The organism is Paenibacillus thiaminolyticus, from assembly GCF_007066085.1.
GTDB lineage: Bacteria > Bacillota > Bacilli > Paenibacillales > Paenibacillaceae > Paenibacillus_B > Paenibacillus_B thiaminolyticus.
In genome coordinates, this window is record NZ_CP041405.1 from 922,746 (window position 1) to 1,038,088 (window position 115,343).

Genomic DNA, 115,343 nt, shown 5'->3' on the forward strand with positions numbered 1-115,343 from the left:
ACCGTGAAGACGTTGGCGCTCCGACGCAGCGTCTCATGGACGGCATGCGCGTGCGTGAACGTATGCAGCACCGTAATCCAATCTCCGAACTCGTTCTGGGTATGGAAGCGGGTGATCCGCTCCGCGGCTGCGAGAGCGATGATCTGGGCCAGCCGCACGGGAGAGCGTCCGGTTCGCAGCGCATGCGTGAGCGCCTCGATCGTCTGAAGCGGCTGGTCACCGAGAAGCAAGGCCAGGAGCTGCTGTTCCTCTTCTTCGGCCTCCTGCGGCGTGCCCCCGGTCGAAGCAGGCGTCTCCGCGGCGGACCAGGTCATGCCCTCCAGCTCCCGGAAGGCTTCCCGCAGCGGATCGACGAGATTGACCGGCGATTGCCAATGCTGCAGTTCCTCGCTGCGGGCAGCGCGGGCCGGCAGCGGCACGAGCGAGCTGAGGACGCGCACAGCGGAATCGCTGCCGATATGCTGCAAGATTTCGAACGCCTTGTTATGGAAATCGAGCGTATGTCCCCCGTCCATATAGAAGTGATCGGTAACCGCAGTCATCATCATCGACATAAGCCCGTTCGGCTCCATGCCGCTGGCAATCGCGCTGGCCAGCACCCGTTCGGCGCCGCGGACATCGCGAACTTCCATGCATCTCCGATACCAGGCCGACAGATGCTCTGTCGCCTGCTGCTCCGTCTCCGGCAGCGGCTGCTGCAGGAAGCGCGCCGGCTGTCCGGCGCAGTCCCGCGCCACGCTGGCAAGGCCGTGATATAGGGCAAGAATGCGCCCGTATTTGTCCAGCTTCGGCAGCACATTCACCATCGCCGCCAAGATGGTAAGGCCCGAGCTCCAGCCGGCGGAGCGGTATGTCGTCCCGAATTCGACGCCCACCCTCGCGATGTCCGCCGCAGGGACGCCCGACTCGACAAGCGCGACGACGCTCTTCGCAATCACGAGGGACAGGTTCTGCTCCATCCCCTCCCGCAAGCGCCTAAGCTGCTTCTCCACGCAGCTCGCGACCTGGGGCCTCGGATCGACCCATACGCTTCCCTGCTCGACCTTGACCCGGTGCACAGGCACATCGTCAGCCCAAGGGTCCAGCGTGCCGCCGCTGCATACGTCGAACCGGGCATGATGCCAGTGGCAGGTCAGAATGCCGTCGCAGAGACTGCCCATATGAAGCGGAAATCCCATGTGCGGGCAGCGGTTGTCCACGGCATACACTTCATCGGCATGCACGAACACCGCAATGCCGCCCTTAATCACCTTGGCTCCCTGTTCCTGAAGCTCTTCCCATGTTCCTGCAAGCAGCCAGTCCGTCATCAATTATCCCTCCTCTGTTCAGTCTACTCTCTCAGAGTTAAGAAATTGCCCTTGATTTGCGGAATCAGGCCGCGATGAACGCGCTCTCCGCTTTATCTCCTCCTTTCCTTACTCGATATAATAAATATGCCGGGATGGCAGCTCCAGGCAGTTGAGCCTTCCACCGTATACGCAGCCGCCGTCGATGCCGATAATCGAATTGGTTCCAAAATAAACCTCGTCCGAATCATGCAGCAACTTCGTGGGGGAATGACCGAATATGACCGTCTTCGGGCCGCTGTAGCCCTTATGAAATTCCCCGCGTATCCAGACCAGCTTATGCGGATCGCAATCCGCCAACGGTATCCCCGGCTCCACTCCCGCATGGACGAATATATAATCATCCGTCTCATAATAGTAGGGCAGCTTGTCCACGAATGAGATGGCATCCAGCAATTCATCGGTCCAGCGGATAGCTGCCGGCTGCCCCTCTGCTTCTTCCTCCGCATAGCCGTAGCTCAGCAGCGTCTGCTTCGCCCCGTTGCGGAACCAGCGCTCGACCGCCTTTTCCTCATTGCGGTACGCGTCGAGCATCATTTTCTCATGATTGCCCATCAGGACGATGGCCCCCAACTGCTGCAGCTCCCGCACCTTAGCGAGCACTTCTCTTGAATGCGGGCCACGGTCAATATAATCGCCCAGCAGCAAAAGCTGATCGCGATTCACGTCATAGCAGGCCATCTCCAGCAAACGCTCGAACTTTTCCAATTCTCCATGAATATCGCTAATGACAAGCATTCGCTCCATCGTATCGATCCCTTCCTTCTCTTTCCATCGTACCATGAGCGAATATTTCCTATCCAGCCTTGCATGCATAATATTTTCCGTTCTTGTCCTTATCCCGGAATCCGGCTTCCACTCTCTCAGGAGACCTCTGTCTTCGTCATGCTTATTGGTGAAGCAGCACACCGACCCGTTGCTGCTTGCTGCCGTTCCGGTATCTCGCCTTCTGGAAGAGCACAATGTATTTGTCAAGCCGCTGACTTTCCCGGATTGCCCTTTCATTCAGCAGATCATTATTTTCCATCGCCAGATGGACCATTCGCGCTCGGATCTGTTCGATTTTGCACATCAGATCTTGTAAATCCGTCTCTTCCACTTCCGGCTCCAGCCTGCTCATCATCCATTCTCCGCCAGGAGCCGACAGCTCATTTCGATGAAGGAGCGCTCCCCGTTCCGCCATTCTGCAGGAACCGCCCTTATTCACGTCTTCCATCTCCTACTATTGCCCTCCCTCAAGCAACATGATTTGACAATTCCAATTATAAGCAATTATTCCTTCGTCATCCTAGTTAAAAAAAGTTAATAATCCCGTCGAATCATCACTTTTCATTCCAATTTGAGCCATAAAAAGACACTTCCCAGCAGGGAAGTGCCCAGCCATCCTTTTCAAGATTACTTACCTTGATAACGTTATGAAAATGAACGGAGTTACACTTCAAGTCCCGCTCCGTGATTGTACATATGCAAGGTTTTCGAGCCGTCTGTTATCGAATGATAGAGTTTCCGTTGCTGTTCTGATGCATATTGCCGATATTTTTCAAATAACATCATGCTTCGATAGGCAGAGCCTGGCTGATTGTTAAGGAACGATAGCTTCACACACCGCAGGATTCCATCTATCCCCCTGTCGAATCGTTGTCTCATGAACTCATATGTGGCGTAGTTGTACAGAAAGTTAAGAAGCCGCTCTATGTAAATGATGCTCCCGCTATCCTTAAGCTGACAAATCTGCTTCGAAAATCTGTCCAAAACATGATCAACACAAAATCCATACTCCGAAGCGGACATCAGTATCGGGTTCAATCCCGGCAGCAATTCTGCCGGATGCTCGGCCAAATAATCCGCATATGGGTCAACGGCATTCTCGTTGCCCCTGCTTACTTCAAGCGTGTACAAATTGCCTCGTGCCCACAGCTTGAACTTCTCTATAAATGCAAGTCCCGCTTCATCCACCACTTCAAACCAATCCAAATTCTCATAGCCTTGTACATATTGCAGCGCCTCGGTGTACCTCTTGCATCTCTCCAGCACATTTCCCTTCATCAAATATCCTTCGCCATAATAGGCCACCAGCGGGAATTCGGATGGAGACAGCTTCGGGTCATTCCCCTTCTTCCGCTCTCGACTCATATATTGATATACTGTCGTTGCCAGCTCGCGCAGCTCATCTGCGTACTGTTCCGCTCGCCTCCATTGATATAAGCTGTAGCATACATTGCCCAAATAATGCAGCGCTTCAAGCTGGAGATGCTCCTGCAGCCGCTTCCGATAAGGAGAGAAGGCGATGACCGCTTCCCAGTTCTTCTGCGCATCCCGGCCGATCGACGCCCGGAACATCCGGTAGTGGCTCATAATGAGCCGCTCCGCAAAATTGTCCTTCTCGTTCTCTATCACATATTGATAGAAAGGCACAGCCGCCTGCACCTGACCCTTCGCATACAGTTCCTCCGCGACATCGTACAGCAACGCCAATGCAACCCGTGGCGTGTCCAGCATCTTCGCTATGATACTCTCAATGTAATCGAGGCGGTCCAACTCGGCGCAGCGGACCAGATAGGAGCGCACGCGCTTGTTCGACAGCCGCTCCTCGCCGCTTCGCAGCTTCCCGTTCCCACTCTTGAAGCATTCCTCGTAATATAAGTCGTATAGCCAGCCCGGCTCTTCTCCGAAAGCGGCAGCCAGCTTGTCCAACTGCTCCACCGTCATCGGACGTGGCGGATTCCCATTCAGCACCATGCTGAGATGCCCTTGATTAACGCCTGACAATTCGCTTACCTTCAGGAGCGTATATCCCTTCTCCTTAATCTTCTTGTCGATCTCCGACCGCAAAGCTCTGTATTGCCCAGCCATAGACATAACCTGCGATCTGCCTCCTGACAATCGAGCGAATGATTCGGCATCCTTCGACATGATCTGAGTAATTTTATTCATTTTTCCTTTTTTCCCCTTAATAGTATCATTATTTCATATCATTGTAAATGACATTTTCCCATAAAATTCATTCCTTATGCGTGGATTTGAAAGTATGATAGAGTATGTTAACTAGGAGATTTCCAGACTATCATCGGCATGACAGAAAGGGGCTTTATTCCGTATCTATGAATTCAGACATCATTATTACGCTTATTATATTGGCCGCTGCAGCGATTCTCTTCATGACAGGGAAGATCCGATCGGATCTGGTCGCCATCTGTTCCCTAATCCTGCTCGTCCTGCTTGGAATATTGACGCCGAACGAAGCGTTGTCCGGCTTCTCTAATTCCGTCGTCATCATGATGATCGGCTTGTTCATCGTCGGAGGCGGGATCTTCCAGACCGGGCTCGCCAAGCTGGCCAGCGGCAAGATGCTTCAGCTCGCGGGCGGCAGCGAGACGCGTCTGTTGATTACCGTTATCCTGGCCACGTCGCTAATCGGCGCCTTCGTCAGCAATACCGGCACCGTCGCCGTCATGCTGCCCATCGTCGTCAGCATGGCCGCCAGTGCCAATATCAGCCCGGGACGCCTGTTGATGCCGATCGCGTTCGCCAGCAGCATGGGCGGCATGCTGACTCTAATCGGGACGCCGCCCAACCTGGTCATCAGCGAGACGCTCGCCCAGGCGGGGTTCGATGAGCTGTCCTTCTTCTCCTTCACCCCGATCGGGATCGTCTGCCTCCTGATCGGCACCGGTCTTCTGCTGCTTCTGAGCAGGCTGCTTCCGAAGGAACAAGGCGAAGGGCGCGGCAAGCGGAACGCGCGATCGCTGCACGAGCTTGCCCGGCAGTACCAGTTGTCCCAGAACCTGTACCGCGTGCAGGCCGGCGACGAAGCGACGATTGTATCCCGATCGCTGCAGGAGCTGGATATTCCGAACCAATATCAGGTTCATATTATCGAGATTCGCCGCCGGACATCGAACAAGAACCCGTTCTTCAAGACGATCAATCAAGAGATTGCCGGTCCGGCGACCGTCATCCATGACAAAGATATTCTGTATGTATATGGACCGTTCCACCGCGTGCAAGCATTCGCCGAGGCGTGCGGGCTTCATCTGCTTGACCATCGGGCCGCCGAGATCGAGCAAGCTGCCGAACCGAATACCGAGCGGTACGCTTCGGATCAGATCGGCATCGCCGAGGTGCTGCTGCCGCCCAATTCCCCGCTGCTTAATCTGCAGGTGAAGCAGTCGGGATTCCGCGAGAAATACCAGCTCAATATATTGGCGATTCAGCGCAAAGGAGAGTATTTGCTGCATCAGCTCAAGGACGAGAAAATCCGGTTCGGCGATGCCCTGCTCGTTCAGGGGACATGGAAAAGCATCGCTCGGCTGTCAAGGGAGGAGTCGGATGTGGTCGTCGTCGGCCAGCCGCTGGAGACGGCAGCTGCGATGCCTATGAACCATAAAGCGCCGCTCGCGGCCGGCATCATGCTCTTCATGATCGCGCTGCTCATTCTGGAGATATTCCCGGCCGTCATCTCCGTCATGATCGCAGCCGTCCTGATGGTAGCCACGGGATGTCTTCGCGGAATGGAATCCGCCTACAAGACGATTAACTGGGAGAGCATCGTCCTGATTGGCGGCATGATTCCGATGTCCATCGCGATCGAGAAGACAGGCGCGGCAGCCCTGCTCTCGCAGAAGCTCGTGCTGACCCTCGGGAATATCGGGCCGTTCGCCTTGCTCGCCGGCATCTATTTTACGACGTCGATCCTGACGCTCTTCATCAGCAATACCGCATGCGCTGTCCTGGTCGCGCCGATCGCGATGACCGCTGCGATGCAGTTGGGCGTCAATCCGCATCCGTATCTGTTCGCCGTCGCGATTGCCGCCAGCATGTGCTTCGCCGTCCCGTTCTCGACCCCGCCCAACGCGTTGGTCATGTCGGCCGGCAAATATTCCTTCATGGACTATATCCGGGTGGGATTGCCGCTTCAGTTGCTGCTTGGCATTGCCATGGTAGCGCTGCTGCCGCTCTTTTTTCCGTTTTGAAAGCTAGCAAACGATCTCTCATTCGACAATCTCGTATTTCTATCAACAAAATGGGATATATTGTATGTACGTTCCATCTCAAAGATGATAGAATGAACCATAGAATAGATACGCTAAAAATGGATAATGGCAAACCCTAGCGAAAGCAGGGGACGCAAAGCCACGGGTCTAATGCATGCACGCATGCGATGATAGCCGGGTTGCCCTAATTGCGACAGTTGTTGCGTCTTTTTGGCGCCGCCTTTAGGGTGGCGCTTTTTTAATTGCAAGAGCGCCCCCGTTTATCATCTCATTCTAGCGTAGTTTAATTTCGTTATGGAATGGGGAGATAGCTATGGGTACACATCAATATACGACCGAACACAACGATAACTCAACCGTGAATAGCCAACCTAAAAGAACAGCGAGACGGCATGCATCGGCACTCCTCTGCGCAGCAATAGCTATCGGTCTGTTCCTGACGCCTGCATTCACCTACGCGGCAGCGGACAGCATTCCGGCAGCGGACGGGGCGCTGCGCACCCCTCCAGTAGCCGCGGGAGCTAGCAGCACGATTAGCGGCACAGAATTCAAGCTTCAAGGCATCTCAATCGGGATGAGCGAATCGGAATTGATCGGAATTCTTGGAGAACCCGCCCGCAAAGATTTAAGCGAATACAATTTCGAATGGTACATATACAATCAGAATTATGAACGTTATATCCAGGTCGGCGTACAGCACGGCAAAGTGGTTGCCCTGTATACGAACGCCCAGGATTGGACTGGCGCCGGTGGAATCGGCTTCGGGTCGGCCAGACAAGAAGTCGAAGCCGCTTACGGCTCCCCGCTTGCCAGTCTCAAGAAAGGAAATACGATCTATAAGTTCAAGGACAACGGCGGAGAATACAGCCTGCATCAAGTCGGCGGGGTATATGCTACTCTATTTTACGATCTGAGCCGAAAAAATACGGTCACCTCGATCCAGCTCGTTGATCAGAAGATCGAGTTATCGTTCAAAGGCTTTTATGGAAAGCCAAGCGAACGATTGCGGGAAAGCCTTGAGCGGGAAGTGCTGGATTTGACCAATGCGGTCCGTGTACGTGAAGGAAAAAAACCGCTCGAGTGGAACGACGAGATTGCGGTAACGGCGCGCAAACATAGCGCAGACATGATGAAGCGCACCTTCTTCTCGCACGACAATCCGGATGGCCAGTCTCCGTTCGATCGGATGAAGCAAGACGGCATCGCTTACAGGATGGCCGGAGAAAATATTGCGGCCGGACAAACAAGCGCCATCTTCGCCCACGAGAACTGGATGAATTCAAGCGGCCACCGCAACAACATATTAAGCGATTTCGAGCGCCTTGGCGTCGGAATCTCCTTCGGCGGACCCTATCAAGTCTATTATACGCAAAACTTTTTTACGCCGAGCCGATAGATTCAAAAATGCCGCCGCCTCTTGCACAGGCGGCGGCTAGCATAGCTCTACTCGTTATGCTTCATTCTTTTGCGCGAGAACCACATGACAACTGCGGCAGCGCAGAACAACAGGCCAATCCAAGAAGCAAACGGCGATTTCTCTCCGGTTGCCGGCAGACTTGGTCCAGCCGGATGTTCAGGCTTCTTGCGGTCTCCCGGCCGGTTCGCAGGGAGTTCATTCGAGCCTGGTTGCTCTTCCGTGCCAGGCTCCTCTTCCGTACCAGGTGTGCCTGGAACGGTGTCTCCCGGTTCGGTCTCACCGCCGACTACCGTGTCTGGTCCTTCTACAATCGTGCCGGGAACCGTTTTTCTGTTATCAGGAGGCTTCGTGCCTGGAGTGGTGCCGGAACCCGGATCTGTCGTTCCGCCACCGCCTGAACCCGGCCCTTCTGGATCAGGGCGTTCCGGCTCCGGCTTGAAGCCTGACTTGACCAGACCAGCGTCAATGGTCAGGTTCCGTTCCCCCTGGCCGAGCATGATCACGTCGGTCCAGCCGTCGGCATTGGCTTTGGAATTACGCGTCAGGTCGTTGCCGGCTCCTTTGATCGTGAACTTATAACCATCTGGCAGCTCAAAGTGTACGATGTAGGTTCCCGCGGACAAGTTGTCGAATAAATAGTAACCGTTATATACGACCTCGGTTACGGCAGGCCCGTATACATCCCCCGTTACCGTGCCTCCGTATGTGGAATCCGTTACCGTTACGGTCTTGTATACCGATTGGGTTACAGTCGTGGCCAACAGTTCACGGTTACTGTTATACAGCTTGACAGGTACGCCATTCAAGCCAACCTCGTCTTCATCCTGAATGCCGTTGCCATTCTTGTCGATCCAGACGTAATCGCCAAGTGCACCTGTGCCTGGTGCTACCGGCAGCGGGATAAGCCCGGCATCGATGTTGTGGTTCTTCTCGCCGTTGCCTAACACGATTTCTTCCGTGTAGCCTTCCTCATTGATCACGTCAGAGTCTTTGGCAGGATCGTTGCCTTGGTGCGGCTTCGTCCAGCTATAGCCGTCCGGCAGGATGAATTTCACGATATATTTGCCGGCAGGCAGATTCGTAAACAGATAGTACCCTGGCTTGCCTTCAAAATTGTTATTCGTGATGGTCTTGTTAAGCAGCTTGCCATCGATATCGAACAGTTCAACCGTTACACCATTCTTGCCTTCTTCATCATCATCCTGAATGCCATTGCCGTTTTTGTCGATCCAGACATAATCGCCGATTTCGCCTTCACGGCTGTCTTTAATTTTCACGCCGACTTTTTTCGGCTCTGCCGGCAGCAGCGGACTTCCGTTATCTGCCCGCTTCGCCGTAAAGCCGAACGAGTTCCAGGCAATCTCGTCATCGCCGCTCGGAGCGCCAACCGGCGCGCTCATTTCCCATACGACTTCCTTGCTCTCCCCTGGCTTCAGCACCAACTCGTCATCGAACACGAACTTCAGTGCCTTGACTGTCGTCAGATCATCCGGCGGCTCAGTGAACCAGCTTCCGCCTTCTAACGATACGGATTCATCCGTGCTGTAATACACCGACACGAATTGCGGCGTCACCACTTTCTTCGTCAAGACCAGACTCCATTTGCTTCCGCGCGGCGTCTTGTCGATGACTCCGGTATCGCCGATTCGAGGAAGGGCATCTACAATCGTGACGTTTTTGACTCCAACCGTGCCCTTGTTCGTCACGACCACCTTATATTTGATTTTTCCGCCTGGCGTAACGGTTCCGGTATCCGGATATTTCGTCCAGTTCCCTTCGTCCAGGTCACCCTGCACATATTTGACGGATTCGAGATTCGTTGCGGAATTAACATGGATATCGGCCCCGTCATAAACATACCATTTGCCGTCTTTATAGCGCTGATTTACGAAGTTATAGTAATTGTTCAAATATTCATGTTCTTCGGACGTGACTTCCACTTCATTATGAATCGTGCCCGTCGTTACCCCTGCATTTACTTTCGCCTGGAAGGTCAGCTCTACCCACTGGCCCTTTTTCAGCGTCAGCGGATGGTTCTCATCCCAATACCATGTGAGCGGAGTCGTTCCCTCTTGGCCGGGAGTTCCCTTTTGGAAGCCCGGTGCCGGGACATCCAGACCGCTGCTGCCCGTCACTGCTGCCGAATCGTCCACATAGGCAAGCTCCTTCGGGAGCAGGTCAGTCACGATAGGATTTTTGAAGTCAACATCGACGATCTCCGGGTTGGTTACGCGAATCGTGTAGGACGCAGTATCGCCTGGCTTCAATGTCGTCCCGGAAGTGACTTTTTTCTTCACCATAACGAGCGGACGGTCCTCAACGGCAAGCACCTTCACTCTGGCGGCATTTTCCTTCGGCTCGCCATTGAAGATATAGGTCATCACGGCATAGTTCACAATCTGTTTCCGGTCTTTAGGGCTCTTCTCGTTCTCAGGAAGGCCATTCAACCTATCGATCTCAGGAAAATCTCCTTCATACTTTTTGTACGGTATATCGGAAAATTTTCCAAAAACGTAGTCCTCAAGCTGACGATATTCTCCTGTCTTCTTGTACTGAACTTCCAGCTCGCTTTTTTGCTGGAAATCAACCGGAACATCGCCGAACACGAGGCGGATCCCTTTCACGTTCTTGCCGTCAGCCTTCAATACTCGCGGCTCGGCATTCGCGGGGATCGTCTCCCACTGCTCCCAATCGCTTTCTGCCGGCTTTTCCTTGGTGGTATACTGAATAACGTATTCATCAATTCAAGCAAATTTCGCCGTGTGAACCTGAACAAATTCGAGACCCTGCGGCGCTAGATCCTCCAGCTTGGCATCCTCCAGCCTCATGTTCGTCTGGTTGGCAATATCTCCGATTCGGTAGGAAATGCTTTGTCCCGTTATCAATTCCTTGGCCGAGCCGTCATTGACTGATTTATAGATCCACAGATTCCCTGTCTGCGGCACATCGACGAACCCGTGCTGTGCTTCCGCTTCATCCGTGACTGGGTCGTTCTCTCCCACAGGCTTGAACGACACGGCCGCCTGATTTACAACCTCTTTATCGGGATTATCCTTCAAAATATCCTCGGGATATTTCACTTTGACGAAGATTTCTTTGTAAGACTCGCCTTGGCCCAGCTTCCCGAAGTTCCAGATAAGCTTCCCATTGTCATTGACCGTATACTCGGGACGCGCCAACAAGAGCTCGGCTTCCGGCGGCAGCATATCGGTGATGACGACGTCATCCAGATTCAGATTGCCGTAGCCGTCTTTTTGCATATCGGAGAACAAGATCCGGTATTCCACGGTGCCTCCGGGCTGCGGCTTCACATGCGCCACGGGTCTATACTGTTCCTTTTTCAGATCCCATACGGCGGATGCTTCTGCCTTAACGGTCACTTCATTCGACAGCTTGCCGCCCGGCGTTTGTTCGCTCCGGAAGACTGCCTGCGTCACAGCCTCGGTGCCGTTCGGCGTCACATCATTCGGAAAGCGGACATTGACCTGAAGCGTTCCCGTCGAACCCGGCTCCAGCGCCTCCGCAAAAGTAAACGTAACCGTCCCCGCATCAGGATCATATACCGCGGTTGCCCCATCGCTGTTCACCACACCGGCATATTCCACTTCCTTCGGTATCGGGAGAACGATCTGCGCCCCGTCATACTGATCCGTCGTACTTGACACGCTGTATTCAATATCATAAGTAAATAATCGCCCCGATAGCACGGACGGCATGGAGCTCTTCAGCACGATCTGGATCGTGTCCGCGCCATTCTCCTCACTGCCGGGAACGTCATCCGCGAGCGCGGTCATGGGCATCAGCAGAATATTGACCAACAGCATGAATGCCCACACCATGGCTTGAAATCGTATTGACCTTCTCATTTCCTCAGACTCTTCCTTCCTTAGAAAATCAATCATTCTTCTCTTCCATTACATCTTGATGGAGACACTCATCGTTCAAATTCTCCAGCTTGACTTCATCGCCGATCTCTCAGTTCGTCAAGTCGATAGAAAGGGCGTCCGAATGTAAGGCTGCGGTATCTCGTAAGACACAATTGCCTGCGGCGCCAGCCATCCGGTTCCGGTTACCCCCTCCTTGCCGACCTTCAACGAATGTTCCGTGGCTCCCCCAAGCATCGGTTCTCGCAAATCGATTGTGCCGATGGAGACCGTGCCGTATACCGGGATCCCTTCCATAGAAATGTCCGCTTCATCTTGTTCTGCTGCGATGGAGATGGTAAGAGAAGTTGTAAGGGGGAGATGTTTTGGAACCATGATCAAGATTAACCTGACGGGCAATAGGAGAGCGGCCAGATTCCAGAGCTTTACGTTGACGCGATTCTGCATTGAATCATTCGTTCACCTCCTCTTACGCACTGTTCAGACCAGCAATGAGTGCACTATGTAATAGGCATAAGTATCATAACAAATCCAACTACACCATTTCTCAACAATAATGGAAGCGTTGTCCGAAGCGATTACTTGGCCGCCGGAACCTTATTGTTTTTATGGCGGTACATTTTCCGGTCAGCGGCATCCAGAATGTCGGTGAGATTGCGATGTTTATCCGAGCAGACCTCGAATCCGACCGAGAAGGTTACGTTGATTTTCAGTTCTTTGGAGAGAGAAGCCAATTTATCAGCGAAATACCGCTGCATAATTTTCATGCCGGAGGAACCGTCGCTGAGCATGAGAACAATAAACTCATCGCCGCCCCATCGCGCTATGTAATGTTTTTTCTCAAAGCCTTTCCTTAAAATGTCAGCCGTTTTCTTCAAAATGATATCCCCGGTGCTGTGGCCGTAATGATCATTGATGTACTTGAATTTGTCGATGTCGATAAAAAAGATGGTAATCGTCTGCGATTTGCGTTTTGCTTTCGCTTTTATTTTCGCGAAATTTTTCATAATGAATCTGCGGTTGTATACTTTGGTCAGCGCGTCTCTTTCCGCTTCCCTTTTCACCATTTCATACTTTCGACCGAACCACCAAATGAATATGACCTGTATGAGTAAAGCGGCAAACAAGACGATATCCACATCGCCAATCAAATAGAAGATATAGGCATAGACCGTGACTAACATCGTCAGCATGCCAAATCCGATATAAGCGTTCCTTTTGTTGCCCATCATATCAACCCTTTGCTCTGGTAACTCCGTACTCAAACGTCCAATAATAGTTCAGCAGAAAATTACTTGGCGGAACGACGAAAATGACGAGCAGTTGCCCGAGCACATACGGCCATCGCATCCATTCCACCGCAACGTATATCACCCCCGTATTCATAAGCAGACCGACCGACGAGACGACCGCGTATTTGATGAAAGCCGACCGTCCTCCCCGCGTCTTGCCGAATGTCCACAACAAGTTCAGGATGTAAGACACGATAAGCACAAGAAGGAAGCCGATAGCGGAACTGATGATCGGATTCATTCCAAGCCATTCTACCAACAAGACAAGCACTCCAACATGCAAGAGAGTGCCCAGTACGCCGACGGCGCCGTATTTCATCATTTTTTTAACCATAACAGTTCGCTTCCGCTAGTTGGCATCTCCGTTTCTCGTGCTGCGATCCGCTCCCCGATGACATAGCGCGGCCGCCCTTTCGCTTCATTGTAGATGGACGCGATATACTCGCCGATAATGCCTAGGCTGACCATAACGATGCTGCCGATAATCAGCTGCAGCAGAATAACGGTCGTGAAGCCCGTTACCGCCTCGCCGACGATTTTGCGGTACAGTGTCTGCCCGCCCAAAATAATCGCCCCGATCAAAAACATAATGCCAGCCAGCGTCACGAAGCGCAGCGGCAGCGACGAGAAGGAGGTCACGGCTTGAACCGCCAGTCTGATCAGGCCGAGGAAGCTCCACCGCGTCGTGCTGCCGGCGCGTTCCGGAACTTCGAACTCAATCTGGGTTCTGCTGAAGCCGAGCCAAGCTGTCATGCCGCGGAAGAAGGTTTTGCGCTCGGGCATATTCCGCCAAGCTTCCACAACCTTGCCGTCCAGCAGCTTGAAGTCGGAGGCGCCTCGCAGGTCGAAGCCCGACAATCGGTTCAATATATAATAAAACGACGCAGAGCCTAATTTGTTGCGCAGCGGCTCCTTCCCGCGGCTTCGCTTCACGCATTCGACGATTTCATAGCCATCTTCCTTCCACAGGCGCACCATTTCCCCCAGGAGCGAAGGCGGGTGCTGGAGATCCGCATCCATCACGATGACGGCGCGGCCTCTCGCATGCTCCAGCCCGGCGCATAACGCAAGCTCCTTCCCGAAATTGCGGCTTAAGCGGATCGCTGACAATTCAGCAAAGCGCCGGCAGGTCTCCTCAATCCGCAACCAAGTCCGATCCGTCGAGCCGTCATCAACGATAAGCATTTCGAAGCTCTCGCCAAGCTGCGCCAGCTGTTCACGAATGATTGCCAACGTTCCATCAATATGAACTTCCTCGTTATACACTGGGAGAATGATCGTCATATCCGGTCTCATTGCTCACTCACACCCGCTTCTTTCTTTACTTTATACAACCGCCACAGACCGCCGTTTTCATCGCCGAACTCTTTGTGGAGCTCGCACCATTCCGCCCCTTTTTCATAGAAATCAGGGTATAACCGGTTATCTGCGCTTAAAGCGGAACTGATATTGGGCTTCGGGCTTAAAATATAATCGACGCCCTGACCTTGCGGATCCGCCAATGCATCGCGAAAATTAAAATCGCTCGTAATAATGTACCGGCTCGGTTTTTCACTGTTCAGAATGATATAAAAGGCGGAATACGAGTCCATTAAAATTTTGTCCCGCCGCAATTCGCTATCCAAGTAACGCGCAACCTCGCGGTCCACTTCCTGCAGATTGGCATGCTCTTGCGCATGCAGCATTTTGTTCTCATCCGGCGCGATATCCGGGTTGAACCAGGCCCATGTCAGCACCGCGGCCGACAATACCAGACTCGCCGCCGCAATTCCCGAATTCCACAGCGACTTCCTCACCTTGCTCAGCTCATAAGGAATCCAGGCAACCGTAATCGGAAATACGTACATGAAATACCGGAACCATCCGAACGAAGTGCCTTTGACAAGCAGCAAATACTGTAAAGCCACAATGGAAAACACCATCGACGCCAAGCCGGCAAGCTCCCATAGATGGGCCCTGCGGTTGATAATGCGAAGCAGCACGACGCCAATGAGCGGAATGGAGAAGTACGCCATCTTCTTCAGCACGAATAGTAAGCTGTTGAACGGGTGGCCGATGAGATGCATGAATTGCTGATCGGAAGCCAGCATTGCCGACTGCTCTACGTTCGAATACTCGGAATTCAAGAAATAGAACGGATTGCCCATAATGAGATAGTTCAGCAAAATCCAGAGCAGGCCCGAATATACAATCGGCGACCATACCAAAGTCATGACGCTTTCGATCTGCTCATATTTATTGCGGAATCCCGTTCTCCCCGCTCCCGGCTTCTTGTCGGCGCGGAACAGCAGCGCCAGTATGACGGTAAGGCCCAGGCCGATACCAAATGGCACCGCTTCATACCGCGTCCAGAACGCCATCGCAAGGGCCAAGGACAACTTCAGCAAGCTGCCGACGTTGCGGTCCTTGAACCAATAAGTCAGATGAACGACCGAGTACATCGTAAAAAAGATAAACGGCGCGTCGCTCAATCCGTTCATGCCGAACAAAAACATAAACGGGTTGAAAGCAAACAGTAGACTGATGGCGACGCTCACCCAACGGGATACACCGTGGGAATCCCCGGCCTGCACCAGCAAGGCGGCCGTACATCCCGCGAACAGGCTGGACATGAACACCCCCGCCAAGCCGGAGGATGCGAGCGCCGGGAACAAGGGATAAAAAGCTAAAAAGGCGATTTCCACCAGGCTTGGAAGCGGATTCCACACGAAGCCGATGGCTCCGAGATGGGGATCGCCGCTATACAGCACGTAGAAGGCGTCGGCTACCCGGCTCATCGCATCCGTATGCACATAACCAATATGATGACTGACATAATAACCCGCGATCCATTCAGTCACGAACACAACGGAGAACACGAGCCAATATACATGCCGAGACGTGCGCTGTTGAACCGCAGCCGGCAATAAGTCAGGCGAATGATAGGATGCTGCGACTTCCATTTACACTCCAACATCCTTTCCAGTCATTTGTTGGACAACCACATCCGGCTCCGTCAAGCCGTGTGTCGTTTTTTCCCAATAGAACGGCCGTGTTATCAACTGCCACAACGCTTTTAAGGCGGCAATGCTCATCAACACCCAATAGATGGGTGTCAAAAAGGCGTATTTGACGATGCCGTATGAAAACACGCGTTCGTTCTTGCGTTCCATCTCATCAATCACCCAGTATACCCCGGCCGCGTTGCTCAAGATGAATAAGAAGTTCCCGATCAAAAACTCGATGGCCGCGATGTAATAAATAATGCCGGGGAAGAACTTCGGCACAAATTCCATTTCCCAGCCGTACCATAGAATGAGCAGCGCCCAGAAGATCGGGTTGAGCAGCGGAAGAAGAGGGGCGGACAAGACCATGACCTGAAAACCGAAAAAGCCTCTGGGACCCAATTCCTTCCACAACTTGAGCGGATTGCGCATATGGACAAGCCAGGTCTGCATATACCCCTTGATCCACCGGGAGCGCTGCCGAATCCAATTGCCTACGCGGCTGTTCGCTTCCTCCCATGTACGCGAATCGACGATGGCCGTCATATATCCCTTCTTGTATAAGCGAATGCCCAGATCGGCGTCTTCCGTTACGTTATAAGGATCCCCTGCGTTGAGCTCTTTCAACACCGAGGTTTTAAAATGGTTGGAGGTTCCTCCGAGCGGGATAGGTAAATTCAGCTTCATAATTCCTGGCAGCAGCAGTTCGAACCACATGCTGTATTCTTGGGTGAACCACCGCGTCATCAAATTTTGGTCGCTGTTGAAATAATTCAATTTTGCCTGCACGCATACGACGTTGGACGGACTATTCCGGAAAGCAAGAAACACTTTCTTCAATTGATCGGGATCCGGGCGATCCTCCGCGTCATAAATGACGACATAGTCGCCACGCGCGCGGATCAATCCGTAATTGCATGCCTTCGGCTTTGTTTTCGGCAAGCTGTGCGGCACGACAAGCACCGTATAATAGGCCGGCAGCTTCATTCCGGCTAGGAGCTCCTGCGCTTCAATATCGTCTTCTTCGATCAGCAGCCGGACATCCAGCTTGGCCTTCGGGTAATCCAACCGCTCCAGATTATCAAGCAAATGCGGGATAACATTGCTTTCTTTGTACATCGGGACAAGAATTGTATAGATTGGCAGCTCTTTCTCGTCTATCGCCAGCAATTCCTCTTCCGTCAATCGAAGCTGGGCCGTGCTCCTCGTTCCTTTTAATGTAATGACGAATTTGAAGAAGGACATCGCAAAGTAAGCGACCTGCACAATAATGTTCAACATTATCAGCGTAGCGAACCAATTCCACAATAGACCGATTACAACTAAGGCTGCGAGCACCAATATAAATATGAACTGCGGTGTCGTGAATGTCACATGCGCTGAATTTTCCGGATTTTCCTCCATCAGTTTGTCCGTGCTCGCCTGCATCAGTTCCGTCTCATAGACCGATTTCCAGAAAAACACCATCTCTTCCCGCGTCGCCAGCACTTGTTCAATCGGCCCGCCGATATAGGCCTCCAGTTCGGTCATCTGCGTGTCCGTCAACGGCGAGCCGACCGCGATGAGAGACCGGTTCGCCAGCTTATTCACGATCACGGCGTCATACGCGCGCGCCGTCGCCTCCGGCAGCTTCGTCTCTTGCTCAAAAGAATACTCCGTGCCGATGCGTCCGATCTGCTGCTGGGTTGCGATCGCACGATAGAGCGGCCCGGGTTCAATCATTTGCAACGACAGCAAAATATCGCCCAGGATGCCGCCGCTTTTGCGTTGAAATTCTAGCGCTTGATCCAATTGCTCCTGCGTAATGTCACCGGACTGCACCAGCATCTCGCCGAGCAGCCCCTTCCCGCCGGTCCGCTTCATCAATCGCTCGACCGCTTCCGGGCTCACACCGTACAGGGCAACTACGTTATCCCCTAACCTGCCCCCGTATTGCTGCTGATGCTCGAGCGCAGAGCGAAGTTGGCTGTCCGTAATCAGACCCTCGCTGACCAGCAAATCTCCAAGTCTTCCCGGGGACGTCGTCTCCAGTATCATTTCCTCTCACAACTCCCGATTTTAGCGCTTATATTTGCTGTGAATACTCAAACCGTACGATATCCTCTTCCTCGATCGATTCTCCGACTTGGATTTCAATCAGGTCGACCGTTGTGATCGCTTTGATGCCATGCTTCGCTCCGGGCAGAATTCGCACCACATCGCCGGCGCTCGCCGTGTAGCTAAGGCCGTCCACGGTCACTTCCGCCTTGCCCCGCACGATCGTCTACATCTCGCTCCGCTTGTAATGCACCTGATAGCTAATCTGCTTGCCGGCGTAGATATGCACCCGCTTCGTCAAGGATTGCTGGTCCTGCGTCGGTTCGCCCATATGGAGAATGCTGTACCAGCCATATAGCGTTTCCTTGTACATCGGCCGCGCGGATACGGTCGGCACCATCTGTTTGAGGCGGACGCTTGCCGCCTTGTCTGAGATCAAAATGCCGTCCGGCGACGCGACGACGACCGCGTTCGAGATCCCGAGCACGACGACAGGGATATCCAACTCATTAATAACATGCGTATTTTCGCTGTCACCGCTGACAACGCCTTTCCCGTACAGCTGCTCCGTCATCTGCTCCGTCCATTCGTTCCAGGTCCCCAGGTCGTTCCAGCGGCCGGCGAACGGCTTGACGGCAATCCGAGCTTCCTTCTCTGCCACCTCATAATCGAAGCTGTTCCGCGGCAGTAAATGATATTGGCGCACCAATTCGTCATAACGAAGGGGCCATCCGCCCTGCCGCAATATCCGCAATATGTATTCCAGCCGGAACGCGAACACGCCGGCATTCCATAACGCGCCCAATCCGATCCACATCTCCGCTTCCGAGGAGGGCGGCTTCTCAATAAAATGCTGTACCTTAAGCAAATGCTGCTCTGAGGATTGCCCGGGTACGGGAATGATATAGCCGTATTTCTCGGAAGGATTCGCGGGGGCAATGCCCATGAGCACGATTCCCTCATCCGATTGCGCCGCGATAGCGGCCATCGTGTTGAGCTCTTCATAGTAATCGTCGTCCACATCGACATCGACAGGCATGACGACGATCACCTCATCCCCGGATATCCCCCTCTCGCTGTGCATATAGGCGCAAGCGAGCGCGATGGCAGGGAACGTGTCCCGCCGCTCCGGCTCCAGGACGAGCGGCGCCGCGGCGCCCAGCTGAGATATTATTAGTTCCTCCTGCGCCCGGGGGGCCGCGATGACAGCGGAATGCTGCAGACCCGCCCCTTCAATCTTCTGCCAGACTCTCTGCAGCATCGATAACCGGATGCGATCGTCTTCCTCGAAGGAACGGTTCACTTTAATAAACTGCTTGGAACGACAGTCATTCGACAGCGGCCATAACCGCTTCCCGCTGCCGCCGGATAACAAGATCAACTTCAACCAATTCTCCTACTTTCATAAAATAATTGATCGTTGAGTACTTTCTGTGTGTTTTGGCATAGATCCATTGAACCGTATCCACCTCCACACTTTCTGAACACTTTCAGAATGTAAAAAAAGCCGCCTTCCGTCCCTATTCGACGTCAGGCGACCCTGTATTCCGGGGCACTTGCATATATCAAGTTCGATTGCGCTCAGCTATGCTGCTCATCCATACAGCCAAGCCCGCCATCCCCAACCAGCGGCAGGCCGCGTTAACGTCACCCGCTCATGGGCATCGCCACCCAATGCCCCCTCGTTACCTCAACCAGCTCGGATTGGTCCAGCTGATATGTGTCCGCTTCGGTCTGCTCCTCCATCAGCACCCGTTTTTTGGCCGCTTCGACCTTCGGATCGGGAACCGGAATCGCAGCCAGCAGCGACTTCGTATACGGATGCTGCGGATTCGCATACAGCTCCTCGCTTTCGGCCAGCTCGACGATCTTGCCCCTATACATCACGGCGACCCGATCGCTGATATGCTTGACCATCGACAGATCATGTGCGATGAACAGATACGTGAGCCCGAGACGCTGCTGCAGCTCCTCCATCAGCTTCACGATCTGCGCCTGAATGGACACATCGAGTGCGGACAGCGGCTCGTCGCATACGATGAACTTCGGCTCGACCGCGAGGGCGCGCGCGATCCCGATGCGCTGACGCTGGCCCCCGGAGAATTCGTGCGGATACCGCGTTGCATAGGCCGAATCAAGCCCGACCATATCGAGCAGCTCCTCCACCCGCTTCTTCCGCCGCTGCTTGCTTCCCGCCAGCCGGTGGACATCGAGCGCTTCGCCGATAATATCTAATATTTTGAATCTGGGATTGAGCGAAGCATACGGATCCTGAAAGATCATCTGCATATAGCGCCGCATCGTCTTCATCTCTTTGGCGGACATCCGGTTCACGGCCATCCCTTGGTACAAAATATCGCCGCCTGTCGGCTCATGAAGGCGCAGAATCGATCTTCCGGTCGTCGATTTGCCGCAGCCCGATTCGCCGACGACGCCGAGCGTCTCCCCTTCGCGGATATAGAAGCTGATATCATTGACCGCCTTGATGATGTTTCCCTTGCCGAGATCGAAATATTGCTTGAGCGATCGTACCTCCAGCAGCGGGCACGCATCGTCCGCATCCTTCTTCACGAAGATCGGCGCAGGCTTCGGCTTCTTCTTCTCATTCAGGCGCGGGAGCGCGCCGAGCAGCTTCCTCGTGTACGGATGCTGCGGGCGGGCAAAAATCTCCTCCGTCGTGCCCGTCTCGACGACAGCGCCATCCTTCATGACGACGACCCGATCGCACAGGCCGGCGACGACGCCCAGATCATGCGTGATTAAAATGATCGAAGTGCCCAACTGCTGCTGCATATGCTTCATCACATTCAAAATCTGGGCCTGAATTGTCACGTCGAGTGCTGTCGTGGGCTCATCGGCGATGAGGAGCGCAGGCCGGCAGGCAAGCGCAATCGCGATCATGACGCGCTGGCGCATCCCTCCCGAGAATTCATGCGGATACTGATGGTAGCGTCTCTCGCTGTTGCGGATGCCGACCAGCTTCAGCATCTCGATCGCCTGCTTCTTGGCGGCGGCGGCAGACAGCTTCTGATGCTTGATCAAGCCTTCCTCAATCTGTCTTCCAATCGTCATCGTCGGATTCAGCGATGTCATCGGATCTTGAAAGATCATGCCCATATCCCGGCCGCGAATGCTCTCCATTTCCTTATCCGTGTAATTTTCAACATTCTTTCCCAGGAATATGACTTCGCCTTCTCTCATATACGATACTGAAGAAGGAAGCAAGCGCATAATCGAACGAGCCGTCACACTCTTGCCGCTTCCGGACTCCCCGACAATTCCGAGCGTCTCTCCCTGATTCAGCTCGAAGCTGACATCGCGAACAGCCTGTATCTCCTTGTCCCGTGTCAGAAAAGTTACCGATAAATTGTTGACCTGCAAAATCGTATCCATTTCACTCACCCGCCTGAACGTCCGTTATCGATTCTACTAAAGGTTTGAACAAGAACTTCTATCTCCGTTATTGACAAAAGCTTAAAATAAAATATACTATATCCATCGGAATTATACAATTTAAAAAAGGAGGCAGCAAGAGTCGCTATGGAGAGTACGCAAGCAGCTAGAAATTCCGGTTCAGCGGCCCGTATCGGGAACGCCTACAATAAAATGCTATTGAACCCTTCCTATAAATATGCCGTTCTTCTGCTTGGCCTGCCTGTGCATCTCATCGTGTTCATCATCTATCTCATCCGGCGAAGGCACGATACATATGCCTCTGCGAGAGAGAAGATGGAGGCCGATCTTCTCGCATCCGGCTACAAGGATCGGCTCCGGGCCGAGATCGAGGAGCAGACGCTGCGGAAGCGGGCATTCTTCGGACAGCAGTCGAGCAAGACAGCGAGCGCGCGGGAAATCGAGAGATGGACAGAGGCGGAATTCCGCAAGACCCTGACGGAGCGGACGATTGCGCATCTGGGGCAGAGCGGCGCGGCGCGGATCATTTATGCAGACACCTTCGCTTCGTTGCTGAGCCAACCGCTGTTCTTCGCTCTATCGATAATTCTCGGATTTCCCATGTACTTACTCATATTGGTGTACAGCAACTCCTTCCTTAAATACATTTTCGAGCGTCTCATCATGAGCCTGTTCGTGATTATCGGGGTTGCCGTGCTCGTGTTCACGCTGCTGCATCTGTCGCCGCTTCATCCGGCCGCCAATATTCTCGGCGAGACCGCGACCGAGGAGCAGATCGCTTCCTTCAATAAGCTGTACGGGCTGGATCAGCCATACCTCGTACAACTGTGGAACACAATGAAGGGAATAGCGACCTTCGATCTCGGCAAGTCGTTCTCGGGCAACGAGCAAGTGACGTCAGCCATCGCCGGCAAATTCCCGATCACGCTTCAGTTGACGGTCATCTCGCTGCTGCTGGCCGTGATCATCGCCTTACCGATCGGAATCATCTCGGCGGCGAGACCGAACTCATTCTTTGATTACACGTTTATTTTTATCGCTTTGATCGGTTTGTCCATCCCTAACTTTTGGCAGGGACTCATCTTCATCTTGAACTTCTCGATCAAGCTGCAATGGCTTCCGGCGACCTACAATCCGCAAAACTGGCTGTCCATGATTATGCCGGTCGTCGTGCTGGGAACGGGCTTGACGGCCGCCGTGGCCCGGATGACCCGTTCATCCACGCTGGAAGTCATTCACGAGGATTACATTTTGACTGCCAGGGCCAAAGGACTGAGCCAGCGCCAGGTGCTGCTCCGGCACGCCGTGACGAACGCCCTCATTCCGGTTATTACCGTCATCGGGCTGCAATTCGGCGGCATGCTGGGAGGAGCCGCCGTGACGGAAAAAGTGTTCAATATTAGCGGGATCGGCAGCTACATCGTGGACAAACAATTCATTCCCGATATTCCGAGCATTATGGGCGGGGTTGTCTACACCGCGATTACCATTTCACTCGTCAATATGCTGATTGATATTTTGTACGCCTTCTGTGACCCGCGCATCCGTTCGAAGATGAAACAATATTGAAATGCGTGTTCAAAACCGGCCGGTTGCAGCGTCAAGAAGCAGTATCACTTCGCGAGCAAAAGCGGCCCTTTGAAGAACCTCTAAAAGCAGGTGTAACCATGACCAAGTTGACACAACCCAGACAGGAGAAAAAGCGGAAGCTGAGATTGTCACCGGAATATACCCAATCGAGCTTCGCCTGGATCGTCTCTGCCGTCCTGTCCGCCGTTCTGTTCCTGAACAGCTACGACTGGGCCGCCAAGACGGTGAACCGATTTGTGCTGCTCGCTGCCGTTATCTACCTGGGCTTCGGACTCATTCAAATGATCATCACCGCCATGCTTCGAAGCGATCTGCTCCGACAAGGGGCGATCCGCAGACGGACGCGGATACTGTCCTATATTCAGCTCCCTAGCGCCCTGACGGGCAACGTATTCGTCGCCGCGTGCGCATTCAATCTGATCAGGAAAGAGAAGAGCTCAGAGTATACGATCGCTGTCTATATGCTCCTCACCCAGTTCTATGTTATCGCTATATCGGGATTGAATATGTTCAAGCCATATGTAGCCGATGCCTTTCCGCTGGCGATGCTGGCCCTGATCGGAATTGCGGTCTTCCAGTTGATTGCGCTCATACTCGTAGCCGCCAAGGTGCAGCGGCATTACGCTCCCTCCTGGATGGCTGTCATTGCCGCAGCGCTCATCCTGACCGCCCTGACCGGGAATCTGTTCGCGCTGCTGCTCGGGTGGAATCTGATCGCGAAGATACGCCGGAACAGCAATCCGGCCGAGGTGAAATGGGAGGAAGTGTGGGAGCGGCTGACACTGAATGCGACGGCGATGTCCGGCCTGTTCTTCATCGTGTTCCTGTTCTCGATTAGCGTCTGCAGCTTCTTCACCTTCGACTACAGCGTGGCGGTCGAGAACAACTATGGCGCGATTCTGCAGGCTCCGAGCCTCGCCTATCCGTTCGGAACGGATAACTTCGGGCGGTGCCTGTTCTCGCGCATCATATTTGGCGCCCGCATCTCGCTCATCGTCGGCTTCCTGTCGACCGCGATACCAGTTGTCATCGGCGGAACGCTCGGCGCCATCTCCGGATATTACGGCCGACGGACCGACAATGTCATCATGCGGCTGCTTGACATTCTGTACGCGGTTCCGGGAATCCTGCTGGCGATCGCCATTATCGCCGCCTTCGGCGCGAATACGGCCAATCTCATCCTGGCACTCAGCATCGGATCGATTCCGACCTACGCGCGAACGATGCGGGCCAACGTCCTGCAGGTGTCGACCTATGAATACGTCGAGGCGGCGCGGGCGTTCGGCTCAAGCCATTCCGCCATCATATTCAAGCATATCGTGCCGAACTCGCTGGCGCCGATGATTGTCAAATCGACGCTCACGATCGGCGGCGCCGTCATCTCGACGAGCAGCCTGAGCTATCTGGGACTCGGCGTAGAGCCGCATATTCCCGAGTGGGGCAATATTTTGAAGCTGGGAAGCGCCTATCTTGAATCCCATTCCTATCTCGCGATTTACCCCGGCCTGGCGATCATCGCCTTGGTCCTGTCCTTCAACTTTTTGGGAGACGGGTTGCGGGACGCGCTCGATCCGAAGATGGGATAACGATACACATACTTCATACTTAGGAGGAATCATCATGAAGAAAAGGTCATTATTCATTGTCATGCTCGCGATCGCCCTCGCGGTGACCGGCTGCACGGTGAACACCAAATCCAACACGGAAGGCCAGAACAAGCCGGCCACGGGTGGGGACAGCAAGCCGGCGGCCGAGGGCGCCGTCGATATCGAGCTCCTCGGGATGAGCTCGGGGCAGGACGACATCAACATCATTCGCGATCAGCTGACGAAGAACGGCTTCAACGTGAAGCTGAACCTTCAACCGGACTATGGCAGCTTCAAGGCCCAGGAGGAGGCCGGCAACTTCGACATCTCGCTCGCCGGCTGGACAACGGTGACAGGCAATCCGGACTATGCGGTCCGTTCCCTGTTCAAGTCGGGCGGCGACTACAGCATTCTCTCCGACCCGGAGATTGACGAGTTGATCGAGAAGGCGGCATCCGAGACACCGGATCAATATGCCGACACCTACAAGCAATTTGAGCAGAAGCTCGTCTTCGATAAAGCCTATATCGCGCCGCTTTACATTTCCGTCAAAAGCCAGGCGTTCAATAAAGAGGTGCTGAACGAGAAGTCGGTGCGGCTGTCCAAGTCCCGGTCCTTCGCCTGGGAGGATGTCGACTTCAACGATACATCCAAGCGGGACAGCGAACCGCTGCTGCTGACGCAGACGAACCCGACCTTGACGTCGCTCGATCCCATCAAAGGGAATGACGGCTCGATTAATATGATCAATACGAATATGTACGTCCGGCTGATCAATCTGACCGATGACGACAAAATAACGGCGGACGGCTCCCTGTCCCGCGCGTACAGCATTGCCGAAGGCAATTCGGAATATTATTTCATCCTGCGCGACGATATCCATTTCGCCACAGTATCCGACAAAAAAGCGGTCGATTCCGGCGAGCGCGTCGGCGCCGACGATGTCGTCTTCTCCTTGAACCGCGCCAAGGACAAAAACTCGGTGCCCGATCACCGCACGTACAGCCTTCACGAGCATATCAAAAATGTCGATATCGTCACGGACGTGAACGCCCTGGAGCAAGTGAAGGTGTCCGGCGGCGGCGAGACGGTGAAGGAAGCGCTGGAGAAAGGGTTGGATACGAAAATATCGGCCCTCGTCGCGGATAAAAAAGAGGCCGACAATAAAGAAGGCAAGTATCAGGTCATCAAGCTGACGACGACAGAGCCGTTTCCTCAAGTACTGAATTACTTGGCGCACCAATCGGCCGGAATCGTCTCGAAGAAGCAAGTCGAGAGCATCAACACGTATGATGCCGCCTCCTTCGACGTCAACAAAGATATTCCTTACGGCGATCAGAACACGGTTACCGAAGGCAGCAAATACAACAACACGCTGTATACAAGCGGACCGTATTTTTTGCTCTACAAGAACGATTATGAAGCCAAGTTCCAGAAAAATCCGGGCTATATGAAGGGAAGCGACCATGAGCCGAAGATAGCCAATGTGACGCTGCGCTTCATCAAGGATACAGACAGCGCCCTCGCTGCATTGCGCAGCGGCGAAGTTCACGTCAATTACGGGGTGCCGGATACGAAGTTCGATGCCGTGAAGGGCGACAGCAAGCTGAGCCTGCAGACAATTCAGAGCAATGCCGTCTCCTATCTGCTGTTCAATACGAAAAACCGCGACGTCGCGAAGAGCGAGGATCTGCGCAAAGCCGTGCTGTACTCGATTAACCAGGACGAGATTCTGCAATTCTACAATAATAATAAGTACAAAGCGGCTTCGACGGTAAGCCCGATTGTCCAGACCGGGAACGAACTGAAAGCCGATCCGGCCAAGGTAAAGGAATATTTGGACAAATATAGAGCCGCGGCGAAATAATAATCACGAAGAAGGTCCCGGGCTTTCTCCATGCGAGAGCCCGGGACCTTGCTATGCGCCCGCGTCATGCCTGCCGCGAGGCGAACCTGCCGTAGAAGCTCGCGCCGTCTATCATCCAGAACCGCTCCTCCATTTCAATATTGAGGAACCAGTACTCCCGCTCGGTTACATACCAGCCCCATCGGCCTTCATGAACGCAGCGAAGCCCGGTACGTACAGTGTACCGGGCCTGCTCTTCCGGGAACTATAGAGCAGTTCCCTCATATGTGAACCGATTTCGGACCGTCTTCGGCGGCGCGAATTCGGGCTTATCAGATAAACAAATTCACCCTTCCATCCGCCGCATCGCCCAGATAGGCGGCCACTCCGCCATATTCGACGCCATCAATCAGCTCCTCCTGCTGCAGGCCGAGCAGATCCATGGTCATCGTGCAGGCAACCAGCTTCACCCCTTGCTCCTGCGCCAACTCGATAAGCTGAGGCAGCGTCAGCGCTTGGTGCTTTTTCATGACATGCCGAATCATTTTCGGACCCATGCCCAAATAGTTCATTTTGGACAATCCCAGCTTGTTCGCGCCCCTCGGCATAAGAAAGCCGAACGCTCTTTCAAGCCATCCCTTCTTGACCTGGACGGCCTCTTCCCGCCGCAGGGCGTTCAACCCCCAGAACGTGAAGAAGATCGTCACTTCATGCTCATAAGCGGCCGCGCCGTTCGCGATGATGAACGCGGCCATGGCCTTGTCCATTTCTCCGCTGAACAACACAATCGTCGTCTTCTGTGGCGATTGTTCCACTCGCTCCCCTCCTTTCCATTACTTCGCAGGCTTAGGCTGCAGCGCATATGCCAAGCCGGAGCGATTGGCAGGCATCGCTGTGCCCGCCTTCGGTCCTGCTACTTTTTCCGCACATAAAATTTGTAGACGCCCTGTTCCTCTTCCTGTCCCACCATCTCATGGTTGGTCTTTTTGACCCATGCCTGGAAATCGTTCAGCGACCCTTTATCGGTCGAGATGACCGCCATTACCTGTCCGCTTTCCAGCGCCTCCAGCGCTTTCTTCGCTTGCACGATCGGCATCGGACATGCCATTCCGCTCGTATCCACAACAGTCGTTACCTTCATCTTGTTCCACCTCTCCAATCCATGTTCTTATTCGTGGTCATGCCTCAGGAGGCGCATGGGTACGAACTCCTTGTCGTCTCCCGCTGCCCGCGCCCTCCCTCGAATCGTCCGGCCCAAGATATCACCCTCGTGACAGACGCCGGGCTCCCTGTGCCGGAATGCTGCTCCTACTTCACTTCTCCCTCCCAGTCATTCATGCCGCCGGACAGATTGTGCAGCCGGGTATAGCCCGCCGCAGCTAAATATTGGCACGCTCTCGCGCTCCTGCCGCCGGCTTGGCACACGACAATCCATGCCTGCGCCGGATCGAGCTCGCCGCTCCGCTCCGGCAATTCACTCAGAGGGACATTCACCGCACCCGGGATATGTCCGTCCGCATATTCCTCCGGCTCGCGGACATCCACGCACCGGGCCTTCTCCGCGTTCATCATCTGCTCCGCCTCGCCGGGAAGCACTTCTTTCCAAGACATTTCAGCACACCTCCACTTTATATACACATACCCGTATAGGTATATGAACAGTATAATAAGATCCCTGCCGCTCGTCAAGCAACAGGGATCCTTTTCAGTCCTGCTATGCGGTTCGCGCTTCCTCATCGGCTGCGGCGGTCAATGCGTCATGCCTGCCCGTCTCCTTTTTTCCGAGATTAACGATGCTCGCTCTCCTGTCCGCTCAGAATCCGAAGCGCATGCGGCAATTGATCGATAACCGCCATCAAATTCTCGTATGCACCCCGCGGACTGCCCGGCAGATTCACGATAAGCGTACCATTGCGGATACCGCAAATCCCTCGTGACAGCATCGCCCGGCGCGTCTTGAGCATCGAAGCGGCGCGCATCGCCTCGGCCATTCCGGGCACCGCTTTCCCGATGACTTTCATCGTAGCTTCCGGCGTAACATCGCGCGGAGCCAGCCCGGTCCCTCCCGTCGTAATGATGAGGTCTGCGTGATGATCATCAGCCAGCTCGATAAGCGACGCGGCTATATCATGCAATTCATCGGGAACGATCCGGTAATCGATAATGTCTCCTTGCAGTTCTTCTTCCACCAGTTCACGAATAACCTGCGCGCTCGTATCTTTCCGTTCGCCGCGCGCCCCTTTATCGCTTGCGGTCAGTATCGCCACACGCCAACGCATGATTCCAGTTCACCTCTTTCACAAGTTAACCGGCAGCCAGGCCTGTCCCGCTGCGCGACCCGACGCTATCTTTGTTGCCTTTAACCTTACTCCCATGTTCGTTGCCCTCTCCCCGTCAGCAGGAGCATTATGAACGAGACAAGGATCATCGAGACGGTCCAGGCCCACGCCATCGTCATATGGCCCGAATCGACGGCGACATAGATGGCGGTCGGCACCGTCTGCGTCTTGCCTGGGATATTGCCGGCAATCATTAAGGTTGCTCCGAACTCGCCGAGCCCGCGTGCGAATCCCAGAATAAAGGCCGTCAAGACCGACGGAACCGACAGCGGCAGCAAAATATAGCGGAACACCTGCCACTCGCTTGCCCCGAGCGAGCGTCCCGCCTCCACCAATTGCTTGTCTACCGAAGCAAAGCCCGTCTTCATCGTCTGAAAAATAAGAGGGAAGGAGACGACAAAGGAAGCGATGACAGCCGCTCCCCATGAAAAAATGATCGGCGCAGACAGCAGCCACTCCGCCAGCGAACCAATCCAGCTTTTCCTCCCCAGCAAGACCAATAATATAAAGCCGACTACCGTAGGCGGAAGCACAAGCGGCAGCATAATTACGGTCTCAACGAATACTTTGCCCTTGAATTGAACCCGGGACATCTTCCATGTCAACAGGACTCCGCACACGGTAGCCAATACGCTTGAGCACACCGCTACACGCAGCGACAACCAGACAGGAGGCCAGAATTGTCCCCAATCCATCCCGAGGCTGCTCATGAAGAAGACGGGATCGAGAATCCGTACTTCTCAAAGATGTTCAAAGCCTCTTCTGTCTGTAAATAGCGGTAGAACTGCTCCGCTTCCTCTCTATGCTTCGTTGCCGCAACAATTCCGAGCGGATACTCTATCGCCGTATGCGTTGACGGGGCAATGACATACGCAATGTTCACATCAGAAGTGGACAGGGCATCCGTCTTATACACAATACCCGCATCGGCGTTCCCCGTTGACACATATTGCAGCACCTGCCGCACATCCTTCGCCTGCACCAGCTTCGGCTGCAGCTGATCCCATAATCCGGCATTCGTCAATGCCTCCTTGGCATAGCTGCCCGCGGGCACGCTGTCCGGAATGCCGATCGCCACCGTACGGAGCCTGTCTTCAAGCAAGCCGGCTTCCGAGCTGACGATGGCCTTGCTGTCGGAAGGAACGATAACAACCAGCTCATTCGTCAGCAAGCTCATCTGATCGTTCGAGTTTACAACCTGCTTTTCAACCAACTGCTTCATCTGCTTCACTGCCGCGGAGAAAAACAAATCCGCCGGAACCCCTTGCTCAAGCTGCTTTTGCAGGGCCCCCGAGCCTCCGAAGTTGAAATGAAGCCGAACCCCGGCATGAGTCGATTCATATAAGTTCTGGAATTCCGACAAGGCGTCTGTCAAGCTTACTGCGGCGGATACGGTTAACTCCACCTGTTCCTTCTGCGCTTCGTCCGTTGCCATGCCGGCCGATGCTTTACCGGACTCATGTTCAACGCCGGAAGCGCATGCGGCGCTGACGAGCATAAGAAGGGCCAGCAGCATCGCTGCCGCGGCATATCGAAATGATTTTATCATCGCAATGCCTCCTTGAAAGTACACAGTCTCATTCTCAAAAAGTACTCCACACGCTATCCGCCAATCTGCGACATGCGGCGTGACGTCGGTGTATGAGTTGTCTCCTCATCGGCCAATTGCTTGAACATCTCATGGCTTTCGGGCTTCGTGCCCAGGGCACGCAGGAAGAGCTGGCGCACCGCCTCGTCGTCTCCGATCACATGGCGAAGTTGATAATCCTCCGTCCAGGCCAGGCATGGCTTAATATAGCCGTCGGCCGTCAAGCGCAGCCGATTGCAAGTGCGGCAGAAATGCCCGCTTACCGGATGGATGAGCCCGAAGCTGCCCGCCGCTCCTTCCAGCCGATAATCATCTGCGGGACCGCTGCCTTGCCGGGACGGTGCCGGAAGGTAAGCCCACTGTCTCTCTGCGCATACGTCGAACACGCGCTGCAGCGGGAGATAGAGATTTTTCCATTGCGAGTCATTGTGTCCAATGGGCATATATTCGATAAATCTCACAATTATCGGATGCTCCATCGTGAGCCGAAGGAAGTCCGCGATTTCATCCTCATTTATCCCCTTCATCAGCACCACATTCAGTTTCACCGGAGATAATCCGGCGGCAAGGCAGGCCGCAATGCTATTCAGCACCTTGTCCACGTCGCCGCCGCGGGTAATCATTTTGAACCGATCCGGCTTCAAGGAATCCAAGCTAATATTCACTCGGGTCAGACCTGCTTGCTTCAACCGCTCGGCCTTCGGCGCCAGGAAGATGCCGTTCGTCGTCAACGAGATATCTTCAATCCCGGGAATGCGCGCCAGCATGGCGATCAGCACATCCAGCTCTTTGCGCACCAGTGGTTCGCCGCCCGTCAGCCTCAGCTTGCGCACCCCCATACCGGCCAGCACCCTGGCCACTTCCGCTATCTCCTCATAGCTCAAGATGTGCGCGGACGGCTCGAACTCGAGCCCCTCTTCCGGCATGCAGTAAATGCACCGCAAATTGCAGCGGTCGGTAACCGAGATGCGCAAGTAATCATGTTGCCGTCCAAAGCTATCCACCAACACAGATGCGCTCATGCTCTCACCGCCCCTTTCCATTTCATCCCTTCCGGCTCCAACAGATTGGGAAATCCCGTTCTCCCCCTATCCACGCGGCGGTCTGCCTTCCGGATAGGCTTGCGTGTTGCTCTGATCCCCGATCCATGCCGATCCGTCTTCCCAATGCTCCTTCTTCCAGATCGGAACGATCTGCTTGATTCGCTCGATTATATATTCGTTCGCCTCATAGGCCGCCCGGCGATGCGGTGATGATACGGCAATCGCGACCGCGATATCGCCTATCTCCAGCCGGCCGATGCGATGCGTCACCGCCGTCTCCGTGTCCGGCCAGCGCTCCCGTACCTCCTGCCCGATTCGTTCCAGTTCGGCGGCCGCCATGGCAGGATAAGCCTCGTACTCCAGGTAGAGCGTCCGCTTGCCTTGCGTCAATTCCCGCACCGTACCGAGGAACAGGGTGACTGCCCCTGCCTCTCTCCGCCTCACTTGATGGGAGATCTCTTCCGGAACGATAGGCTGATCGGTAATGCGGTATCGAGCATGGTTCATACGTCATGCCCCTCCCTTGTCACCTTCGCGGCCGTGTCGGAACGGACGTAATCTCCGCTTTTTCCGCCGCTCTTCTTGACCAGATACGTCGGTCCCAACACCATGTCCTTATCTGCGGCTTTGCACATATCATAGATCGTCAAGCCCGTCACTTGGGCCGCGGTGAGCGCCTCCATCTCCACGCCGGTCATGCCTGTTGTTTTCACGATGACGCGGAATGTCAGCACCTCTTCGTTTTTTTGTTCAAAAGTGATATCGATTCCGTTCAGCGGCAGCGGGTGGCACATCGGGATAAGCTCCGCCGTCCTCTTGGCTGCCATAATTCCGGCAACTTGCGCGACCGCCAATACATCTCCCTTGCCGATAGTGCCTGCGCCGATCTGCCGCATCGTCTCCGGCTTCATGCGAATGCGGCTCTCGGCAACCGCGATCCGGGCCGTCTCGGCCTTGCCGCTTACGTCGACCATATGCGCCCTTCCCTGTCCGTTGAAATGCGTCAATCTGTCCTGGCCCAATCCGTGTCCTCCTCTCCTGCTTACTGGGTCAGCTTCATAACCCATTTCCTTAGTCCCATCTGCCGCAATTACCCTCCGCTAACCGGAGGAAGCAGCGCGACCGTATCCGCCGCTTGAACCGGATAGCCGCTGCCGACGAGGGACTCATTCACGGCCACCATGACATGATCCAGCGAAAGGGACGGATACATTTCCCGTAACCGCTGCATCAATTCCTCAACCGTCAGCGGTTCCAGATCCAATATCAGCTCGGATGCGCCAAGCTGCTCGCGCAAATGCGCGAACAATAAAATTTTCATGCGATCTCATCCTTTCCCCGTCAGCCTAAATAACGATGATACAGCTTCCTGGCCGTAACCGAATCGGATGTTCCATGGACTAAAGCGCGCCCGTCCGCAAAAATAACGATACGCTGCTCCCCGTCCTCGACTTGAACAAGATACGGATTCGACGCCACCCGCTTCCCGCTTCTCCGCAAGGTTCGGGCCAATTCATCCAGATCCACGCCGGAACGCTGCGGAGGACGAATCGATACCGTGGTGCGCCCGCACAGCACTTCCGTTTTCCAGGCGGCCTCGCTCCGCAAATACGGATACGTGCGATGCGTGCCGCAAGTCGGACATGAAGCATCCCGCTTCTCCGCGTGAATCCGGAACGACTGGAAGGTGTTGGACCACTGATCGAACACTGTATACCGGTCAGACATGCACGCGTGATTGCCTGACAACCACTTGATCGCTTCTCCGGCCTGCAGGGCCACGACCATCTGCACGGCTGGCGCGATGACGCCATCCCGATCGCAAGTGGCCGCGCCGAGCGGAACGCGCGATAACAAGCAGTGCAGGCATGGCGTGTCCTGCGGCATGAAATTATAAGTCACCCCATAGCTTCCCGAGCATGCCCCATGAATCCAGGGTACATCGTAGCAATAAGCAATATCGTTCAAGATAAAGCGAAGCTCGTAATTATCCGTTGCGTCCATAATCAGATCGATAGGAGACGAATCGAACAGCTCCTTCAGTCCGGCTGCGCCGCAATCCATCACATGCGCCCGAATATCGATGTCCGAGTTGATCTGCCGCAGCCGGCGGGCTGCCGCGATGGCCTTCGGCGCCTGCTCCGCCGCGTCTTGCTCATCATAGAGCGTCTGCCGCTGCAGATTGCTCCATTCCACTACATCCCGATCAATGATTGTCATGATCCCGACACCGGCCCGCGCCAAGATGTCCGCGATTCCCGATCCGAGCGCCCCCGCGCCGACGATCAAGACATGCTTGCGCCCCAGCTTCGCCTGCCCTGCGGGGCCGATCGGCTGAAAGCTTTGCTGTCTGCTATATCTGTGTCTCGCTTCGCCCACGGCCGCTCTCCTCCTTCCACGCTGACGCTTGGGCGCATTCGTTCAGCAATGCTTCATACTGCCCGGGCGTGTCCACATCGCGGATGAAATCAAGCGGGATGCGAGCCCGGATCCACTCCTCCTCCGCAATCCCGAGCCAACGGCATGACTCGAGCAGTCCCGACAGCCGATGCCGCCCTGCTCGAATCCGTTCCGTAATAATCGGCAGCAGGGGCCGGGGACGATAAAGAGCATGCAGCATTTGATGGCTTCCTTCCGCGATCGGCAGCACCGCATCATAATCGCCTTCCTGGGCGCGGCGCCGCATCCACTCCGCAGCCTGGGCGGAGATCGCGGGGTAATCGCATCCGACCACCCAAGCATACTCCGTCGGCACGATGCGGAACGCGGCATGCAGGCCGCTCAACGGGCCGCGGCCCGGATAGATATCAGACACATACTGAACATTAGCCAATAATCCGGTATACAATGCCGGATCTGGCGTAACCACAAGGATAGAGCGGCACAGCTCGCGCATGCGGCACACCTGCTGTTCGATGAACGTGTCTCCCTGGATTCGGAGCAATGCTTTGTTCATGCCGTTCATCCGCGAATTGCGCCCCCCTGCCAAAATGACGCCGCTTACTGTCATGGTCCGCCTCCTTCCGCGCTGCGCCCTCCTAAGCCCGCAAGCTTCCGTCTATTTTCTCCTTCTATACAAGACATAACTCCGTCTCCAATATTTAATCGGCATGCTCAACATGTGAACAAGCCTCGTAAACGGGAACACGCCGAATAGCCCCAGACCGAGGATGATATGAATTTTAAAAATATAGGGTACATCCTTCATCAATATGCCCTCCGGCGTGAAGGTCAACACGCCGCGAATCCAAGGCGCGATCGTCTCCCGGTAATCGAATCCGCTGCGGCTCGTCGCATTGAATAAGGTCGCCCCCATGCCAACGACGACGATAATCGTAAGCAGAATGATCGACAGCATATCGCCGAAGCTGCTCGTACGCCGGATACGCCGATCCGTCAAGCGTCGCAGCAGCAGGATAATGCAGCCAACGAGCGTCATCAGGCCGGCGGCGGAGCCGAGCACAATCGCCACGGTATGATACAAATGATCGCTGATCCCGATGGACTCCAGCCACGGCTTCGGAATAAGGAGTCCGCCGATATGCCCGAGCAAGACGAGCATGATACCGGCATGGAACAGATTGCTGCCCCATCTCAGTTTTTTCTTCTCCAGTACTTCGCTCGACTTGGCTGTCCAACCGAACTGATCCGTCTGGTAGCGGTAATACAACCCGACCAGAAAAATAATGAGAATGATATACGGGTAAATCACCCAGAAAAACTGATCGCCGAACGTCATTGCGTTGCCCCCCTTCCGGCAGCTTCCGCGTCATCCTTCCGGAACACCGGGGCGCCTCCGTATCCTGCCGCCGCCCACATCGGACCGCAGCCCGCAGCCATCCCGCCGGCGCTCGCGCACCCCGCAGGCGGTTCGAAGCGGACAGAACCTTCGGTCACCCCGGATTGGTCGAGCATCAGCATGATCGCATGCAGTACATGTTGATACGGACTGTCCACGGCAACGAGCGCTTCCCGTATGCCTTCCAGCGCATCCTTGAAGGAGAATAATAAGCCCGCTCCTGTATCGCCTTCCGCGACAGCCGCATATTCAAGCATTAGCGGCAAGTAATCCGGCAGTTCCTCGGTGGCGAGGATCATATTCTCTTGTTCATAGATCTGCTTCAGCTTCAGCAATGCCGGGCCGCGCTCGCGATCCTCGCCGAGCTGTCCATAGGTCAAGTACAGATTCGTTTTCTTGCCAAAATCAAATGTCTTCACATATTGCTCCGTCACCGCCTCCGCATCCATCCCCGCAAATCCGGCGATGCACTCGCCTGCCAGCTGAATCAACCGCTCGTTCATCTCCGTGCTGTCCTGCTGCAGCAGCTCGCACCAGCTTACATAGATGTCATCCGCCGCCTCATGCCACTCGTCATCCGGGTATTGCAGCAAGCACGACAGCATCATCCAACTCGAACGCCGCACTATCTCGTTCATGAGCTCTCCCCTTTCACTGATTGGTACAACGCATCACCGCTCTATCCTCCGCAAGGCCCCGGGCCGCCCATCATATTCGAGAAGCCGCATGCGCCCTGCTCGCTGTACAGATCCGCGAATTGTTCCCGATGCGCTGACGGAATGACGAACCGATCTTCATATTTGGCAATCGCCAGCAAGCGGTACATCTCTTCCACTTCCTGCTCGCCGATGCTTAACTCCTCCAGCAGTCCCCGATCCGGCTCCTTCCCCAAATGGAGAACACGCATATGCGATCGCATCACCGCCATCTTCTTCAGTACCCGCTTGACGATCCCGGTATCTCCCGCGGTTAGCAAGTTCGCAAGATATTGCACCGGAATGCGCATATCCTCTATCGCCGGGAATATATCATCTGCCGACGCGGCCGCGCCTTTGCCCTCCACCATATTCGTAATCGGGCTAAGCGGCGGCACATACCATACCATCGGCAGCGTGCGGTATTCCGGGTGCAGAGGAAGCGCGATCTTCCATTCCACGGCCATCTTGTAAATGGGCGACTGCCGGGCCGCTTCCATCCAATCTCCCGGAATGCCGGCTTCACGCGCAGCCGCAATCACTTCCGGATCATGCGGATCAAGGAATATGCCGAGCTGCGCTTCATATAATTGCTTCTCGTCCGTAACCGAAGCCGCTTCTTCCACGCGGTCCGCATCATAGAGCATGACGCCCAGATAGCGGATCCGGCCGACGCAGGTCTCCGAGCATATCGTCGGCAGACCCTGCTCGATGCGCGGGAAGCATAGCGTGCATTTTTCCGCCTTGTTCGTCTGCCAATTGAAGTAGACTTTCTTATACGGGCAGCTCGACACGCAGAACCGCCACGAGCGGCAGGCATTCTGATCGACGAGCACGATGCCGTCCTCGTCCCGCTTGTACATGGCGCCCGACGGACAGCTAGATACGCAGGGAGGATTGACGCAATGCTCGCAGATGCGCGGCAAATACATCATGAACACCTGCTCGAACTCCATTCGCACGGCTTCCTGAATGCCGGCCATATCCGGATCCAGCAGCCCGGTATCGTGGGCGCCTGCCAGATCGTCTTCCCAGTTCGGTCCCCAGTTCAGTTCCATATATTCCCCGGTTATTTGCGACTTCGGCCGCGCGACAGGCTGGTGCTTCCGTTCAGGACTTTGCTGAAGCTTCTCGTAGTCGTAATCCCACGGCTCATAATAATCATCGATCGTCGGCTGATCCGGGTTGTGGAAAATATTCATCAACCGCTTGGCGCGGCTGCCGGAGCGAAGCTCCAGCTTCCCGTTTTTGAGCACCCAGCCGCCTTTATAGCGGTCCTGATTTTCCCATTGTTTCGGGTAACCGATCCCTGGCTTCGTCTCCACATTGTTGAACCACATATACTCGGCGCCTTTGCGGTTCGTCCACGTATTTTTGCATGTGACCGAGCAGGTATGACAGCCAATGCATTTGTCCAGGTTCATCACCATGCCAATCTGCGCTTTAATCTTCAAGCCAGTTCACCTCCTGCAGTTTGCGAATCACGACGTACAAGTCGCGCTGGTTGCCCGTTGGCCCGTAATAGTTGAAGCCATAGCTCAATTGCGCATAGCCGCCTATCATATGCGTCGGCTTCACATGAATTCGCGTCGGACTGTTATGCGTTCCGCCGCGCGTCGCCGAGACATCGGTCGCGGGCACATTAATCGTCCGATCCTGGGCATGATGCATGAAGGCCATGCCCCGCGGCATCCGGTGCGTCAGTACCGCCCGGGCTACGACAGCGCCGTTCTGATTGAAGCATTCAATCCAGTCATTATCCTGAATCTCCGCGCTTGCCGCGTCATCCTTATTCATCCAGATCGTCGGACCGCCCCGGAACAAGGTCAGCATCGGGAGCGAATCGTAATACATGCTGTGAATGGACCATTTGCTGTGCGGGGTCATGAAGTTCAGCACGACTTCCTTGCCCTTCACGCCCGGACGCTGCTTCACGCTGTGGAACGGCGCATGCTTCAAGGTCGGCTTGAAGATCGCCATATTCTCGCCGAACTCGGTCAATAATTCATGATCGAGATAGAAATGCTGGCGTCCCGTCAGCGTCCGGAACGGAATCAGCCGTTCGATATTCGTCGTAAACGGCGAATACCGTCGTCCATGCTGCTCCGACCCGCTGAATGCCGGAGAGGTGATGACCGTCTTCGGCTTCGCCGTAATATCCTCGAAGGTGAACCGGTCTTCGATTCGATCCTCCGCCAGATCGGTCAGCTTCAGCGCCGTCTTGCGCTCCAGCGCTTCCCATGCCTTGACCGCCATCTTCCCGTTGCTCGTCGATGACAGCGTCAAGATCGCTTCCGCCACCTGGCGATCGGTGATGAGCTGCGGACATCCCGCTCCGGCACCCGCGTCCTTCGTCACGCCATTCACTTTCTTCAGCAGCTCGTATTCTTCGGCGGCAGACCAGTTCATGCCCTTAATGCCGTAGGGCTTCTCTTTCACATTCGGCCCGAGCGAGATCATTTTCTTATACACTTGCGTATAATCCCGTTCCACGACGACGAATCTCGGCATCGTCTTGCCTGGAATTGCCTCGATCTCCTGCTTGCTCCAATCGCGTATCTTGCCCTGCGGCTGGGCCAGTTCATCCGGCGTGTCATGCTGCAATGGCATGGCAACGACATCTGTGACGGGACCTGCGAATTCGGCCTGCGCCATCTCGGAGAATATCTTCGCAATCGTCTTGAACGTCTCCCAGTCCGACTTCGATTCCCATAGCGGCGGCACCGCCGGATTGAACGGGTGAATAAATGGATGCATATCGGTGGAGGACAAGTCGCTCTTCTCGTACCAGGTCGCTGCCGGGAGCACGATGTCGGAATAGACGGCCGTTCCCGACATGCGGAAGTCGATATCGACCATCAGGTCCAGCTTGCCCTTGGAGGCTTCTTCCCGCCAGGCGATCTCTTGCGGCCGAATCGCCTCCTGATCATCATTCAGCAGGCCGTTATGCGTGCCAAGCAGATGCTTCAGGAAATACTCATGCCCCTTCCCGGAGCTGGAGATCAGATTGGCGCGCCAGACGAACATCACCTTGGGATGGTTCGAAGCCGCGTCCGGATCCTCGATCGCGAACGATAGTGTGCGATTCTTCAGCCGCTGCGCGACATACTGCGCGATCTCCTCATTCGTGCTCAGACCATGCTCCTGCGCCTGGGCGCTCAACGTGAGTGAATTCTCGTTGAATTGCGGGTAGGAAGGCAGCCAGCCCAGCCGGGCCGCGAGCACATTATAGTCGGCATAATGCGTATAGCGGGCCTTATCTACAAGCGGTGACGTATGCCCGTCCACCGGGTTCGATTCGTAGCGCCACTGATCCGTCGCGAAGTAGAAGAACGAAGTTCCGTTCTGCTGCCGCGGAGGCATCGTCCAGTCGCGGGCGAAGGCAACCGTGGCCCAGCCTTCCGCCGGGCGCAGCTTCTCCTGTCCTACATAGTGCGCCCAACCGCCGCCGTTCACGCCTTGACAGCCCGTCATGATGACGAGGTTCAGGATGCTGCGGTAGATCGTATCGGAGTTGTACCAGTGGTTGATGCCCGCTCCGACAATAATCATCGATCGTCCCTGGCTGTCGATCGCGTTCTGCGCGAATTCGCGGGCAATCTGCGTGACTGAGGCGCGATCTACGCCGGTTATCGCCTCTTGCCAAGCCGGCGTGCATGCGATGCCCGCCTCATCGTAGCGGCTCGTCCCGTCCGGATCGACGCCATATTGCGCCAAGGTAAGATCGTACACGGTTGTTACGCGATACTCGGTTCCATCCGCCGAAGTCACGGTCCGGTACGGTACGATGCGTGACACCGTTTTTTTGCCTTCATCATCGAAATAAGGCAGCATCAGCTCCAGGCGGCCGTCGGCGTTAGCGCCGAGACCGAGCTGCGGGACAATCTCCTCGCCCGTTATCGTATCGATAAGCTCCAGATTCCAGTTGCCCTCTTCGCCCCAACGCGAGCCGATCGTGCCGTTCGGAATATGCAATTGGCCGGTGTTCTCCCCGACCATCACCGTCTTCCACTCCGCATTGTTCGTCTCGACGCCGAGATCATGCGCATTCAGGAAGCGATCCGCCTTGTAGTTCCCGTCTTGTTCCGCCAGGATGACGAGGAAAGGAAAATCTGTATATTTTTTCACATAATGTTCGAAATAAGGGGTCCGCTGCTTGACATAGAACTCGCTCAAAATGACATGCCCCATCGCCATGGCCAACGCACCGTCCGTTCCCTGCTTGGCAGGCAGCCATTCATCCGCGAAGCGAACGAACTCCGCATAATCCGGACTGACGGATACGACCTTCGTCCCGCGATAGCGGGCTTCCGTCATGAAGTGCGCATCCGGTGTGCGCGTCATAGGCAGGTTCGAGCCCCATACGAGCAAATAACTGGAATTATACCAATCGCTGCTCTCCGGCACGTCGGTCTGATCGCCCCAGATCTGCGGCGAAGCCGGCGGAAGATCCGCATACCAATCATAGAAGCTGAGCAGCGGCGATCCGATCAGGGACAGAAAACGCGACCCTGCCGCGTAGCTGACCATGGACATGGCAGGGATAGGGGAAAAGCCGAAGATCCGATCCGGTCCGTATTGCTTAATCGTATACAGCATCGACGCAGAAATGATCTCCGCCGCCTCTTCCCAAGTCGTCCGTACCATGCCGCCTTTGCCGCGGGCTGACTTGTAGGCAGACTTCTTCTGCTCGTCCTCGACGATGGAAGCCCATGCGCTCACCGGATCATCCTTCTCCTTGCGCGCCTCGCGCCATAGCTGAAGCAGCTTGCCGCGAATATACGGGTACTTCACGCGCAGCGGGCTATAGAGATACCAGGAGAAGCTGGCTCCGCGGGGACAGCCGCGCGGTTCGAATTCCGGCATATCCGGTCCGGTCGTCGGATAGTCCGTCTGCTGCGTCTCCCACGTGACGATGCCGTCCTTGACGAAGATCTTCCAGCTGCAAGATCCGGTGCAGTTGACCCCATGCGTAGAGCGTACCACCTTGTCATGCTGCCAGCGGCTGCGGTACATGTCTTCCCACGTCCGATCGGCCGGCGATACTTCACTCCAGCCTTCCGCGTTCGTCTCCCGCTTGCGGAAAAATTTCAGCTTCTGCAGTAGCGGATTGCTCTTTTTCATGCGTTCATCCCCTTGCTCGTTATTCTAGCTCTATTGTAAGGGCTGGCCTGCGGCCAAAAGAGAGGGGAACTCCCCCATTCTGGCGAGGGAATTCCCCAAGTTTGCTGTCGGCAAGCGATTCACTTCATCGTGCGGGAGGCAGACATCGTTCGGGAGCAGAGCGATCTGCAGACGGATAGCGCCCTGTCCAGCACCGCTTCTTCATCGCAGATCGAGAGGAGAGGAGGAAGGGAGCCGTCGGACTCCCCGTTCATGGCGGCTTCAGGGGAGAACCAGCTGATCCATAGACGCACGTTTGTCGTCTCCTGGATGAGATCCGACAGCTGCGCGGGGTCACGGACGAGCGCGATCTTCGGAAAAGGCTCCCGCTTGAAGCCTTCGGCAATGACGATATCGACGCGGCCGCACATGCATACGGCAATGTCAGACAGCGATGTCGGCGCTTGCCGCATCCATCGGGTCGCCTTCCCGGATGTGAGCACGGTCTCGACCGCCCCATGCTCCAGGTGGCGCGCGCTGTCCGTGCCTGCGTCATCGAGCGTGAATTGATGGGCATCGCGCTTCGCCGTTCCGACCCGGTACCCCTCTTCCGTCAGTGCGGCGATCAGCTTGCAGGCCAACGTCGTCTTGCCGCTGTTCTTATATCCTACAATTTGCACAACAGCCGCTTGCGGGGCACTCTGTTGCATGCTCTCCCGCTGAAGCCAATGCCGTTCGGCGGCTGTCCCGCCATCAGCACTTGTGACGTCTGGAGTTCCCATACCGTCTCGTCTTCCTCCTTCCATGAATCCGGCTCCTCTACAATACGATGACATCCACCAGCGTTCCCGCCTTGTGCCCGTGCGGCGATCCGGGCAGACAAATTAAGCAATTCGCATCTCGCAGCGATACGGTGATGCTCGACATATCGCGGCCGACCGGCGCGGCCTCCAGCCTGCCTTCCCGGCTGGTCAGCACGCCGCGCACGAAGCGGGTGAAGCGATCCGACTTCACATCGTCGGCCGCCAGTACCGCCTTCATGCGCGGCTCCGCGGCGCGTTCCGCGCCCATCATCCCGCGCAGCGCCGGACGAAGAAATAGGCGGCATCCGACATAGCAAGCCGCCGGATTGCCGGACAGTGCGAACAGCGGCGTTCCCTGCCGGACGCCGAACGTCGTCGGGCTGCCCGGACGCATCATCACTTTGTTGAACTTCAGATCGCCGTCCCACGATCGGGTGATATCATACACAATATCGTGATCGCCGACAGACACGCCGCCGGTCGACACGACTGCATCATAGGCGGCCAACGCGTTCATGATCGCCTGACCTGCCCGTTCCGCATCATCCGCCACCTGTTCCAAATGGTACGGAATGCCCCCGAACTCCGTCACGGCCGCCGCGATCATCGATCCGTTGCTATTCCGAATTCGTCCCGGCTGCAGCGCGTCATGGACTTCCAGCAGCTCCGCGCCAGTCGCAATAATAGCGACCCGCGGCCGGCGATGCACCTGGACCGCAGCCGCCCCGAACATGGCCAGCAGCGCCATCTCCCCTTGCCCGATTCGCGTGCCGGCGCGCAGCACCGTCTCGCCGGCCTCCATCTCCATGCCGATGGGCGATACATTATCCCCCGGCGAGACCGGAGCTTTCACGAAGCATGTAATGAAGCCCTCTGTGTTTGTTCCGCCTTCGGCGGTCTTCTCATAAGGGATGACCGCATCCGCTCCATCCGGAACGGCCGCGCCCGTCATTATCCGGGCACATTCCCCTGCGCGCACAGCCCGCTGCGGAACCGTTCCTGCCGGAATATTGTCCACGACATTCAGGATTACCGGCGCCTGGATGCTAGCCTTGGCGGTGTCCGCGGCAGCCAGCGCATACCCGTCCATGCCCGAACGCCGGAAATGCGGCACCGGCTGCGGCGCGACGAGATCCGCCGCCAAAAAACGCCCGCAGCATTCCGCAAGCGGCACTACTTCGGTAGGCATGAGCCTTACAGCCTCCAGCACATGCTTTGTCGCCTCTTCCACTGAAATCGCCTGGCGCATGAAGGTATGCTGCTCCTTCCTTCCGCTCATCGTCTTCATTACCCCTTTTTAGTAAGTTCAGCAGTTCAGTACATCCCCATTTCCAACCTATGCTCTATACTAGTCTTACGCGGCCGTTGTCATGCATCCGGCCCGATCTCTGTGAACACCCCGACATAGTAGCTTGTCTCCCCAAGATCATCCTTCACTGCATTAATCGTGAGATGCTCCAGATAAATGTCGCCGTTACGCTTCTTATTCCAGATCTCTCCAACCCAACTGTCCTTCTTCTTCAACTGGTTCCACATCGATGCGTAGAAGGCTTGATCATGGCGTCCGGACTTCAGAAATCCGGATTTCTGACCGACCGCCATCTCCGGCGTGTACCCGGTCACCGCCGTGAACGCCTGGTTCACCGCTACGATAAAGCCCTTCTTGTTCGTAACAAGCACCGCCTGCGAGGCGTTGTCCATAATCTGCTCCGCCAGCTTCACCTTGTCCTGCCAATACAGGTAGAGCACGAGCAGGAGACTGCATAGCGCTACCATCGACAGAGCCATGAAGCCGATGGCGTAATGCCCGGTGATGGAGAGCAGCATCGCCAGCATTAGCGGCGGGAAAAATCCGCCCAATCCCCCCAAGGCCGAGATCAGCCCATTCGCAATCCCGGATTGCTTCGAGAAGTATAGCGGGACTAACTTGAAAATGGCTCCATTCCCTGCGCCTGCGCATAAACCTATTAATAGACAACCTATCGTATACAGGATGATGGACGGAGAAAAGGCGAGGACGATCCCCCCGACCGTCAACCCTGCAAAAACGAGGACGAGCAGCTTGAACGGATTCACCTTATCCGCTAACCAGCCGCCGACCGGCCGCATGAACGTCGCCAGCGTGACGAACCCTGCCGTGCGCAGGCCCGCATCCACCTTGTCGATGCCGAAATGGCTGACGAGATGATTCGGCAGAAACACCGTAAAAGCGACGAAAGCGCCGAACGTAATAAAATAAAAGAAACAAAGGAGCCATAGCTTTTCGTTACGGTAGATTCCTTTGATCTGCTCCATCAGGAGCGCTTTTAATTTCTGCTCCCTCCGATCTCCGATCAAAAAATTGGCCAGCGCAACTATCGCGAGCAGCAGCAAATAGAACTGCACCGTCGTCCGCCAGCCGAATTGGGTCGCCAGCAACGGCGCGAAAAAGGTGCTCAACGCCGATCCAAGGTTGCCAAGCCCGTATATTCCATTGACGAAGCCGTGTTTCTCCCGCTCGTAATATTTCGGAAGCGACGTCACGCCGATAGAAAATGTTGCGCCTCCGATTCCCAGGAATAGCCCGCCGATCAACAGATCCGCGAAGCTCGACGCTGCGCTGATATAAAATACAGGCAGCAGCAAAACAACAAAACTGGCGAAAAACATGTTGCGCGCGCCATACCGGTTCGTCCAATACCCATAAGGAATTCGCAGCAGAGAACCCAATACGACCGGAACCGCTGTCACAAGCGATACCTGTCCGGGTGACAGCATTATATCCTCCTTAATGAATGCGATTAGTGAAGACAAGATGCCCCACACCGCAAAACCGGATAACAGGCTTAGCGTTTGCAATGACAAGATTGATTTGGATGCCTTCATCCCCATACCTCCCCGTTCTTCAATCCATCACGATCCATTATTGCGGGAGACGAGGGCAAAAAAAAGTGGGGAATTCCCTCATTTGACCGAAGGAGATTCCCCATCTGAACCAGGTGATTCAATTCCAATGCATCTCATCCAACAGCAATCGTGTCGGAACGATGAAGCGAACAGACTGTGTTGACTTTTTCGTGACGATTTCAAAATCGCATTTCAACGACCGAATCTGCTCCATGACCGGCAGGAACAGCTCCTCCGACAAAGTATGAAGAAGAAAACTGTTGAATTCGACGCAAGTATTTCCCGTCTCTTCTTGCCCGATAACCAATTGCGCACTGACAGGCGGCGATGAAATGCACGTATCGACAAGCACTTCAAGGATCATCGCGAATTGTTCCTGACGTTCACGGGACAAACTCGTGACGCGCTGATCAAGCAGTTCGCAGGCTACGCCGGCCGACCTAGCGGCCTTAAGCAGCCGGAGGATGGGACCGGCCTCCTGCTTGGCAGGTTTCCGCTCTTGATCACGAGCCCCCGGCTCTGCTAACGTGCGAGGCTGCTCGCCCAACAGCTCTCCATTCGCCTCCACTCGCATAGGAGACGGATTCTCCGATGCAGACGGATCCATCCTGCCGCAGCATACGCCCCGCGTATCCTCCGCGTCATAGAACCGCCCGAGCGTCCTGGCACAGGACTGTACCCGTTCAATGTCATCTGCGCTGAACTCTCTGCGGCTTCGTTGGCCCACGAGCAGCACGCCGTATGCCTTGCGGCGAACATCCACTATCGAATCGACCGATACGCCAACACCAGAGCGCAAAGATTCCACGAGGAATATCGGATACTCGAGCACCTCATCCTGCACTTCCTCGGGAAATGCGGTGACAACATGAGGACGCTTCCCCTGCAGCACCTTCCCGGCCATCCCTCTGCCCATTCGAACCGTGATCATCTTGTACCGATCCGAGTTCGCTCCGAGCGCGAAGCGCCAATAGATGTCGCGATAATTGCCGTCCGCCAATGCGACTGCTGTGAAGTCAAGTCCCATGTCCCGCTTCAGCGCTTCCAATTCCCGCTGCACTTGCTGCTGCAGCGTCGGTTGGCAGGAGGGTTCGTTACTCAAAGTCCAGCAGCCCCCTTCTGTAAGCGAATTTCATCAGCTCACGGCGGTTATTCAATTGCAGCTTGTCCATCATATTCGCCTTATGGTTTTCCACGGTCTTCACGCTAATCGAGAGCAGATTGGCAACTTCTTTGTTCGTATAGCCTTGGGCTACCAGAGTAAGTATTTCCTTCTCACGCTCTGTCAATGAATCGAAGGTGTCCTTCACTTCGCCTGCTTGGCCTTGAAGATATCCTTCAATTACTTTCTTGGTCGCGGCCGGATGCAAGTATACGAGACCTTGATGGACCTGTTCGATTGCTTTGACAAGCTCTGAGACGGGAGCGGATTTCAAAATATACCCGGATGCCCCTGCCTTCAGCGCGCGGAATAAGTATTGCTCGTCATCATGCATCGTCAAAATAATAACCTTCACCTCGGGCAATGATTGCAGGAGCTCACTCGTTGTAAATAATCCGTCGCGGCCGTTCGGCATGCTCAGATCCATCAAGACGATATCCGGCTTCATCTCAAGCGACAGCTTGATGCAAGACATGCCGTCGGCTGCTTCACCGACCACCGTAATGCCTGGCTTCGCATCCAGCACTGCGCGAAGTCCGCTGCGCACGACCGCGTGATCATCGACAATCAATACGTTAATGTCCACAATTATTCCTCCTCAGCATCTGAACGAGCGCCGTCAAGCGGCACCCGCACGTGAATGGACGTTCCCGCTCCCGGAGCAGACTGGATGTTGAACGTGCCGCCCAAGATGTTGACCCTTTCTTCCATACTGTACAACCCTACCCCCTTGCGAAGCTCGGGAGTGATCTCGAAGCCGATCCCATAATCGCGAATCGACAGCCACGCTTCTGCAGGCGCAAGCTTCAACTGCACATCCACCACGTCCGTATGCGAGTATTTGGCCGCATTGGTTAACGCTTCCTGCACAATCCGATAAAAGGCGGTCTCTTGCGTGGCCGGCATGCGGCTGCTGTCCCCGTTCACCTTAAAGTGAACCTGAATGCCGAATTTTTGACCATACGCGCGAAAATAAATGCGGAGCGCCGCGACGAGTCCGATATCATCCAAAGCGGCAGGCCGCAATTCAGCGGACAAGTCGCGTATATCCTCGATCGTATTGCGTATCGCATCCTGCAATGTATCCATCTGGTCGTCAATCGTATTCATATTCCCGCACTCCGCCTCGTCTGTACCCGTCATTTCGTCTTCCAGCTGCTGCTTGACCATTTCCGTGTGAATGAGAATACTGTAGAGGGATTGGCCGATGCCATCGTGCAGCTCACGCGATATCCGCTTGCGTTCATTTTCCTGCGCCGACAAGATCGAATGGGTAATCATCTTCGCAATCTGATGCTGCTCATCCAGCCGCGTCGCTTCTACTTCTTGCATGCGCAATATACTTAACCGGCCATGAACCGGATCGATATAATGAGATACGCTTGCGTTAACGGATTTCGGTTCGCCATCCGGAGTGACAAGCTGCAGCTCCGTCGGCTGTGAAATAGCATCATGAGTGAAGCAATGCTGATAAGAACATAGCTTGTTCAATCCCGGATAATTCGAGCACATGCCGCAGAAGTTGGATAACGCTGATTGTTCATCCAGCTTCAATATCGTCTGTGCAGCCTGATTCATGCGGATGATGTTCATCTCGCTGTCAAGCACCATGACACCGTCCGTCGTATGCTTGAACATGTTGGCGAGCTGTTCCTGCTCCGAACGGAGTCTGCGCCCCTGACTGTAAATAAGAAAGAAGAACAAGGTCGTAATAATCAGGACGAACAGAAACGTGGGAATATAGTGATGCCATTCCGTATTCCATCCGCCCAGCGTCGCCCGAATGACGAGCACGATGATGAAGGTCGTACCGATCGTTAACATTCCGTTCCACACCATAAATCTGGCAAACCCCGCTGTCTTTCGGAACATGAACATCGTTGTTCCCCCTAATGAAAATGAAAATACATACGAAAGTCTATCACGAATGAGTCATAGTATCAAAATAAATGTAACGGCATGCCGCCGAAACGCTGATACTCACAGTAACGGACGGTGTATTCTCAAAATGGCTGCTTTCCGTTTTCTATATCATCCGCAGGCGCGGTAAAGTTCATGTCGGCTCTTCCTGTAAACATGCTGTATTCCGGATCGATTCTGGTACTGGCATCCTCTGTCTGATAGGATGGAACAAGAACATAATTATTCAGGGACAAGGGGGATAGCGGAAGCATGGAGAACGTGCGAAAAATATTGGAGGAGCGACGCATTCCTTTCGACATCATCCGGCATAAGCAGTCCATTCGCACAGCGAAGGAAGGCGCGGAGGTGCTGGGAATCGATATCGGGCAGACGGCGCCTGCGTTGGTGCTCAAGGCGGATGACGAATATGTCGTGCTGATCATGTCGGGGGCGCGGGGCCGCATTGACTTGGAGGCCGCAGCGGGCCTTCTCGGACGCGGCAAGCTGGTGCTGGCCTCTCGGGATGAGGTGCAGGAGGCTACAGGGTATGAGGCAGGGGCGATTCCGCTTGTCGGCCATACGCTGCCTTGCCTCGTAGACAAGTTGCTGTATCAATACCCTTGCATCTATGGAGGGACAGGAGAACCCGCTTCCACCTTGAAGCTGGATCCGGGAGATCTAAGCAAGGTAAATCACGTCCTCGCCTATCTGGACGCAGACGGTATTGGCTGACACGGCGGGCTGCGGCCGACTTACGCCGTTCATTATGCGTTCTGCCGTGCAGGCCGGACTTGCGCACGCCGAATCGACCCGGTACGGTCTGTACCGGGCTTGTCCATTCATCTGGGACACCCGCAGCAAGCAGAGAAGCCGCCCACATTGCTCACCGTTCAAGCTTACTTTTTTTGCCGATGCCATTCATCCGCAGCGGAGTTCCGCCAGGCGGCCCAGCCAAGAGGCAGATCGGCCAATTCCGCAATCGAGGAGTCGAGCTGCATCATTTCTTGCAGCGAAATGATGCGCTCTTTTTTAGCATGTCTTCCGCGGGAGACATTTACCTGCATCCCTTTCCTTATCTCACTTCAATGGCAAACAACGTTGAGGTGTCACGTGCAGAATGCCTGCCATCACCAGAATACCAATGCGCTGAAACTCAATATTAATAAATGCCGCTTGTCTAGTTGCCCGCATCCCGGCCACGCTGGCGCCCTCCCCTCTCCTCATCTCTACTGAACTTGCTCCAATATATCCATCAAGGCCCCGGTAAATCTCGTCTCCTGATCCAGCATCGTGACATGCCCCGCATCCGGAATAGAATAGAATTGCTTGAGCGGCGCCTCTATCGTGGAGAAGAAATCCCGGGCCAGCGTATACGGGGTCTGCCAATCGCGTTCCCCATGGATATAAAAGACGGGAACTTGATAGGCCGCTCCCAGAGCGGGCAAATCAAAGGATTCAACCAAGTATTTCCATATATAATACTGTCCTTCTCCCATCGACTTGGCTTTGAAAAAAATGCTTGTATCCCGGAACGAATAAAACGGGGAGCATAGGGCGCTAGCGACCAGCTCGAACGAGGGGCCTGCCGCGAGCTTATATTTGCCTTGGTACTTGCGCAGCTTCAACATGGCCTTATACCATTCCTCCGTGAATTCCGGGAGCGGATATGGTTCCATGCGAAGAAGCGCTTCCGTATCCTTGCGGTTGCCGGCCGCTCGCGCCGCCGCCAGCGCCTTGTCGAAGCCGATGCGTTCATTGTCCAGCATATTGACCACCTGGCCGACACCGATATAGGCCTTCACCATCTCGGGATAGGCTTGGACGAACAGGCTGCCCAACACCGAGCCCCAGGAGTGGCCCATAATGATAATTTTCGCTTGTCCGTACTTTTTTTGCAGATGCTCCACGACTTCACGCGTATCCTGAACCATTTGCTCCACGGTTGTTGTCGGCGTAACCTGGTCCGGATCGTTGCGGAGGTACGTTTTCCCGCTGTTTCTCTGATCCCAGTGCACGACGGTCACCCGCTTCTCCCACGGCAGCTGGAACTCCTGGGCGAAGGGGAGCATCGGCGATCCCGGGCCGCCATGCAGGAACAGCATGACCGGATTGTCCGTGCTCTCCCCTCGGTGATGTAAATATTGCGGGATGCCGCCAATCGTAACGAACTCCCTGCAATCAATGCCTTTGCCCGCCGAAGAAATTTGGATCCGCTTTGAGCTCCTCGTTTTCCTCCATGTAACATATCCCGCCAATCCAGCAATCAACGCCGCCACTCCGCCTATAACTATCCATACAATCCACATATGCGCCTCCTTTTTGTCAGCTTGACATCACATCGAAGCTGCGTCTGTCTTCTTCAAGACTTATTTCAGACAGGCAGATGAATTCCTCTTGCTTCACGGAAATATTTGCCTGCCACACTTTAGACGCTGGACTGGATAGCTCTCCCTTCGGCAGGCTGTTGAGGGGAGACGCCGCTGCCGAACCTGGCAGCATCATAACTTGCCCTTCCACCTTTCGCAAGAAAAAAAGCAGGCCGCTTCTGCGCCGCTCTCTATGCTGCTTCTAACCCCCATCTGCCCGCAAACAGACTATTGACAGCACCTTCGGCACTGTAATATGATGGATGACAAATTCAAAGCGATGATCTGGAGCAGTAGCGTGAAGCTGGAGCCAACAGAGAGCTATCCCTTGGCTGGAAGGATGGCGGCTGCAATTACGTGAACGACACCAGAGAGCGCCGCCTGAACGCTGATGCCAGTAGGAGCGGACGGTCTCCCGCCGTTACAGGGGAAGAGTGATCGCCATGTGCGATAATTAGGGTGGTACCGCGTGATTCAGACCTCGTCCCTTTTCGGGACGGGGTTTTTTTGCATTTCGGGAAAGGGGGTGATCACATGGACGACGGCGACGATGATGATGACAACAACAATATCTTCAACTCACCGAACAATCGAATTAGGAGGATGTTATCATGTCTATTAACAAGGAATCCAAAGTCCGTGTGCTTTGCTCCACGGTATCCCGTTGCGAAGGACGGCAAGTCGCCATCCAAGGATGGGTGCACGGCGTGCGTCATCTGGGTCAGGTAGCCTTCATGGATGTCCGCGACCGCAGCGGCATCGTTCAATGTGTGCTGGAGGGAGAATGGCTTGACCTGTCCTTGACGCTGGAATCGGTCGTTGCCGTTCATGGCCGGGCCGTCCCGGCAGCGAAGGCGGCGAACGGCGTCGAAATTCATGCCGATCGGGTGGAAGTGCTGAATCGGGCCGCGTCCCCTCTGCCGTTCGATCTGAACAAGAAGCATTTGAAGGTCAGACTGGAGACGATGCTGGACCATCGCGTCCTGTCCCTGCGGCATAGAAAGGCTCATTCGATTTTTACGATTCAATCCGCGCTTGCGGGCGCCTTCCGGGAATACTTGACCCGGGACGGCTTTACCCAGATTTTTACGCCCAAAATCGTAGCCTCCGGCACGGAGGGCGGGTCCAATCTATTCCCGATCAATTACTTCGAGCATACCGCCTATCTCGCCCAATCTCCCCAATTCTACAAGCAGATGATGGTAGGCGCCGGGTATGAGCGGGTGTTCGAGATAGGGCCGGTCTACCGGGCCGAGGAGCATAATACGTCCCGTCACTTGAACGAATATATTTCGCTGGATGCCGAAGTTGGATTTATTCGGTCCGAGGAAGAACTGATGGACCTGGAGCAGGAGATGCTGAAGCATATGTTCGATACCGTCGCGCGTCAATGCGAAGACGAGTTCAACCTGCTCGAAGTCGAATCCCTTGCGCTGACGGCGGACATTCCGCGCATGACCGTTGCCGAAGCCCATCGCATTTTGGAATGGAAATACGGCAAGCTCTCGCCCAAAGGCGATCTCGATCCGGAAGGGGAGCGCCTCCTCTGCCAATACGTCGCGGAAAATAACCAGCCGGGCCTCGTCTTCCTGACCCGCTACCCGCGGGAGATTCGCCCTCTGTACGCGATGCCGGCCGCGGATGAGCCGGAACTGACGGCATCCTTCGACCTGCTGATGGGCGGACTGGAGATTACGACCGGCGGCCAGCGGATTCATGAGCTGGAGCAGCTCATCGCCTCGATCCGGAGCCGGGGCCTGAACCCGGAGCATTTCGACAGCTATCTGGAGCTGTTCCGGTACGGCATGCCGCCGCATGGCGGCTTCGCCATCGGGCTGGAGCGGCTGACCTCGCGTCTGCTCGGCCTCGGCAATGTGCGGGAAGCTTCCGCCTTCCCGCGGGATCGCAACCGGCTGACGCCGTAAGGCAGGATTGGACAATGGCAAAGGGCTTCCGCTGCGGGAGCCCTTTGTCTGCTTAAGCCGCCGCAGCGGGGCTTCGGAACGAGGGGCGTATCGAAGCGATGGCTGGCTTCCATCATCAGACCGGATGCCGCTCCCCCGTCTCAAGGGAAGGCGGTGGCAATCGCGAGCCTGGGCGCCCGATATGCCACATTCGCAGTCGCCGCTTTTCCCGCCACGACGGAGCGTCGAACATGCCGAATCCGCTCGAAGTTCCAGTAGTTCTCCCTCTCCATGCTTCGCTACTCGCGCGCTTCCTCGCGCAGCGGCTTAATATGTGCCGGAATGGCGGCATGCCGCGTCTCGATGAACCGGGCCTGAAATGAGCCCCGGTAAGAAAACACGGGCCCAATCAGCGGATTCGTCACCTCCACCGAGATCCGGTACAGCTCACCTTCCTCGTCATACCATTCGCATACATCGGCCGTACCGGTGAACCGGCGCGGGAAGCGGAACTGCAGCAGCCCTTCATAGAAGCGTTGATCGCCTGAGCGGATGCGCAGCCCGCCATTCGCTTCCACCGACAGCGCCAGATCAACCGCCAAATGCTGCTTGTTCCCCAAATAATCGACCACGCCGGCCCGCTCGCGGCTGTAAATCATTGTCGCGTCGAAGCGCCGCGTCTGGTTCGGGAACTGGAAGCTTCGAATCCAGGAGACCGTCTCCCGCCCGTACCGATCCCGGTACGCATAATTCTCGATCGTGAACGGTACACGGCAGCCCGACTCCGGAAACATAATGTGCCGGAACTTGCCGATATGGAGCGGAACGGCGGCCCATCGGGAATACCATATTTGCTCCATTACGCCTCGGCCGATCGAGGCGATCCCGTCTTCGCTTGAGAAGCCGAAGCGCTCCCGGATGCGAGGATGCAGCTTGGCGAACTTGGGACCGAGTGCCCGTTCATAGATCGACGCCGCCATGGGCCCTCTCTCCCTTCGCAGCCCCCCGGCTCGGCGTACGCGCACAGCGGCTCGCCCGCGGCAGATCCCGGTTGGAGACTGCGGCGATAACGCCCAGTCCGATCATGGCCGCGCTGAGCGTCAACGGATTGAAGGGCGCCTTGATCAGTTCAGGACTGCCCGCGAGCGCGGTGCAGGCGAGCAGCAGCACCAGGACGGCTTGCCCGTGCCATATCCACGTCTGCCGATGGCAGGCGGCCGTCATCAGGCCAATCCCGATCTCGGCGAAGCCGAGCAGAGCCAGCACCGGCCTCTCCCAGCCCGGGAACAGGCCGGAAGCCTGCAGCAGCGCCAGCTCGCCGCCTTCGGGATACAGCAGCTTCGGCACCAGCCCCTGCCAGCACCAGAGCAGCGTCAGCAGCAGGACGCTGACATAATGAATAGCCGCCCGCCCGATGCTGGCGGCAGGCGGAATGCCGCGCTCCACCCAGATCCGGAGCGCGTCGAAGCTCCACGCGGTCGCCCAGCCGAACAGCGGCCGGAATACCGTCCGGTCGAACCACCTGCCCGGACGGCCGAAGCGCGTCTCGTAATCATATTGCGTCTCGAAGGAGAGCTTTTCTCCTAGCGGAGTATATTTCCAATACCCCCTGCCCTCGCGAATGAGCGAGATCGTCTGATTAGAGCCGAAGAGGAGGGTGGATATCCTTCCCCCGTCCGCCAGCCGGCGCGCCTTCGTCAATCCCGTCCCTGCAATCGCGAGGCCAAATCCGATCCGCGTCTGATAACAGAAGCGCTGCGGCTGCCCCTCTTGCTCGCGCGGCAAGTACGTAATCCGGCTAAAGCGCAAATCCCACTGCTCATGCAGCTCCGGCGTCTGTGTATAGTCCCATAGCGTATCCATGTCCGTACGGATATCAAGCTTCACGTAAATCGGCTTGCTTCGTATTCGCATCACGCGCCACCTCCTCTGCGGTCTCGATCCAGCGGCCGGCTAATTCCGGCACAGGCAGAAGGCAGGCTTCCCGTCTGCCGAACCACCGGTAACGCCGCGCGGCGATAAAGTCATACGCCCAATCCCGAACCGGTGCCGGCACGGCGATGCATCCATACAACAGCCGCCACAGTCCACCCAGTTCGCGGCAGGCGCGGAGTGCCGCCTCCGACTTCGTATAGCAGGCGGCCCCCTGCACCATGATGAAGCTGTCCGGCAGGCGGCCGGACCAGCCCATGCGTTCCAGCACATACCGCCCCGCTTCGGATTGAAGCGCAGCGAACCGGAATCGTCTCTTCGCGTCCCGCTTGATCATGAAGCGGGTGAGGCCGTGGCAGAGCAAGCACTCACCGTCCATCAGCAACAGAACCGGTTGCTTCGTATTGCTCGGCCTGCTTGTCATGTGCATCCCTCCCTGTCCCTTCTTATTGTAGCGGGGAGGGGCCGTTCCGATAAGTTCCAACTAGGATAGAACGGAATGACAAAAGGGTACTACATTACGTAGTACCCTAGGTCTCCAGTCATATCCAATGGATATGACGAAGCTTGCATCTGACTGCCGGGCTAATCTCTGTCTCCAATGAACAGCCCTTTCCGCCTCACTTTTTTGATGGCCTCTTTGCTGCTGCGCACGCCGAGCTTCTTCAATATTTTGTTCACCTGATTCTTCAAGGTGCTCTCGGCTTTGTACAGCTTTTGCTCAATCTGCGGCTGCGTGTACCCCGCCTCGATCAGATCGAACACTTCCCGCTCTGCAGCGGTCAGCCGCTTCAGCTGTTCCTCCCGCTTCAAGCGGGCATAATCCTTCAGCAGCGCCTCCATCGGCCCGGGATGGCGGTGCGCGCTGCGGATCGCATGCGGAAGCGCCTCGAAATGGCTCTTCTCGATATAATTGACCGCCCCCGCCGTGAAGGATTGCGTCATGACGCGCTCATCAGCGACGGAGGTCAGCATAATGATTTTGGCCTCGCTGATCTCATGAATCTCCGCCGCGGCATAGACGCCCTCGAGCGGCCGATCGCCGAGCTGGATATCCATCAGCACGACATCGCAAGCCAGCGATCGAGCGAGCCGAATGGCCTCTTCGGCCCCTGTGGCGGCCCCGATGACGAGGATGTCCTCTTCCTGATTCAGGTACGAGGTCATCGCTTTAATCCAATCGGGGTCATCCTCGACCAGAAGCACCCTAATCGGATTCAGGGCGGTTCCCTCCATTCCTGCCGATGATTGCACGGCGTGGAAATTGCAACGTTACGCAAGTGCCCTCGCCTTCCTTGCTCGCGATATGTACGTCTCCTCCGCTTTTCTGCATTACATTGTATACATAGGACAGACCGAGACCGAAATTGTCCTTATGTCCCTTCGTGCTGTAAAACGGTTCGAAGCCGCGTGCGAGCTGCTCGCGGCTCATACCTGTCCCGGTATCCCGAACCGACAAGCGCACCCCTTTCGCGCTGTCTTCGATCTTGATGCAGATCGTTCCCCCGTCCGGCATCGCCTCGACGGCGTTCCGCAGCAGATTCCCGAGCGCCTCTGTCATATGGACGGGATCGCAGAGCAGCAGGGGACGGCAGACATAGTCCGCATCGGTCTGGATCTGGCGGCTCGCGAATAGCAGCTCATGCTGCGCCAAGCATGCCTCGGCCAGCCGATCGAGGCGGCAGGGCTGCTCCCGCAGCACGACATCCTTCATCTGGCTGTGAATACGCGACACCATCGCCTGCATATGCTCCGCCGCGCGGGAGATCATCTCCAGATGCTGCCGCGACGGCTCGTCCCCTTCCGGAAGCGAGCGCCTCAAGTTTTCCGAGCTGATGGCGATCTTGCCGACTTCATTCTTGATCGTATGGTTCAGCAGAGCCGCTCCCGAGCTGACCGCCTTCATCGTACTTTCCAGCGGGTCCCGCTCGAAGCGCAGCTTGACGCCGAGCACGCCGTACAGGAAGGAACAGAGCAGCCCCAACGCTAACGAATAGATGATGAACACCGAGATATAACGAAAAAAATCAATCTCCAGTGCAATCGCATTCGCTATATTGATGAATGCCAGGACCGCCAAGATCGTCGGCACGACGATGAGCGTCACGATTAAGCGGCTGCGCTTCTTCCTCCGATCCGTCTCCTTCCACAAGGAGGCTACGAGCCAGTAGCACGACAGCAAATAATAGGGCGCGGTCCAGCCAAGCAGCAGACGGAAATCCAGCGCCGGCACCGGATGGTAAGGCGTAACCGCCAGCATGGCCGCGACGGGCAGCAGAAGCAGCCATTTCATCTTCCGGCGCGTCCTGGCCTGCGGGAACCGCTCCGCGTACACCATGCTGAACACGAGCACTCCGTAAGGGGTCAGCGTCTGATTCAGGAACTGAAGCCAACCGGACCAGCCGGGAAGTCCGTTCTCCGCGAGTATATCCGCCAGCCCGCCGATGGACGCGCTAATCAGGAAGACAGCGGCCCAGCGATTCGTCTCGCTGCGGGGATGATTCCATAAGAGTATGATCGCCGCCGTCAGCAGCGACAAAAAATAATACAGCATAGCATCCCGTCCCGTAAACTTCTGTTCGAGCATGCGCCGGACAATCGTCCGGCCGATAGTCACTTATCGAGGCGCCGTCCCGAAGAAGCTCTTATAAATCGAAACAATTTCCTTCAATACGTCCAACGAATCTAGCGTATTGCCCACTTCCAAGACATGATTCCCGTTCGGGACCGGAACGATCCGCATCTGCTCCAATCCGGCAACCGCCTGTGCGCTGCCGCTGCTGAAAAGCGAATCCTGCGTGCCGTAAATTACGACCCCGCTTGAGCGCTGGATATAGGGTACCGTATCATCCAACGGCGTAAGATAGATATGCCGGATCGCATCGCTGCCGATACGCTCGGCCACTTGACCGGCGATAATGGTACCCAGGCTTTTGCTGACGAAGATGAGTCGCTCATAATTGCCGCGGATGTGGTCAATCGCCGCCTGCGCTTCCGCCACGACAATAGGGAGCTGCTCCAATGACAGGTCAGCTCGCGCGCTCTGATAACCGTATTCCAGCAGCAATACATCCAGCTTATGCTCCAATGCGCTGCTGCAGGCGTAATGCAATAACGGCAGCTCGCAGGAATACTGCATGCCCGGGAAGCCGACCACCAGCGTATCCGAATCATTTGTAAAAAACTTATGCCTCGTATCCCTGCCCCATTCCGACGGAAAAGTGACAAAGCTCATGTTCATGTCCATTCCTCCCCTGCTTGCTAAGTAAAATATTGTACAACCGTGCCTTGTCCCCGCGCTGCTTCGACCACGGCATATGCCCCGTTAATGAATGTCATCTGCGGCGGAACATGTCCGCAATCGATATCATATACAACAGGAATGTGAAGCTCCTCGGACAACTCGCGGTATACATCTTCCGCCGTATAGTTGTCGACCGGATGATTGGCAGCGCTGCGGCCGAACAGGATGCCGGAACAGTGATCGAACCAGCCGGCCAACTTCATCTGAACGAGCGAGCGACGCAGGTCGGTCACGGAGAGCTCGCAATTTTCCAAATACCACATAATCGGATCGCCGCTCGTATACTGGCTTCTGAAATGACGGACATCGCCATAGGGCGTTCCGATCAGATGCCGGATGACATCGATGCAGCCGCCGAGCAAGCGGCCTTCGATTTTTTCATCCCGGTTCGATACGGTTCTCCAGGCCGTGGGCTCTGTCAAATGAAACACGCATGGCGTCGGGGTGCCATGATCCCACTTCGCCTGATAGGCAGCGGAAGACTGCTGGCGGACGGAGACTCCGGCCGGCGTCGCTAAGACCGGCTGCCACATGGCGGTTGTGTCGTCGGAATACTCCCCTCGCAAATCTACCAGATTGGGGCCATGCGCCGTCGCGATCCCGGTCCGCAGCGTCAGAGCCAACAGCAGCACGCTCGTATCCGAGTAGCCAAGCACCCATTTGGCCTTCGCCTGGTCATAATCAATCTGATCGACAATCTCGATGAGCAGCTCGCCGCCCCAAGGCGGAATGATGATGCCGATCTCGTCGTCCTGCATCATGCGGTTGAACTCCTCGGCCCGCTGCCGGGCAGGGGCTGACTTGGCTGTGTCCTGGGTCCATACGGTATCTCCCCATACAACCCGATACCCTTGCTTCTCCATGCGGGCGCGCGCTTGATGAAGCAGATCATGCAGTGCTGCCGGCACGCCCGAAGATGGCGCCGTTACGCCAATCGTGCTATCGTTCCTCAATGGCGGATATGTAATCATTCCATTTCCCCCTATCTGTGATTGACCTTGAACATCAGGCTCTGTTCCCGCTTGCCTTCGATAAAAATGAATTCGTCTGGACTATGTGATTGCAAGCGACACGGTGTCGTTTTGTATTGTGATGTGATTGGAAAATTGAGGAGTGGATGATGATGAAGAAATTATACGCCATTGCGCTCGTCTTGACTATCCTGGGATTAGCCAGATGCGGATATCGATTCGCTGGAGGCGTCGCTGCTTCGCTACGACAGCGGTACGGGCATCCATCAGGATAAGCACGACGAACGGCTTCAGGCCCTATTTCCGTCCAATAGATGCGGCGAAGCCCTTCCGTGCAGACATGACTCGCGACTTCCTTGCCCGAGTCCTTGCAAAGAGGGGCTTCGTGTTCCTTTATTTGTCATTCGCCAATAACTTCATCAGATTGCGCTCGTTAATTCCGCCCTGCATGAATTGGAACCTCGCTCCGCTCAGGCGCTGTGCGCGGTCGATGATCTGCCCCAGATGGTATCCGGTATGCTCCACCAAATGATATACATCCGCCATATCGAGCCGCTCCACATCGAGTTCACCCGCCACATACCGGGAAGTAAGCCCCTTCCACTCGCCGAACGTTTTCGTCGTCCGGCCTCGCAATTCATTCACTTCGATGCCCTCATCCGGAAAATAATTCTCTATCCCGCCAGCGGCAGCATGGCCGAGATTCGAATATCGTTCAATATGGCGCTGTACATGCTCCCCAATATGAAGTACGATGCCGCCGATGGAATTGGCATGCCCGGATTCCGTACGCCATACGTCATCGGTGCTTAACGCATGCAAGGCCGCATCCAGCTTCGGCATATAATGATCGCACATGCGATGCAATGATATGCGAATGAAGCGGCGATGGGCGTCCTCCACTGGAATCCCTCCTATCGAGATTTGCTGGTTCATTGCTAATCCGTTCCTCATCCCCTCCATTGATCTCCCTTTTGGGATGGAATCGGTCATCGAGTGTAGCAGTTATCCAGGTGAAGCCGATGTAAATTGCTGCGAAAATAATTGAATCCGGAGTATACCGTCATACCAACCGCTGCAGCCATCACGCTATAATCGATTGTGCCGTGAAGCTGTGAAGGGAGCGGCATTCGGCTGTTCACCATGACGATAACGACCGCCGCAACCTGCAGCACAAGCTTCCATTTGCCGTATCGGTCTGCTGCAAGAGCAATGCCCTGCGCCGAAGCAACGATGCGGAGTCCCGTCACGATAATCTCCCTGCCAATGATGATGACGGCCATCCAGGATGGAATCAGATGATGCTGCACGAGCATAATGAGCGCTGCCGAGATGAGCAGCTTATCCGCCAGCGGATCCAGCAGCTTGCCGAGATTCGTAATCTGATTGTATTTACGCAGGGTAAGTCTGATAGAACAGCAAAAATAGCGGAATCAAACCTATTCTTGCCAGCGTAATACGATTGGCCAGATTCATAGGGCCCCCCTCGCCTTTCACGACATAAAATCGCGCAATTTACGCATGCCATCCTCTTCACCGTATGACTCCTATCAACTTTTGCTCAATGTCGAATAGTTCAGGATTGCTTTTCAAATACACGATGCGTATATTGCTGCCGCCAATCTGCATCAGAGAACGATCCTTCTCGATCTCATTCAGTGCATTATGCAGGACCGGGGCGGCCTCGTTCGCAATCTGGTCATCTACATATTCGAAGAGATAGACCACATCGTCGCTTCCCTCTATCCGATAGGCCGCTTGCCTGACGGCGTCCGTAGACTCCAATGACCAAGGAAGGTCTATCGGCTGCAAGGACAATCCTTCCGCATCCATGTTATTCTTGACCTGCTCGATCGTATAAAAGGATACGGCTCGATCCTGGACATTGCAGCCTGATAGCTGGATCAGAAGGAGACCGGCCCCGACGATATAACCAAATGCTCTCATCGCTTCCCCTTCCTCTTCACAATGTTCATTCTACCCGTTCCCCCCACTAAGAAATTGTACAAGTCCAATCAAGAACATCACGACTAAAATCCCGATAATGATCCAAAGCGCGTAATAGGCTCCTTTCCTCGGCCGTTGCCGCAACCGGGCTTCCACGTCCGTAAGCCTGTGCTTCAGCTCTTCGATTTCCTTGTCCACGTTCATTGTTCTTCCTCCTCTCCATTGACACGCGCCAGTTCCCGCAAGCCTTGCCGCAAGGTCTCGATGCCCTGCAGGACAAGCTTCTGGTTCGGTTCGTCATTCCGCTCCTCTCGAGCATGCCGCAGGACGGGACGCAGGGATTCGACGGAACGCCCGAAGGCCTGCATCCATTCATACCGCGGCACCATCCAGAGATGGAAATGATGCGTCGTATCCTCGTTGTAAAAATAATAGACTGATACAATTTACATCTGCTGACGCTGCACCGTCCGTATGTTGTGGACGAAAGTGATGTAATCCGACCGCTCTTCCGCCGTCATCTCATCCAATCCGTAGAAATGCCTTTTGGCAGCGACGATGACGAGCCCCGGTATCGGATAAGCGACATCTTGATGCGCATGGAAATACTCGGTCTCCGCAATCGTTCCCCCGCGAGGCTCGATTTGTCCGCTCGTGAGGGCGCAGCTTAAGCATTCCGCCTCAATCGTGCGGCCGTCGGCCAATGTAATCATTTTTCCCACGTCATCATCTCCCTCTCCGGTTGCAGCTCCTGCAGATCAATTATTCCAGATAAAGCCATAATGGTAAATACGTCCAAAACACTGAATCGGTTCCGATCTTTTTCCATCCTAAGTAAAAATCGCTTCGCCTGCACATATCTGCGTCCCGCTCCACGCTACCCACTTCTCAGGGTGAAACCCCCGCTTCAGTTCTTGGCACCATTCTCCCATTGAGTCAGGGTGCTCTGATGTTTCAGCTCTTGGTGCACCATCCCATCGAGTCAGGGCGATCCGGTGCTTCGGCTCTTTGCACCACTATCCCTTCGGATCAGGATACCTCCTTAACCATTCGTCCTCAGCATAATATCGATGTCTCTTCACCACAGTACAAGACCTCTTCTATAGCACAGTTCTACATCTGAATCCATTAATACCTGTCTGTTCCGCTTTTTCCTGACTCATGGGGAGATTGCTTATAAGAGAATCCAAGCACTGGGCTTCGTGACTCGCAGTGAACGTGAGCATAAGGCAATCCGTACAAGATTCCCTGACCCAAGGGGAGATTCGTTATAAGACAAGCTGGCCCTATTGAGCCTCCATCAGCAGATGCACTCCACTCCGCAGACGCAGACGCAGAAAGACCCTGAACAACGGCTATCCGTTATTCAGGGCCTATTTTGACTAAATCATTTCATTGCTTGTGAGGGCCAATGGTTATGCCTCCAGCCATTTTCTCTGGAGCCGGGCGATCGCTTCGTACTCATCCTCCAGCTTACGGAAGATAGAAATATAAATTGGGAGCAATTCATGATAAATTGCGGCATTATCCGGATTAGGCTGATGCTCATGCGTGGACCCGACCATGCCGGATACCACCCCCAAGGAATCGGCCCTTCCGGTCGCATATAAGCCGAGCACGACAGCGCCGAGACAAGAGCTCTCGATGCTCTCCGGCACAACGACCTCCTGATCGAATATATCCGCCATCATCTGCCGCCACAGAGCCGAGCGGGCGAAGCCGCCGGTCGCATGGATTTTGCGCGGACGTCCCATCTGCTCTTCCATCGCCAGCAGCACGGTATACAGATTGAAAATTACGCCCTCGAGGACGGCCCGGATCATATGCTCCTTCCGGTGATGCATCGTCAAGCCGAAGAAGGAGCCGCGCGCATTCGGATTCCAGAGCGGCGCCCGCTCCCCGGTCAGATACGGATGGAAGAGCAAGCCGTCCGCCCCCGGTCTTACTTGTTCTGCTATCTTCGTCAGCAGATCATAGGAATCGATGCCGAGCCGCTTCGCGGCCTCTACCTCCGAAGCAGCCAGCTCATCCCGGACCCAGCGGAACAGCATCCCGCCGTTATTGACCGGGCCTCCGATAACCCAATGCTTGTCCGTCAAGGCGTAACAAAAAATTCTTCCCTTCGGGTCGGTTACCGGATGATCGACAACTGTGCGAATCGCGCCGCTCGTGCCGATCGTCGCTGCGACGACGCCCGGCTCAATCGCATTGACCCCGAGATTAGAGAGAACGCCATCGCTGGCTCCGACAATCCCGGGCGTAGAGGCGGCGATTCCCATGGCATCCGCATAGGCCGCATTCATAGTCGTCAACTGGTAGGTTGTCGGCACGAGGATCGACAGCTTCTCCGGGGAGATTCCGGCAAGCTGGAGCGCCTCTTCATCCCAATCCAGCTTCTCCAAATTCAGCATGCCGGTAGCCGAAGCAATGGAATAGTCGACCACATATTCGCCGAACAGCTTGGCGACAACATACTCTTTGATGGAGATAAATTTATAGGTCTTGGCGAACAGCTCCTGTTCTTCATGCCGCATCCACATTAGCTTCGTTAGCGGAGACATCGGATGAATCGGCGTTCCCGTGCGCAAGTACAAGTCATGTCCGACCTGTTCCCGCTTCAGCCGCGCGGTATATTCGCCGCTCCGGTTATCCGCCCAGGTAATGCAGGGCGTGAGCGGTCTGCCTTCGGCATCGACAGCGATCACGCTGTGCATCGCCGAACTGAAGGAAAGGAACAGAATGTCATCCGGGCCGGCTCCGCTCTCTGACATCGCCTGACGGACGGAACGGAGGACCGCCTGGAAGATTTGCTCCGGATCCTGCTCGGCAATCGTCGAATTCGGCGTGTACAGAGGGTATTCCTCACTGCCCCTGGCGACCGCTTGGCCGTTCTCTTCGAACAAGACCGCCTTGGTGCTCGTCGTCCCCATATCGATGCCGATCATGTACTTTTTACTGCTCATAGGTACTTACCTTCTTTCCCGTCATTCTCCTGCTCTTATACCACTGTACTGAGGAGGAGTATAAAAATCAATCCGACCACCGACAGCACAGTCTCCATCACGGTCCATGACTTCAACGTCTGCGGAACGGACATATTGAAGAACTCCTTCACCATCCAGAAGCCGGCGTCATTCACATGGGACAGCACAATCGAGCCTGCCCCGGTCGCCAGCACGACCAGTTCCACGTTCACGCCCGGATTCAGCGCCAGCACTGGCGCGACGATACCGGCCGCCGTCGTCATGGCGACGGTCGCCGATCCGGTAGCGACGCGAATAAGTGCGGCTACGAACCAGGCGAACAGAATGATATTGATGTTGGCCTGAGTAGCAATGGCAGCGATTGCATCTCCAACGCCACTATTAATCAACACTTGCTTGAAGGCCCCGCCCCCGCCGATGATCAGGATGATTGTCGCCGTAGGCGCGAGACATTCGCTTGTGAAGCGGGAGATATCCTCTTTCTTGAAGCCTCTGGCGAAGCCAAGCGAGAAGAACGAGAATACAACCGAGATCAGCAAGGCGATAATCTCATGGCCAATGAACTCACAGAATACAGTCCAGCCGCTAACCCCTTCCGGATCAACAATATTGGCAATCGACCCGATTAGCATCAGAATAACCGGCAGCAAGATCGTGAAGAGCGTGATGCCGAAGCCGGGCAGCTGACGCTCGTTCTTCAGGGCGAACTGCTCGGCCAGCTTCGCCGGCGGCTCGACTTGGATGCGCTTACCGATGTATTTGCCGAATAGAGGGCCCGCAATGATCGCCGTCGGCAATCCAATCAGCAGCGAGTACAGAATTGTTTTCCCAAGATCCGCTTGATAGGCATCAATCGCGATCATCGGTGCCGGATGCGGCGGCACAAGCCCATGCACCGTCGACAGGCCTGCAAGAATCGGAATCCCAATTTGCAGAAGCGACATTTTCGTTTTACGGGCCACGGTGAATACGATAGGAATCAACAGAATGACACCGACTTCGAAGAACACCGGAATCCCGACAATAAATCCGACGAGCATCATCGCCCAGTGCACGCGCTTCTCGCCGAACTTGTCAACCAGCGTAGACGCGATCTGTTCCGCTCCGCCGGATTCCGCCATCATTTTGCCAAGCATCGTCCCGAGCGCGATGACAATCGCGATCGTGCCCAGTGTTCCGCCGAGGCCGCTCGTGATAGACTTGACCACTTCGAGCGGCTGCATGCCGGTCGTCAGACCGAGCAGAAGCGCGGACAGAAGCAGGGTGACAAACGGATTCCATTTGAATTTGGCAATGAACACAATAAGAAACACGATCGCAACCAGTGTCCATAGCAGCAGGGTTACGTTGTGGCTTAATCCGAATATCGTACTCATGTTGCAGAACCCTCCCTTAACTATACCTATCTTCTTAACATGCCCTAACTATGATGTATACTTGTCGACAACTTGAGTGTGCAGAAGCCCGATATCGGCTTCCTGCTCCCTATTGCGGCAAGCTTATATGAAGCGTCCGGCGCGAATCCGCAAAATAAGCTTGAACCACCTGCTGTATTGTGTTCGCGTCCTTGGATTCCAGGCCCTGCACAATGGTCCGGTGCTTCTCGATGACCGTACGGAGCTTGTCCTCTCCCTCGGAGAAGATTTCTTCCGTCGTAATCAGCATGACCGTCATCACAATTTGGCGGATGCTTGTCCACAGATGCATAATGCGGTTATGCTCTGCCGCCGCAATTATCGCTTCGTGAAAAGACAAATCCTGAAAAGCGAAATCGGTGACATCACGGTACTTCACAGCCAGCTCCATCTTATCGATTATCTGATTCAGCTTCACGATAAGCCGCTCCTGATCCGCACTGGCCAGCCTCTGCTGTACGAAGCTCTCGATGAGGAACCGGACATCATACAATTCCTCGACATCCTTCATGCTGAGGCCGAGCACGACTGCGCCCATTCGTTCCAACCGGATAAGACCTTCGTTAGACAACGTTTTCAAGGCTTCCCGAACCGGCGAGCGGCTCGTACCGAAGTCGGCCGCGACTCGGTTCTCCGAGATGATCTCGCCGGGCTTTACTGTTCCATTTATGATGTGCAGACGCAGCTCGCAGGCGATCGATTCCCCAAGGGAAGCGCCCTGCAGCCATTCTTGTGGATAATGCATCGAGCTCCAACTCTCCTAATGAAATAAATAATGTCCCCAATGAACAAAAGCAGATACTATCAAATTTTATCATACATTCACCGGAATATTCCATTAGGTTGATGCTCGCGCAGACTTGTTCAGCCGTTTTTCTCCACCTGATGCCCGCCGAATTCATTCCGCAGCGCAGCGACCACCTTGCCGTGGAACGTATCCGACTCCAGCGAACGGTATCTCATGAAGAGAGACATCGCGATGACCGGCGCGCTTGCCTGCAGATCCAATGCCGTCTCGACGGTCCATTTGCCTTCGCCCGAGCTCTGCATCACGCCGCGGATGCCTTCGAGACAAGGATCCTTCGCGAATGCATTCTGCGTCAAGTCCATCAGCCAGCTGCGGATGACCGATCCGTTCGACCATACGCGGGCAACCGATTCATAGTCGAATTCGAAATCGCTCTTATCCAACAGCTCGAAGCCTTCGGCGATCGATTGCATCATTCCGTACTCAATGCCGTTGTGGACCATTTTCAGAAAATGTCCGCTGCCGCTCTTGCCCCCATACAGATAACCTTGTTCAACCGCGATATCCCGGAATAACGGCTCCAGCAGCTTGAATACCTCTTCCTTACCGCCAATCATGAAGCATCCGCCCTGGGCAGCGCCTTCGGTACCGCCCGATGTGCCTACATCCATATAATGAATGCCATGCTGCTGCAGCTTCTCGCCGCGAGCGACCGACTGCTTGTAATGCGAATTGCCTCCGTCTATGACGACGTCCCCCTGCGTCAGCAGCGGAATAAGCGTCTCAATGACATGATCCACGATTCCGCCGGCCGGTACCATCATCCACACGATCTTCGGCGACGGCAACTTGGATACAAGCTCTTCAATCGAATCCGCCGCAATCGCTCCCGCTTCCGCCGCTTTCTGCCGCGGCTCCGGATTCACATCATATGCGGCAACCTGGTGCCCATGCCGAAGCATGTTGCTTACCAGATTGAAGCCCATTTTACCGAGTCCTATCATGCCTATATTCATGCTGTCTCTTCACTCCTTGAATTACACTACAAGTATACTTGTATACAACTTTTGCAGTTCCTATCTTACCTTGTTCTCGGGAATCTGTAAAGAAGAAATTTGTAAGCGATTTCGATATACATACTTTGGCCGAATCGCCACCCGAGTATGCGTTCGTGATAATGACTTGCTCTAGGGACAGGTTACTCATAGGACGAACGAAAAATTGGCACAATATGTAGAACTATCATTTTCCCTATAAGGATGTGGAGCAGGGCACGATCACCCAGATGAAAGGAAGGGGCAGTTCATGAAGGAGGATGTACAGGCGCTACATGACTTATTTGATTCGTTATCGGTTGCCTGGAACCATGGAGACGGCAAAGCATACGGACTCTGCTTCACGGAAGATGCCGATTATGTCACTTTTCACGGAGAGCATATTACAGGGAGAGACAACATTGCGGATGTGCATCATAAGCTGTGGGAAGGAGTGCTTCGAGGCTCGACCCTTAGCGGAAAAATAACAAATCTGCGCTTCATTGCGCCGGATACGGCCATTTTCCATGCGATAGGGGTCGTCCAGCTCCGCTGGCATAAGCATGCGCCCAAAAAAAGAAATTCAGTGAATACGAATGTAGCCGTAAAACAGAACGGGAAGTGGAAAATAGCGGCCTTTCATAATTGCCGTATCCAGGTTCCGAGCGTCATGCATAAAGTGATGATGAAGCTGATGACGCCGTAGAAGCGCTTCGGCATAACACAAGGCCTCTTTCACTGAAAGAGGCCTTGGCCCTTTTGTTCCGCTCACAGGTCTACGGGTTGGCTAGGGGCCGAACGCTGGCCCCTGTCCTTGCACATCTGACCTACAGACGCTCCGCTGCCCGTGCCAGACGCTCCATCGCTTCCTCGATGACCGCCCGGCGCGAGGTCATATTAAGACGCATAAATCCGCTGCCTTCCTTCCCGAAGGCATGACCTTCACTTAACCATACTTTTGCCTCGTTCAGCGCCCAGACATTCAGTTCCTTGTCCGTCATCCCGAAGCTCCGCCAATCGAGCCACTTCAAATACGTTCCTTCCTGGGCGAATGTCTTCACCTGCGGAATGCGATCGGCGATGAACTGCTCAATATATTGGCTGTTCCCTTCAATATATTTCAGAGCTTCGTCGAACCATGCCTCTCCCTTCGTATATCCGCCAATCGTCGCCTCAATGGCGCCCAGATCGAGCTCAGCGACTCCGGCGCTTTCCACCGCCTTCTGATATTTCTGGCGCAGCCCTTCTTCTTCTATGAAAATATTGCCCATCTTGAAGCTCGCGATGCTGAACGTCTTGCTCGGAGATGTCGCCGTAATCGTCCGTGCCGCGACATCCGGGGACAGCGTCGCTATCGGAATATATTGATGATCGCCATAAGTGAAATCATGATGAATATCATCCGAGAAAATGATGACGTCATGCTCCAGACACAACTCGGCCAATTTGTGCAGCTCGTCCCGCTTCCATACGCGTCCTACCGGGTTATGCGGGTTGCAGAGGAAGAACAGCTTGAGCGCCGGATCCTTCACTTTCTGTTCGAAATCCTCGAAATCGATCTCATACCGGCCATCAACAAGCTTGAGCGGATTTGTAACGAGGGTTGCCCCGTTGGACTGAACCATTTTGGCGAATTGAGGGTAGACCGGCGTCTGGATCATCACCTTGTCCCCCGGCGCCGTCAAGGCCCGGACAGCGAACGCCATAGCCGGAACCACGCCCGGCGTCAGCACGAACCATTCCTTGGCGACATCCCACCGATGCCGGCGCTTCATCCAATCGATGACGGCTGAATAATACCGCTCCCTACACAAGGTATATCCATAGCTCGGCTTGCTCATGCGGGCGACAAGCGCCTCCTGGATCGCCGGCGCCGCCGGGAAATCCATATCCGCAACCCACAGCGGGATGCACCCTTCCTGTGATGGGTTGAATGGAACTGCTTTGAGGGCGTCCAATGCCGCCCGATCGATTGTCTTCTCCAAATCGTACATGATTCATCCTCCTCTTCATTCATAAACATCGCAAGTTATTGGCTCATGTCAAAGAATCTGGCCTCTGCTTAAGTCGCCGCAGTGCCAGTCTTCGCATACCGGCGTTCCATAATCGCGAGCCGCGTGAACAGGCAGACCGCGCCAACGGCCAGACCGCTGATGAGACCGATCCAATATCCGTATGCTGCAAGCGAGGTGAACTTGGCCAGCACGAAGCCGACCGGAAGTCCGATAACCCAATAGGACATAAGGGCGATCAAAAATACCGCGTTCACATCTTTATACCCCCGCAGCACTCCTTGGACCGGGGCCGCCACCGCATCGGACAGTTGAAAAAATATCGCATATATAAGGAATGACTCGGTCAGCAGCCGCACACCCGGCTCATCGGAGTACATGCCGGCGACTTGGTGGTTGAACAGGAGCAACAGCACGGCGAACAAGGATGCAAGGGTCACGGCTGAGAAAATGCCAATGCGGGTATACTGCTTCGCATCGGAGAACCGCTTCGCCCCCGCCTCGAAGCCGATAACGATCGTCAATGCCATGGCGATGCTCATCGGCAGCATATACAGGAGCGACGAGAAGTTCAATGCAGCCTGATGCGCCGCAATCGTATTCGTGTCATACTCGCTCATGAACAGCGTGACCGCCGCGAAGATACTGACCTCGAAAAAGATGGACAGCCCGATCGGCGTGCCGATGCGAAGAATCTCTTTCCAGCGGGAGAAGGAAATCCCTCCCCACTGCCTCAGCATGCCCATCGATTGCATCATCGCATTGCCGCGCAAGAACAGAAAAGCGACAACCGCAATGATGAGATATGTAATCGCAGTCGCGATCCCGGCGCCAACGCCCCCCATTTCCGGAAATCCGAATTTCCCGAAAATAAAGAAATAGTTAAGAGTGACATTGACGGGGAAGGACAACAGCGTGATGAACATCGTTACCCGGGTCTGTCCCAGTCCGTCAATGCTTGCCCGGAAGACCGTGTAAAGAAATGCCGGAATGACACCGAAGCCGAGCGCGATAAGATACTCCTTCGCGACCCGATGAACTTCCGTCTCCAAACTCATGGCGGACAGAATCGGCTCCAGAACGAACGAGCCGGACAGAACGACGACAGCACCTACGATGACAGACAGATACGCTGCCTGGGTCACGCTCGGCGCCACTTCCCCCTTCCGTCCTGCCCCCATATGATGGGCAATGATCGGAGTGACGGCGAGGAAGATCCCGCTAATGCCAGTGTAGACGGGAGCCCAGATGCTGCCGCCGATCGCGACGCCGGCCAGATGGGTCGCGCTATATTTGCCGGACATGACCGTATCGAAAAAGGACATGAGCTGCATGGCGACCTGTGTAACGAAGATCGGCAATAAAATATGCAGCAGTTGAACGATTTTTTGTTGCAGCGTAAACGTTTGCTTCATGATGTTGCCTGCTCCCTATCTTTCAAATTGTGTCAGTTCGCATCAGGCCGATACAGGCCGCTCTGCCCCGGCGACAAGGAGATGATTGCATGCGCGTAGAACACCTCACCCATTGTAACATCAAACGGAATCTTTTGCTTGGGAACGCAGGTTCGGTTACAATATAGACGAGGAAAGGAGTGCTCGACCGATGATGACGATTCAGAAAGCGAAGGATCGGGCGGCCCTGAATGCCAAGCTGCCTGGCTTGCCATGGTACATCCAGCAATTTATCGAATACAAGCTGCCGGATCTGTCCCCTTCTTCGCTGCTGGAATATGTGCGGGATTACGAGATTTTTTTGGGATGGATCGTGGCAGAGCGCCTGACCGAAGTGGAGCAGACACGGGATGTGACGCTTGCCGATCTGGAACAGCTGCGGATGGAGCATATTACGTCCTTCCGCATTTATTTAACGACATACAAAGAAGCGTCCAATTCGAGAGTGACGGTATCCCGTAAGCTCTCCTCGCTTCGCTCGCTATTTCACTATTTGAGCCAGATTGCGGAGGACGAGCAATTTTACCCGCTGTTGAAGCGGAATGTCATGGCGAAGATCGAGATCAAGCGCGTACATAAGCCGAAGGATACGGCAGCGAAGCTGAAGGGCAAGCTGCTGGAGGAGCAGGAACTGGACGAATTCGTCGAATATGTCCGAACCGGCTACGCTCATGACGTCGCCGACAATAAGCAGGCATCCCATGCCCATGCTCTCAATGCGGTGCGCGATGCTGCGATTGTCAGCCTGATCCTGAACTCCGGGCTGCGGGTAAGCGAAGTCGTCAACTTGAATATGGACGATGTCGATATGAACCGGAAGCTGGTCAACGTCTACCGCAAAGGCCATAATGACGACACCTTCAAGACGCCGGTCTATTTCCGCGACAGCGCCAAGCAGCATCTGCAGGATTATATTGACCTCAGATCCGAGCGCTATGCAGCCCCGAAGAAGGAACGCGCCTTCTTCCTCGCCATCAAGAACGGGGAGACAGAAGGCAAACGGATGACGAAGCGGGCCATGCAGCAGATGATCCTCAAATACGCGAAGCGGTTCGGCAAGCCGGCCCTCACCGTTCATAAGCTGCGCCACTCCTTCGCGACGGACTATTATTTGCATAATGATATTTACAAGACAAAGGAGCAGCTCGGCCATGCTTCGACGGAGACGACCGAGATCTACGCCCATCTGACGGACAAGACGATGTCCGAGGCGATCGAGCGCCGGGGAGAGGATTAGGGGCAGCGCTCTGGTGCGAGCTGGCTATCAGCGGCAATCCCTCCTCTCCGCATGCAAACGCCGCCCCTCCCGTGTAGCTACGGGAGGGGCGGCGCTGCTTACCTTCGCCGGAAAATGCTGCCTGAGCGGCTCCGCGTCTTCGGCGGTTTATACTTCTTCACCCTCGGCGGCGTGTACTTGGACGAATTATCGTACTCCTTTTTGTTCCTTGTGATCGAGCCCCGCGTATCGCTGTCCGACGGCGTACGCTTGAAGATGCTCCCCCCGCTGCCGACCGTCGAGTCGTTGCTGTTCGTGCCACGGCGGAAGATTGAACCCTTCCGTTCGACGGTAAGCGGAGGAATCTTCTTCTTCTCCTCGGTCGTCGGCGTCCGGTACGGCTTCGATGGCTTGTAATCCCCACGATCCGCATATCCCCGGTAGCCCCCCGCTCCTCGGAGCGAGTCGAACAGCGTATCCAGCAGACGATATTGGATGTACATCTCCAGGAAGCTGCGATCGTAATTGTTCTTTACATATTCTTTGGAATCGACCTCAATCAGGCTGTCATCCGGATTCGCCGGATCCTGCTGGATCTGAATCAGCTGATCGCGGTAGACCAGGAACATTCGCTCGGTACTCGTTTCCGATATTTGCTCCGGCCTGCGCTGTTCCGCAATCGCCTCGGCCGCCTCCGGCACCGGCGTATTCTCCGCGCGATAGATATAGGAAGTGCTGCTTCCGTCCCTCGCCACCGATTCCAGCGGATACGACGCGGACAGATCGATCTGTCCGCAAGCCGCCAGCAGCGGGAAGAGAAGGCTGGCGATAATGATCCATTTGACGGTGTTCCAACCCCGTGTATTCATGGCGGATCTCCTCATGATCGGCGGATGATGCGCACATCCGCCGCGATGACCGCTTCGCCTTCATACAACTGGAAGCGGCCGTCCTGCCATTCGATGCGGAGCAGCTTCCGGTCGTCGGACTGGTATTGCCATACATATTGCTCTCCAGCTGTGCCGAACGGCGTCTGCCCCGTGCAGATCACTCTGCCGTCATATTGATCCTCTAGATAGAACCATCTTCCGTCCAGTTCGATCTCCGTCGGAACCTCCTCCACCGAATCGAGCCGTCCGTCAATCACTTGATACAGGCTGTAATAAGGCTGTTCCCGTTCTTCTATATGCAAGTACCGGATGTTCGCCCCGTCACGCAAGGTAACCCAGGCACCCGGGCGAACCCGCCAATCGGTACGTCCGATGATCTCATAGCTGATTAGAGATACTTCGCAAATATCTCCCGGTTCCAACATGGACGGTTTTTTTTCGGGCTGCGGCGCCTCGGGCTTAGCCATTATGTTTTTGATCCGTTTCCACAAGCTCACCGTATCTCTCCTTCCGTTCCCGTCTGTCCGTTACAAACAGGCGGCGATGATGAGCGCGCCTACAACATGCATCGAACCGGCTACCAGGGCATATGACATCTGCCCCTGCTTCGTGCCTTCCTCCAGATTCATGCCGAACCCGCTCCGGAACAGCAGACGGAGGATGAACTCCAGAATGAGGAGGATGACGAAGGAGACGGCCGACATGAACAGCGCTTCGGCCAGGTTGTAGGCAACCTTAATCGAGCTCGACAGGATGAATCCTTGCGAGAACAGCTTCATGACGAAGCGGGTCGTCACCGCAACGTTCCCTGCCCGCATTTCCTGAATATCATTGTAACCCGTGAACAGCGAATCCACGAACATGAGCAAGAACAGGAGCAAAGCTCCCGTTGCCGTCCATAGCGCAATCCCGGCAATATTGTCGAGAATCATGTTAATACTGCACTCCCCTTACCGTTCGATGAGATTTCTGCACCTATCTGGTTAAGAAGGACGCTTGCCCTGGCGGCAAGCGTCCTTACTCTTACTCAGCGGATTTATCGTATTTTTTCATGATGGCCGCGAGTTCGTCTTCAACGTCCTTGTTCTTGCCAAGCTTGGCGAACTCGTCGTCAAGCGATTTGGAAGAACCGTTCATCTCGTTCGAGGCTTCGGCCTGAGCTTCCATTGCCAGCATTTTGTCTTCCATCCGTTTCAACCCGGACATCGCCGTATCGGAGCCGAACCCGGCCATCGCCTTGTTGATTTCCGTCTGTGCCTTCGCCGCATTGTAGCGTGCGACCAGCGTCTCGCGCTTGCTCTTCATGTCGGAATACTGCTTCCGCATCTCGTCCAGCTTCGCGCGAAGGTTGTCGGCGGAAGCCTTATTCTGCTCGTAGCTCGCCTTGAACTCATTCATTTTCTCTTCGGCCGCTTTTTTCTCTTCCAGCGCCCGGCGGGCAAGATCCAGATTATCGGCCTGCACGGCGATATGCGCCTGCTCCTCCCGCTTCTTCACCAGTGCGGCTTGCTCCTCGTACGATTGCTTGAAGCGCTTCTCAATCGCGATCTGCTGAGCTACCGCACGTTCTGCTTCCTCCAGATCCTGTTGCATGTCCCGCAAGTATTGATCGGTCATCTTGATAGGATCTTCGGCTTTCTCGATTAGCGCATAAATGTTGGACATGGTTACATCACGCAAGCGTTTGAATAATGACATGGACAGTTCCTCCCTATGCAGTCTTATCCTCAGTGTATCCTGGAAACCTTGGATTCCTGGGCAAATTGTTAATCCGTGTTTATACCCATACATACGAATGGAATCCGGCGTTGTTTCACTTTTTTTTGCTCTTCCTATTTTATCATGCTGAGGAGGAGAAGGATAGCTGTCACAGCAGGTCTCTGTATACAGAGAATGCCGGGGCCGTCACAGCGACCCCGGCATAATAATCGGACTTACCGGCGAACCCGGTCCAATTCGATAGTGAATCTCCGCCACGCCTGCTCTACGACCTTCGCGATATCTTCCTTCCGCAGATCGTCGTAATGAATGCCAGCGGCGACGGTTACAGTCGTATCCAGCGCTTCCGCTGCTCGGAGGGCCATGGCCGCGCTGAGCTCGTCCTCACGATGCCCGGGAACGGTATGTGTGGCAACATTCCACTGTCCCGCTTCCTTCCACGAGGTCGATACGGCGCCGATATGCGCATCTCCTCCGCTTACTAGGAACAACCAATCCCGCCCTTGCCGAATGCCCTCGACCCGGATATCGGCTCCGGGCGGAGCCGTTTCATTATAGGTCCCGCTCACGAAATAATTCCCCTGATTTCATCCAAACTGTTAATATTCTCTTTTTCCATAAAGGCCGTCAGACCGTTCAGCAGATCTTCCCCTGCCCGCAGATTCATGAAATTGTACGTACCGATCTGAACCACTGCGGCTCCCGCCATTATAAACTCAATGATATCTTCCGAAGAGGAAATGCCGCCCATTCCCATTACCGGAATCGTGACCGCCTGCGCCACTTGATGCACCATGCGGAGCGCAATCGGCTTGATAGCCGGACCGGATAGCCCCGCATACGTATTTTGGAACACGCTGCGCCGCTCGTAGATGTCAATTTTCATCGCGGAAAATGTATTGACGAGCGACACGCATTCCGCTCCCTCCTCTTGGCACATGACCGCCATGCCGACCACATTCTCCGCATTCGGCGACAGCTTGACCGCCAGCGGCAGGGAAGTCACCTGCCGTACTTCCCGAATCACTTCCCGGGCGACCTCGGTCCGAATCCCGAAGGCCATGCCGCCCTCCTTCACATTGGGGCAGGATATATTCAACTCAATCATATCTACCGCGGGCCGGTTCAATTTGCGGCGGTCCTCGGCATCCTTCGTAATCTTCAATGCGCCGAGCACATAATCCTCGATAGTGCTCCCGCCAAGATTAGCGATTTTGACTGGTTCTATCTTCTCCCAGAACTTCATCTCTTCCTGAAGAAACGCATCGACGCCCGGATTTTCCAAGCCGACACTATTCAGAATCCCGCTTGCCGTCTCCCATATACGGGTTCCCTCATTACCAGGACGCGGATGCAAGGTGAGTCCTTTGGAGGCGATGCCGCCAAGCTGATTGATATCATAGTATTGGGCATACTCCTGCCCGAAGCCGAATGTGCCGGAAGCCATGACAAGCGGGTTTTTGAACTCGATTCCCGCCACATTACACGCTAAGCTTCTCATGCCACGTCACCTCCTGTGCCTGAAATACCGGTCCGTCTGAGCAGACCTTGCGGTTGCCGCTTGCCGTTCGCACGGAGCAGCCGTAGCAGGCTCCAATGCCGCAAGCCATTCTTTTCTCCAGAGACACGTACAGCTTCGTATCTAATCCTTCCGCCATGCGGGCTGCCGCCTCCATCATTCCTAGCGGTCCGCATACAAAGATATTGTCGTATTTCTTCATATCGACATCAAGCAGCAGATTCGCATCGACCCGGACGACAAGCTCACTCGCATAGGGAGCAAATGCTTCCGTCATATAGGACGCTCCCCGAAATCCGAGATAAATATCCGGCTTGTCCAATTGTCTCGCCGTGTACAGAAGGGGCGCAATGCCGATGCCTCCGCCGACTAGCGCGGTCTTCCCGTCAACTTCCGGGAACCCGTTGCCGAACGGCCCCTCCAACTGAATCGAATCGCCAGGGCGAAGACTTGCGAATCGGGCTGTTCCTTCGCCTCCGACTTTGTACAGAAACTGGATGGAGTCCGGCTCCAAATTGTAGATACTGATCGGACGGGACAGAACCGGATAATGGGTCCATGCCCTTAACATATAGAATTGCCCCATCCGGCCTTCAAAAGTGCCCTCTACTGTCATGAGATAAACATCTTGAGCTATCTGATTGTTGGTAAGAATCTTATGCACGTGTCTGCTCCTTTGTTCACCTTTAGCAATTCTACTATGCCTGTAACGGCGCCATTCATCTGTGATGCAGGTCACGTTGGGCATAAATCCCCCTGACAAAGGACATAACAAGAAGACAGGTGGAATCGGGAAAGGAGGAAGATTATTGCGCACAAAACAGATATGCTGTCTGCTGGTGTGCCTGGTAGGAGTAACCGGCTGCTTTCCGCGTTCGCATCAGGCTGCTCCGGATCCGCAGCTGAACACGTTGGACACGAACCAGCCATCAGCGGAGTTAACATCGCGACAGCCGCCCCATGAAGCGGTGGAACGACCTGAGACCGGCAAGGGCACGATATCCTTCGTCCTGGAGGACAAACCGCATCCGCTGCCGCATCAGCCCCTGCCCTTGCCCAAGTTCCACTTGACGACGAAGGACCCGGCCCACACGGAATCCGTCAATGAAGGCGTCCGTTCTGACACCATGGGACGGAAGGCCGTGGAAAAGAAATCCGTCATGAAGCCAAAGGAGCCGCGGAGCCCGGAGCCAGCCCAGTCTGCATCTCAGAATACGAAATCCGGAATAAGCCAGCGCAATTTGAGCTTGGCTCAGCTTAGAATGAAATACCCGCACATTTTCAAGCTTCATGGATCCAAGCGCGGACTCCGCCGAGTCGCCCTTACCTTCGATGATGTTCCCGATAACCGAATAACCCCGCTTGTACTGGATATTTTGCGGGAACATAACATTCGTGCGACCTTCTTTCTCGTCGGCTCTCGGGCGAAAGCCCATCCCGAGTTGGTTCGGCGCATTGTCCGGGAAGGCCATATTATCGGCAATCATTCTTACAGCCATCCGTTAATGACGAAGCTGACGCTGCCTGCCTTCGAGCAGCAAGTGAAGGATGCGGAACGGGCAATTGAAGAAATTATCGGTTACAAGCCAAGGTTCTATCGCCCTCCCTTCGGAGAGATCAATGAAGAGCAATTGAAATGGGCCGGGGATCACGGCTATCTCGTCGTCAATTGGGACGTCGATTCCAACGACTGGCGGGGCTTGAACGCTAAGGAAGTATACAATAACGTAATGAGCGCGGTCAGGCCCGGTTCAATCGTGCTTCATCATGCCGGAGGAAGCAAGCAGAATGGTTACTTGCAGGGAACACTCAAAGCCCTACCGTCCATCATTAAGCAATTGAAGCAGCAGCGGTACCACTTTGTCACCGTGCCGGAGCTGCTCCAGGACCGCAAGGACAAAAAAGACAATTGAAACTGTCTTACACGCAAAACAACCCCTGCCGCTATGGACAGGGGTTGAACCTATACTGATATCAATTAAGACATAATGTACACTTCAACATTTTGAATGCCGAAGGTACTGCCGATCTGCTTGCTCACCGGAACGAAAATATCAATCTTGTTGCCATTGATGGCACCGCCGATATCGCGGGCTTCCGCGATGAATCCGCCTTGCGGCAGATGCTTGAACTGATAACCGGTGATGAACAGCTTCGTTCCCAATGGTATGGCCTTCGGGTCGACGGCTACTGTCCCCAGCTTCAATGGGTTGCCGAAGTAATCGACAGCGCCCCATTTTCCGTTTTCACTCGCATGGGCCGTATACGCGGTGGCCTTCATGTTCACTTTCTTTTTATATGTCATCTCCTTGCCGGAGACCGTAATTACGTTCTTCTTCGCCGTTGCCGCAACCGGCTTCGCTTTCTCCTCGGTCTGCGGCTTCGATGCCGGCTTCGCTTTCTCCTCGGTTTGCGGTTTCGCTTTCTCCTCCGTCTGCGGCATCGCTGCCGGCGCAGCGGCCTCTTTCGCAGCTTTTGCTGGCTTGTCCTCAGATGCTTCAGCCTTGTCCGCTGCCGATGCGTCCTTATCCCTATCGGCTTCAATCAATTCCGCGTTCTCTGATTCCACCGCCAGACCTTGCAGGGTCTTTTTCGGAAGCTCCAGCTTCAGCCCTCCATAGATATTTAAAGGATCGATGTTGGCGTTCGCCTTCATCAATTCATCCAGATCAATCTGATGCTTCTTCGCAAGCGTATAGAAGGTATCTCCTTCCTGAGCAGTGTAGGGCTCGGCATAAACTGGCATCATTTGAAATACCAGATTCAATCCCAGCAGTGCCGTTGTAAGCTTTAATATCGTTTTTTTCCGCATATAGTATATGTTCCCCCTTAAGATAGCCTGCGAGGTTAGTTGTCGGATTCGGGTCAAGGAGTACCCTACATGCCGGCGATTCGCCAGCTCTGATTCACCCCAAGGCGCTCATCCCGTTATGAATGAACACCGGTCAATCATCCCCCGTACTATGTTCGGCTCGAATTGCATCATATCACAATTTTGTAACCTATGCGCAGTCAGTTAATGGTAAATACGAAATAAAATGCCTCTTAATCCTGTAAAATGGGCCGAAATAACGTATGAAATCGCTTTATCCAGTCCCCAAAGCATTAGGTATGTAACAAAATTGTAACCAGCGACTCCTACTATATCATAGATTACAAATTTGTAAACAGTTTGGACTCTTCCTATTATTGGACATGTCCAAACTACTGGTATCATGCAACTCTGAGCAATATCCCCGTCTGTCAGGGAGCTTGTTGCCTTTGGGGCACTAACCCTGTCGGTCAGGTGTCTCACTGCCTTTTCGTCACTATCCCCATCCGTCAGGTGTCTTGCTGCCTTTTGGTCAATATCCCTGTCCGTCAGGTGTTTTGTTGCCTTTCGGTCACTTTCCCTATCCTTCAGGTGGCTCCCGCTTTTGGAGCTGTCGGGGATATTGCTTATAAGGGGCAAGGGGCAGCTTTATGTTTCAGAGGTGAAAAGCGGATAAGTACGGGGCTTCTTTTTCGCATAGTAAGGAACGCACGTCAACAGTCGGCAGCAGAAACAGAACCAGCCGGGATTCCCGGCTGGTTGCGGCCTCGGAGCGGTAAATCAATAACCGTCTCCATCGATTTATAATTGTGTCCGTCGAATTCGTTTAGAGAACTTGTCCAAGGAATTCTTGCGTGCGGGGGTGCTGGGGCGCCGAGAACAATTGCTGCGGCGGTCCCTGCTCGACGATATGCCCGCCATCCATGAACACGATGCGATCTCCGACTTCGCGCGCAAAACCCATCTCATGCGTTACGATCACCATCGTCATACCGTCTCGGGCGAGCGACTTCATTACTTCCAGCACTTCACCGACCATCTCGGGATCCAGGGCGGATGTCGGCTCGTCGAACAGCATGACATGCGGCTCCATCGCCAGCGCCCGCGCAATCGCAATCCGCTGCTTCTGTCCGCCGGACAGCTGGTCAGGGTAAGCGGATGCCTTGTCGGCCAATCCGACCTTCTTCAAGAGCTCCATTGCGATCGCCTCCGCTTCCGCCTTGCTTCTCCCTTTTACTTTAATCGGGGCCAGCGTAATGTTGTCCATTACCGACATATGAGGGAACAGGTTGAAGGATTGAAAGACCATGCCCATTTTGGCTCGCGTCGCGTTAATATCATGCTTTTTGTCGTTGATTTTCATGCCTTCGAACAAAATATCGCCTGCCGTCGGCGTCTCCAACAGATTAAGACAGCGCAGGAAGGTGCTCTTGCCCGAGCCGCTCGGACCGATCACAACGACGACTTCCCCTTGCTCGATCTTCATGTTCAGGCCGTTCAAAATGTTCAGCTCTCCGTACGATTTATGCAGGTCACGAATTTCGATCATTCTTCAACTTCCTTTCCAGCAGACCGATTGCCTTCGACAGCGGAATCGTCAGCACGAGGTACATCATGGCCGCTCCAAGTAACGGCCCCATAGCCGTATACGTCTTGCTGCGGATAATATCCGTCTGGAACATAATGTCCGCGATTCCGATCAGACTGACAATCGAGCTCTCCTTGATAATGGTGACGAACTCGTTCCCAATTGCGGGAATAACCGTACGGAATGCCTGCGGTAAAATAATATATCTCATCGTCATGCCCTTGGACATGCCAAGCGAACGTGCGGCTTCCGCCTGCCCCTTATCGACCGCCTGAATACCCGATCGGAAAATTTCCGCCAAGTAAGCCGAGCTGTTAATCGATACGGCAATTGCGCCGGAAGTGAACTTGCTGAATTCGATGCCGAACTGAGCCAGTCCGAAATGAATAATAAACAATTGCACCAGCAGCGGAGTGCCGCGAAGAAGCTCAATATAGACGACTGCGAACCAGTTCAACGGCTTGAACGGCCCGATCCGCATCAATACAATAATTATGCCAAGCACGAAGCCGGCGAGCACCGCCACCAGCGATAGCAGCACCGTAATTTGGGCTCCGGACAAATAATCCCATTTATAGTCCCATAGCATAGAGAGCCAGTCCAACAACAGCCTCTTCCCCTTTCCAATCTCTGCCTGTCATGTAATAGAACGAAAAAGAGCGGCTTACGCCGCCTCTTTTTCCCCGTGTGAATCGGGCCTTATTGCTCTTCCGCCATCTGGGTCGCCTTCGTAATGAACTCGTCCAGCTTGCCCTCCGATTTCAGGCGGGCAATCGTCTTGTTCGCAGCTTCGACCATCTTCGGACTGCCTTTGCGGAAGCCGATGACATAGCCATCGCTCGCCGGCTGCAGCACCGCATCCGACATCTCCAGTTCAGGACGGTTCGAGGCATAAGCCTTCGCGACCGGCTTCTCAACGATGACCGCTTCTACCCGGTTCGACTCGAGCGCCAAGACGAGATCACTTACCTTGGCAAGCAATTCAGGCTGCGCTTCCGGAATCTGTGAAATGACATTCTCGAAAGTCGAGCCTTTCTGAATCCCGATCTTCATCCCTTTCAAATCTTCCGGCGTCTTGTACTTGTCCTTGTCCGCGGCACGCACGATGACACCTGCCTCAGCCAGGTAGTATGGATCGGAGAAGTCTACCGCCTTGGCCCGATCCGGAGTTGGATCCATACCGGAGATAACCATGTCCAGCTTGTCCGTATTTAAAGCTCCGATTAGCGATTCGAACTTCATATCTTCAACCTTTAATTCAACGCCCAGATCCTTCGCAATCTCGTTCGCCAAGTCGATGTCGAAGCCGACAATTTCATCCTTGCCGTTTATCGTCTTGTGGAATTCGAATGGAGGATAATCGGCGCTGACGCCGACGACGAGCGTCTTCTTGCTCATAATATTGTCGTAACTATCTCCTTTGGCTCCGCAGCCAACCAGAATGGCCATTAATAGCGAACATACCGCTACGATCTTCATTGTTCTCACTATACTTCATCCCCACTTCTCTGATTATCCTTCCTTCCCATGATAGGAGGATTTCGGTCGTTCCCAATTATACATGATGATGTATAGATATACAATGGTTCAGAACAAAAAAAGATGCTGGAATAGCTGATTTTACGGGGGAATTCACCAATTAAAGAAATAAATGCCGATCAATTGTGCAGGGAACTGATTTATTACTAAAATGTGCAAATTTTCGGTTTTTCATCCAAATACCTGAGTAAAACCGGCAAATTCATATTTATTCTTCAATTCTGCTATTGACATCCTATTTTTGGCACAAATTCAATAGGCAAGCGTCCGTTTTCTCAGGCTAGAAAAGCATCATCCTTTCCTGTGCCATTTTCGATCTATTTCTTGGAATATTCAACCTATTCCGAAGCTTATGCGGCCGAACGACTTAATATGTATAATTATGTATATAATTACGCATACAACGGCAGGAAGAACATGTCTTTGAACACGAGCTTCCCGCCGTTCAACTTCACGGAGCAGGATCTGAGATCTCCGGAATAAGTGGGAAACGGATATGTATAAGTGTTTTGCCCGGATCGGAAGAGATCTCCATGCTTCCCTGATGGCGATCTACGATTCGGAAGCAGATGGACAGCCCCAAGCCGGTTCCGCCCGCTTTCGTCGTCAGGAAGGGAGTCCCCGCCGACTGCAAAACCGTCGCGTCAAAGCCAGGCCCTTCATCTTCGACCTCAAGATGTATCGCATGGTCATCATGCCAGGTCCGAACCGTCAGCGTCTGATTCGCTTCCATCGCCTCCAGCCCGTTGCGAATCAGATTATGCAGCAGCTGGCGAATTTCTTTTTCATCCATCTCGAAATCAGGCACCGGATTCAGCTCAAGCCGAATCTCCTGACAATCTGTTGTCGCGGACGCTTGCACGAGCGGATAAATATGACTGATAACATCGTTCAATGATTGCTTGCGGAATTCGACGACTTTGTGCTGCGCCAACGTCAAGTATTCCGTAATGATGGAGTTCGCACGCTCGATTTCTTCCATCATCGTGTCGAAATAAACATGCTCCTTCACATGCTCCGGCTTGCTGCGGAGCAGCTGCAGAAATCCTTTGACCGTCGTCAACGGATTGCGTATCTCATGGCTGATGGCCGCCGCCATCTCACCCACAACCTTCAAGGCGCCCATTCGCTTCAACTCCTGCTCGAGCTGTACTTGCTTGTGGAGCGAATCGGTCACCCGGTTCATATGCTCGCCAAGCAACCGGAATTCATTATGCTGATCGTGCTCCACCCGCACATTATAATCCCCCTTGGCAAGTCGGGACGAGGCATCGACCAGACTGCGCAAAGGCCGGTGAATGAGGCGGCGGATCCACATATGCAAAAGCAGTGCGACGACAACTGCAGCCAACGTAAAGGTGCAGAACGTCACCCAAGTGACGTGATAAAGAACGGAGTCGATAACCGTTGCCGGGAGCATAATCATCGCAATCCAGTCCGTCTCTTTCAAGCCAACTGTATACACGATCATTTTACGATCCTGATACCTTGTCATCGATGACGTCTCGGCGGTCTGATCGATATCTTTTTTGACCTGCTCGAATATTGGAATCAGATCTTCATCGAAATCCCGGTACAGATTGGCGAAGATGCTATGCTGTTCGTCCGGGTCATAGAGCAGATCTCCGTCTCTCGTAACGAGCAAGGTCTTGCTGTCCGGATGGAAGCTGAGGCTAGATCCGACCTGCTGCAAATCATTGTAATGGATATCGATGCCGGCCACACCCACCAGCAGCCCCTCCTGATCGTAGACCGGCGTACTGATAGACAGCAGGGGCTGATGTGTAAACGGATCAATAAAAGGGGCGGTAATATGCGTACCGCCGCTCTTCGCGGCCCCATGATAGTAATCGAAGCGCGAATCGCTCTCATAGACGTGCGACGATGCATCTAACTCCTGACCGCTCTTTATTTGGAGAGGCATTCCATTCTCATCATAACCATACCAGACGAAGTACTGTCCCTGGTTACGATAGGTCGACTGTGCTGTGAACCAATAGCCATTGACGAATTGGTTGGGACTTCCTGCGAAGAGCCTCGTCGCGCTCCTGACGTCGGAAGACACGTCATCCGACAGCCGGTAAAGCTCGCGGATAATGCGAGAAAACGTTTCCACCGATTTCTTGTGATGAAGGAGTGCCGAATCCACCTCATTCGCAGCCAGCTTCACCTGATTCAAATAATTCTCTGTCATATTCCGCTGAATGATCGATTGTACCGCTCGGTGGGAGAAAAATGAAATGACAGCAAGTGCGGCAATAACGGTCACAAAGATGCGGACCATCATCTGCCGGTGGATCGTCCGTAACATAACAGCCTCCGTTTGGCCCGGCGGCTCTCACTGCATCGCCAGAGCCCAGTCTCTAATACTAACGGATTTCAATCTTGGACAATGACATAAAACGATGGCTTGCGACATTTCCTACGATCAAGTTCGATCCCATTATAGTATGTTTTATCGATCATAGATATCATATCTTCCATTTTCCATAAAAAAAGACTTTTGTATACGTTCATATATACAAAAGTCTTGTTCATTTACACAAAAGTCATAGGATTACTGCTTCTCTTCCTCCGGTTCGCTTGCGGCGGGCTGATGAATCGGCAGCGTCACAATCACCGTCGTACCCACATCCGGCTTGCTCTCGATCGTCATGTCGCCATGATGCGCCTTCACTAGCTCATACGTTATGGCTAAGCCCAATCCCGTGCCGCCATGGCTCGGGTTCACCTGATAGAACTTATCCATGACTTTGGCCAAATGCTCCTTGCTGATGCCGATCCCCTGATCCACGATGCGAACGACCACGTTGTTCTCGTCCCATGTCGAATGGACCGTAATTACTGATTCATTCGGAGAGAACTTCACCGCATTGTCAATCAGATTGAGAAAGACTTGCTTCAGCCGGTTCGCATCGCCAGAGATAGGCTGCTCCCCGCCGCGGGAACGAACCTCAATATGAATCTGCTTCTGCTCGGCCTTCATTTTTACCTGCAAAACCGTGTCTTCCAATATGCCTGATAAATAGACTGGCGACCAATTGAATTGCAGCTTATTCTCCTGCAGCTTCGAGAAGTCAAGCAGTTCCTCGACCAGCCCGATAAGCCGATCGGTCTCCTTCAGGATGACGTTCATCCCCAGCTTGCTCTCTTCTTCCTCGAACTGTCCAGAGAGAAGCGTCTCGCTCCACCCCTTAATCCCGGTTAGCGGCGTGCGCAGCTCATGCGAGATCGAGGAGACGAAGTCATTCTTAAGCTGATTGCTGCGGACGATCTCATGGGCCATGAAATTGAGCGTCCGGGCCAGCTCGCCGATCTCATACTGGTACTCTTCCTTGATCCGAACATCGAATCGTCCCTTCGCCATCTGGGCAGAGGCGCTCGTAATCTCATTGATCGGCTTCACGATGGAATTCGCCAGGCCGATGCTGATAATGAGCACGACGATGAGAACTGCGATCGCAATGACAACAGACAGCAGCACGATGCTGTTAATGCGCGCATTGACCAAGTCCAGCGAAGTGACCAGACGGACGATATAGACGATATCTCCCTTCGCATAGATCGGAGACGCGATCGACATCACCGCCTCTCCCGTTCCCGGCTGCTTGCCGATCCACTTCCCTACCGTCCCGCTCTGGGCACTGATGAAGTCGGCCGTGGCGACCGGCTTGTCCACCCGGAAGTAGCTGGACGATATCAGCACCTCGCCTTGCGGACTCAGAATCTGCACTTCCGCCTTCTTCATATTGTACTGCTTCAGCAGCACGGGGAGCCAGCTTCGGTCTTGCGTATTGACCCCCGCATTGCCTTGTTGGTAGAACGATGTCGTGACACTCAAATGAGACGACATATGGCTAGAAATCGAATCATAATAATAGGAACGGACAGCGATAAGAAATATCGCCTCCAAAATAAGCATCGTCAAGAACACGACGATAAAATAGTGCATTACTACGGAACGCCGTATTCCCGGCTTTAGCATGAAGAGGAGCCTTTCCATTTATATCCATGTCCCCAGACTGTTTCTAAATATTTCGGCGACGAAGGTTCATCCTCGATTTTTTGCCGCAGGCGGCGGATATTAACATCGACAATCTTCGGATCGCCCATATAATCTTTGCCCCATACATAATCAAGCAGCACATCGCGGCTTAATGTCATATCTTCCTTCTCCATGAAGAACTGAACCAGCGAGAACTCCGTCGGAGTCAAATCAATTGATTGGTTATGCTTCGTGAACCGCTTCGCGATCAGATCGAGCGTGAACGGCCCCGAATGATAGACGACTTTCTGTGATGGCTGCTGATAGGCGTTGACCCGGCGCAGAAGAGACTGAATGCGGGCCACCAGCTCCGTCGGACTGAACGGCTTGCTCACATGATCGTCGGCACCGACCGACAACGCGTATACCTTATCCTGCTCCTGAACCTTGGCTGTGAGGAAAATAATGCCCATCCGCTCATTGAACTGGCGGACACGGCGGCATACCTCGAAGCCGTCAATGCCCGGAACCATCACGTCGAGCAGCGCAATATCAATCGTATTGTCGTTAACTAGGATCTGATAGGCATCGTTGCCGTTGGCGGCCTCCACCACATCGAATCCGTTGCGCTTCAGGTTGATGACAATAAAGCTGCGAATGGATTCTTCATCTTCCAGAATGAGTATCTTCGTCATCTCTTCCCGTCTCCTTCTTTCATTCATTGCTTTCCCGGTTCATATCCGGAATCTTCGGGGTGCCTCTGTTCAGCATCAGCGGCTCCTTGCTGAAGACGCCGATAATGGTATCTCCATACGAACTGAGATAGGTCCACTTCTCCTTGTACGTCTCCCACATTTCCGGGTTGAAAAACTTAATCTCGGCCAGTGTCTCATTCGTATGCATGTCCATAAACCGGATATATTCATCCTTCTTCGACTTCGTATCAATCGTTACCCGGCCATACCACGAATTCGGCAGCTTCAGCTGGAACCGCTCCTCATAGTCGCGGTACTGCTTCTCGACCAGCTTCAATCCGTTCTTCTCGTCCCATTGATAGTAGCTCGTGAAATACGGAATAACGTATGACTCATAAATATCCCAGCCCGGCGGCATCTCAGGAATCGCGATCTCGATAATGCCATCTCCATTCATGTCACCGCTGGCTATATTATACGGCTTGATCGCCATCTCTTCCGGCAGAATCGAGATGAGCTGATTATCCTCTGTCAACTTGATAATATCCGTCACGCCGTAATTGGCGCCAGCCACCGCGTCAAGCACAATTCCTTTTTGGTTCTTGCTGATATTGCCTGAAATCATGTTCGTATACATATTCACGTCTTTGTCCAGCGACACTTCATTCTGCTTGGCCATCTTCCCGTCCTTGAAATCGTACATGGCCAGCACCGGCGGCATGTCGCGGCGGTTATTGACGATGTATAACTGGTTCTTCCCGTCCCCGACCAGATCATCGATGACGAACTGGGAATAGGGCTGCTCGAATATTTTGACGATGCCGTCCTGCGTGAACGTGTAGACGACCAATCCTTTGTTCAGATCCTTGTCGCTGCCTCCATAGCCGACGACGAGATCCAGCTTGTTGTCATGGGTCAAGTCCACGAGCTCGACCCGATCTAGGCTGACCCCTACCCCGTCGAACTCGACCACCTTGTTCCACGTCTCTCCATCGCTATGGAAGACGAGTCCGTGCAGGCGCACATCCTTGTCCGGCGTCTCGTAAAACACAATTGCCGTATCCGCCCGCCCGTCATTGTTCAGATCGGCAAGCCGTATGGCGCTAGCATCCTCGGCATTGGCTGGCCGTAACATTTCCGCCTCTTTCGGCATTTGCGAGGAAATAATGGTCATTATCTTTGCTTTATCCTCAGGAAGCCGGGGCATGCTCATTAATGACTTCGGATCCTCCAGCCAATCGCATCCGCTGAGCAGGATGCAGGCCAGGAGAAGAAGTGACACGCTCCGTATCCACCGCATTGTCATTCCGCTTATCACTCTTTCATCAGTTCGATTTATCCTGATTATATTTTAACAGATTACATCCTCCATCATTATAAAAAAAAACTGTCACCGAAAGGTGACAATACCATGACAAACCCCGTGCTAGTACCAGAGCGCGTCGATCATTCCATTCTCTGCCTTGATATCCTGCAACGTATAGATGGATATCGGAAAATATTGAAAACCATATGCGTATGGAGCCAGCTCATACAGGCCGAAGAACAGGACAAGCGCTTTGTCCGTCATATAAAAATCTTGATCCGGCCGAATCTCGGTGAACGGCTCCAATACGGGAATGCCGCGTGCCTTAATCTGGGCGGCTACCTGCTCCGACAACACCTTCACATACGGGGCTCCCGGCTTGAACAGATCCGCCAGCTTCAGCTCCCGCCCGTTCCTGACATCCATCGTCATCCCGGCCTGATAGGTCATCCCGTGCGCAGCATGATCTGTATATCCGTATACGAGGAGAGTGAGGCTAATATAATGGCGCTCATTCAGCTTGATCTCGTAGGAGCCCGTTACCTCCGTGTCCGGCGCTTCGCCGTAGCCGGTCATTCGAATGAGCCGGACCGCCTGGCGGTGTATCGCCTTATTCATGCGGGATACCGCTTGTTCGTCCCCGTCACGGCCGCGAATCTGAGGCACATAGACGGTCAGCTTCGGTCTGCGGATGACATACGTATCCACCTGAACAGGCAGCGGGTACATTGATGTGGCATCCGCTTCCGTTGATGTGCGCATTCCTATCCCCTCGCTTCATCATTGGTCATAAGCCCAATATATGCGAGGAGCGGCGCAGCGTGACATTCGCCTAACCGGCATTCCGCATTGCATTAATGTATGAGCGCTTTCTCCGATTGGAGCAGGCGGCGCCCCTTCACGTCGACCGCGATCCGCCCTTCCTTCATTCCCCAGATGCGGGTCGCATATTTCTCGGCCAGCTCCGCCTGATGGAAGACGGCGATCACGATCTTCCGCTCCCGCTGGCACAAGCTGCGGAATGTCTCCAGCACCGACTCAGCGGCCTTCGGATCCAGCCCGAGCACCGGCTCGTCCGCCAAGAGAACGTTGGCCCCGTGCACGAGCGCACGCGCAATGGCGACACGCTGGCGCTCCCCGCCGCTGAGCTTGCTCGACTGGTCATGCGCCTTGTCCAGCAAGCCGAGCATCTCGAGCGTGTCCATCGCCCCCATATAATCGTCTGATCGAACAATGCCCAGAGCCATCCGCCAGAGCGGCGTCTGATGGAAGCGGCCGATGAGCACGTTTTTCAGCACTTTTCGATTCAGATTAAGGACCGGATTCTGTTCCAGGTAAGCAAATTCGCGCATTACCTTGCGCTTGCCGTTGACCTGATTCTCGAAAATATTAACCCCATCGACGTTATACTTGCCGCTCGTCCAGCTCTCGCGCATCGCGATGCATTTGAGCAGCGTCGATTTCCCGCTGCCGCTTGCACCGATAACGCCGACGAATTCGCCAGGCTCGAGCTCGAAGCTCAATCGATCCAAGATAGGCGGGGCCGGCGGATACCGTTTGACCAGACGTTCTACTTTAATCATGGCATTGACTCCTCTCTATCCGCTGAAGACATTCCGTTGTGATTTCTTTCAGGTTGTTCTCCAAAATCCGCTTGCGATGCTTTTGAACATATATTTATAAGTGTAGGAAGATGCGACCTAACTTGCAAGCGTTTTTGCCTGCCGCTTGAAGATCAAGCCGAGCAGAGAGAAGCCGATGTACCAGAGGCCGAGCAGGTAGAACATACTGCCCATGGACACATATTGCAGCCCCAAGCCGGCCAGGTTCGGCCCGATAATGCTGCCCAGGCTGAAGTGAACGGATGCGATCACATTGGCGGAGGGCAGATAAGCCTTCGGCAAAATATCCGCGGCATAGGCCAAGCCAAGCGAGAAAAAGGAGCCGACCAAGCCGCCGATGAGCACAAATAGAATCAAGATCCCCCAGACGCTCGTTCCGACGAACGGAACGAGAAGGAATCCCGCTCCTCCGGTCAGACCGCAAGCCATCAAGACCTTTTTGCGGTCGATCTTGTCGCTCAGTATGCCGAGCGGAAGCTGCAGGATAAGGCCGCCGATGCCGAAGAACGGCAGCAGGTACGAGATCCAGTGCTCCTCCAGGCCGATGCGCAGCGCATAGATCGGGAAGTTGCTGTTCATCGATGCTTCCATATAGCCGTACAAAAACGCCGGCAGCAGCGCGAACCACGCCCATTGATAAGAGCGGGCATACCGCTTCTCGGGACGAGCGCCCTCATGCAAGCCTTCCACCGGCTGATTCGGCAGCACGAACAGGACGAGCCCGATGACGACAAGGAACAGCGCGCCCATCACCAGGAACGGTGCGGAATCATGCACGCGGAGCAGATTAATGCCGAGCGGACCGAAGCTGAAGCCAAGTCCGTAGGCCATCCCGTACAGCGAAATATTCCGTCCGCGCCGATGAGCCGGGCTAACGGAGACCGCCCACAGCTGAGTCGCGTAATGCAGCGCGCTATCCCCCAGGCCGACAATCATCCGGAGTACGAACCAGACATAGATGTTGTGCAGCAGCGGGAACAGTACGATCGCTGCCGTTACGACAATCAGTCCGCCGAGAAGCATTCGCTTGTACCCCACCCGGAGCAGGATCCGTTCGACGGCGAACATCATGGCGAAGACGCCGACGTACAACGCCGTCGCATTCAGCGCATTCAGATCGGAAGGGACGCCCATCCGCTCCAGGAAGATGGTTAAGAGCGGGAGCAGCATCCCTTGACTCAACCCGGTAAATGTGACAACAATAATGAGAATGAAAAATTGCATGCTTGGAGAATTCGTAGTGAAACGCCTTGCTGACATGGACTTTCCTCCACAATTACTATGATTTGAACGCCTGAAGCGGCGGCACGCGGCCGCCCCCTGCAAGCTTCATTGGACACCAACATTTCAACATTATAGTAGACAATAGGATACAACACAATTCATAATGATAGAGTAACGCAATGTTATCCAAGGGGGCTCCGTAAGGCATGACCTACCATGTTCGTATCGACTATTCATCGGTATATGAACTTATTGGAAGCTTTATGTTGTTCGTTCACCGCAAGTGGATCCGCAACGTAGAGAACGGAATGGAATGGGCGCGCAGCATCGAGCAGCAGCTCCCTCCGCAGTGGAATGCGTACAGCGAGAAGATCCGGAAGCATTCGTTAAGCGACTTCGACATGCTCTACGCGCTGGCGCTGGAGCGGAATCATAACGATATTCCTTCCTATCTCGAGCAACTGGAGCAGCTGACTCCGGCCGAATGGGACCGAGTCGGTCTGGAGAACGGCCTGCGCCTGGGCTCCTTCCGGCTGGAACGCTGCCTGGAGCTATATGTACCGGCGCTCCGGTTCTGGTATGAACACTATATCCGTCACTCACTTCCGGAATGGGAACCGATCCTTCTGCATGACGCGGAAGAGAAGCGGCGGTTATTGGACAAAATAAAGCCGCAGGATCTCATCGAGCTGGCCACGAACGGCGTCGTCATTCCGGAGCACGAGTCGCTTGACGAAGTGATTCTTGCCCCGATGTGGCACTATCGCCCGATTAATAACAACTGTACGTTCCGTAGCCGGATTCTCATCCTGTACCCGGTGGACAAGCCGGAACCGGATCTGATGGTCCCGTCGCACAACCTGCGCCGCATGACCGAAGCATTGGCCGACGAGAAGCGGCTGCGCATCTTGCGGCTGGTCGGCCAGAAGCCGTATACGTTCGAGGAAATCCAGGAATACATTCCGCTGTCGACGGGAGCGCTCAAGCATCATCTGGCGGTCCTGCGCTCCGCAGGCTATATCCGGACGTACTGGAACGGCAAAGTGCAGCGCATCTCGCTACGCCCGGAAGGGCTGGCGGATTTATCCGCTTTTCTCGAAGCCTACATACATTCATGACAGCAAGCCTGATTGCAGCCTCTTGCGCTGTTGCGGCTCTGATAGCGTCAAGGAGGTGATTCGGCATGACCGTAATGCCGAGACAGACAATATTATTCGATCTGGACGATACGCTCGTCCATTGCAACAAATATTTTGACATCGTCATTCAACAATTTCTCGATTCGATGATGACGTGGTTCGCCCCGTGGAAGCTGCCGGCCGAGGACATTCGCGCCGTGCAGGTCCGAATCGATATCGCCGGCGTGCAGGACAACGGCTTTCATAGCGAGCACTTCCCGCGCTCGTTCATCCAAACTTACGAGCACTTCTGCACACTGACCGGCCGCGCCCCGGCCGCCGACGAGTCCGAGCTGCTCTGGAAGCTCGGAATGAGCGTCTACGAGTTCGAGATCGAGCCTTATCCCGGCATGATCGATACGCTTGACCGGCTGCGGGATGACGGACATGAGCTCTTCCTGTATACCGGCGGGGAACCCGTCATACAAGGGCGCAAAATTGAGCAAATGAAGCTGTCGGACTACTTCGGAGATCGGATATTCATCCGCCGGCACAAGACAGCGGATGCATTGTCCTCCATTGTGCAGGAACAGGGCTTCCGGACGGAGAGCACCTGGATGATCGGCAATTCACTGCGTACTGACGTGATTCCCGCCCTGCTGTCCGGCCTGAATGCGATCTACTTGAAGCAGGCGAACGAATGGGCATTTAACATCGTCGACATCGATGCCGAGCCGAATGGCGCCTTCGAGACGATCCAGCAGCTAACCGACGTGCCTCGCGTCATTCGCAACTGGATATTGACCCTGCGGTAATAGGACAGGCCGGCTCCCCAGAGCCGGCCTTCTGTTATACTGGGCATAACGATGCCCCTAGGCCGGCATGACATCCCCTCGTCCTGCCAGCGCATGCCGCATGGCATGGCACCCAAGGTTATGCCTCTGTCGCCAACTCCCCGGTCTCCACACTCGCCAGGACAATCCGGGCTTGCGTCTCGGAGCCATCCGGCAAGATCAGCTTCATCTTCGCGGTCTTGCCCTTCTCGATCAGCGCCTTCACCTGCGTGTCGCTCAGCTTGCGGCCGAAGCTCTCCTTCCAGATGACGAAGCCGCAGCCCTGCTTGTAATTCGAGCAACCGTACCCTTTGCGCCCCATAAAAATCATGCCTCCGCAGCCGGCGCGCGGACAAGTCCCGACGATGGCCGGCCCCTCGCTCCGCTGCGGCTCCGCAGCCTTAGCCGCTGCTCCCCGCTGCGGAGATAGCCGGCTCCCGGCCGCTGCCGAATTGCCCTCCGCAGGTTCCGCCGCAGTGGACGCTTGTCCGGCCGCGCCCTTGCGCCGGCGCGTGCTCCCCTGCTTCGGCTCGGCGCTCTCGAAGGAGGTCTTCGCCGCCCGCGCCTGCAGCCTCACCTTGTCTACAATCATCGTTGCGAATTTTTTGACATTTTCCATAAATTGCACATCAGAAGCCGCGCCCCGGGATATTTCCGTCAACCGGCGCTCCCATTGCCCAGTCATCTCCGGCGAGGTCAGCAGATCAATGCCGGCTCCCCGGATAAGCTCGACTGCCGTACGGCCTTTTTGCGTCACCTGAATCGTCTTGCCCTTCATCTCAATATAGCCCACTTTTTTGAGACGTTCGATCGTGGCAGCGCGAGTGGCCGGCGTCCCCAAGCCGGAATCCTTCATCGCATCGCGCAGCTGCTCGTCTTCAATCTGCTTGCCCGCGCTCTCCATCGCCTTAAGGAGCGTCCCCTCCGTATATGGCTTGGGCGGTTGAGTTTCCTTGTCCTTGACGATGGCTTGGACGCAATGAACCGCCTCGTTCGGATTCACCCGGAACGGCTCCTCGACCTCGATCTCTTCCGCTTCCTCCTCACCCTTGCGCTTCCCTCTTCCGGACTTGGGCTTCTCCTTCTTCATATCGGCATAAATAGCTTTCCAGCCAATATGGAGCAGCTCCTTGACCGAGGTTTTGAATGTCTCTTGCTCGACCTCCGTCATCACCGTATGGACCTTGTATTCCGCAGCCGGATAGAACTGGGACAGGAAGCGGCGCACGATAAGATCGTACAGCTTCTGTTCATCGGGAGACAGGCCCGATGCCTTCCGCTGGGTCGGCAGAATCGCATGGTGATCCTCCACCTTGGCCGGATTGCATATGTACTTGTTCCCTTTATGAACGAGAGTCCGGTTCGCACCCTTCACCCACTCGTCATAGGCTGTGCCCTGGAGCACGGACAGCGCCTTGTGCATCTCCGGAATGTTCTGCTCCGTCACATAGTTCGAATTCGTCCGCGGATAAGAGATGACTTTATGCTTCTCGTACAGCGACTGGGCGATATCCAACGTTTTCTTCGCCGAGAACGAGTAGCGGCTGTTCGCCTCCCGCTGCAGCAAGGTCAGATCATACAGCCGCAAAGGATATTCCTTCGTCTCCTTCGCCTGATAAGAGGCGATCCGTCCCGGCTTCCCCCGCACCTTCGCAGCCAAGGCCTCAGCTTGCGCCCGGTCGGTGATCCGATCGCCCTGCCACAGCCCCAGGTATGTGCCATCCCGTTGCGAGAAATGGCCTTCTACCTCGAAATAAGTCAAAGAAGTAAAGGCTTCAATCTGCTTATGCCGTTCGTAGATTAACGCCAAGACAGGCGTCTGCACTCTGCCTACGGACAGCAGCACGTTATGCTTCGTCGTGAACGCGCGCGACCCATTCATGCCAATCAGCCAATCCGCTTCGCTGCGGGCGCTCGCCGCTCTGGTCAGATTGTCATATTCCGATCCGTCCTTCAGCTCGGCGAAGCCCCGCCGAATCGTCTCCGGGGTCAGATCGGATATCCAGAGCCGCTTCACCGGATGCTTTAATTTCAAATAACGCTGGATGAGCGAAAAGATATATTGTCCTTCCCTTCCCGCGTCGCAAGCGTTAACCAGCAGATTGCAGCGCTTGGCCAGTTCGGCGATGACCTTCAGTTGATCCTTCGTCTTGCGATAAGCGATCAGCTTGAAGTCGCCGGGAATAATCGGAAGGTCGTTAATGCTCCATCTCTTATACTTCAGATCATAGGCTTCCGGCTCGGCGAGTCCGACCAAATGACCGATCGCCCACGTAATGATGTACGTCTCCCCTTCCAGATAGGTACGGTGATTTTTCGCTTTCGGTTCTATGGCGGCAGCGATATTCCGTCCCATATCCGGCTTCTCCGCAATAATCAGCGTCTTCATCTGCTCCCCCCGTCTCTCTGGCGAACGACAGAAAGCCGCGCTATGGATAGCGCAGCTTCTTGCAGCGTTCTCTTCTATTTATTATTCCTCATTCCGGGCGGGATGACAAGTGATTCGCGAGATACGCATCAACTTCGCGGGCGGCTTCCCGTCCTTCGTGAATGGCCCAGACGACCAGACTCTGTCCGCGCCGCATATCTCCGGCGGCAAATACATTGCTAAGCTTCGTCCCGTATTTGCCCTTGACCGCCTTCACATTGGTATGGCGATCGGTGTCAAGATCAAGCTGATCGATGAGCATTGCCTCCGGGCCGTCGAAGCCGACCGCAATGATAACAAGCTGCGCCGGATAGACCCGCTCCGTTCCCGGAATCGGCCGATACGTCTTCCGCCCCTGCTCATCGACGATCCGCTCAATCTGAACCGTGTGCAGCTCCTTCACGCGCCCTTCCTCGTCGCCCACGAAGCGCGTCGTCATGATGGAAAATTCACGCGGATCGCGTCCGTACAACGCCTTCGCTTCCTGATGCGCATAATCGAGCGTATACACATTCGGGAACTGCGGCCAAGGATTGGACGCCTCGTCGCGCACGGCCGGAGCCTGCGGACGCGTGCCGAATTGCGTGATGCTGCGGCAGCCGTGGCGCAGCGCGGTCGCTACGCAGTCGGTTCCCGTATCGCCGCCGCCGATGACGATGACATCCTTGCCGGCCGCCGACACGTAGCTGCCGTCCTCTAGGCCGGAGTTCAAATAGCTCTTAATTGTCCCGTTCAAATAGTCCATCGCATAGTGAATGCCTTCCAGTTCGCTGCCCTCGATGACGAACTCGCGCGGCTTCGTCGCCCCGGTGCACAGCACGACGGCATCATGCTGATCGACTAGCTCGCGGGCCGGAATATCGGTTCCGATCTCGATATTCGTCACGAAGCGGATCCCTTCCTCGGCGAGCAGCCGCACCCGCCGCTCCACCACTTCCTTGTCGAGCTTCATCGTCGGGATGCCGTACGTAAGCAGACCGCCGATGCGATCGTCGCGCTCGTAGACCGTGACGGAATGCCCGGCCTGATTGAGCTGATCCGCGCAAGCCAGTCCCGCCGGTCCCGATCCGACGACCGCGACCCGCTTGCCTGTCCGGCGTACCGGAGGCTTCGCCGTCACCCAGCCTTCACGGAAGCCGCGTTCGATGATCTCTTCCTCGATCGACTTGATCGTGACCGGATCGCCGATGAGACCGACGGTACACGCTCCTTCGCAGGGCGCCGGACACACTCTTCCCGTGAATTCGGGGAAGTTATTCGTGGCATGCAACCGTTCGAGCGCTTCCTGCCACAGCCCGCGGTACACCAGATGATTCCATTCCGGAATCAGATTGTTCACCGGGCAGCCAGAGGTGCCGGAAGCCAGTTCCATCCCCGTATGGCAATAGGGCGTGCCGCAATCCATACAGCGGGATGCCTGGGTCCGCATCTCCTCTTCGGTCAGGTGAAGATGGAATTCCTTCCAATCCAGCACCCGTTCAGCCGGGTCCCGTTCGGCTTGTATTTGTCGAGAATATTCCATAAATCCGGTCGGCGTTGACATGCTGACTCCTCCATCCGTTCGCGTAGCAATCACGAAGCCTGTTCGCAATTGTGCCGATTGATGACATGTCCGGACATCGGACGTTCCGGCATGTGTGTGCCAATGATCGTACCTTAAACGATGTCCCGGAACATATGGAGTCTATCACGAATGATTTGCATTTCAATACATATGGAAATGGCTCACTGCCCGTGCGCGGGGCTGGCCTCCCGTCACGATTCCTTCCGGACATAGGTCTGGAAGCGGTGCGGATACCGGTTCTTCTCGTCGACCGGTCCGTCGGCTTCCCCCGCCAGCTCCCAAGCCGACTCGTCATACGGCGGAAAATACTCGTCGCCCTCGAATTCAGCCTCAATCCGCGTCAGCAGCAGCTTGTCCGCATAAGGAAGGAACTCGCGGTAAATCTGGGCGCCGCCCATCACCATAATTTCTTCATCCGCCGCCAGCGGCAGCACGGACTCGATGTGATGCATTACCTCCGCATCGGGCACCGTCCAGTCCGGGTTGCGGGTCAGCACAATATTGCGCCGGTTCGGCAGCGCCTTCCCCAGCGATTCATACGTCTTGCGCCCCATGACAACCGTCTTCCCCTGCGTCATCGCCTTGAAATAAGCCATATCGCTCGGCAGCCGCCAGGGCATTCCGTTGTCCTTGCCAATGAGACGGTGCTTGTCCATCGCCCAAATCATCGTTATCGGCATAGAGGTGCGCCTCCTTTCTCTCTAGTATTCAATAATAAATTGTAAACGGCTATCTCTAAGCCTACCGTCTATGTTAGCCATCCCTGACATGCAAGCAGGACACTTAGACAGCAACCGGCGCCTTAATCGTCGGATGATGCTGATAATCTACAAATTCGAAATCGTCGAACCGGTAATCAAAAATGGAGTCCGGCTTGCGCTTGATGACGAGCCTCGGAAGCGGAAGCGGCTCGCGCTCCAACTGGGTCTTCACCTGCTCCATATGGTTCGAATAAATATGAACGTCGCCGCCGCTCCAGATGAATTCTCCGACCTCCAGGCCGCATTGCTGGGCCACCATATGAGTGAGCAGCGAATAGCTGGCGATATTAAACGGCAGTCCCAGGAATGTATCGACCGATCGCATGTTGAGCAGACAGCTCAGCTTGCCGCCGGCGACATAAAATTGGAATGAATAATGGCATGGCGGCAGCTTCATCTGATCGACCTCGCCGACATTCCAGGCGGAGACGAGCAATCGGCGCGAATCCGGGTTTGTCTTAATCTGCTCGATCACATTCGCAATCTGGTCGATCACGCGTCCGTCCTTAGTCTCCCAGGCACGCCACTGCGATCCGTACACCGGTCCCAGGTCGCCATTCTCATCCGCCCATTCGTCCCAGATGCGGACGCCGTTTTCCTTTAAATAACGAATATTGGTATCCCCGCTCAAAAACCAGAGCAGCTCATGTACGATGGATTTCAGGTGCAGCCGCTTCGTCGTGACAAGCGGAAAGCCTTCAGCCAGATCGAAGTGAAGCTGACGTCCGAACACGGACAAGGTGCCTGTTCCAGTCCGGTCCTCCTTCTTCACTCCGTGCTCCAAAATATCCTGTAACAACGCCAAATATGACTTCATTTCAACCACTCTCTTTCTACCGTACTGATGTGTATCTTTCATAGTGTACCATCCTCTCATATCGCGGGCAATCCGTTCACGAACTCAAGCCTCGCATTAATAGATGATCAAGATCGTGAAAACAAAAGGATAATGGAGATATGGGAGACAATGAAAACGACGCTGAAATGATATAATGGAAGAAAATGCATTCGAAGGAAAGAGAGAAGGTGAGGTTCATGTATATCGTAACTTCTGCAGAAATGCGCACTCTCGATGAGTACGCCATTCATACCATCGGCATTCCCGCAGCGGTGCTTATGGAAAACGCGGGCAGAGCCGTTGCGGAGGAGATTGCCAAGTTATTGTCCGAGCTGGGAGATCTGGAAGCGAGCAAGCCGTGGCTTATCCTTATCGGCAAAGGCAACAACGGCGGCGACGGCATGGTCGCCGCGCGGCATCTGCGGGAACTGGGCGTGGAAGCCGAGATGCTGTATGCGGCGGATCCGGCGAAGCTGACATCCGACGCCGCGATCCAGCGGGATATTGCCGCCAGGATGGGCATCGCCGCTTCTGTCTATGGGACGGACAGCATCCGGTGGGAGCGGTATGCGGGGATAGTCGATGCGCTCCTTGGCACGGGAACGGCGGGAGCTCCGCGCGAGCCGTACGCCTCGCTAATCCGGGAAGCGAATGCCAGCGGACTGCCGATGGTCGCCATCGATATTCCGAGCGGCTTGGATGCGGATACAGGGGAAGTGAATGTTCCTTGCATTGACGCGGATTTGACCGTGGCCCTCGCCTTTCTCAAGCGCGGGCTGACGCAATATCCGGGTGCGGAACGGGCAGGTCGCGTCGTCGTCCGTTCTATCGGCATCCCGGCGGAGCTTGCGGACAGGGAGGGCATTCGGACCTTGTGGACGAATGAGGAGCTGTTCCTGCGGCGCTTCGGGCTGAGGCTGCCGCTGGCGCGCAAGGCGGATACGCATAAGGGCATCTACGGCCATGTGCTGGTCGCGGCCGGTACCCGCCAATATAGCGGCGCCGGGCTGCTGGCTGCCGCCGCGGCGATCCGCTCCGGGGCCGGACTCGTGAGCTGGGCGCTGCCGGAGCGGATGCTGGACCCGATGATCGGGCGACTCCCGGAAGTCATGCTGCACGGCATGCCCGACGACGAACGCGGCGACTGGGCGGCTGTACCGCCCGAGGCGGTGCTGCGGCTGGCCGCCGGCAAGACGGCGCTGGCCATCGGCCCGGGAATGGGCCGCTTCGCCGGCGACGCCGCATGGCTGCGCGCGATCTGGACGGGCGCGCCATGCCCGCTCGTCGTCGATGCGGATGCGCTCAACATGATCGCGGATGCGGGCGGCCTCGGAGCATGGCCGCAGCGTGACGGCGCTGCGATCCTCACGCCGCATCCGGGCGAGATGGCGCGCCTGACGGGCCTCACCGCGCGCGAAGTGCAGCGCGACCGCATCGGCCTGGCGCGCCGCTATGCCGTGCAGCACGGCGTGACGCTCGTGCTGAAGGGCGCCCGCACCGTAACCGCCACCCCCGCCGGGGACGTGTACGTGAACCCGTCCGGCAACCCGGGGATGGCTACGGGAGGTGCGGGCGACGCGCTGGCAGGCCTGATCGCAGGCCTGCTCGCGCAAGACTTCGACGCCGGCCTCGCCGCGGCCCTGGGCGTCTATCTTCACGGCCTTGCCGGCGACCGCGCCGCCGCAAGCCGACCCTCCCCCGGCTCGATGATCGCCGGGGATATCATCAATTGCCTGTAGACACGACCACGTTCCCGCGCTTGAATACAGTATGAACATGATTGATTCCGAAATGATACGGCAAGTAGGCCAGGTTAGCCGCCTTGAAAATAACGAGGTCCGCCTGCTTGCCGGCTTCCAGGCTCCCTACGGTATCCGCTCTCCCGATGGCATGAGCCGCATTGATGGTCACGGCCGTCAATACTTCCTCAGGGGTCATGCCCAAGTTCAGACAGCCCAAGGTCATGACAAGCTGGAGCGCTTCCGTAGGCGAGCTTCCCGGATTATAGTCCGTGGACAGGGCTACCGCGAGCCCCATCTCGATCATGGTCCGCGCCCGGGCGTGATGTGTCAGCCGCAGATTGAAGGAAGTGGCAGGGAGACAGACGGCCACGACGCCGGCCTGCCGCATCGCCTCCAAGCCTTCATCCGAAGCCGCAATCAGATGCTCGGCCGAAATGCAGCCCAGCTTGCCTGCCAATTGAGCTCCTCCGATCGGCTCGATTTCATCCGCATGAATTTTGAGGCCGAAGCCCAATTCCTTGGCGGCAAGCAGGATTTGCTCCGATTCGTCCACAGAAAAAACGCCGTGCTCGCAGAACACATCGCAAAATTCGGCCAGCCCTTGCCGCTTCACCTCCGGCAGCATCTGCTCGATGACCAGCCGCACAAATTCTCCGGATCGGCCTTTATATTCTTCCGGCACGACATGGGCTCCCATAAACGTAGATACTAAATCAACGGGATGCTCCCGGTTCAACCGGTGAGTGACCCGAAGCTGCTTCAGTTCGTCCTCCAGCGTCAGCCCGTAGCCGCTCTTCGCCTCCGCCGTCGTCACGCCGAAGGAGAGCATTATATCCAGGCTCGCTTTCGCCTTCGCATACAGTTCCTCTTCCGTTGCCTGACGCGTGGCTCGAACGGTGCTCAGAATCCCGCCGCCCTGAGCTAATATTTCCAAATAGGACATGCCCTTCAGCTTCAATGCCAGCTCATGCTCGCGCGAGCCGCCGTGAACGAGGTGGGTGTGCGGATCGATAAGCCCCGGCGTAACCAGCAAGCCCTGGGCATCATGCTTGCGCTCTATTGCCAATCCGCTGATGTCCGCCATCACTTCGTCTTCCGGTCCCGCCGCCACGATGAGTCCGTCCCGGATCGCTACAGCTCCCTTGCGCACGGCCCCCACCTCTGACATTTCACGGCCTGTGCGCGGCCCCCGCCTCCCTTGCATCGTGATAAGCGTTCCAATGTTATGGATCAACAGATCAATTCGATTATGTTCCATCAGGCTCCCCCTCTCGAAGGCAGCAAGCCCGGCCGGGCTTGCTGCGCATCATTGTTATATGCCAAGCATCGGTACGCGAACTCCGCAATTCTTCGCCGTCTTAATCGCAAGTTCATAACCGGCGTCGGCATGACGGATAATGCCCATGCCCGGGTCTGTATTCAAGACGCGGGACAGCTTCTCGTCCGCTTCTGCTGAACCATCTGCGACGACGACCATGCCCGCATGCAGGGAGTACCCCATGCCTACGCCGCCGCCGTGGTGGACAGATACCCAGCTCGCGCCGGAAGCCGTATTCACCAGCGCGTTCAATATCGCCCAGTCGGCGACCACATCGCTGCCGTCCTTCATGGACTCCGTCTCCCGGTTAGGCGATGCGACGGATCCGCAGTCCAGATGATCACGGCCAATGACGATTGGGGCAGAAATATCTCCATTGCGCACCATCTCGTTGATAGCCAAGCCCATCTTGGCCCGTTCCCCATAGCCCAACCAGCAAATACGCGCAGGCAGGCCCTGGAACGCGACCTTCTCCCTGGCCATCTTGATCCAGTTGCACAGATGGGTGTTTTGCGGGAACAGCTTCAATACAAGCTCATCCGTCTTATAAATATCATCCGGATTGCCGGATAGCGCCGCCCAGCGGAACGGCCCCTTCCCCTCGCAGAAGAGCGGGCGAATATAAGCCGGAACGAAGCCAGGGAATTGAAATGCTTCGGTTACCCCTTCATCGAAGGCCACTTGGCGGATATTATTGCCGTAATCGAATACAATCGCGCCCAAGTTCTGAAGATCGAGCATCGCCTGGACATGGGCGGCCATCGATTTTTTGGACAGCTTCACATATTGCGCCGGATCGGCCGCACGCAGTTCGGCAGCCGCTTCCAGTGAATAGCCTGCCGGTACATAGCCGTTAAGCGGATCATGGGCCGACGTCTGATCCGTGACGAAATCGGGTCTGATCCCCCGCCGCACCATTTCTGGGAACACCTCCGCCGCATTGCCCGCCAGGCCGATCGAGAGCGCTCTTCCCTCCGCCTGCGCATCACTCGCCAGCTTCAACGCTTCATCGAGATCGTGAACCATAATATCGCAGTATTTCGTATCGATTCTGCGCTGGATCCGGGACGGATCGACCTCCACTCCAATCATGACGCCGTCGTTCATCGTGACGGCGAGCGGCTGGGCTCCTCCCATGCCGCCGAGGCCCGCCGTTAACGTCAGCGTTCCTCTAAGGGTGCCTCCATTATGCTGGCGGGCCGCCTCGGCGAAGGTCTCATACGTTCCTTGCAAAATGCCCTGCGTCCCAATATAAATCCAGCTTCCGGCCGTCATTTGCCCGTACATCATCAGTCCCTGCTTATCAAGCTCGTGGAATGTGTCCCAATTGGCATAGGCAGGCACGATAACCGAATTGGAGATGAGGACCCGCGGCGCGTGCGTGTGCGTCCGGAACACGCCGACCGGCTTGCCGGATTGCACAAGCAGCGTTTCATCCGCTTCCAGGTTCGTGAGACATTCCACGATTTTGTCGAAGCATTCCCAGTTGCGCGCCGCCTTGCCGATGCCGCCATATACGACCAGATCTTCCGGACGCTCGGCCACATCGGGATCCAGATTATTCATAAGCATCCGCAGGACCGCCTCCTGCTGCCAGCCTTTCGCAGTCAATTCCGTTCCATGTGCCGCCCTGATGATACGTTTGGTAGGTTGCTTCACAAATAGCCACTCCTTTGTGATAGATTCGACAAACAATATCAAAGCCCGCTTTCCACCTCTTCAAAACATCTCTAAAGAAGGGCGTCTGACACTAGCCCAGCTTGCGCGCATAGCAGCATGACATGAAGGAGTATCGCAAGATGACGCTGCATTTAAATATGGTTGTACCCGAACCCGAGCACATCGTGCTCGAATCCTTTTTTGGGGGCGCCAATCGTGCCGTATACGCAGACGCTTAACCATTCCTCGGAATATCCCGATATTTCGACTCTCCCTCTCGTGATGCAGAACGTTAACCCTACGGTCCGCAAAATATCTCCGAATTGGACCGTCCCTCTTCCAATCCCCTGCAGCGCTTCGATGATGGCATGGTATAAAGAATGAACTTCCCGATAAGAGTTCGGATCAATCACCTTGTTCGCTTTGGCGCTCGTTTCAATCGCCGTCACGACTTTGACCAATTCCATCGCGCCGACCTTGCCGATCGTATACCGGTATCCCCTTTTTCTCATCTCCTCCTCAATTTCCGCGCCCGCTTCTTCGTTATGGAGCATGACCAAAAGCGAAGTCAGCTTGCCCATCGTATAATTGCCGCAGTCGAACCGATTTCCTTCATTCCGGTTACTCATTGCCAACCTCCCTTCTTGCACAGCAATCCCATGTCTTTGAAAAAGTGATATACAGCCAGGGATACAGCAAAGTGGAGCCAAAGCGAGACAGAAAGCAGCGCTGTATAGCCTTGACACCATGTCCATCTACCGAAGCTTGATTACATCCCCAATGCTCGCGGCGGCATCAGTCTGCCTCATCCACTCCGCCACCTTGTGAAAATCATCCGCAAGCACGCGATCCTTCTCCACGGCCGGGACAAGCGTGCGGCATTGGTCATAGAGCCATTTCGTCCCCAGCCCAAGCAGCCGCGGGTCGCGGAAATCAGCCGCTTGCGCCCCGCACAGCAGCTCAATGGCGAGCACTGCGTAAGCGTTCTCAATGATCTGCTTCGCTTTGCGCGCGGCGATGGTTCCCATGCTGACGTGATCCTCTTGGTTGCCCGAGGACGGAATGGAATCGACACTGGCGGGATGAGCCAGCGCCTTATTCTCGGACACGACGGACGCCGCTGCGTACTGCGCGATCATGAAGCCAGATTCAAGCCCCCCATTACTCGTCAGAAAAGCCGGAAGCTGCTCATTCAAATGAGGATTGACGAGCCTTTCGATTCGCCGTTCGGCAATGTTGGCCAGCTCCGCTGCGCTGACGGACAGATGGTCCATTGCCAGTGCAACCGGCTGCCCATGGAAATTCCCGCCCGAGATCACTCGCCCCTCATCCACAAAAATTAGAGGATTATCGGTCGCCGAATTGATTTCAATTTCCAGCTTGCCGGCAATATAGGCCAGCGCATCCCGGCTTGCCCCATGGACCTGCGGCGCGCAGCGCAAGGAATAGGCATCCTGCACCCTCCGCTCCCCTTGACTCGTCATTAACTTGCTTCCAGAGGTTAGCCGGATTACATTTTCGGCGGATTGGCGCTGTCCTTGATGCGGGCGAATGAGGTGGGTCAACGGATCGAAGGCGTCCCGGACGGCGAACAGCGCTTCACAAGTCAATGCAAGCGTGCAATCGGCCCAGTTCGCCAGATTCATGGCATCGTAACAGGCCAACGCGCCTACGGCCGTCATCGCCTGCGTCCCGTTGATAAGGGCTAATCCCTCTTTCGCCTCCAGCGTGACGGGAACGAGACCGGCAAGCTGCATCGCCTGGCCGCCCGGCATTCGTGTGCCCTGATAATAAGCTTCTCCCTCGCCGACCAGCACGAGCGCCAAATGGGACAACGGCGCCAAATCGCCGCTTGCGCCGAGCGAGCCTTTTTCCGGGATGACCGGTGTTACCCCGTGATTCAGCATGCCGACCATCAATTGCACCACTTCCGGACGGATGCCGGAGTAGCCAAGCGCAAGCGCATTGACACGCAGCAGCATAATCGCTCGCGCGATCTCGATCGAGAACGGGGCGCCGATTCCGCACGCATGGCTTCGAATGAGATTCAACTGCAGCGCTTTGACATCTTCGCCGGAAATATACGTATCGCAAAACTTCCCGAAGCCGGTTGTCAAGCCGTACACCACTTTTTTCTCGCGAAGCAATGTTTCAACATAAGCCCTGCTCTTCTCCATGCTGCGGATGCTCTCTTCGCACAGCTCCACCTTCGCATCGAAGCGGGCAACCTGAACGACCTGCCTAATCGTTAATGCCCCGCCGCCCACATACACGGCGTGATGATCTTCCTTATGATCCATTACCTGCATATCCGCACCTGCTTTACTATAAATAGTAGTTTCGGTAACGGCTTCTAATGACTATTCGCTAAAGGCCATTGCTTCATCCTATTCTTTCACTCGTTTCCGCCAACTCAAATATACACGTTCACGACCTCTAAAAAACAAAAAGAATGCAGTTCGATAAGGAAACCGAGTACTTCCCTCATTCAAAGCTACATTCTGTTCACTAATGACTATATAGAGCTTACATTTAATTTACAACGTTGGAGAAGGTTAGTCAATAACGAGTTATGGAGCCAGGAGAAGTGCATTCGTCTTTTCCCATTGCCATATAATAAAAAAATCCCCCGCAGCATCACGCTGCGAGGGCACAAAGCAAATCAATATCGAATAGAACCGTAACAGAAAGATAACAGAACGCTCCTGGAGCAGGAGTACTGCATGATTAAAACATTACTTCGCTACTGTGTGAATCGGATGTCCAAGCACGACTTCCGCAGCTTCCATCACGATTTCGCCAAGCGTTGGGTGAGCATGGATCGTCAGCGCCAGATCTTCCAGCGTTGCCGCCATTTCCACAGCCAAGCCCATTTCCGCGATCAGGTTGGACGCTTCCGCGCCGACGATTTGGGAACCGATCACGACGCCGGTATCCGCATCAGCTACGATTTTGACGAAGCCTTCCGCGTTGCCGCCGAGGGACAGTGCGCGTCCGTTCGCCGCATATGGGAACTTGCCTGCTTTGACGTTGTGGCCTTTTTCCTTCGCTTCCGATTCAGACAAGCCCACGCTTGCGCATTCCGGATCGGTGAAGCATACGGCAGGAATGCACTTGTAATCGACGACGCTTGGCATGCCCGCGATGGCTTCCGCCGCAACCTTGCCTTCGTAAGAAGCTTTATGCGCCAGAGCTGGACCGGCAACGATATCGCCAATTGCGAAGATGTGAGGAATGCTTGTGCGTCCTTGGTGGTCGACTTCAACCAGGCCGCGGTCAGTCATTTTGACGCCGATCATATCAAGACCAAGCTCGCCATCGGTGTTCGGACGGCGGCCAACCGTTACGAGCAGGTATTCTGCAGTAACTTCTTTGGTTTCGCCTTTCACCGTGAACTTCACGGTAACGTCTTTATCCGTTTGCGCAGCGCTCTCCGCTTTCGCGCCCGTGAAGATTTCCACATTGGATTTCTTCATGTTCTTCGCGACAAGCTGGGTCATATCTTTATCGAAGCCTGGCAGCACCATGTCTGCGCCCTCGATAATCGTTACTTTCGTGCCGAACTTGGAGTACATTTGGCCAAGCTCTGCGCCGATGTAGCCGCCGCCGATGACGATCATCGATTTCGGAATGTCTTGCAGCTCGAGAGCTTCCGTCGAAGACAGAATGCGTCCGCCGAACGGGAAAGCCTTCAATTCGATTGGACGGGAGCCGGTTGCGATAATGCAGTTCTTGAATTTGTAGCGCGGCGCTTCTTGGTCGTTGAATACGCGCGCTTCATTTTCATTGATGAACATGCACTCGCCGTTGAATACTTGCACTTTGTTCGCCTTCAGCAGCGCGCCAACGCCGCCGGTCAGCTTTTTCACGACGCCGCCCTTGAATTCTTGCACTTTTTTGAAGTCGACTTTTACATTTTCCGCCGTGATGCCGATCGCGGAGGCATGCTGAGTCACTTCATACTGATGCGCTGCGCTGATCAATGCTTTGGAAGGAATACAACCGCGGTTCAGACATACGCCGCCGACAGTCGATTTATCTACGATAAGCACGCTTTGGCCGAGTTGGGCAGCGCGAATCGCTGCCACATAACCGCCCGGGCCTGCTCCAATAACCAGAGTATCAATGTTCAAAGATGCGTCTCCTACTACCATGTCCGGTTACACCTCCATGACAAGCAGCTCTGGATTAGCAAGCAGCTGCTTGATATAGTTCATAAAGTTTTGTGCCGTTGCGCCGTCGATGAGACGGTGGTCGAAGCTGAGAGACAAGGCCATCACTGGCGCTGCCACGATTTCGCCGTTCTTCACGACAGGTTTTTCCGTAATGCGTCCGGTACCCAAAATCGCAACTTCAGGGAAGTTGATGATTGGAGTGAAGAACATGCCGCCTGCGGAACCGATGTTCGTAATCGTGATCGTGCTGCCTTTCAATTCATTCGGCCCAAGCTTGCCTTCGCGACCGCGGGCAGCCAGATCCTTGATGCTGTCGGCGATCATCCAGATGCTGCGGCGATCCGCATCATTGATAACCGGAACGATCAGACCGTTGTCTGTATCTGTAGCGATACCGATGTTGTAGTACTTTTTGTACACAATCTCGTTATTCGCTTCGTCGATCATCGCGTTCATAGCCGGGAATTGACGGCAAGCCGCCACGAGCGCTTTGACGATGAACGGGAGGTATGTTACTTTCGTGCCTTTCTTCTCCATCATTGGCTTCAAGCGGGTACGGAATGCAACCAGCTCCGCAACGTCCACTTCATCCATGATGGTAACATGCGGCGCCGTGTAAGCCGATTTGACCATCGCATTGGAGATGGCTTTGCGGATGCCCTTGAATGGCACGCGCTCTTCTTCGGCTTCGCGTCCGGTAGCTGCTGCTGGAGCGGCAGGCGCTGCTTTGGCTTCGGCAGCGGCTTGAGGCGCTTCTGCCTTCGCGACAGGCGCTCCGCCATTGGCGAATGCTTCCACATCTTCGCGCGTAATTTTTCCGTTCTTGCCGGTTGGAGGAACTTCGCCGATGTTCACGCCCAATTCACGCGCCAGCTTGCGCACGCTTGGCGTAGCCAGCACTTCATGGTTAGGCGCTGCTGCTGTGCCTTCCGCTTTTGGAGCTTCCGCTGCAGGCGCTGCTGCTGCCGGTTCTTCCTTAGCCTCTTCGGCAGGTTCCGCTTGTTCCGGAATATCTCCTTCGGCGTCGATGATAGCCACGACTTCGCCCATATGGCATACTTGGCCATCCTTCGCCAGCACTTCAAGCACCGTACCGTTTACCGGACAAGGCACTTCAACGACAGCTTTATCATTTTGAACTTCCATGATGATGTCGTCGTCGGTAACTTTGTCACCCGGTTTGATGTGCATTTTAATAATTTCGCCTTCATGCAGCCCTTCCCCCAGCTCTGGGAAGCGATATTCAAATTTAGCCACAAGAACAACCTCCTTCAAATCTGTTCGGTTCTAACTTAGAAGTCCAATACTTTTTTGGCGCCAGCTACGATGCGGGCAGGCGTTGGCAGCCAAGTATCCTCGATTTGGGCAAACGGATAGACCGTGTCCGGACCGGTTACGCGCAGCACAGGCGCTTCCAGATGAAGAATCGCCTTTTCATTGATTTGGGCAATGACTTCTGCAGCGACACCGGAAGTTTTTTGCGCCTCTTGAACGATGATAGCGCGGTTCGTCTTCTTGATCGAAGCCACGATTGTATCGATATCCAAAGGAACCAACGAGCGCAGGTCGATGACTTCCGCTTGAATGCCTTCTTTCTCCAGTTCAGCGGCTGCTTTCATCGCCGTATGAACCATCAAGCCGTAAGCGATGATCGTTACGTCCTTGCCTTCGCGGACGATTTTTGCTTCGCCGAGCGGAACAGTATAGTCCTCTTCAGGCACCTCTTCGCGGTAAGCATGGTATAGGTTCAAGTGCTCCATGAAGAACACTGGGTCATTGTCGCGGATCGCCGAGATAAGCAATCCTTTCGCATCATATGGATTCGAAGGAATAACTACTTTAATGCCCGGCGTCTGTACGAGCAAGCCTTCGAGCGAGTCCGTATGCAGTTCTGCCGCTTTTACCCCGCCGCCGAACGGCGTACGGAATACGATTGGCGCGTTGTAGCGTCCGCCGGAGCGGTAGCGCATGCGCGCTGCTTGAACACAGATTTGGTCAAGAGCTTCATAGATAAAGCCGACGAACTGGATTTCCGCGATAGGGCGGAAGCCTTGGATGCCGAGACCGACAGCCATCCCGCCGATTGCGGACTCTGCCAGCGGCGTATCGAAGACACGCTCATCGCCAAACTCTTTTTGCAGACCTTCCGTCGCACGGAACACGCCGCCGACATGGCCGACGTCTTCCCCAAATACCAACACGTTCGGATCCCGCTTCAATTCCACGCGCATTGCGTCGCGAATCGCTTCTTTCATATTCATTTGTGCCATTGCATCGTATCCTCCTTACGTTATCACACAGCCTGATTCGGTCTGGTTCGCATTCTCATGCGATGCTGACTTCTATCGATAACCGGATGTCTTCCCTGCTTACCCGGTTCATTGTCATTCTGCTATTTATTGAAAATCGGCTTTTTGCTCTTCCAAATATTTCGGCGTCGTCTCGAACATGCTGTCGATCAGACCAGCAACCGTCATTTTTTCGGTTTTTTCCGCACGCTTGATTTCTTCATTCACTTTTGCTTTCGCTTCGTCTTTCACGCGGGCTGTATCTTCTTCAGTCCACAGTCCCTTTTTCTCCAAATACTTGCCGAAGCGTACGATCGGATCTTTGATTGCCCATTCCGCTTCTTCGTCTTTCGTGCGGTATTTGGTCGTGTCGTCGGCCATGGAGTGAGGACGGAAACGGTACGTCAACGACTCGATCAGTGTTGCGCCTTCTCCCTTGCGTCCGCGTTCTGCCGCGATTTGAACCGCCTTGATGACCGCGAGCACGTCCATGCCGTCAACCTGCATGCCGTGAATGCCCGCCGCTACCGCTTTGTGAGCGATCGATTTGGCTGCCGTTTGCTTCGTGAACGGCGTTGTAATTGCATAACCGTTGTTCTGTACGAAGAAAATAACCGGCAGGCTGTACGCACCCGCGAAGTTAAGGCCTTCATAGAAGTCGCCTTCGGACGATCCGCCGTCACCAGTGTACGTAATCGCCACGTTCGGTTGTTTTTTCAGCTTGAAGCCTTTTGCAATTCCCATCGCGTGCAGGATTTGCGCGCCGATGATGATTTGCGGCATCAATACGTTGACGCCTTCCGGAATTTGCCCGCCATGCTGATGTCCGCGGGAATAGAGGAATGCTTGGTACAATGGCAATCCATGCCATACGATTTGCGGCATGTCTCGATATGCCGGCACAACGAAGTCTTCCTTCTCAAGCGGGTATACGCTGCCTACCATAGAAGCTTCTTGACCGGAAACCGGCGCATAGAAGCCGAGGCGGCCTTGGCGGCCCAAGTTGATGGCACGCTCGTCCCATGTCCGCGTGAACACCATGCGGTACATGATTTCCTTCAATTGTTCGTCGGTAAGTTCCGGCATGAGATCCGGGTTCACGATTTCTCCTTCTGGAGACAAGACGGACAATGGCTGAACATCTTCCGTCTGAACTTCAAATGGATACTTGCTCATTGTTTTCACCTCAATAAAAGTTTGAAGATTTTGTTTAGCTGTTATAGAATGATTATACACCTGTTTCACTCAATTGGTCAAAAGAAAACGCGAAAAAAGTGAACATTTTGTTTTGGTGTTGTTATAACAGGGGTGATTTCAGACTATAACAGGCTGTTACAAAATTGTGAACTTAAGCACAAAGCGGTACTCTGCCCAAGGGGCCTGACGTCTATTTCCTCAACGAGCGGATCGCTGCATTTCTACTTCAAGGTCCAAACCTCTAGATAGAAGAACATTTTGGCCAATTAGAAATATTATTCACCAATAAAAGCTAAATTTTGCACAAGGCGGTGTAAATGATGTCCGATTCATCCATTCTCAAACGAACGATCCACAAGCATGTCATTCCAAGCAGCCTGCTGAGCGCAGATCGCCATGTTCGCGTCTACCTGCCGCCAGGCTACCAAGAGATGCTGAGCTATCCGGTCGTCTACTGCCAGGATGGCGAAGATTTCTTCAACTTCGGCCGCATCGCGACCTATGCGAACAAACTCATTATTGAAGAGGATATGGAGCCCTTCATCATCGTCGGCGTCGACGTGGACAAAAAAATACGTACATCTGAATATTCCCCGGACGGGGAACGTTTTGAATCATATACCCGAGCGTTCGTCGAAGAGATTGTTCCCTTCATCGAGCAGCATTATCCGGTACGGACCGATTGGACCGAGACCGTCTTGGCGGGCGACTCGCTGGGCGGCACCGTTTCTCTTCATCTGGCGCTTCTCTATCCCGAACGCTTCCGCCAGGTTATCTCGCTGTCAGGTGCGTACTATCCCTACTCGCAAGAGCTGATTGCCCGAGAAATGGACTTGTCCTGGCTGCACTTGTTCATGATCGTCGGACTGCAGGAGACCGCTTTCAAGACGGATCGGGGCGTGTTCGATTTTGTCGCCTTGAACCGGTCAGCTAAGCAGCTTCTGGAGGACAGAGGCGCCCATATCCAGTACAGCGAACATGACGGCCAGCATCAGTGGGGCTTCTGGCAGCAGCATATCCCGGACGCACTCCGCTTTTTCCTTGAATAGTCCCTTGGCCTGTAATGTTAAAAAAAGGACACCTAAAAAAGTAGTGGCATACAGAAGGGTATGTCACTACTTTTGTGCCGCTTTGCCATGATCCAGGCCTTGCTCCTGAACGATCTTGTCCAATAGCCGGATGCAGCCTGCCTGAATCAGCCGGTATACTTCATCAAAATTACCGGTATAGTACGGATCAGGCACGTCTTCAGCCTGCTCCTCCGGAAGCACAGTCATAAAGCGCATAACCTGAGCTTGTCTTGCTTCCGCCCCTTCCCATGCCAATACATTCTGTTCATTGCTTCTGTCCATGCATACAATATATGTAAAATCATTGAAATCCCCAGGTCTTACTTGTCTGCCCAGCATGCCTTCATATGAAATGCGGCGTTCATCCAGTATCGTTCGCGTGCCTTGGTGGGGCGGCTTGCCAATATGCCAATCTCCCGTACCTGCGGAATCGGCGGTAATCGCGTGTTCCAGGCCCGCTTGCTTCACTTCATGTCGAAATATCGCCTCTGCCATCGGTGAACGGCAAATGTTGCCGAGACAGACGAACAATACGTTCACCACTGCGGTACACCTCCTTTCAGCCTCGGGTGGGTTAGGGCTCTTCACCTGTAAATATACCTATCTCGACAAGAAATAACAAGCCCGTGTTCCAAGAAGGCAGGTTAGGGATTGGTCTCTGGGCGGCAATCGGATATACTTAAAACGCGCACATCATCTATAATTCGGGACTTTCCGCGTGAGAAGGTCTCATAAAGGAAGGATAGTCATGTACATAGCCCCTCCTGTTCCCTGCCCTCGGCATGTCGTAATTTGCGCCGGCGGCATGCTCGATGCCTCCCTGCTCTCCGTGTGTAATGAGGCGGATGTCGTAATCGGCGCAGATCGGGGTGCATTGGCATTGGCCAATCATGGAATCTGCCCGGACGTAGCGATTGGGGATTTCGATTCCGTCACAGAGGACGAACGGAACCAAATACGACGGTGCAGCAAGCACTATCAAGATTTTGACGCGATCGACAAAGATTACACCGACACCGAGCTGGCCTTCCATACGGCGCTCGCATGGAGGCCCGCGCAGATTACGCTGTTGGGCGCAACCGGTACAAGATTGGATCATACGCTTGGCAATATCCATCTGCTGCGGGTCGGACTTGACCAAGGCATCCAATGCCAAATTGTTGACGCCCACAATATTGTCCGGCTGACCAATTCCGAGCTGACTCTGCCGCAGCAGCCCTACCCTTATATATCGCTGCTCCCGCTCAGCATGACCGTTACCGGCATTACGCTCAAGGGCTTCGCCTATCCTCTGGTAGATGCCACCCTGCATATCGGGCAATCGCTCGCGATCAGCAACCAGTTCGCCGCCGAGGAAGGAACCGTCACTATTCGGGACGGCTACCTGCTCGTCATCTGCAGCCGCGACTAAGCGGGAACAAGCATTCAGTGATGCCGGCTGGCGCGGCCTCACTGAGAGGAGACAACCGCATGCCCGCGCAAGCCGATACAGGGACGGCAGCAGGTCTGGAAAATACAGGCCGCCGCCGTCCCTTGCTGCACCTATAGCAGGACCGCACCGCATAAGGCCGATACGAGCACGACCGACCATGGCGGGAGCTTCCATGCCATCAGCAGCAGAGAGCCGATCAGGACAATCACAAAGTGGGCCGGGCCCTGTACAGAAGTCGTCCATACCGGATGGTACAGCGCCGCCAGCAGGAGCCCGACCACGGCGGCATTGATTCCGCCAAGGGCAGCTCTTACGCCGCTCCATGTCCGCAGCCGCTCGGCGAAGGGCAGCGCCGCCGCGATAAGCAAATATCCGGGCAGGAAGATGAAGACGAGCGCCACGATGCCATAAAGTGCACCAAGCCAGCCCGGCGCCAGCGAGGCGCCGACGAAGCCCGAGAAGGTGAACAACGGCCCGGGAACGGCCTGTGCGGCTCCGTATCCTGCCAGCAAGGCGGACTCGTCCATGATGCCGCTGCCGCTCAACTCCTCAGCCAGCAGCGGAAGCATCACATGACCGCCTCCGAACACGAGCGAACCGGTGCGGAACATCATGTCCGCCAGCTTGGTGGCCGGGAACGGCAGCGCCGCCGCAAGCCACGGAAGCAGGATACAGCCGGCCCCGAACAAGATCAGCATCATCATCGAGAAGCCGCGCGGCAGCACGAGGGCCGACACTTCGCCGCTTCCCGACGCTTCCGCCTGTTGCTGGGAAGGCTTGCCCAGCAGCAGCCAGCCTGCGGCAGCGGACAGCCCAATGATCGCGAGCTGGCCATACGTGCCGGGTATTGTTAATGCGCCGATGGCCGCCGCCGCCGCAATCGTCTTGCGCAGCGGGTCCGGCGTCAGCTGCGCCGACATGCCGCGCAAGGCGTGAATAATGACCGGAATCGCCACCAGCTTCAACCCCTGCAGCCAGCCGGGAACTTCCCCCGGCAGCCAGCCGATGCCGAACGCGAATAATATCAATAGGCAGGCCGATGGCAGCGTGAAGCCAGCCCATGCCGCAATTCCGCCCAGCCAGCCGGCTCGCCTTATCCCTATCGCCATGCCTAATTGGCTGCTTGAAGGACCGGGCAGCAGCTGGCTCAACGCGTTCATATCCGCGAATTGCTCATCTCTTACCCATCGCAGCCTACCGACATACGTATCCCGGAAATAACCGATATGCGCAGCGGGACCTCCGAACGAAGTGAGCCCTAATTTTAACGCCGTCCAAAACACTTCCCATAGCCGTCCGTGACTTGACATCGCTGCCTCCTGATTCATTGAGATGTTACGCTGCCGCTCCGATCGATAAGGAATATGGAGCGGCGGCAAGACCAGACCTCCGTCTGATTCCTTATTGATATCACGCACTGTACGAATGGCGCAACCGCTTTACAAATATTTAACATGGCGGTTACGGCCCGTTCGGACACGGCCGCGGGAAGTATCCTTGGGCCGCAGCCTCTTTCTCGCTCGCGAAGGTCTCAACGATGGCGTCTCGCGCCCCGCACCGGGAACGGTAATAAATACGGATGCCGTCACGAACCGCTCCATAGACGACGGGACGCTTGACCAAGCGCCCTCCGCCGAACGCATAGTTGTTATAGTAGTGTATGCCCATCGGAAGCCCTTGAATAAATGCGATAATCCCGATATCATCAACCGTGTTGTTCCAATCTTCCTGCCCGATCAATGGAAGCGTAAACGTATACGTGATCCCCAGCTTGCGGGCATGCGTATTGTGAAGATTGATGTAATGGGCCAGATCCGACTGAAGCGTGTTCACGATAGTCGTCCGTCGCACCTGCTCGAACTGGCCGGCATCCGCCAGGAGTGGAATGCGCTGACCCGTTGCTTCATTGACCCGCTCCCGCTTGCCCTCGTACCATCGAGCTGTTGTCGCGTCGAACGCATGGACGTAATCATCCAGGGTGAACGACACGCTGTTCCCCGACGCATCCGCATGAGCATACGGCTTCTTCGAATGCCACAGCGGCTTGGATTCCAGCTCGCCGTCGCTAGTGCGAACCTCGCCGAAAGCATGAATCCAATAGCCGTCATAATCCATCACGGCGATGACGGGAATATGTCCGAGCAGCACCTGCTGTCCGACGGCATCTCCGGACACATCGAAATTCGTGAACAGCGTCTCGTAAAATTGCTCCAAAGCCCGTTCTTTATTGGCGCGGAAATGTTTGAACGAGTCATAACCCGCCTCAAATTGCTGATATTCATTCATGTGAAGCGCAAACGCCGCGTCCTGCACCGCAGCATGGACAGCACCGTCATACATGCGCGTCAGCTCCAGTGCGCCAGCTTGGTCTGCGATCCGCCAATCCTGCAGCAGCATCGCCGGAAAGAAAATGGCAATGAAAAACAGCGCCAGACCGATGAAAAAACTGGAATTAATAGTCTTCATTCCGCACCATTCCTCCGTACGGGATGTAGATGCGCGCCATGTCATCAGGATGTGTGCGGGTCAGGAAGCTGCGAACGAGGGCAGCATTGGTTTCATTCACATTTTTGACGACGACGCGAAAAATATCTCCCGTCTTCAAATAATAGACCCGGTCCGGATCAGTTGCCTGTGCCGATGTGTCCGGGAACAGGACGCGGTTCAAATCATCCGTATAATAAAAATCATAATACACCTCGAAGCGCGCCTGGAAGGTTCCTGCATCCGCCGGATCCGTATGGATAGGATTATATTTTTTGATGCCGTGCTCCATCTCGAGATCGAATACATGTCCGCTTTGCGAGAGCTGCACGTTCAGGTCATTGACCATAGCCGGCGTAATAAATCCTTTGTCGCGAACGGCATCGACAAATCCGGTAACGGACGAATAGGCAAGCGTATAAGCAAGCTGCTCCTGCTGATGATACGAAGCGCCAAGCGGATACAGGAACATTAAGTAACATGCAATGACTGCGGCGAACAACGTTATGATCCCTTTGGCCATACCGGGCTCACTCCTTC

At 54.9% G+C, this 115,343-nt stretch carries 106 protein-coding genes, 1 pseudogene, 2 riboswitches and 1 other annotated feature (1 of these 110 only partly in view); of the genes and pseudogenes, 16 read left to right on the forward strand and 91 right to left on the reverse strand.

The features are described 5' to 3' along the window. The 4 genes from FLT43_RS04135 to FLT43_RS04150 form a co-directional block, all read right to left on the reverse strand. Positions 1–1,307 carry the 5' portion of a Rieske (2Fe-2S) protein gene (locus FLT43_RS04135; protein ID WP_087441710.1) on the reverse strand. The gene continues 466 nt to the left of window position 1, outside the view, so only the first 1,307 of its 1,773 coding nucleotides appear in the window; its start codon is at positions 1,305–1,307; its stop codon lies off the left edge, out of view. 108 nt (positions 1,308–1,415) lie between these two features. Further along, the gene (locus tag FLT43_RS04140; protein WP_087441977.1) at positions 1,416–2,093 is read right to left on the reverse strand and encodes a metallophosphoesterase family protein; all 678 of its coding nucleotides are present in this window, start codon (positions 2,091–2,093) and stop codon (positions 1,416–1,418) included. Positions 2,094–2,235: 142 nt separating this feature from the next. Then, complete coding sequence (locus FLT43_RS04145; protein WP_087441711.1) at positions 2,236–2,562, reverse strand: aspartyl-phosphate phosphatase Spo0E family protein; 327 nt, start codon at positions 2,560–2,562, stop codon at positions 2,236–2,238. Positions 2,563–2,777: 215 nt separating this feature from the next. Next, on the reverse strand, positions 2,778–4,205 hold the full coding sequence (locus tag FLT43_RS04150; RefSeq protein ID WP_164776179.1) for a helix-turn-helix domain-containing protein: 1,428 nt from the start codon (positions 4,203–4,205) through the stop codon (positions 2,778–2,780). 242 nt (positions 4,206–4,447) lie between these two features. On the opposite strand from FLT43_RS04150, the gene FLT43_RS04155 reads away from it, so the two are divergent. Next, positions 4,448–6,319 carry an SLC13 family permease gene (locus tag FLT43_RS04155; RefSeq protein ID WP_087441713.1) on the forward strand — a complete coding sequence of 624 codons (1,872 nt, stop codon included), beginning with the start codon at positions 4,448–4,450 and terminating at the stop codon, positions 6,317–6,319. Positions 6,320–6,437: 118 nt separating this feature from the next. Continuing rightward, positions 6,438–6,527: riboswitch (cyclic di-GMP riboswitch) on the forward strand. 126 nt (positions 6,528–6,653) lie between these two features. After that, complete coding sequence (locus FLT43_RS04160) at positions 6,654–7,736, forward strand: CAP domain-containing protein (protein WP_244194125.1); 1,083 nt, start codon at positions 6,654–6,656, stop codon at positions 7,734–7,736. Between the two features lie 47 nt (positions 7,737–7,783). On the opposite strand, the gene FLT43_RS30455 is transcribed toward FLT43_RS04160, so the two are convergent. From FLT43_RS30455 to FLT43_RS04210, 10 genes and pseudogenes are all read right to left on the reverse strand, one after another. Then, complete coding sequence (locus FLT43_RS30455; RefSeq protein ID WP_127510892.1) at positions 7,784–10,381, reverse strand: SdrD B-like domain-containing protein; 2,598 nt, start codon at positions 10,379–10,381, stop codon at positions 7,784–7,786. 120 nt (positions 10,382–10,501) lie between these two features. Beyond that, the gene (locus tag FLT43_RS04170; RefSeq protein WP_164776180.1) at positions 10,502–11,623 is read right to left on the reverse strand and encodes a hypothetical protein; all 1,122 of its coding nucleotides are present in this window, start codon (positions 11,621–11,623) and stop codon (positions 10,502–10,504) included. Between the two features lie 117 nt (positions 11,624–11,740). Next, positions 11,741–11,938: a hypothetical protein gene (locus FLT43_RS04175; protein ID WP_127510893.1), complete on the reverse strand. Its 198-nt coding sequence runs from the start codon at positions 11,936–11,938 to the stop codon at positions 11,741–11,743. A 281-nt stretch (positions 11,939–12,219) separates the two neighbouring features. Then, positions 12,220–12,873 (reverse strand): GGDEF domain-containing protein, encoded by a 654-nt coding sequence (locus FLT43_RS04180; protein ID WP_087441717.1) that lies wholly within the window; start codon positions 12,871–12,873, stop codon positions 12,220–12,222. A gap of 1 nt (position 12,874) precedes the next feature. Further along, complete coding sequence (locus FLT43_RS04185; RefSeq protein ID WP_244194126.1) at positions 12,875–13,267, reverse strand: GtrA family protein; 393 nt, start codon at positions 13,265–13,267, stop codon at positions 12,875–12,877. Then, entirely contained in the window at positions 13,252–14,217 is a 966-nt protein-coding gene (locus tag FLT43_RS04190) for a glycosyltransferase family 2 protein (protein ID WP_244194127.1), read from the reverse strand. Before FLT43_RS04190 ends, FLT43_RS04185 begins: the two co-directional genes overlap by 16 nt. Positions 14,218–14,225: 8 nt before the next feature. Then, the gene (locus FLT43_RS04195) at positions 14,226–15,875 is read right to left on the reverse strand and encodes a hypothetical protein (RefSeq protein WP_087441720.1); all 1,650 of its coding nucleotides are present in this window, start codon (positions 15,873–15,875) and stop codon (positions 14,226–14,228) included. Continuing rightward, positions 15,876–17,954 carry a cyclic di-GMP-binding domain-containing protein, MshE-related gene (locus FLT43_RS04200; RefSeq protein WP_087441721.1) on the reverse strand — a complete coding sequence of 693 codons (2,079 nt, stop codon included), beginning with the start codon at positions 17,952–17,954 and terminating at the stop codon, positions 15,876–15,878. Positions 17,955–17,982: 28 nt separating this feature from the next. Then, positions 17,983–19,341 (reverse strand): annotated as a pseudogene (locus FLT43_RS04205) (sugar phosphate nucleotidyltransferase). A 260-nt stretch (positions 19,342–19,601) separates the two neighbouring features. Then, entirely contained in the window at positions 19,602–21,347 is a 1,746-nt protein-coding gene (locus FLT43_RS04210; protein ID WP_087441722.1) for an ABC transporter ATP-binding protein, read from the reverse strand. A gap of 147 nt (positions 21,348–21,494) precedes the next feature. Here FLT43_RS04210 and FLT43_RS04215 point away from each other — a divergent pair, with 147 nt between their 5' ends. From FLT43_RS04215 to FLT43_RS04225, 3 genes are all read left to right on the forward strand, one after another. Continuing rightward, positions 21,495–22,937, forward strand: a complete 1,443-nt coding sequence (locus tag FLT43_RS04215; RefSeq protein ID WP_087441723.1) for an ABC transporter permease — start codon at positions 21,495–21,497, stop codon at positions 22,935–22,937. A gap of 98 nt (positions 22,938–23,035) precedes the next feature. Then, positions 23,036–24,544 carry an ABC transporter permease gene (locus tag FLT43_RS04220; protein WP_087441724.1) on the forward strand — a complete coding sequence of 503 codons (1,509 nt, stop codon included), beginning with the start codon at positions 23,036–23,038 and terminating at the stop codon, positions 24,542–24,544. A gap of 34 nt (positions 24,545–24,578) precedes the next feature. Further along, a complete protein-coding gene (locus FLT43_RS04225; RefSeq protein WP_087441725.1) occupies positions 24,579–26,411 on the forward strand; it encodes an ABC transporter substrate-binding protein in 1,833 nt (610 codons plus the stop codon). Between the two features lie 311 nt (positions 26,412–26,722). Here FLT43_RS04225 and FLT43_RS04230 read toward each other — a convergent pair whose 3' ends face one another. From FLT43_RS04230 to FLT43_RS04335, 22 genes are all read right to left on the reverse strand, one after another. Next, the gene (locus FLT43_RS04230; protein WP_087441726.1) at positions 26,723–27,205 is read right to left on the reverse strand and encodes a DsrE/DsrF/DrsH-like family protein; all 483 of its coding nucleotides are present in this window, start codon (positions 27,203–27,205) and stop codon (positions 26,723–26,725) included. A gap of 98 nt (positions 27,206–27,303) precedes the next feature. Beyond that, a complete protein-coding gene (locus tag FLT43_RS04235) occupies positions 27,304–27,531 on the reverse strand; it encodes a sulfurtransferase TusA family protein (protein ID WP_040730214.1) in 228 nt (75 codons plus the stop codon). Positions 27,532–27,698: 167 nt separating this feature from the next. Continuing rightward, positions 27,699–28,001 (reverse strand): rhodanese-like domain-containing protein, encoded by a 303-nt coding sequence (locus FLT43_RS04240; protein ID WP_087441727.1) that lies wholly within the window; start codon positions 27,999–28,001, stop codon positions 27,699–27,701. A 176-nt stretch (positions 28,002–28,177) separates the two neighbouring features. Continuing rightward, positions 28,178–28,669 (reverse strand): MogA/MoaB family molybdenum cofactor biosynthesis protein, encoded by a 492-nt coding sequence (locus tag FLT43_RS04245; protein ID WP_087441728.1) that lies wholly within the window; start codon positions 28,667–28,669, stop codon positions 28,178–28,180. A gap of 86 nt (positions 28,670–28,755) precedes the next feature. Continuing rightward, positions 28,756–29,439 carry a molybdate ABC transporter permease subunit gene (gene modB / locus FLT43_RS04250; protein WP_087441729.1) on the reverse strand — a complete coding sequence of 228 codons (684 nt, stop codon included), beginning with the start codon at positions 29,437–29,439 and terminating at the stop codon, positions 28,756–28,758. After that, a complete protein-coding gene (gene modA, locus FLT43_RS04255) occupies positions 29,436–30,278 on the reverse strand; it encodes a molybdate ABC transporter substrate-binding protein (protein ID WP_087441730.1) in 843 nt (280 codons plus the stop codon). The genes modB and modA overlap by 4 nt, the downstream gene beginning before the upstream one ends. Before the next feature lie 53 nt (positions 30,279–30,331). Further along, positions 30,332–31,339: a GTP 3',8-cyclase MoaA gene (gene moaA, locus FLT43_RS04260; RefSeq protein WP_087441731.1), complete on the reverse strand. Its 1,008-nt coding sequence runs from the start codon at positions 31,337–31,339 to the stop codon at positions 30,332–30,334. Between the two features lie 66 nt (positions 31,340–31,405). Then, positions 31,406–31,867, reverse strand: coding sequence for a molybdenum cofactor biosynthesis protein MoaE (locus FLT43_RS04265; RefSeq protein WP_087441732.1), 462 nt, complete (start codon positions 31,865–31,867; stop codon positions 31,406–31,408). After that, positions 31,864–32,427 carry a cyclic pyranopterin monophosphate synthase MoaC gene (moaC, locus tag FLT43_RS04270; protein WP_087441733.1) on the reverse strand — a complete coding sequence of 188 codons (564 nt, stop codon included), beginning with the start codon at positions 32,425–32,427 and terminating at the stop codon, positions 31,864–31,866. Before moaC ends, FLT43_RS04265 begins: the two co-directional genes overlap by 4 nt. A gap of 23 nt (positions 32,428–32,450) precedes the next feature. Next, positions 32,451–32,681, reverse strand: a complete 231-nt coding sequence (moaD, locus tag FLT43_RS04275; protein WP_087441734.1) for a molybdopterin converting factor subunit 1 — start codon at positions 32,679–32,681, stop codon at positions 32,451–32,453. A 20-nt stretch (positions 32,682–32,701) separates the two neighbouring features. After that, entirely contained in the window at positions 32,702–33,739 is a 1,038-nt protein-coding gene (locus tag FLT43_RS04280; protein ID WP_087441735.1) for a ThiF family adenylyltransferase, read from the reverse strand. Further along, positions 33,714–34,370, reverse strand: a complete 657-nt coding sequence (gene mobA / locus FLT43_RS04285; protein ID WP_087441736.1) for a molybdenum cofactor guanylyltransferase — start codon at positions 34,368–34,370, stop codon at positions 33,714–33,716. Before mobA ends, FLT43_RS04280 begins: the two co-directional genes overlap by 26 nt. 48 nt (positions 34,371–34,418) lie before the next feature. Beyond that, on the reverse strand, positions 34,419–35,099 hold the full coding sequence (gene narI, locus FLT43_RS04290; RefSeq protein WP_087441737.1) for a respiratory nitrate reductase subunit gamma: 681 nt from the start codon (positions 35,097–35,099) through the stop codon (positions 34,419–34,421). Then, on the reverse strand, positions 35,096–35,797 hold the full coding sequence (narJ, locus tag FLT43_RS04295) for a nitrate reductase molybdenum cofactor assembly chaperone (protein ID WP_087441738.1): 702 nt from the start codon (positions 35,795–35,797) through the stop codon (positions 35,096–35,098). Before narJ ends, narI begins: the two co-directional genes overlap by 4 nt. A gap of 41 nt (positions 35,798–35,838) precedes the next feature. Then, entirely contained in the window at positions 35,839–37,308 is a 1,470-nt protein-coding gene (gene narH / locus FLT43_RS04300; RefSeq protein ID WP_087441739.1) for a nitrate reductase subunit beta, read from the reverse strand. Further along, positions 37,298–40,978: a nitrate reductase subunit alpha gene (locus tag FLT43_RS04305; RefSeq protein ID WP_087441740.1), complete on the reverse strand. Its 3,681-nt coding sequence runs from the start codon at positions 40,976–40,978 to the stop codon at positions 37,298–37,300. Before FLT43_RS04305 ends, narH begins: the two co-directional genes overlap by 11 nt. Before the next feature lie 119 nt (positions 40,979–41,097). Next, positions 41,098–41,763: a molybdopterin-guanine dinucleotide biosynthesis protein B gene (gene mobB, locus FLT43_RS04310; protein WP_164776182.1), complete on the reverse strand. Its 666-nt coding sequence runs from the start codon at positions 41,761–41,763 to the stop codon at positions 41,098–41,100. A 13-nt stretch (positions 41,764–41,776) separates the two neighbouring features. Continuing rightward, positions 41,777–43,039 (reverse strand): molybdopterin molybdotransferase MoeA, encoded by a 1,263-nt coding sequence (locus FLT43_RS04315; protein ID WP_087441742.1) that lies wholly within the window; start codon positions 43,037–43,039, stop codon positions 41,777–41,779. An 89-nt stretch (positions 43,040–43,128) separates the two neighbouring features. Next, a complete protein-coding gene (locus tag FLT43_RS04320) occupies positions 43,129–44,625 on the reverse strand; it encodes a nitrate/nitrite transporter (RefSeq protein WP_087441743.1) in 1,497 nt (498 codons plus the stop codon). A 118-nt stretch (positions 44,626–44,743) separates the two neighbouring features. After that, a complete protein-coding gene (locus FLT43_RS04325) occupies positions 44,744–45,748 on the reverse strand; it encodes a GAF domain-containing protein (RefSeq protein WP_087441744.1) in 1,005 nt (334 codons plus the stop codon). Beyond that, entirely contained in the window at positions 45,741–46,394 is a 654-nt protein-coding gene (locus tag FLT43_RS04330; RefSeq protein ID WP_087441745.1) for a response regulator, read from the reverse strand. Before FLT43_RS04330 ends, FLT43_RS04325 begins: the two co-directional genes overlap by 8 nt. 2 nt (positions 46,395–46,396) lie before the next feature. After that, positions 46,397–47,686 (reverse strand): sensor histidine kinase, encoded by a 1,290-nt coding sequence (locus FLT43_RS04335; RefSeq protein ID WP_087441746.1) that lies wholly within the window; start codon positions 47,684–47,686, stop codon positions 46,397–46,399. Positions 47,687–47,980: 294 nt separating this feature from the next. Here FLT43_RS04335 and FLT43_RS04340 point away from each other — a divergent pair, with 294 nt between their 5' ends. Beyond that, on the forward strand, positions 47,981–48,442 hold the full coding sequence (locus tag FLT43_RS04340) for an aminoacyl-tRNA deacylase (protein ID WP_087441747.1): 462 nt from the start codon (positions 47,981–47,983) through the stop codon (positions 48,440–48,442). Between the two features lie 164 nt (positions 48,443–48,606). On the opposite strand, the gene FLT43_RS29215 is transcribed toward FLT43_RS04340, so the two are convergent. Both FLT43_RS29215 and FLT43_RS04345 read right to left on the reverse strand, forming a co-directional pair. Continuing rightward, the gene (locus FLT43_RS29215; RefSeq protein ID WP_164776175.1) at positions 48,607–48,774 is read right to left on the reverse strand and encodes a hypothetical protein; all 168 of its coding nucleotides are present in this window, start codon (positions 48,772–48,774) and stop codon (positions 48,607–48,609) included. A 162-nt stretch (positions 48,775–48,936) separates the two neighbouring features. Then, complete coding sequence (locus tag FLT43_RS04345) at positions 48,937–50,016, reverse strand: alpha/beta fold hydrolase (RefSeq protein WP_087441748.1); 1,080 nt, start codon at positions 50,014–50,016, stop codon at positions 48,937–48,939. A gap of 331 nt (positions 50,017–50,347) precedes the next feature. Next, positions 50,348–50,568, forward strand: a binding site (T-box leader). Between the two features lie 119 nt (positions 50,569–50,687). On the opposite strand from FLT43_RS04345, the gene aspS reads away from it, so the two are divergent. After that, on the forward strand, positions 50,688–52,001 hold the full coding sequence (gene aspS / locus FLT43_RS04355) for an aspartate--tRNA(Asn) ligase (protein WP_087441750.1): 1,314 nt from the start codon (positions 50,688–50,690) through the stop codon (positions 51,999–52,001). 278 nt (positions 52,002–52,279) lie between these two features. Here the strand turns inward: aspS and FLT43_RS04360 are convergent, their stop codons facing one another. The 9 genes from FLT43_RS04360 to FLT43_RS04400 form a co-directional block, all read right to left on the reverse strand. Further along, complete coding sequence (locus FLT43_RS04360) at positions 52,280–52,960, reverse strand: DUF4166 domain-containing protein (protein ID WP_087441751.1); 681 nt, start codon at positions 52,958–52,960, stop codon at positions 52,280–52,282. Further along, entirely contained in the window at positions 52,941–53,888 is a 948-nt protein-coding gene (locus FLT43_RS04365; RefSeq protein ID WP_087441979.1) for a DoxX-like family protein, read from the reverse strand. Before FLT43_RS04365 ends, FLT43_RS04360 begins: the two co-directional genes overlap by 20 nt. Then, positions 53,857–54,336, reverse strand: a complete 480-nt coding sequence (locus FLT43_RS04370) for a thiol-disulfide oxidoreductase DCC family protein (RefSeq protein WP_087441752.1) — start codon at positions 54,334–54,336, stop codon at positions 53,857–53,859. Before FLT43_RS04370 ends, FLT43_RS04365 begins: the two co-directional genes overlap by 32 nt. Before the next feature lie 161 nt (positions 54,337–54,497). After that, complete coding sequence (locus FLT43_RS04375; RefSeq protein ID WP_087441981.1) at positions 54,498–55,133, reverse strand: response regulator transcription factor; 636 nt, start codon at positions 55,131–55,133, stop codon at positions 54,498–54,500. Further along, the gene (locus FLT43_RS04380) at positions 55,120–56,529 is read right to left on the reverse strand and encodes a sensor histidine kinase (protein WP_244194128.1); all 1,410 of its coding nucleotides are present in this window, start codon (positions 56,527–56,529) and stop codon (positions 55,120–55,122) included. Before FLT43_RS04380 ends, FLT43_RS04375 begins: the two co-directional genes overlap by 14 nt. Continuing rightward, entirely contained in the window at positions 56,530–57,153 is a 624-nt protein-coding gene (locus tag FLT43_RS04385) for a hypothetical protein (protein ID WP_087441753.1), read from the reverse strand. Positions 57,154–57,173: 20 nt separating this feature from the next. Further along, on the reverse strand, positions 57,174–58,187 hold the full coding sequence (locus tag FLT43_RS04390; RefSeq protein ID WP_087441754.1) for a S66 family peptidase: 1,014 nt from the start codon (positions 58,185–58,187) through the stop codon (positions 57,174–57,176). Positions 58,188–58,580: 393 nt separating this feature from the next. Next, positions 58,581–59,090 (reverse strand): hypothetical protein, encoded by a 510-nt coding sequence (locus FLT43_RS04395; protein ID WP_244194129.1) that lies wholly within the window; start codon positions 59,088–59,090, stop codon positions 58,581–58,583. 86 nt (positions 59,091–59,176) lie between these two features. After that, positions 59,177–59,551: a CDP-alcohol phosphatidyltransferase family protein gene (locus FLT43_RS04400; protein WP_307719674.1), complete on the reverse strand. Its 375-nt coding sequence runs from the start codon at positions 59,549–59,551 to the stop codon at positions 59,177–59,179. Between FLT43_RS04400 and FLT43_RS30640 the strand changes: the two genes are divergently transcribed. Then, positions 59,486–59,644 carry a hypothetical protein gene (locus tag FLT43_RS30640; RefSeq protein ID WP_307719669.1) on the forward strand — a complete coding sequence of 53 codons (159 nt, stop codon included), beginning with the start codon at positions 59,486–59,488 and terminating at the stop codon, positions 59,642–59,644. The two genes, FLT43_RS04400 and FLT43_RS30640, sit on opposite strands and share 66 nt — an antisense overlap. A gap of 76 nt (positions 59,645–59,720) precedes the next feature. Here the strand turns inward: FLT43_RS30640 and FLT43_RS04405 are convergent, their stop codons facing one another. From FLT43_RS04405 to gnd, 8 genes are all read right to left on the reverse strand, one after another. Beyond that, complete coding sequence (locus tag FLT43_RS04405; protein ID WP_087441755.1) at positions 59,721–60,134, reverse strand: hypothetical protein; 414 nt, start codon at positions 60,132–60,134, stop codon at positions 59,721–59,723. Between the two features lie 30 nt (positions 60,135–60,164). Beyond that, positions 60,165–60,338 (reverse strand): hypothetical protein, encoded by a 174-nt coding sequence (locus tag FLT43_RS29220; RefSeq protein ID WP_164776183.1) that lies wholly within the window; start codon positions 60,336–60,338, stop codon positions 60,165–60,167. Beyond that, on the reverse strand, positions 60,335–60,502 hold the full coding sequence (locus FLT43_RS30645) for a hypothetical protein (RefSeq protein ID WP_307719670.1): 168 nt from the start codon (positions 60,500–60,502) through the stop codon (positions 60,335–60,337). The genes FLT43_RS29220 and FLT43_RS30645 overlap by 4 nt, the downstream gene beginning before the upstream one ends. 78 nt (positions 60,503–60,580) lie before the next feature. Next, the gene (locus FLT43_RS30650) at positions 60,581–60,856 is read right to left on the reverse strand and encodes an HIT family protein (protein ID WP_307719671.1); all 276 of its coding nucleotides are present in this window, start codon (positions 60,854–60,856) and stop codon (positions 60,581–60,583) included. Positions 60,857–61,549: 693 nt separating this feature from the next. Beyond that, complete coding sequence (gene gntK / locus FLT43_RS04415) at positions 61,550–63,097, reverse strand: gluconokinase (RefSeq protein ID WP_087441756.1); 1,548 nt, start codon at positions 63,095–63,097, stop codon at positions 61,550–61,552. Between the two features lie 35 nt (positions 63,098–63,132). Further along, positions 63,133–64,494, reverse strand: a complete 1,362-nt coding sequence (locus FLT43_RS04420; RefSeq protein WP_087441757.1) for a GntP family permease — start codon at positions 64,492–64,494, stop codon at positions 63,133–63,135. A gap of 109 nt (positions 64,495–64,603) precedes the next feature. After that, complete coding sequence (locus FLT43_RS04425) at positions 64,604–65,278, reverse strand: GntR family transcriptional regulator (protein ID WP_087441758.1); 675 nt, start codon at positions 65,276–65,278, stop codon at positions 64,604–64,606. Positions 65,279–65,397: 119 nt separating this feature from the next. Then, the gene (gnd, locus tag FLT43_RS04430; protein WP_087441759.1) at positions 65,398–66,297 is read right to left on the reverse strand and encodes a phosphogluconate dehydrogenase (NAD(+)-dependent, decarboxylating); all 900 of its coding nucleotides are present in this window, start codon (positions 66,295–66,297) and stop codon (positions 65,398–65,400) included. Between the two features lie 289 nt (positions 66,298–66,586). Here gnd and FLT43_RS04435 point away from each other — a divergent pair, with 289 nt between their 5' ends. Further along, the gene (locus FLT43_RS04435) at positions 66,587–67,021 is read left to right on the forward strand and encodes an SgcJ/EcaC family oxidoreductase (RefSeq protein ID WP_087441760.1); all 435 of its coding nucleotides are present in this window, start codon (positions 66,587–66,589) and stop codon (positions 67,019–67,021) included. A gap of 121 nt (positions 67,022–67,142) precedes the next feature. On the opposite strand, the gene FLT43_RS04440 is transcribed toward FLT43_RS04435, so the two are convergent. Both FLT43_RS04440 and FLT43_RS04445 read right to left on the reverse strand, forming a co-directional pair. After that, entirely contained in the window at positions 67,143–68,309 is a 1,167-nt protein-coding gene (locus FLT43_RS04440; protein WP_087441761.1) for a MalY/PatB family protein, read from the reverse strand. A gap of 68 nt (positions 68,310–68,377) precedes the next feature. Further along, the gene (locus tag FLT43_RS04445) at positions 68,378–69,742 is read right to left on the reverse strand and encodes an MATE family efflux transporter (protein WP_087441762.1); all 1,365 of its coding nucleotides are present in this window, start codon (positions 69,740–69,742) and stop codon (positions 68,378–68,380) included. A 193-nt stretch (positions 69,743–69,935) separates the two neighbouring features. On the opposite strand from FLT43_RS04445, the gene xerS reads away from it, so the two are divergent. Further along, the gene (xerS, locus tag FLT43_RS04450) at positions 69,936–71,018 is read left to right on the forward strand and encodes a tyrosine recombinase XerS (RefSeq protein WP_087441983.1); all 1,083 of its coding nucleotides are present in this window, start codon (positions 69,936–69,938) and stop codon (positions 71,016–71,018) included. A 98-nt stretch (positions 71,019–71,116) separates the two neighbouring features. On the opposite strand, the gene FLT43_RS04455 is transcribed toward xerS, so the two are convergent. From FLT43_RS04455 to FLT43_RS04485, 7 genes are all read right to left on the reverse strand, one after another. Continuing rightward, complete coding sequence (locus tag FLT43_RS04455; protein WP_087441763.1) at positions 71,117–71,866, reverse strand: DUF4247 domain-containing protein; 750 nt, start codon at positions 71,864–71,866, stop codon at positions 71,117–71,119. Between the two features lie 11 nt (positions 71,867–71,877). Beyond that, positions 71,878–72,384, reverse strand: a complete 507-nt coding sequence (locus FLT43_RS04460; RefSeq protein WP_087441764.1) for a DUF4178 domain-containing protein — start codon at positions 72,382–72,384, stop codon at positions 71,878–71,880. Between the two features lie 30 nt (positions 72,385–72,414). Then, entirely contained in the window at positions 72,415–72,819 is a 405-nt protein-coding gene (locus FLT43_RS04465) for a DUF350 domain-containing protein (RefSeq protein WP_087441765.1), read from the reverse strand. 91 nt (positions 72,820–72,910) lie between these two features. Beyond that, positions 72,911–73,585 (reverse strand): PspA/IM30 family protein, encoded by a 675-nt coding sequence (locus FLT43_RS04470; protein ID WP_087441766.1) that lies wholly within the window; start codon positions 73,583–73,585, stop codon positions 72,911–72,913. A 236-nt stretch (positions 73,586–73,821) separates the two neighbouring features. After that, positions 73,822–74,175, reverse strand: coding sequence for a prenylated flavin chaperone LpdD (gene lpdD, locus FLT43_RS04475; RefSeq protein WP_087441767.1), 354 nt, complete (start codon positions 74,173–74,175; stop codon positions 73,822–73,824). Next, on the reverse strand, positions 74,172–75,107 hold the full coding sequence (locus FLT43_RS04480) for a dihydroorotate dehydrogenase (RefSeq protein ID WP_087441768.1): 936 nt from the start codon (positions 75,105–75,107) through the stop codon (positions 74,172–74,174). The genes lpdD and FLT43_RS04480 overlap by 4 nt, the downstream gene beginning before the upstream one ends. Beyond that, complete coding sequence (locus tag FLT43_RS04485) at positions 75,088–75,789, reverse strand: dihydroorotate dehydrogenase electron transfer subunit (RefSeq protein ID WP_087441769.1); 702 nt, start codon at positions 75,787–75,789, stop codon at positions 75,088–75,090. The genes FLT43_RS04480 and FLT43_RS04485 overlap by 20 nt, the downstream gene beginning before the upstream one ends. Before the next feature lie 145 nt (positions 75,790–75,934). Between FLT43_RS04485 and FLT43_RS04490 the strand changes: the two genes are divergently transcribed. Continuing rightward, positions 75,935–77,038 (forward strand): polysaccharide deacetylase family protein, encoded by a 1,104-nt coding sequence (locus FLT43_RS04490; RefSeq protein ID WP_087441770.1) that lies wholly within the window; start codon positions 75,935–75,937, stop codon positions 77,036–77,038. Positions 77,039–77,103: 65 nt separating this feature from the next. Here FLT43_RS04490 and FLT43_RS04495 read toward each other — a convergent pair whose 3' ends face one another. The 11 genes from FLT43_RS04495 to FLT43_RS04545 all read right to left on the reverse strand — a co-directional run bounded on the left by FLT43_RS04495 (position 77,104) and on the right by FLT43_RS04545 (position 89,896). Beyond that, the gene (locus tag FLT43_RS04495) at positions 77,104–77,937 is read right to left on the reverse strand and encodes a 3D domain-containing protein (RefSeq protein ID WP_087441771.1); all 834 of its coding nucleotides are present in this window, start codon (positions 77,935–77,937) and stop codon (positions 77,104–77,106) included. 9 nt (positions 77,938–77,946) lie between these two features. Next, positions 77,947–78,108: riboswitch (cyclic di-AMP (ydaO/yuaA leader) on the reverse strand. Between the two features lie 655 nt (positions 78,109–78,763). After that, entirely contained in the window at positions 78,764–79,486 is a 723-nt protein-coding gene (locus tag FLT43_RS04500; protein WP_087441772.1) for an amino acid ABC transporter ATP-binding protein, read from the reverse strand. Beyond that, positions 79,470–80,132, reverse strand: a complete 663-nt coding sequence (locus tag FLT43_RS04505) for an amino acid ABC transporter permease (protein ID WP_240927510.1) — start codon at positions 80,130–80,132, stop codon at positions 79,470–79,472. Before FLT43_RS04505 ends, FLT43_RS04500 begins: the two co-directional genes overlap by 17 nt. 92 nt (positions 80,133–80,224) lie before the next feature. After that, positions 80,225–81,004, reverse strand: a complete 780-nt coding sequence (locus FLT43_RS04510) for a transporter substrate-binding domain-containing protein (RefSeq protein WP_087441773.1) — start codon at positions 81,002–81,004, stop codon at positions 80,225–80,227. A gap of 511 nt (positions 81,005–81,515) precedes the next feature. Beyond that, complete coding sequence (locus FLT43_RS04515) at positions 81,516–83,375, reverse strand: ATP-binding protein (RefSeq protein ID WP_087441775.1); 1,860 nt, start codon at positions 83,373–83,375, stop codon at positions 81,516–81,518. 246 nt (positions 83,376–83,621) lie between these two features. Next, positions 83,622–85,016, reverse strand: a complete 1,395-nt coding sequence (locus FLT43_RS04520; protein ID WP_087441985.1) for a sensor histidine kinase — start codon at positions 85,014–85,016, stop codon at positions 83,622–83,624. A 26-nt stretch (positions 85,017–85,042) separates the two neighbouring features. Continuing rightward, positions 85,043–85,744, reverse strand: coding sequence for a response regulator transcription factor (locus tag FLT43_RS04525; RefSeq protein ID WP_087441776.1), 702 nt, complete (start codon positions 85,742–85,744; stop codon positions 85,043–85,045). A 19-nt stretch (positions 85,745–85,763) separates the two neighbouring features. Beyond that, the gene (locus FLT43_RS04530) at positions 85,764–87,026 is read right to left on the reverse strand and encodes a hypothetical protein (protein WP_244194130.1); all 1,263 of its coding nucleotides are present in this window, start codon (positions 87,024–87,026) and stop codon (positions 85,764–85,766) included. A gap of 144 nt (positions 87,027–87,170) precedes the next feature. Further along, positions 87,171–87,812 carry a DUF3298 and DUF4163 domain-containing protein gene (locus FLT43_RS04535; RefSeq protein ID WP_087441777.1) on the reverse strand — a complete coding sequence of 214 codons (642 nt, stop codon included), beginning with the start codon at positions 87,810–87,812 and terminating at the stop codon, positions 87,171–87,173. Between the two features lie 92 nt (positions 87,813–87,904). Then, positions 87,905–88,633, reverse strand: a complete 729-nt coding sequence (locus FLT43_RS04540) for a phosphonate ABC transporter ATP-binding protein (protein ID WP_087441778.1) — start codon at positions 88,631–88,633, stop codon at positions 87,905–87,907. Positions 88,634–88,750: 117 nt separating this feature from the next. Next, on the reverse strand, positions 88,751–89,896 hold the full coding sequence (locus tag FLT43_RS04545; protein ID WP_087441779.1) for an MFS transporter: 1,146 nt from the start codon (positions 89,894–89,896) through the stop codon (positions 88,751–88,753). 206 nt (positions 89,897–90,102) lie between these two features. On the opposite strand from FLT43_RS04545, the gene FLT43_RS04550 reads away from it, so the two are divergent. Together FLT43_RS04550 and FLT43_RS04555 are read left to right on the forward strand one after the other, a co-directional pair. Further along, entirely contained in the window at positions 90,103–91,014 is a 912-nt protein-coding gene (locus tag FLT43_RS04550) for an ArsR/SmtB family transcription factor (RefSeq protein ID WP_087441780.1), read from the forward strand. Positions 91,015–91,079: 65 nt separating this feature from the next. Beyond that, positions 91,080–91,829: an HAD family hydrolase gene (locus FLT43_RS04555; RefSeq protein ID WP_087441781.1), complete on the forward strand. Its 750-nt coding sequence runs from the start codon at positions 91,080–91,082 to the stop codon at positions 91,827–91,829. 118 nt (positions 91,830–91,947) lie between these two features. Here the strand turns inward: FLT43_RS04555 and FLT43_RS04560 are convergent, their stop codons facing one another. From FLT43_RS04560 to thyA, 4 genes are all read right to left on the reverse strand, one after another. Continuing rightward, the gene (locus FLT43_RS04560) at positions 91,948–94,236 is read right to left on the reverse strand and encodes a type IA DNA topoisomerase (RefSeq protein WP_087441782.1); all 2,289 of its coding nucleotides are present in this window, start codon (positions 94,234–94,236) and stop codon (positions 91,948–91,950) included. Between the two features lie 88 nt (positions 94,237–94,324). Then, positions 94,325–95,818 (reverse strand): glutamate synthase subunit beta, encoded by a 1,494-nt coding sequence (locus FLT43_RS04565; RefSeq protein ID WP_087441783.1) that lies wholly within the window; start codon positions 95,816–95,818, stop codon positions 94,325–94,327. Positions 95,819–96,030: 212 nt separating this feature from the next. Continuing rightward, positions 96,031–96,519 (reverse strand): dihydrofolate reductase, encoded by a 489-nt coding sequence (locus FLT43_RS04570; RefSeq protein WP_087441784.1) that lies wholly within the window; start codon positions 96,517–96,519, stop codon positions 96,031–96,033. A gap of 103 nt (positions 96,520–96,622) precedes the next feature. Further along, on the reverse strand, positions 96,623–97,417 hold the full coding sequence (thyA, locus tag FLT43_RS04575; protein WP_087441785.1) for a thymidylate synthase: 795 nt from the start codon (positions 97,415–97,417) through the stop codon (positions 96,623–96,625). Positions 97,418–97,635: 218 nt separating this feature from the next. Between thyA and FLT43_RS04580 the strand changes: the two genes are divergently transcribed. After that, positions 97,636–99,177, forward strand: a complete 1,542-nt coding sequence (locus tag FLT43_RS04580) for an NAD(P)H-hydrate dehydratase (protein ID WP_087441786.1) — start codon at positions 97,636–97,638, stop codon at positions 99,175–99,177. Here FLT43_RS04580 and hutI read toward each other — a convergent pair. The 8 genes from hutI to pdhA form a co-directional block, all read right to left on the reverse strand. Further along, positions 99,164–100,438, reverse strand: coding sequence for an imidazolonepropionase (hutI, locus tag FLT43_RS04585; RefSeq protein WP_087441787.1), 1,275 nt, complete (start codon positions 100,436–100,438; stop codon positions 99,164–99,166). The two genes, FLT43_RS04580 and hutI, sit on opposite strands and share 14 nt — an antisense overlap. Before the next feature lie 54 nt (positions 100,439–100,492). Beyond that, positions 100,493–102,157: a urocanate hydratase gene (hutU, locus tag FLT43_RS04590; RefSeq protein WP_087441788.1), complete on the reverse strand. Its 1,665-nt coding sequence runs from the start codon at positions 102,155–102,157 to the stop codon at positions 100,493–100,495. Between the two features lie 152 nt (positions 102,158–102,309). Beyond that, positions 102,310–102,786: a histidine utilization transcription antiterminator HutP gene (hutP, locus tag FLT43_RS04595; protein WP_087441789.1), complete on the reverse strand. Its 477-nt coding sequence runs from the start codon at positions 102,784–102,786 to the stop codon at positions 102,310–102,312. 126 nt (positions 102,787–102,912) lie between these two features. Beyond that, a complete protein-coding gene (hutH, locus tag FLT43_RS04600; RefSeq protein ID WP_087441790.1) occupies positions 102,913–104,466 on the reverse strand; it encodes a histidine ammonia-lyase in 1,554 nt (517 codons plus the stop codon). 426 nt (positions 104,467–104,892) lie between these two features. Then, the gene (lpdA, locus tag FLT43_RS04605; RefSeq protein ID WP_087441791.1) at positions 104,893–106,311 is read right to left on the reverse strand and encodes a dihydrolipoyl dehydrogenase; all 1,419 of its coding nucleotides are present in this window, start codon (positions 106,309–106,311) and stop codon (positions 104,893–104,895) included. Between the two features lie 6 nt (positions 106,312–106,317). Then, a complete protein-coding gene (locus tag FLT43_RS04610; RefSeq protein ID WP_087441792.1) occupies positions 106,318–107,589 on the reverse strand; it encodes a dihydrolipoamide acetyltransferase family protein in 1,272 nt (423 codons plus the stop codon). Between the two features lie 35 nt (positions 107,590–107,624). Then, the gene (locus FLT43_RS04615; protein ID WP_087441793.1) at positions 107,625–108,602 is read right to left on the reverse strand and encodes an alpha-ketoacid dehydrogenase subunit beta; all 978 of its coding nucleotides are present in this window, start codon (positions 108,600–108,602) and stop codon (positions 107,625–107,627) included. Positions 108,603–108,728: 126 nt separating this feature from the next. Next, complete coding sequence (gene pdhA, locus FLT43_RS04620) at positions 108,729–109,796, reverse strand: pyruvate dehydrogenase (acetyl-transferring) E1 component subunit alpha (RefSeq protein WP_006675481.1); 1,068 nt, start codon at positions 109,794–109,796, stop codon at positions 108,729–108,731. Positions 109,797–110,137: 341 nt separating this feature from the next. Here pdhA and FLT43_RS04625 point away from each other — a divergent pair, with 341 nt between their 5' ends. Beyond that, the gene (locus tag FLT43_RS04625) at positions 110,138–110,866 is read left to right on the forward strand and encodes an alpha/beta hydrolase (RefSeq protein ID WP_087441794.1); all 729 of its coding nucleotides are present in this window, start codon (positions 110,138–110,140) and stop codon (positions 110,864–110,866) included. Positions 110,867–110,932: 66 nt separating this feature from the next. Here the strand turns inward: FLT43_RS04625 and FLT43_RS04630 are convergent, their stop codons facing one another. Then, positions 110,933–111,430 carry a low molecular weight protein-tyrosine-phosphatase gene (locus tag FLT43_RS04630; protein WP_087441795.1) on the reverse strand — a complete coding sequence of 166 codons (498 nt, stop codon included), beginning with the start codon at positions 111,428–111,430 and terminating at the stop codon, positions 110,933–110,935. A gap of 205 nt (positions 111,431–111,635) precedes the next feature. On the opposite strand from FLT43_RS04630, the gene FLT43_RS04635 reads away from it, so the two are divergent. After that, positions 111,636–112,298, forward strand: coding sequence for a thiamine diphosphokinase (locus FLT43_RS04635; RefSeq protein WP_087441796.1), 663 nt, complete (start codon positions 111,636–111,638; stop codon positions 112,296–112,298). 131 nt (positions 112,299–112,429) lie between these two features. Here FLT43_RS04635 and chrA read toward each other — a convergent pair whose 3' ends face one another. From chrA to FLT43_RS04650, 3 genes are all read right to left on the reverse strand, one after another. After that, entirely contained in the window at positions 112,430–113,629 is a 1,200-nt protein-coding gene (gene chrA / locus FLT43_RS04640) for a chromate efflux transporter (RefSeq protein ID WP_087441987.1), read from the reverse strand. A 151-nt stretch (positions 113,630–113,780) separates the two neighbouring features. Further along, positions 113,781–114,785, reverse strand: a complete 1,005-nt coding sequence (locus tag FLT43_RS04645; RefSeq protein WP_087441797.1) for a hypothetical protein — start codon at positions 114,783–114,785, stop codon at positions 113,781–113,783. Then, a complete protein-coding gene (locus FLT43_RS04650) occupies positions 114,772–115,326 on the reverse strand; it encodes a hypothetical protein (protein ID WP_087441798.1) in 555 nt (184 codons plus the stop codon). Before FLT43_RS04650 ends, FLT43_RS04645 begins: the two co-directional genes overlap by 14 nt. Positions 115,327–115,343: the final 17 nt, after the last annotated feature.

Excerpts from the sequence above, each read along its gene's own strand:
- FLT43_RS04140 (WP_087441977.1), bottom strand. The coding sequence starts at position 2,093 with ATGGAGCGAATGCTTGTCATTAGCGATATTCATGGAGAATTGGAAAAG.
- FLT43_RS04145 (WP_087441711.1), bottom strand. The coding sequence starts at position 2,562 with ATGGAAGACGTGAATAAGGGCGGTTCCTGCAGAATGGCGGAACGGGGA.
- FLT43_RS04150 (WP_164776179.1), bottom strand. The coding sequence starts at position 4,205 with ATGTCTATGGCTGGGCAATACAGAGCTTTGCGGTCGGAGATCGACAAG.
- FLT43_RS04155 (WP_087441713.1), top strand. The coding sequence starts at position 4,448 with ATGAATTCAGACATCATTATTACGCTTATTATATTGGCCGCTGCAGCG.
- FLT43_RS04160 (WP_244194125.1), top strand. The coding sequence starts at position 6,654 with ATGGGTACACATCAATATACGACCGAACACAACGATAACTCAACCGTG.
- FLT43_RS04170 (WP_164776180.1), bottom strand. The coding sequence starts at position 11,623 with ATGAGAAGGTCAATACGATTTCAAGCCATGGTGTGGGCATTCATGCTG.
- FLT43_RS04175 (WP_127510893.1), bottom strand. The coding sequence starts at position 11,938 with ATGGAAGGGATCCCGGTATACGGCACGGTCTCCATCGGCACAATCGAT.
- FLT43_RS04180 (WP_087441717.1), bottom strand. The coding sequence starts at position 12,873 with ATGATGGGCAACAAAAGGAACGCTTATATCGGATTTGGCATGCTGACG.
- FLT43_RS04185 (WP_244194126.1), bottom strand. The coding sequence starts at position 13,267 with ATGGTTAAAAAAATGATGAAATACGGCGCCGTCGGCGTACTGGGCACT.
- FLT43_RS04190 (WP_244194127.1), bottom strand. The coding sequence starts at position 14,217 with ATGACGATCATTCTCCCAGTGTATAACGAGGAAGTTCATATTGATGGA.
- FLT43_RS04195 (WP_087441720.1), bottom strand. The coding sequence starts at position 15,875 with ATGGAAGTCGCAGCATCCTATCATTCGCCTGACTTATTGCCGGCTGCG.
- FLT43_RS04200 (WP_087441721.1), bottom strand. The coding sequence starts at position 17,954 with ATGATACTGGAGACGACGTCCCCGGGAAGACTTGGAGATTTGCTGGTC.
- FLT43_RS04210 (WP_087441722.1), bottom strand. The coding sequence starts at position 21,347 with ATGGATACGATTTTGCAGGTCAACAATTTATCGGTAACTTTTCTGACA.
- FLT43_RS04215 (WP_087441723.1), top strand. The coding sequence starts at position 21,495 with ATGGAGAGTACGCAAGCAGCTAGAAATTCCGGTTCAGCGGCCCGTATC.
- FLT43_RS04220 (WP_087441724.1), top strand. The coding sequence starts at position 23,036 with ATGACCAAGTTGACACAACCCAGACAGGAGAAAAAGCGGAAGCTGAGA.
- FLT43_RS04225 (WP_087441725.1), top strand. The coding sequence starts at position 24,579 with ATGAAGAAAAGGTCATTATTCATTGTCATGCTCGCGATCGCCCTCGCG.
- FLT43_RS04235 (WP_040730214.1), bottom strand. The coding sequence starts at position 27,531 with ATGAAGGTAACGACTGTTGTGGATACGAGCGGAATGGCATGTCCGATG.
- FLT43_RS04240 (WP_087441727.1), bottom strand. The coding sequence starts at position 28,001 with ATGTCTTGGAAAGAAGTGCTTCCCGGCGAGGCGGAGCAGATGATGAAC.
- FLT43_RS04245 (WP_087441728.1), bottom strand. The coding sequence starts at position 28,669 with ATGCGTTGGCGTGTGGCGATACTGACCGCAAGCGATAAAGGGGCGCGC.
- modB (WP_087441729.1), bottom strand. The coding sequence starts at position 29,439 with ATGAGCAGCCTCGGGATGGATTGGGGACAATTCTGGCCTCCTGTCTGG.
- modA (WP_087441730.1), bottom strand. The coding sequence starts at position 30,278 with ATGATAAAATCATTTCGATATGCCGCGGCAGCGATGCTGCTGGCCCTT.
- moaA (WP_087441731.1), bottom strand. The coding sequence starts at position 31,339 with ATGAGCGCATCTGTGTTGGTGGATAGCTTTGGACGGCAACATGATTAC.
- FLT43_RS04265 (WP_087441732.1), bottom strand. The coding sequence starts at position 31,867 with ATGAACCATGCTCGATACCGCATTACCGATCAGCCTATCGTTCCGGAA.
- moaC (WP_087441733.1), bottom strand. The coding sequence starts at position 32,427 with ATGGGTTATGAAGCTGACCCAGTAAGCAGGAGAGGAGGACACGGATTG.
- moaD (WP_087441734.1), bottom strand. The coding sequence starts at position 32,681 with ATGAAAATTTTATTGTTCGCGCATTTGCGCGAGCAGCTTGGCGCATCC.
- mobA (WP_087441736.1), bottom strand. The coding sequence starts at position 34,370 with ATGACAGTAAGCGGCGTCATTTTGGCAGGGGGGCGCAATTCGCGGATG.
- narI (WP_087441737.1), bottom strand. The coding sequence starts at position 35,099 with ATGACGTTCGGCGATCAGTTTTTCTGGGTGATTTACCCGTATATCATT.
- narJ (WP_087441738.1), bottom strand. The coding sequence starts at position 35,797 with ATGAACGAGATAGTGCGGCGTTCGAGTTGGATGATGCTGTCGTGCTTG.
- FLT43_RS04305 (WP_087441740.1), bottom strand. The coding sequence starts at position 40,978 with ATGAAAAAGAGCAATCCGCTACTGCAGAAGCTGAAATTTTTCCGCAAG.
- mobB (WP_164776182.1), bottom strand. The coding sequence starts at position 41,763 with ATGGAAGGAGGAAGACGAGACGGTATGGGAACTCCAGACGTCACAAGT.
- FLT43_RS04315 (WP_087441742.1), bottom strand. The coding sequence starts at position 43,039 with ATGAGCGGAAGGAAGGAGCAGCATACCTTCATGCGCCAGGCGATTTCA.
- FLT43_RS04320 (WP_087441743.1), bottom strand. The coding sequence starts at position 44,625 with ATGAAGGCATCCAAATCAATCTTGTCATTGCAAACGCTAAGCCTGTTA.
- FLT43_RS04335 (WP_087441746.1), bottom strand. The coding sequence starts at position 47,686 with ATGTTCATGTTCCGAAAGACAGCGGGGTTTGCCAGATTTATGGTGTGG.
- FLT43_RS04340 (WP_087441747.1), top strand. The coding sequence starts at position 47,981 with ATGGAGAACGTGCGAAAAATATTGGAGGAGCGACGCATTCCTTTCGAC.
- FLT43_RS29215 (WP_164776175.1), bottom strand. The coding sequence starts at position 48,774 with ATGCAGGTAAATGTCTCCCGCGGAAGACATGCTAAAAAAGAGCGCATC.
- FLT43_RS04345 (WP_087441748.1), bottom strand. The coding sequence starts at position 50,016 with ATGTGGATTGTATGGATAGTTATAGGCGGAGTGGCGGCGTTGATTGCT.
- aspS (WP_087441750.1), top strand. The coding sequence starts at position 50,688 with ATGTCTATTAACAAGGAATCCAAAGTCCGTGTGCTTTGCTCCACGGTA.
- FLT43_RS04360 (WP_087441751.1), bottom strand. The coding sequence starts at position 52,960 with ATGGCGGCGTCGATCTATGAACGGGCACTCGGTCCCAAGTTCGCCAAG.
- FLT43_RS04370 (WP_087441752.1), bottom strand. The coding sequence starts at position 54,336 with ATGACAAGCAGGCCGAGCAATACGAAGCAACCGGTTCTGTTGCTGATG.
- FLT43_RS04385 (WP_087441753.1), bottom strand. The coding sequence starts at position 57,153 with ATGAACATGAGCTTTGTCACTTTTCCGTCGGAATGGGGCAGGGATACG.
- FLT43_RS04390 (WP_087441754.1), bottom strand. The coding sequence starts at position 58,187 with ATGATTACATATCCGCCATTGAGGAACGATAGCACGATTGGCGTAACG.
- FLT43_RS30640 (WP_307719669.1), top strand. The coding sequence starts at position 59,486 with ATGATGCTGCACGAGCATAATGAGCGCTGCCGAGATGAGCAGCTTATC.
- FLT43_RS04405 (WP_087441755.1), bottom strand. The coding sequence starts at position 60,134 with ATGAGAGCATTTGGTTATATCGTCGGGGCCGGTCTCCTTCTGATCCAG.
- FLT43_RS29220 (WP_164776183.1), bottom strand. The coding sequence starts at position 60,338 with ATGAACGTGGACAAGGAAATCGAAGAGCTGAAGCACAGGCTTACGGAC.
- FLT43_RS30645 (WP_307719670.1), bottom strand. The coding sequence starts at position 60,502 with ATGCAGGCCTTCGGGCGTTCCGTCGAATCCCTGCGTCCCGTCCTGCGG.
- gntK (WP_087441756.1), bottom strand. The coding sequence starts at position 63,097 with ATGAGCAGTAAAAAGTACATGATCGGCATCGATATGGGGACGACGAGC.
- FLT43_RS04420 (WP_087441757.1), bottom strand. The coding sequence starts at position 64,494 with ATGAGTACGATATTCGGATTAAGCCACAACGTAACCCTGCTGCTATGG.
- FLT43_RS04425 (WP_087441758.1), bottom strand. The coding sequence starts at position 65,278 with ATGCATTATCCACAAGAATGGCTGCAGGGCGCTTCCCTTGGGGAATCG.
- gnd (WP_087441759.1), bottom strand. The coding sequence starts at position 66,297 with ATGAATATAGGCATGATAGGACTCGGTAAAATGGGCTTCAATCTGGTA.
- FLT43_RS04435 (WP_087441760.1), top strand. The coding sequence starts at position 66,587 with ATGAAGGAGGATGTACAGGCGCTACATGACTTATTTGATTCGTTATCG.
- FLT43_RS04440 (WP_087441761.1), bottom strand. The coding sequence starts at position 68,309 with ATGTACGATTTGGAGAAGACAATCGATCGGGCGGCATTGGACGCCCTC.
- FLT43_RS04445 (WP_087441762.1), bottom strand. The coding sequence starts at position 69,742 with ATGAAGCAAACGTTTACGCTGCAACAAAAAATCGTTCAACTGCTGCAT.
- xerS (WP_087441983.1), top strand. The coding sequence starts at position 69,936 with ATGACGATTCAGAAAGCGAAGGATCGGGCGGCCCTGAATGCCAAGCTG.
- FLT43_RS04455 (WP_087441763.1), bottom strand. The coding sequence starts at position 71,866 with ATGAATACACGGGGTTGGAACACCGTCAAATGGATCATTATCGCCAGC.
- FLT43_RS04465 (WP_087441765.1), bottom strand. The coding sequence starts at position 72,819 with ATGATTCTCGACAATATTGCCGGGATTGCGCTATGGACGGCAACGGGA.
- FLT43_RS04470 (WP_087441766.1), bottom strand. The coding sequence starts at position 73,585 with ATGTCATTATTCAAACGCTTGCGTGATGTAACCATGTCCAACATTTAT.
- FLT43_RS04480 (WP_087441768.1), bottom strand. The coding sequence starts at position 75,107 with ATGAGAAGCTTAGCGTGTAATGTGGCGGGAATCGAGTTCAAAAACCCG.
- FLT43_RS04495 (WP_087441771.1), bottom strand. The coding sequence starts at position 77,937 with ATGCGGAAAAAAACGATATTAAAGCTTACAACGGCACTGCTGGGATTG.
- FLT43_RS04500 (WP_087441772.1), bottom strand. The coding sequence starts at position 79,486 with ATGATCGAAATTCGTGACCTGCATAAATCGTACGGAGAGCTGAACATT.
- FLT43_RS04510 (WP_087441773.1), bottom strand. The coding sequence starts at position 81,004 with ATGAAGATCGTAGCGGTATGTTCGCTATTAATGGCCATTCTGGTTGGC.
- FLT43_RS04515 (WP_087441775.1), bottom strand. The coding sequence starts at position 83,375 with ATGTTACGGACGATCCACCGGCAGATGATGGTCCGCATCTTTGTGACC.
- FLT43_RS04520 (WP_087441985.1), bottom strand. The coding sequence starts at position 85,016 with ATGCACTATTTTATCGTCGTGTTCTTGACGATGCTTATTTTGGAGGCG.
- FLT43_RS04525 (WP_087441776.1), bottom strand. The coding sequence starts at position 85,744 with ATGACGAAGATACTCATTCTGGAAGATGAAGAATCCATTCGCAGCTTT.
- FLT43_RS04535 (WP_087441777.1), bottom strand. The coding sequence starts at position 87,812 with ATGCGCACATCAACGGAAGCGGATGCCACATCAATGTACCCGCTGCCT.
- FLT43_RS04540 (WP_087441778.1), bottom strand. The coding sequence starts at position 88,633 with ATGATTAAAGTAGAACGTCTGGTCAAACGGTATCCGCCGGCCCCGCCT.
- FLT43_RS04545 (WP_087441779.1), bottom strand. The coding sequence starts at position 89,896 with ATGCAATTTTTCATTCTCATTATTGTTGTCACATTTACCGGGTTGAGT.
- FLT43_RS04550 (WP_087441780.1), top strand. The coding sequence starts at position 90,103 with ATGACCTACCATGTTCGTATCGACTATTCATCGGTATATGAACTTATT.
- FLT43_RS04555 (WP_087441781.1), top strand. The coding sequence starts at position 91,080 with ATGACCGTAATGCCGAGACAGACAATATTATTCGATCTGGACGATACG.
- FLT43_RS04560 (WP_087441782.1), bottom strand. The coding sequence starts at position 94,236 with ATGAAGACGCTGATTATTGCGGAGAAGCCGGATATGGGACGGAATATC.
- FLT43_RS04565 (WP_087441783.1), bottom strand. The coding sequence starts at position 95,818 with ATGTCAACGCCGACCGGATTTATGGAATATTCTCGACAAATACAAGCC.
- FLT43_RS04570 (WP_087441784.1), bottom strand. The coding sequence starts at position 96,519 with ATGCCGATAACGATGATTTGGGCGATGGACAAGCACCGTCTCATTGGC.
- thyA (WP_087441785.1), bottom strand. The coding sequence starts at position 97,417 with ATGAAGTCATATTTGGCGTTGTTACAGGATATTTTGGAGCACGGAGTG.
- FLT43_RS04580 (WP_087441786.1), top strand. The coding sequence starts at position 97,636 with ATGTATATCGTAACTTCTGCAGAAATGCGCACTCTCGATGAGTACGCC.
- hutI (WP_087441787.1), bottom strand. The coding sequence starts at position 100,438 with ATGGAACATAATCGAATTGATCTGTTGATCCATAACATTGGAACGCTT.
- hutP (WP_087441789.1), bottom strand. The coding sequence starts at position 102,786 with ATGAGTAACCGGAATGAAGGAAATCGGTTCGACTGCGGCAATTATACG.
- hutH (WP_087441790.1), bottom strand. The coding sequence starts at position 104,466 with ATGCAGGTAATGGATCATAAGGAAGATCATCACGCCGTGTATGTGGGC.
- lpdA (WP_087441791.1), bottom strand. The coding sequence starts at position 106,311 with ATGGTAGTAGGAGACGCATCTTTGAACATTGATACTCTGGTTATTGGA.
- FLT43_RS04615 (WP_087441793.1), bottom strand. The coding sequence starts at position 108,602 with ATGGCACAAATGAATATGAAAGAAGCGATTCGCGACGCAATGCGCGTG.
- pdhA (WP_006675481.1), bottom strand. The coding sequence starts at position 109,796 with ATGAGCAAGTATCCATTTGAAGTTCAGACGGAAGATGTTCAGCCATTG.
- FLT43_RS04625 (WP_087441794.1), top strand. The coding sequence starts at position 110,138 with ATGTCCGATTCATCCATTCTCAAACGAACGATCCACAAGCATGTCATT.
- FLT43_RS04635 (WP_087441796.1), top strand. The coding sequence starts at position 111,636 with ATGTACATAGCCCCTCCTGTTCCCTGCCCTCGGCATGTCGTAATTTGC.
- chrA (WP_087441987.1), bottom strand. The coding sequence starts at position 113,629 with ATGTCAAGTCACGGACGGCTATGGGAAGTGTTTTGGACGGCGTTAAAA.
- FLT43_RS04645 (WP_087441797.1), bottom strand. The coding sequence starts at position 114,785 with ATGAAGACTATTAATTCCAGTTTTTTCATCGGTCTGGCGCTGTTTTTC.
- FLT43_RS04650 (WP_087441798.1), bottom strand. The coding sequence starts at position 115,326 with ATGGCCAAAGGGATCATAACGTTGTTCGCCGCAGTCATTGCATGTTAC.